Raw genomic sequence first — 115,343 nt, forward strand, 5'->3', positions numbered from 1 at the left:
AGGGACGTCTTCGCGCGGGAGGACCTGGACGGCGCTGAGGGACAGCAGGTCCGCCACAGGCACACCGGTTTCCGGGTCGGTCTCGAACAGCGTCTCCGCCGTCTCCCAGCAGACCACACCGTGCGGGTCCACACAGAGGTCCTGGCTGTAGGCCTCGTGCGCGACGGGCGAGTAGACGTTTACGACGGAAGCGTCGTTGAGATACCAGGAGTTCGCGTACAGCGTGTCTTTCCACCAGTCGCCCTCGAAGCTCGGTCGACCGACGGTGATCGCGTCCCCCTCGACACCGCTGAGGGCCGAGGAGTACGAAGCCCGGTCGGCCGGCAGACCGAAGTCGGGCAGCGGCGACCGCGGGAAGTAGTGGTGCTGCGCGAGACCGACTGCCGCCGTCACAACGAGGAAGGTCGCGACCAGAGGTGCAGTCCTCGTCCGTCGAAGAAGGAGGAGCGAGCCGACCACGCCGACCATAGCCAGGGTGGCGCCGAGGCCGATGACCTTCCACCAGTTCGGGCTCTCGAACCAGGCGAACGCCGCGCCCGCGACCACCAGCCCGGCCGCCGCCCAGACGCGCGCACGCGTCGGTCGTGCCGAGGCACGGCTGAGCAGGACCACCACGACGACCATGATCACGAGGACGAGGTATGGGAGCACCCGCGCGGGAAAGCGCAGGGGTCCCATGTCGCTCGGGCCGAAGGTGAGAACCGTGGCTGCGAGGCCAAGGACGCCGGCCGCGGCCATCTGACGGAGCACCGGCCAGGCCCGGCCTGGGACGACCAGCACGACAAGAGGCAGGATCCAGGCCACGTACATGAGCGGCGCGGCGACCGGAGGCGCCCAGAAACCAGACATCCAGGGCAGGGCCAGCGGCGTCCCACCGGTGGCGAGTCCCGAGAGGTCGGGCGACATGAAGTTGGTGTTGAGGATCTCGTCGTCGCTGCGCGCAGTGACCGGCGCGGTCAGCACACCAGGCAGATAGACCGCGACGGCCACGAGACCGAGCGCCACTCCCACCGCGAGCACGCGAGCTGTCTGGGCCCACAGTCGGGCAAGACTCCCCTCGAGCAGCACACCGGCGATGACGAAGCAGAGCATCAGCGTCCCGTGCACATAGCCGACCGTCACGAGGAGGTACCCGGCGACGAACGGGACGAGCGGGTTGCCGCCGTGGAGCAGCGTACGTCGCAGGCCCCACCACACCCAGGGCAGAAGCGCCCACACGAAGAGAGACGTGACCCAGGAGGCCGCGTCGATGTACGTCGTGAAGCCGGCCAGCGGCGTGAGCAGGGCGGCAGCCGCCGCCCACGGCGCCCGGGCTCCGTACGAGCGCGCGACGAGATAGATGCCACCGGCGGCGACGGCGAGAGTCACGAGCTTCACGACGGTGCTCACGACCACCGCATCCGTCGCGCCGCTCGCCACCCACCCGATGAGCCAGACCAGCGGGTTGAACAGGCCCCACTGGCCCTCCGCGACGTAGTTCCCCGCCATCCACCGGGAGGGCTCGAAGAAGGGGAACGTCCCCTCCCGGAGGTCTCGTCCGATCGTGACCCAGATCCCGTAGGCACCGGCCTGCGTGTCGTCGGCGAAGTAGAACCGGGGATTGAAGAGGAGTGGGATGCACGCGGCCGCCAGGACCGCGCCGACCGCGCCGAGTCCCCACCACGGACTCGCGCGCTCGAGCTCCGGCTCGTCGTTCCGGACCGCGGCTGCCTCGGCGACCTCGTTCATCCCCGCATCGACTCCACGATCTTGCCCGCGTCGTCGTCCATGGTCATGACCCCCTTCTCCAGCAGGATCCCGCGCTCGCACAGCCGTGCCACCATGTCGAGGTCGTGGCTGACGATGACGAGGGTCCGGCCTTCTGCCTTGAGCTGCTTGATGCGTGCGAGGCACTTCTTCTGGAAGGGTTCGTCCCCCACGGCAAGGATCTCGTCGACGAGGAAGACCTCCGGGTCGGAGTGCACGGCGACGGAGAACGCGAGCCGGAGGAACATGCCCGACGAGTAGAACTTCACCTCGGTGTCGATGAAGCGTTCGATCTCGCTGAAAGCGACGATCTCGTCGAACGCCTCGTCGATCTGCGCCTCCGACATACCGAGGATCGCGCCGTTGAGGTAGACGTTCTCCCGACCCGTGAGATCGGGGTGGAATCCCGCTCCGACCTCGATGAGCCCTGCGACGCGTCCCCGTGTCCGCACGGTGCCGGAGTCGGGCCGAAGGACTCCTGAGATCAGCTTGAGCAGGGTCGACTTCCCGGACCCGTTGAAGCCCAGGAGAGCGACCGCCTCGCCCTCCGTGACCTGAAACGAGACGTCGTCCAGCGCGAGGAACGTATCGGACAGGTCCTTCTTGCGCACCATCGCGACCGCCAGCTCCTTGAGCGAACGGTTGTGGCGAAGCGTGAACCGCTTTGAGATGCCCGCGACATCGATGTACGTCGTCATCACAGCTCCTGAGCGAAGCGCCCCTCGAGGCGCCGGAAGACGGTCTGACCGATCAGGAGCACCAGGACCGAGATCCCGAGCGCACCGGCTCCGAAGGCCCAGAGATGGTCCGGCACGGGCGGGAACCCGTCCGGCATCGTCTCGGGACGTCCCGTCGCCCCGTACCAGAAGGCGTAGTGGAACAGCTCGACGGCGGACGTCAGCGGGTTGAGCTGATACACGACGAACAACCAGTCGGGGACCGCCTGCTGCACGCGCCCCCACGTGTAGAGGACCGGAGAGGCCCACGTCGCCACCATGACGATGAGGTCGACGAAGTTCTCCGCATCCCGGAAGTACACGTTGGCTGCTCCGAAGAGGAGACCCAGCCCGAGAGCCAGGATCGCCACGATCACGAACCCGAGGACACCCGCCAGCAGCTCGGTGGGCTGAGGGCGCCACCCGCCCACGACCGCCGCCACGAGGAGGACCACGAGCTGTGGGAAGAAGTGCACCGCGGAGACGTACAGCGACGCGACGGGGAACAGCTCACGCGGAAGATAGATCTTGTTGATGAGAGGCGCGTTCCACACGATCGAGCGCGTGGCGTTGGAGAATCCCTCACCGAAGAAGTTCATGACGACGATGCCCGAGAACAGGTACACCGCGTAGTCGGGGATCGAGTCCCGGAGCTGGAGGAAGACGCCGAGCGCGACGAAGTAGACGATGAACTGGATCGCGGGCTTGACGTACGACCACGCCATCCCGAGCGCCGAGCCGCGGTAGCGGACCCGGAGCTCCTTCCGGACGATGAGCCGGAGCAGGAAGCGCCGGTCGAGCACGTCGAGGAGACCCCGGCTCCGACCGGGCACCGTCAGCGCACCGAGTTCCCTCCCGGCCCGTGCCGCGTCAGCGCCCCTCAACCGAGTTCCGATCGAACGTCTTCTCCCACGCCGCAGCAGACGTGAAGGTGGGAGCCTCGGCACGATAGAGCTCGCGCAGCTCGGGCCACCGTGCGAGGAGCTGACGGTGGAGGTCTGCGCTCCGCGCGAGGTAGGTGCGGAACGACTCCGGGTCTCGCTGGTACCAGGAGGCGCCGGTACCGTCCGCAGACGTCACGACCGCAGAGTCGAGGTGCGAGAGTCGCCACCATCGTGCGTCCATGGCAGGGACGGACGCCTCGGGGCGGTCGACGGCCTCGGGCTTCACCGGGCGCAGCTGTCGCGCCGCGCCCGTCAGCGCCGAGAGGAGGCCGCGTGCGACACCCCTCGGCACCTCGGGCTCGCGGCCCCGGCGGGGCGGACGGACCGGCTTGGGCTCGGGGAAGGCCGCGGGGTCCTTGCTCACGACAGCGTCCGGGTGCTCGCTGCGGATGCGCCGGATCTCGGGGAGCTTGCTACCGATCGTCGCGTGGAGGTGCTCCGGTCCGCTGAGGAGGTCCTCGAGCGCGCGAAGCCGCAGGTCGACGGCGGAGTACTGCAACGACAGCAGGTGCTTGACGTCGACCTGGAAGCTCTCGCGAGGTAGTGAGCCACCACGCTCGTACGGAGAGTACAGCAGCGCTGCGAGCCATCGGTTGCGCTGGTGGTAGTAGGCCTGCCAGTCGATGGTGTCGTCCTTGTCCGTCCACGGCACGTGCCAGACGGCGGCGCCGGGCAAGGAGACCGTTGGGTAGCCCGCCTCGCGTGCGCGCAGCCCGAACTCGGAGTCGTCCCACTTGATGAAGACCGGCAGGGAGAGCCCGATCTCGCGCACCACGCTCGTGGGGATGAGGCACATCCACCACCCGTTGAAGTCCACGTCGACGCGGCGGTGGAGCCACGCCGTCGAGCGCAGCGAGTAGTTCGCGAAGCTGTGCGCCTCGTCGGTCCCGCTGACAGGTCCCCAGAAGAACCGGAACGGGTTGACCTTCTCACCGTAGGTGTGGAGCACCGACTTCTCGTAGATCGAGAACATGTGGCCACCGACGAGCGTGGGCTTGCGCGCGAAGTCGGCGAACGCGATCGCTCGGGCGATGCCCTCCGGCTCCGAGACGATGTCGTCGTCGAGCAGCAGGACGTACGTGCTCTCGTTCGCCTGGAGGGTCTCGTACATCCCCCGGGCGAACCCGCCAGAACCGCCGAGGTTCCCCTGACGCACCACCCGGAGCCGCTCCCCGAGGACCTCGGCCGCCGAGTCGAAGCCGTCCTGCTCCTCGACGAGCTGCGTGCCCTGGTCGACGACGTAGATCCGGTCGACGAGCTCGGCGAGCACCGGGTCAGCCCCGAGGCGCTCGAGCTGTGCGACGCAGTAGTCGGGGCGGTTGAACGTCGTGATCCCGATCGACGCGGTGCCCTGGCTGACCGACTCCGGCTGCTCGACGCTCCAGTCGGCCGAGACGAGCCTCACGTCGCCGGACTTGGCGAAGAGGTCGAACCAGTACCAGCCGCCATCGCCGAACGGCGCCAGGGTGAGGTCGAAGGTCGAGGTCCCGGTTTCGGCATCGAGGAGATCGACCCTCTGCTGGATGCCGCGGGCGTTCGACTTGTACACCGTGACGGTCGCCGGCGCGTCGAGGGTGACCGACAGTCGCACGGACGTGGCGACGGTCCACCGGCGCCAGTACGAGGCGGGAAACGCGTTGAAGTACGTGCCGAACGAGACCGACGACCCCTCGGCGAGGAACGCGCTGTGCCGCCCGGCCATGATGCTCGGGTCGAGCTCGCGCCGAGGCACGAACGGCCTCTCCGCCGCATCGTCGCCGTCGTAGACCTGACCGTGCGCCGGGTCGAAGTCCACGTACAGGGGCAGGACGTCCAGGTCGTCCTCGACGGGCATCACCACACGGTGCACGACGCGCCAGGTGCTGTCGTCCGTCGCGATCTCCCGGCCGGAGCTCTCGACAAGCGTGCTCATGCGTCCACTCCCCCGCTCTCGATGCCCGCGCCCTTCCCGAAGTGGGGGGCGAGCTTGTTGTCCACCATCGACAGCGCGGCACCGATCGCCATGTGCATGTCGAGGTACTTGTAGGTGCCGAGCCGGCCGCCGAAGAGGACGTCCTTCTCGCCGGCCGCGAGATCGCGGTACGCGAGCAGCCGCGCACGGTCCGCCGCCGTGTTGACGGGGTAGTACGGCTCGTCGGCCTTCTCCGCGAAGCGGGAGAACTCCCGCATGATCACGGTCTTGTCCGTCGGGTAGTCCCGCTCGGGGTGGAAGTGCCGGAACTCGTGGATGCGCGTGTACGGGACGTCGGCGTCCGCGTAGTTCATCACGGGGGTGCCCTGGAAGTCGCCGACCGGGAGCACCTCCTCCTCGAAGTCGAGCGTGCGCCACGAGAGGTCGCCCTCGGCGTAGTCGAAGTAGCGGTCGACGGGACCCGTGTAGACCACCGGCACGTTGCCGACCACGTTGCCCTTGCTCACGGGCTGCGACTCGTCGAAGAAGTCGACGCCGAGCCGGACCTCGATGTTCTTGTGGTCGGCCATGCGCTCGATCCACGCCGTGTAGCCGTCGACCGGGAGCCCCTCGTGAGTGTCGTTGAAGTAGCGGTTGTCGTACGTGTAGCGCACCGGGAGCCGCGAGATGATCGACGCCGGGAGGTCGCGCGGGTCCGTCTGCCACTGCTTCGCGGTGTACTCGCGGATGAACGCCTCGTAGAGGGGGCGGCCGATGAGGGAGACCCCCTGCTCGTCGAGGTTCTCGGGCTTCTTGTCCCCGAGCTCGGCCGAGAGCTCCTTGACCAGCGCGCGGGCGGCGTCCGGACCGTGCGCCGAGCGGAAGAACTGGTTGATCGTGCCGAGGTTGATCGGCATCGGGAAGACCTCGCCCTTGTGCGTGGTGTACACACGGTGGACGTAGCTCGTGAACGCCGTGAAGCGGTTCACGTACTCCCAGACCCGCTCGTTGGAGGTGTGGAAGAGGTGCGCCCCGTAGCGATGCACCTCGATCCCCGTCTGCTGCTCCGCCTCGCTGTAGGCGTTGCCCCCGATGTGGTTCCTCCGGTCGATGACGAGAACCTTGCGGCCGTACTCCTCCGCGATGCGCTCGGCGACGGTCAGGCCGAAGAAGCCCGATCCCACGACGACAAGATCCGCGTCCACACACACTCCTCAGTCGGTTTTGCAGCCGCCCAAGCGTAACGCGCACCTCGGCACCGCCAGCCCACCGTGCCCTGCGCGGGCAATTCCCCACAGGACGTTCACACGGGCCGGGCGAGGACCCGGGTCCCAGGGCGCGTGTGTGCCGCGACCGCGCTCTCAGCTCGCGCGGTAGAGCCGACGCGCCGTCTCGAAGAGGTTCTTGGAGTACGACTCGGCACGGGCGGGCAGGTCGCCGGGACCCCCGGCCGACGTCTCCGCGTCCCCGAGAGACGCGACCCGCCAGCCCGAGCCGAGAGCGGTGACGGCGGCGTGCTTGATCCCGTAGTAGTCGTCGCTCAGGCTGAGGGCGATCCCTTCGGCCCCGGCCGCGGCCGCGAGCAGGTGGGGGTGGTACCGGGACGAGATCCACCTCTGCCCGCTACGCGCCGGCAAGCCCTCCGCGAGGATCTCCCACAGCGGGTAGAAGCGCGCGTGCGGGATCTCGTCACGCAGGGCGTCGTAGATCCGGCGGTCTCCGCGCGGGATGCACTCCACGAAGCCGACCGTCCTCGATGCCGCTCCCCAGCTCTGGAGGACCCTCCGGACGTAGTCGGTGACACGGTCGGGGTCGCCGTCGTACATGTCGGACTGGACGCACACCATGAGGTCCGGGGACCGCCGCGCCCTCGACTCGTAGGCGGCGGCGAGCCCTCCGAGGAACACGTCGTCAGGGGCCGGTTGCGTCGGCCGGCCGACCTCGCTCAGGAGCTCGGCGGAAGCGGCGTCGCGGACGGTGAGGACGTCGAACCGCGGCGCCGCCTCGCGCCACACGTCGAGGGCGTCGTCCGTGCACGGGAGCAGCCCCAGCCCGGTCGCCCCCACCCGCGCCCGGGTGTTCTCGGCCATCCACCCGGCGGCCGCCACGAGACCCAGGTGGCGGGGCCAGATGGTGTTGACGTAGCCCCCACCCACGACGTGGAAGACGTCGACGGTCCGCAGGAGCTCGATGCCGGGGATCCATCGCGGCGCCTCGCCCGGCTCAGAGAGCGCGCGTCGGACGAACTCCGCGACGTCCCTCGGCTTGTCCGACGGCGCCTCCCAGCACAGTCGGTACAGCGTGTCGGTCGCGCGGAGCCGGGGGTGCTCCCCGGCGAAGAGGGTCGCGCTCGGCCCCGGCGCGGGAGTGTCGATCCACACGTCGGCGTCCGGCTCGGTCCGCGCCAGCAGCCGCAGCCACCGCCGCACGATGATCTCGTCGCCGTAGTTGGGGTGGCCGGCGGTCGTCACCAGGTAGATGACCCGACGTCCTCGCGACGCGCCGAGACCGAGCTTCTTCATCATCGAAGTGATGTCCTCCTGAGCTTGTGCTGGCCCGAGTGTAGGGCAGCCGCGCGCCTCGTCGGGCAAGCCTCCTGGTCGCACCGGAGGTTCATCCGCACTCCTGGATCTCGTACACGCGCGCCGAGCCGCCCTCGTCGACGAGGGCGAAGTCGCCGGCGGGCGGTTCGGCGTCCAGACCCTCGTAGAGGTCGTGGGCGGGATGCCCGACGGAGTACAGGTCCGGGTCGACGTAGAGATAGCGAACACCGAGTCGATCGAGCGCGGCGCACACCGCGGGATCGGTCTCGATGTCGTCGAAGTGCAGACCCAGGTACGCCGCGTCCGGCTCCCACCGGCCCCGCACGTGCGTGTACACGACGTCGACCCCGCCGACCGCGTACGCCAGCGCGCTCCCCGTGAAGGGGTCGCCGAGAATCCTCGCGTCCTCGGGCAGCTCGTCCCCGAGCCGCTCGAGCATCGCGAGCTCGTCCGCCGAGGCGAGGATGTTGGTGGCGCCGCCGTAGACAGGACCCGCGTAGCCGCCGGAGACCTCGTCCGTCCGCATGTCGAGGCGCAGCCAGCCGGTGCCGACGACCAGCAGCGCGACGAGCCCGACCGTCGTGACGGCCGTCGTGCGTGCGCGCGCCTCCGGCCACCGAGAGGCCACGGCGCGCCCGACGAGGACGGCGGCGCCGACGACCCCTGTGCCGGCGAGCACGGCGCCGAAGATCGGTACGAGACCCGCCAGTCGCACGACGTCCGCGTACCACGGCCTCAGCAGGTCCCGGAGCCCCAGGGTCGTGTCTGCCGCCAGCGCGAAGAGCCCGAGCGACACCGCGTACGAGACGACGGCCCACCGTCCTTGCCGGAGGACGAACAGGGTGACGGCACCGGCGACGACGAGGACGGCGAGAGCCCAGCTCCACGAGCCGCCCGTCCCGGCGCTCCCGAGCCCGCCGTCGCCGACGGCCTGGACGACCGCGTCGGCGACGGAGCTCGTCCGCTGCCGGTCGTACACCCCGACGTTGGACGCGAGAACCCACCAGACGGCGGCCCAGCCGCCGAGCCACAGCAGGAGCGCGATCATCCGAATCGTCCTGACCCGAGCCGTCTGCTCGCGGAACCCGACGACCGCCGCGGCGACCAGAGCCGGCGTGACCAGGACGGCGTACGCGAGGAGGCCGCTGGGCTGAGCCAGGGCCACGGCCACGAGGGCGGCCGCCGCGGCGGCGGCGGGCGGGACCCGGTCGACCAGCGTCCGCTGTGGTGCGCCGCGGGACCGCCCTGCAGCGACCACGGTCAGCGCGACAGCCGTCGGCACGAGCGCGTAGGCGAGCGCGTTGGGCCAGAGCGTCCCCCAGGTGACCATCCGCTCGGGGAACGCGACGAAAGCGGCGGCAGCGACCGGGGACGCGAGCGATACCAGCGGCCAGGACGGCGTCACGACACGGGCCAGCGCGACGACGGCGAGCGGCCACACGAGGCCGACGAGCACGAGCGTCGTCGCGTTCGACGCCACGACGACCGAGTCCGTCGTCGACAGGGAGACGACGGAGTGCCACGCGCCGGGGTAGAAGCCTCGCCCCTCGACCGTGTTCGCGACCACCCCGAGGTCGAGCGACGACGCGTCACCGGAGTCGAGGATGTGCCGTATGGCATTGAGGTGGAAGACGCCGTCCCACGTCTGGGGCGGCAGGTCTGGCTCACCGATCCCGCGCCGGAGCGCGACCACCGCGGACACCGCGGCGATCCCGACCCCGACGACCGCCCACACGTCGCTCTTCCGCACTCCGACCGCGCCGACGGCGGTGCGCTGCCGGACAGGTCGGAGCAGCACACCTGCAGCGGCGACCGTGATCGCGACGCTGACGGCGGCGCTCAGGCGGTCCCACGACACGCCGACCGCTCCGAGGGCGATCGGCCACGCCGCGAGGAGCGCGACTGACAACGGGGGCGCGGCGAGCACTCGCCACGATCCGCGAAGCCCGATCGCCCAGCCGAGGAGCACGCCGGGCACGACGAGCCACGCCAGCGCGAGCGCCAGCTCGTCGGCCGCCTGCCACCAGCTCATGCAGCGGTCCCGTGGTGCGTCCGCCCCAGCATGAAGCGTCGGTACGAGCGACGACGGATCGGCTCGGGCACGAGCCGGTAGCCACCGCGGACCAGCACGTTGCGCACCGCCTGCAGCGACGTCGTGAAGCCGAGCCTACGGAATCGCCGCTGCAGCTCGATCTCGGACCGGAGGATCTCCGCCCCGCCCCGGCGGGCGTACGCGCCCGCTCCGACGCGGTAGAGCAGCAGAGGCTCCGGCAGGTTCGCCGGACGAGCACCGCCGTGGAGCATGCGGGCGAAGAGCCAGTAGTCCTCCAGCAGCGCCAGGTGCTCGTAGCCACCCGCAGCCTCGACCGCGGCCCGGCGGAAGACGACCGACGGGTGGTGGAACGGGGAGCGCAGGCGCGCCGCCCGCACGATCTCCTGGGTGCCGACCGGAGGGACTCGCACCGCCCCTGGGTCGGCCTCGTCGTCCTCGAACTCCTGGATCGCGGTGCCTACCACGTCGTGGCCGCGGACGAGGAACGGGATCTGCCGCGCGAACCTCTCTGGTCGGCTGACGTCGTCCGCGTCCATCCGGGCCACGATGTCGTGGGAGCACGCCCGGAGGCCCGCTTCGAGCGCTTCGGCGAGCCCACGGTTCTCCGGCAGCACGACGAGACGAACCGGTACGGGTGACTCTCGCCGGATCTGTTCGAGCGCCTGTTCGAGCGGCGCGCCGACCGGGCCGTCCTGCACGACCACGAGCTCGGCCGGGCGCAGGACCTGCTCATCGGTCACGGAGCGCGCCGCGCGCACGAGGTGGGCCGGGACGTCGCGATGGTAGACGGGGAGGAGCACCGAGAACTCGGGCGGGACATCAGTCACCGCTCTGGTCCTGCCGCCCTGTCTCGAGGCAGCGCACGTCGTGCGTGACCGGACCTGCCCCGCTCAGCGCGACGGAGGTGGCCCGCGGTCTGGTGAGCAGGCCACGGCGCAGCCCGCGCAGACCGACCGTGCGGAGCAGATCGCGGTCCTGCGACCTGGCGACCGTCCGGCCCCAGCGGCGCAGCGAGGCGCCGAGGTAGAGGACGCGTTCACCCGGCGAGAGGGACGGGGACCGCGTGAGCATCCACACCTTGTTGCGCACCTCGTAGAAGAACCGCTCCCCTGGGTCGGCGTCGGTCGCGCCGAAAGTCCTCGTGCGGTGCTCGACGACGGAGCTCGGCACGTACAGGCCGGTCCCGTGACGGAGCAGGCGAGCCGAGAACTCGAAGTCGTCGTTCCAGATGAAGTAGTCGGCCACCGGCAGGCCGTGGTAGCGGACGGCTCGCGCGTCGACCAGCATCGAGACGAACGACGAGGACCGAACGGGCACGGCGCCCGCGGCCCGGGCGCGCGCGATCTGGGTGCCGGACGCCCACGGACGCTGTCTCGGCGTGTTCATGGGGTGGTCACGGCCGTCGTGCCAGACGACGCGGCTGCCGAGGAGCGCGACCGGGCCCTGGTAGGCGTCTCGCGCGCGGAGGAGCTCGGCGAGCGCCGTAGGCGTGGGGATCGTGTCGTCGTCCATGAGCCAGACCAGGTCGGCTTCGAGCGCCTCGAGGGCGTGCGCGATGCCGGCCGCGAAGCCTCCTGCGCCCCCGGTGTTCCGCGACAGCTCGAGGACGGTCGCGGACACCGGATGCTCCGCTGCGACGACGGCTGAGTCGTCGTCTGAGGCGTTGTCGACGACGAGCACGGCGTCGAGCGGGCGAGTCTGCGCAGCGAGCGCATCGAGCGCATCGGTCAGCAGGTCCCGGCGGTTGTAGGCGACGACGACGGCGACGACGCGGTCGGCGCCCGCGGGGCGCGGGGCGTGGTGGTCAGGCACGGGCAGCAAGGCTACCGGACGACGCGAGCCCTTCATCGGCGTCCGCACCCGCTCTGGCGAGCACCGGCGCCAGCGCCTCACGCACCTGTGGCAGGGTGCTCTCGACGTAGGTCCGGGTGAGGTGCGTCGTCTGCCGGTAGACGAGCACGTCGCCCACCACGGGCCAGCACGTCTGCGTGCACACCGCGGAGGTCAGGTCGACCACCTCGACCCCGTCGACACCGTCGGCAGCGAGTCGCTGCACGGGCGCCGCCGATCGCTCCGTCCCCGCGTCCCGGTCGAACGCGCACTCGACCAGGGCGTCCGGATGAGCCGCCACGCACTCGTAGACGTTGCCCTCAGGGTGCGGGTTGTCGAGCACGACGCCTACCGTCGCGCCCCGCGCGCGCGCCGACTCCCACACCGTGCGCAGCCCGTCCACCATGGCGTCGACCGAGGTCCCTCCCGAAGGGTCGATCGCGTCGCTCTGGTACTGCGAGGTCAAGATGACGGCGGGGTCGAGCCGCTCCAGCTCTTCGTCGAGACGCTGGTTCCACTCGACGCACTCGTCGTACGGCTCGCCGTCGATGTGGGGCGTTGCCGCGGTCCAGGCGCACGAGGTCTTCGTCAGGACGACGAGCTTCCACCCCTGCTCGCGCGCCAGCCGGTCGAGCACCGGCTGCCACTGGAGCATCTTGGAGTCGCCCACCGCGGCGACGGTGGTCGTACCCTCCGGATCCCCGTAGACGCACGTCGAGAGGTCGGTCGCCTCCTTGACGGCTTGGCAGCCGTCCGCGTACGCGACCGGGAGGTCCTTCGGCGCTGCCACGGGTGTCGGGAGGACGGAGCCGGTGAGCGCCCGCGGCGGCAGCGCAGCATCGCCAGCCAGGAGCGCACTCGCACCGCGAGCCTCTGCGCGCTCCGCCTCCGTGGGCGCCTTCGCGTCGGTCGTCACGGCGAGCACCCCTCCGGTGACCAGGCCGACGGCGGTGAGCATCGCGCCGAGCGCGAGCGACCGCCTCGTGCTGCCGGCGAGGTACGGCGTCCTGCGGACGGGGTTCTCGAGGAGGTGCAGGCTCAGCCACGCCGGGAGCACCGAGACGAGCACGACCGCGAGACCCTCCAGCGGCCCGATGTCTCCCCAGACGGCCCGGGCGAAGACCAGCAGCGGCCAGTGCCAGAGGTAGAGGGAGTACGACAGGCCACCGACCCAGACCATCGGCCTCGTGCCGAGCGCACGAGTCAGCGCTCCGCGCGGCCCACCGCTGCCTGCCGCCAGCACCAGCACCGTCCCCAGGACGGGGAGGAGCGTCGCCAGGCCGGGCCACGTACGGGGCTCGGCCAGCACGAACGCCGCAGCCACGAGCAGCACCGCGCCTGCCCATCCCGCAGCGGTGAGCGCACGCGGCCGCCATCTCCGGACGCCGGGCAGGACGATCGCCAGGAGAGCCCCTGCGGCGAGCTCCCACAGCCGGGTCGTCGTCACGAAGAACGCCGCTGGGCTGCCGTCCTCGAGCAGCGCGAACGCGAACGAGACCCCTGCCAGGACCGTCAGGAGCACGAGTGCCGGACCGCGGTACCCCGTGCCGCCGAGCCGGCGCGCGACCAGGACCGCCGCGACGAGCACGAGGGGCCACAGGACGTAGAACTGCTCCTCGACCGCGAGGGACCAGAAGTGCTGGACCGGGGACGCCCCTGCGTCTTCCGCGAGGTAGTCGACGGCTCGGGAGGCGAGGACCCAGTTGACGACGTAGCCCGCCGCCGCCGCGACGTCCCAGCCCGCGTCGTGCCGTTGCGTGGGGGGCAGGAGCACCGCGGAGAGCACCGCGCACACGACGAGCACGAGGGCCGCCGCGGGAAGGAGCCGGCGCGCGCGCCGGGCGTAGAAGCCTGCGATCGAGAGACGTCCCGTGCGGTCGATCTCCCGGAGCATGACACCGGTGATGAGGAAGCCCGACACGACGAAGAAGACGTCCACTCCCGCGAACCCGGCGTCCGCGCCCGGCACCCCTGCGTGGTACAGCAGCACCGCGACGATCGCGACGGTACGGAGCCCCTCGATGTCGCCACGGAAACCGCCCCGCGGCTCCTGCGTCACGTCGGCGGCCGCCCGGACGGCGCGCGCGGTCTCCGTCATCCTTCGCCGCCTGCCTGCACGTCCTCGCACGCCGTGATCCGGTAGACCGTCGTGACGTCGGACGAGAGCACCTCCACGAAACCGGTGGAGGTGTCCACGTCGAAGAGGCCGGGGGAACGCTTCCCCATGCTCGTGCCCTGCACCTGGGCGGGGGGCTCGGAGTAGAAGTGGGTGACGCCCAGCCGGCGGACGATCTCGCAGACCCGCGGGTCCCCGTGGATGTCGCGGAAGTGCTCGCGCAGGTAGGTCTGGTCGTCCGAGGAGCCCGCACCGCCGATCTGGGGAAAGACCACGGGCACCCCGGCAAGCGCATAGGCGTAGGCGGCTCCTGTGAGAGCCTCACCGAGCAGCACGGCGTCGTCCGGCAGAGTCGTGTCCATCTCGTCCAGCATCTCGCGTTCCTGCGGCGTCACCATCGTGCCCCAGGCAACCACTCCCGGCTGGTAGGCGGCCGCGAACGAGTCTCGCCGCTCCCCGGCCCTGAGTCCCGACGTCGAGACGAGAAGAAGCGCCACGACCGCGCCCGCGACGAGTCCCTGCACGACGGCCGCCCGCCGCGGTGAGACGAGCCTGCCGCTTCGGCGCAGGACGCGGGCAGCGCCTGTCGCGAGCACGCTGATGCCAACCGCGCCCAGCGGCGCGGCAGGGACCGGGAGGAGAGCACTGATGCGCACATGGCTTCTGTACCAGAACCCGCTCAACCACCGGAACGCGTTCTCGGGTCCCGCCGCAAGCACGACGAGGCAGACGACGGCGAGCAGCGAGACGACGAGCCAACGACCCTCCTTCAGCACGAAGGTCCCGGCGATGCCGACCACGATGACCGCGAGCAACCCGACGCTGAGGAAAGGTCGCTCAGCCGGGGGAAAAGCGAGCAGCGTCGTCTTCCAGGCATCGGACGAGCTCATCCGACCAGGCCGGTCGTAGTTCAGCACCGAGTCGAAGGCTCCGGTACGCGCCGCCACCACGACCACGAGCACCGCCGCCGCGACACCCAGAGCACCCAGCACCGTCGCGGTGATCGCGTGACCCCCCCGCCACTGCCGGACCAGGGCCCGCACACCCCGGCCGACGACCAGGGCGGAGAGGAGCGCGACGAGCGCGAAGACAGCGCTGCCGTGCGCGAGCACGGCACCGAGTGCCGCGACAGCGGCGACGGCGAGCCCGACCACGTACTGCCACGGTGACTGTCCTGACCGGGTGGCGAGCACCACGAGTGCGCACACACCGGGGAGCAGCGCCACCGAGTACCCGTTCGGCCACTGCCCCGACGTGCTGAACGTCCAGCTCGGGAACGTGATGAACGCTGCGGCGAGGACCGGTGCGAGCATCGCGACGAGCGCGCGGGACGGAAAAGCGGCGCGCGCCAGGCCAGCGAGGCCGACCGTCCACACGCCGGCGCCCAGCACGAGCGACGAGGCGTTGGCGGCAGCCGGGATCGAGGCCCATGGGGTGACCGCCACGACGGAGTGCCACACCGCGGGGTAGAAGATCGATCTGCCGCCGTCGCCATACATCGGGGAGAGACCGCCGAGAGACGAGGCGTTACCCGTGTCCCGGACGGTGGCGACGGCATTGAGATGGAAGACACCGTCCCACTGCTGGAGCAGGGCGTCGGGTCGCGCCATGCCGGCCTTCATGCTCCACGCGAGGAACAGGGTCACGATCGCGACAGAGCCGACCACGGCGAGACCCTGGGCGCGGGTCGCGTCGGGGCCCCACCCGAACCGGACGCGTCGGCCGGCCCACCCGACCAGCGCAGCGGCCGCCCAGGACGCCGCCACGAGTCCGAGGACGCTCGCCAGCGTCCATGGAACTCCGAGACGTCCGAGGGCTACGGCCCCGAGCCCCAGGATCGCGGCGCCGACCGCGGGGCCGCCCGCCCACGCGTACAGCCCGCGGACGCCGACAAGCCGGAGCACGACGGTCCCGGGGAGGACGAAGAGGGCCGCCGACGCGAGAAGGGCGGGAATCAGGTCCCACCAGGACATCAGTCAGTGCCCACCGGCGTACCCGCGCCCAGCACGCTGCGGGCGACCCCGTGCCACGAGGAGAGGTCGACGAGCCGACGGCCGTCGACGAGCAGCCGCACGCCCGGGAAATCGGTCGGGACGACGTCGCGGTACTCACGGTGGTCCGCCTGGACCAGCACGACGTCCGCGGGCTCGCCGAGCCGGTAGGGCGTCAGTCCCAGAGCCTCGAGCTCCTCCTCCGAGAACATCGGGTCGTGCACGACGGCTCGCGCCCCCCGAGCGGCCAGCGCCTCGACGGTCGGGAACACCCCGGAAAAGGCGGTCTCCTTCACCCCGCCCCGGTAGGCTGCGCCGAGCACCGCGACCGTGAGTCCGTCGAGGCTCCCCAACGTCCTCGCGGCGGACTCGACGACCTGAGCCGGCATCCCGGCGTTGACGCGACGTGCCTCCCGGACGATCGAGGCGTCGGGGTCGACGGACAGGTAGAGGCGGGGGTAGACGGGGATGCAGTGCCCGCCGACCGCGATGCCGGGACGATGGATGTGGCTGTAGGGCTGGGAGTTGCAGGCCTCGATGACCGCGTGCACGTCGATGCCCTGCGCATCGGCGAAGACTGCGAACTGGTTCGCAAGCCCGATGTTCACGTCGCGGTACGTCGTCTCGGCGAGCTTGGCCAGCTCCGCCGCCTCCGCGCTGCCCAGGTCCCACACGCCGTTCGGGCGCGGCAGGTCGTCGCGCTCGTCGAACTCGAGCACCGCCTCGTAGAACTCGCGGGCGCGCCGCGCACCCTCGGCGTCGAGACCGCCGATGAGCTTCGGGTAACGGCGGAGGTCCGCGAAGACGCGCCCGGTGAGCACGCGCTCCGGTGAGAAGACGAGGTGGAAGTCGCTCCCCTCGACCAGGCCGGAAACCCCCTCGAGCAGCGGCTTCCACCGGTTGCGCGTCACACCGACCGGGAGGGTGGTCTCGTACGAGACGAGGGTCCCGGGCGTGAGGTGCTCCGCGAGCGAGCGCGTCGCCGAGTCCATCCACGCGAAGTCGGGCTGCGCCGTCTCCTCGTCGACGAACAGCGGGACCACCACGACGACCGCATCGGCACCCGGCACGGCATCGGCGTAGTCGGTCGTGGCGCGGAGCCGCCCGTCGGGCACCAGCAGCGCCAGCTTCTCCGCCAGCTGCGCCTCACCCGGGAAGGGTTCGCGCCCGGAGTTGACCGACTCGACCACCTCGGGGTTGATGTCGACCCCCACCACCTCGTGACCGCGATCCGCGAACTGGACCGCCAGGGGAAGACCGATCTTGCCGAGTGCGACGACGGCGATACGCATGGTGATTCTCTCGTCCTGCTGGGTGGAAGGGGTGGGCGCGCGAGCGCGGGGCAAGCCTACAAGCCTGGAGAGGCCCCTCGAGGCCCGAGAAGACGCTCGATGATTCCCGCACCGACCGCCGCGTCCGCCTCGAAGCTCAGCTCCCGAGACGCGGCGTCCGACGCTGCTTTCGCCGCGCGCACGGACTCGGCATCGAGCGCCCGGAGCGACGCCGCGCAGTCAGCAGGCTCGAAGCTCTCGCTGACGAAACCGAGCCCGTACTTGTCGACGAGCGTCGCCATCTCGACCGACGGCCCGATGGCGACAGCGAGGCGCGCCTGGACGTAGTCGAAGAACTTGTTCGGGAGGGCGAGGCGCGCGTTGGTCTGCGTCGGCGGGATCCAGTGGACACCGACGTCGTAGACGTTGAGGGCGTCCGGCAGCTCGTGGGGTCGCACAGGGTCCCGGAACGTGATGCGGTCGCAACCCTTCGCGCGCTCCTTCAGGGTGCCCAGATACCTTCCGCCGTCGGCCGCAGGTACCAGGAGCAGATCGAGCGTGAAGCCAGGACCGAGCTCTCGGACGACGTCGATGATCGTCTCGATGTTCCGGCTCGGTTCCGCCCCGCCGCTGTGGACGAGTCGGATGGGCGAACCGTCCGTGGGTGATGGATGCAGGTCCTGCCAGGGCGACGAGTTGCGCATCACCTGCGCCTCGACCCCGAAGCGGTCTCGGTACAGCTCCGCGATCGCGCCTCCGACCGTCGTCACGGCCGCTGCGCGCGGGAGGTACGTCGCGCAGAGGTGAGTCATGAACGGCGCGACGAGCAGCCGCCAGGAGAGCACCTGCGTCCGCTCCTCCGGAGCCCACTCGTGCATGTCCGCCCAGACCGGTGCGCCGTGCGCGACATCGAAGGCGAGAGCGAGGATCCGGGCCTCGTTCGCGACCACGAGGTCGAACCGGTGGCCCTGGAGCCGACGCTGTGCCTCCGCGACCGCGGGTGCCGCGAGCTCGGCGGCCCGGAACCGCCGCGCGGCAAGCAGCGCGACGCCACGCGGCGTCTGCGGGAGCGACGTGAGGTTCTGCGGGATCTCGAGGTGCTCCGTGGCGAGGTCCGGGCGCGGACCGTACCCCACCGTCGTCACGTCTCCGACAGCGGCGAGCACCTCGAGCTGGCGGAGCACCCGCGCATCACGGTGGATGGGCGACAACGAGAGGCAGAGGATCCTGGGACGAGTGCTCACGCAGGCACTCTAGCGGGGCGGTGGGAGCGGCTGGTCGGGCTCCTCGCCCAGGCCAGTAGACTGCGACCCCGTGAAGGTCATGAGCATCGTGGGAGCCCGTCCGCAGTTCGTCAAGCTCGCGCCCGTCGCCACCGCGATGGCCGCTCACGACGACGTGGAGCATGTCATCGTGCACACCGGCCAGCACTACGACCCCATGCTCTCCGACGTCTTCTTCCGCGACCTCCAGATCCCGTCCCCGGACGTCCACCTCGAGGTGGGCTCCGCCGGCCACGGGAAGCAGACCGGCGCCATCCTCGCCCGGATGGACGACGTGATCGCCGAGCAGGGTCCCGACTGGGTCCTCGTCTACGGCGACACGAACTCGACGCTCGCTGGAGCACTCTCGGCGGTCAAGCTCGGGGCACCCGTCGCCCACCTCGAGGCGGGACTGCGCTCGTTCAACCGCCGTATGCCCGAAGAGCACAACCGGGTCCTCACCGACCACGCCGCCGACCTCTGCCTCGCCCCCACGGAGGTCGCCATGGGGCATCTCCGATCCGAGGGTCTGGCCGACCGCTCCGAGCTCGTGGGCGACGTCATGACCGACGTCCTCCACCTCGTGGCGAGGCGGGCCGACCACCAGCCCGTGGTGGTGGCAGACCGGGGATGGCACGACGGCGACTACTACGTCGCGACGATCCACCGGGCCGAGAACACCGACGACGTCGCGCGTCTCGACTTCGTCCTCCGCGCCCTCGCCGGACTCGACCGACCCGTGCTCCTCCTCGCGCACCCACGGCTCGTCGCCAAGGCTGCATCGGCCGGCCTGGAGCTCGCCCGCGGAGCGATCGTGCCGACCGCCCCCTTGCCCTACCCGGAGCTCGTGGCGGCCGTGTCGCGGAGCGCCGGCGTGGTCACGGACTCGGGCGGCCTCCAGAAAGAGGCGTTCCTCCTGCGCGTGCCGTGCACCACGATCCGTACGGAGACGGAGTGGGTCGAGACCGTCGAGCTCGGGTGGAACGTACTGGCCAACTCGGAGAGCGCCGTCCGCGAGGCGGTGCTCCGTCCCACGCCGGCGGCGACGGACGCGACGCCCTACGGAGACGGCGCAGCCGCCGTCCGCGTCGTGGACGCACTCCGCCGCCACGCGGCCTGAGCACCGCCGTGTCGTCGGAAGAGGAAATCGGCACGACGAGCACGAGAGCGCGGTCCGGCCGCTTCGACCTGGTCCTGTCGACAGCAGGGACAGTGACGGGCGGCGTCGTCAGGTTCCTCTACAACGTCGTCATCGGCAACGTCCGCGGCCCCGCTTTCCTGGGCGTCGTGGGGAGCGCGCTCTCCACCGCGATGTTCGCCGCCGTGGTCTACCCGCAGGCGGTCGCCACGGCGGCGACGACTTTCGTCTCCCGGGCCGGCGGCCGGCCTGAGGAGGCCCAGGACCGTCCCGAGGCCGTCGCGTGGTACCTCGCGAAGCACCTGGTGCTCGTCGCGCTCTTCGTCGGCGCCGGAGCCGGCGTCGCGGCATGGCTCCTCACCCAGCGCGGCGCGCTCTTCGCGTTCGCGACGGGGCTGCTGACAGTCGGCTACTCGGCCTACATCTTTGGCCGCTCCGTACAGTTCGCCACCTACCGGGCTCGCCGGGCGGTGGTCGCCGACGCCGTCTCCGGGCTGGTGGCGCTCGCTCTCCTCGTGCTCGTGCTCCTGCGCGAGCTCGACGACCTCGTGCTCCTCCCGCTCGCCCTCGGCTACGGGGCCGCCGCAGCGATCACCTGGCCGCGCCGCTCAGGCCCGATCTCCCGGGAGCTGCGCACGGAGCTCCGGCGCTTCATCGCCATCGGGAGCGTGGGCGCGGTCGCGAGCGGCGGCTTCCTCCAGCTGTCGATGGTCGCGGCCAAGATCCTCGGGTCGCCCGACGATGCCGGCCTCTACGCGGCGGCGCTCTCCATCGCCACACCGCTGTCGATGGTGTCCACGGCCATCGCGATGGTGGTCGTCCCCGCGATGGGCGCTGCGGTGGGTCGCTCCGACATCACCGGCTTCCGGCAGGTCGTCGACCGCGCGGCGCGAGGCGTCTCCGCGCTCGCCCTGGCCGGGTTCGGCATGATCGCCGCCCTCAGCCCTGTTCTCGTGGCTCTCTTCTACCCCGACGGCTACTCCGGAGCGGTGCCCCTCCTCGCCGTGCTCGCCGCCGCCATGCTCTGCCTGACGTCACGCATGCCGGTGACGAACGCCCTCGCTGTGCGCTCACCCGTCGGTATCCGCACGACCACGACCGTCTCGCTCGCCGCGACGGCGGTCGGAATCGCGGTGTGGGCGCTCGCCGGTCCGCGGTTCGGCGTAGCCGCCGTCGCCGTCGGCGTCCTCGCCGGGAACGTCCTGGCCCTCGTCTGGCTCACCGCGACCGTCGCGCGTCAGGAGTCGATGCCCTGGCTCTCCGCGACCCTGCGCCACGGGGTGGTGCTCGTGCTCGCCGTGCTGCTCGCCGTCGTCGTGGCCCTCGTCGACCTCTCCGTCGGGGCAAGCGTCGTCGTGGCCGCCGCCTACCTCGCCCTCTGGGCCGTCCTCGTGGCCGTCCCGGACCGCGGGGCGCTCCTAGGCCTGCTCGGGGCGGGCCGCGGCCGCGGCCGCGGCTGATCGTGCGCCCGAGACCCGGCACCGTGCGACGGGCAGTCGGGCGCGACGCGGCCGGTCAGCGACGGCGCGAGGTGGGTGTCGCCGCGTCGAGCACGAGCTCGGCCGCTCGACGCCCGGTCGCCTCGGCGGACGCGTTCCGGCGCACCCAGTCGGCGAGCTCCGTCCGTCGCTCCCCGCTGGGAGCGTCACGAAGCGCCGCGACCATGGCGGCCGCCACCTGGTCCTCGTCGTAGTCGGTCGCCCAGCCGAGGCGTTCGTCCTGCACGGCCCGATGCGCTGGGCCCGGGCCCGCGAAGACGACAGGCGTCCCGCACGCCACGGAGGCAAACACCTTGGTGGGGAACGCGAAGTCGTACCCCAGCCCAGGGCGCAGGCTGACGAGCCCGGCGCGCGCTGATGCGAGCGCGGCGGCGGCCTCTGCCGGGGGGACGCTGCCGCGGAGCTCGACAGAACCCGGGGGGAGCTGAGCAGCGACCCGCTCGATCTCCCGCCACTCCGACCCCTGGCCGAGGAACACCAGCCGCGCGTCCGGCACCGTCGCGAGCACCTTGCGGAAGGCGGCGACGAAGATGGACGCCCCCTGCCACTCCGAGGCGGTCCCGGCGTACACGAGGGTGGGACGGCTGGCGGTCCCCTGCTCGGCCGCGCCCGGTTCCACGGTCTCCGGGCCAACGGGCCGGAAGACGGTCGTGTCGATCCCGTTGCGCACGACGGCGACGTCTCGGCCGCCCAGAGCGCTGACGCGTTCGGCGACCCCGTCGGACACCGCGAGCACCCGGGACGCACCGCGGAACGCGAACGACTCCATCGCCCGGACGACGCGGCGCACCACGCGCGGCGCATCGGTCGACTCGGTGGCATCGGACCAGACGTCAGCGGCGTAGTAGACGTACGGGACGCGCCGCAGCGCGCACGCGACGCGCACGACCACGCCCGTGGTCGGTGGCGGTTCGACGACGACGACGTCCGGCCGGCGGCGCAGCGACAGGACCCGGAAGAACGCCGGCACGTCGAACGAGAGGTAGCAGGCGTATCCCCGCACGTAGCCCTCGGCGTCCCGCAGCACCGGGAACCGACGCACGTCGGCACCGGCGTCGTCCCCGGCCTCCTGGCCTCGCGGTGGGCACACGGTGAGCACGGTCGGGGAGGCGCCGGACCGGACGAGCGCGCCCACGAGAGCCGACAGCCGAAAGGACGCGGCGGCGGGCTCCGGGGCGAAGATGCGAGAGACCAGGAGAGGGCGGGGCGGGCCGCCGACACGTGCCACGCTGGCTCACTCCGCCGTGTCGTCGGCGATGTGCACGGCGCGGCCGGTGCGCGCCGACTCGAGGACGGCCTCTGCCACCTCGAGGGTGCGCAGCCCTTCCCGCATCGTCACCACGTCCTGCCGCAGACCGAGCACGGCGTCGCGGAAGGCCTCGTGCTCGACACGGAGCGGCTCCCGCTTGGCGAACGCGTACCGCGTGACGTCGCCCTCGGAGACGCCCCGGAACGCCGAGACGGCCTCCCACTCCGTGGGGATGACGCCGTTGGCGTAGAACGTGAGGTCGGCGGTGCCGGTGTCCGCGACGAACGCACCGCGCTCCCCCGTCACGATCGTCACCCGCTCCTTCATGGGTGACAGCCAGTTGACGACGTGGTTGGTCACGACGCCGTTCTCCAGCCTGCCCGTGGCGGTGACCATGTCCTCGTGCGGGCGTCCGCTGCGGTGGGTCGTCTGCGCCGCGACCGAGCGGTACGGGCTCTGCGCGACCCAGGCAGTCAGGTCGATGTCGTGGGTGCCGAGGTCCTTGACGACGCCGACGTCGGCGATGCGCGCGGGGAAGGGTCCCTGGCGCCGAGTCGCGATCTGGAAGACCTCGCCGAGCTCGCCGGCCTCCGTGCGACGTCGCAGCTCCTGGAGCGCGGGGTTGAAGCGCTCGATGTGCCCGACGGCGCCGACCAGCCCGGCGTCCTCGAACGCCGCGGCGACCTTGCGCCCGGCGTCGCTCGTCGCGGCGATGGGCTTCTCGACGAGGGTGTGGACACCGGCGGCGGCGAGGGCGAGCGCCACGTCCTCGTGGAAGACGGTCGGGACCGCGACCACGGCCATCTCGATCCCGGCGGCGATCAGCGCCTCGACGTCGGGCAGGACGTCGAGGTCACCCGACACGCCGTAGGGGTCGCCGCCCGGGTCGGCGACGGCCACGAGGTCGACGCCGTCGATCTCGCGGAGCACCCGGGCGTGGTGCCGGCCCATGGCGCCGAGCCCGATGAGGCCTGCGCGGAGGTCGGCCATCACGCACCTGCCTTCACGACGGTGTTGACCGCGGTGACGATGCGGTCGAGGTCGGCCTGGGTGAGCGACGGGTGCACGGGCAGGGAGATGACCTGCTGCGCCGCGATCTCGGTCTCCGGCAGGTCGAGCCCCGGCGCGAAGTGCCGCAGGCTCTCGAGCCGGTGGTTGGGGATCGGGTAGTAGACGCCGGAGCCCACGCCGTGCTCCTCCCGGAGCGCGGTCACCACGCCGTCGCGGTCGTCGGCGACCCGGATCGTGTACTGGTGGTACACGTGCACCGCGCCGTCGGCGACGGGCGGCGTGACGACGCCCTCGAGGTTCTCGGTGAGGAACGCGGCGTTGCGCCGGCGGTCCGCGGTCCAGCCCTGGACCTTCGTGAGCTGGACCCGGCCGATCGCCGCGTGGACGTCGGTCATGCGGGCGTTGAACCCGACGACCTCGTTCGCGTACTGACGCTCCATCCCCTGGTTGCGCAGCAGACGGACGTTGCGGGCGACCTCGTCGGTCGCGCACGACACCATGCCGCCCTCGCCCGACGTCATGTTCTTCGTCGGGTACAGGCTGAACATCGCGAACGTGCCGAACGAGCCGACCTGGTGGCCGTCGAGCGTCGCACCGTGCGCCTGGGCGGCGTCCTCGAAGAGCAGCAGGCCGTGCTCCTCGGCGACCGCTCCCAGCGCCGTCATGTCCGCGGGGTGGCCGTAGAGGTGCACCGGCATGATGGCCTTGGTGCGCTCGGTGATCGCGGCGCGCACCGCGTCGGGCGACAGGCAGAAGTGGTCCGGCTCGATGTCCGCGAACACCGGCGTCGCACCGGTCAGCGCGACCGAGTTCGCGGTCGCCGCGAACGTGAACGACGGGACGATGACCTCGTCGCCGGGGCCGATGCCCGCGGCGAGGAGGCCCAGGTGGAGCCCGGAGGTCCCGGAGTTGACGGCGACGCACGTGCGCCCGCCGACGAGCACGTCGGCGAACTCCTGCTCGAACGCAGCGACCTCGGGGCCCTGAGCGATCATCCCGCTGCGCAGGACGCGGTCCACTGCCGCGCGCTCGTCGTCCCCGACGATCGGCTTCGCCGCGGGGATCAGTGTCTGGCTCATTCGGCCGCAACCTCTCTGATGGACTCGTCGTGCTCTTCGTAGCGGGCGCCCGTCACCGGGCACACCCAGTGGTCGCCCTCCGGCCGCAGGGGCTGGCCGGCACGACCCACCCAGCCGACCCGCCGCGCAGGCACCCCGACGACGATCGCGTGGTCGGGGACGTCCTTGGTGACCACCGCCCCGGCGGCGACGGTGGCCCACGCCCCGACCGTTACCGGAGCGACGCAGACCGCCCGCGCGCCGATCGCGGCGCCCTCGCCGATCGTCACGCCGACCGCGTGCCAGTCGTCGGCGCTCTTCAGCGAGCCGTCCGGGTTGACCGCGCGCGGGTAGGTGTCGTTGGTGAGCACCGCCGCGGGACCGATGAAGACGCCGTCCGCGAGGGACGCCGGCTCGTACACGAGCGCGTAGTTCTGGACCTTGCAGTGGCGCCCCATGCGGACCCCGGTCCCGATGTAGGCGCCGCGACCCACCACGCACGCCTCCCCCATCGTGACGCCCTCGCGCACCTGCGCGAGATGCCAGATCTGGCTGCCGTCCCCGATCGACGCGTCGTCGGCGACGTCGGCGCTGGGGGCGATGCGAACACCCATGCTCGTGCGGCTCCTAGGTAGAGAGTGGGGCAGGCCCGCCACAGGGCGCCGCATCACTGTAACGGCACGTGGCGTGGGCAAGGCTACCTTTCGGCCTGAGGCCCGGACGAGCGACGAAGGTCCTGAGGAGCCCGCAGCTCCTGCGACAATATCGCCATGCATTCACCGGACGCCGTGACCGCGGGCGCCGCAGCCACCCGGCCCGACCCGCAGGACGACGTGTGGCTCGTCATCCCGTTGTTCAACGAAGCGACGGTCATCGCCGACGTCGTGAAGAACGCCATGACGGTGTTCGGCCACGTCGTCTGCGTGGACGACGGCAGCTCGGACTCGTCGGCGGCGCGGGCGCGCGGCGCGGGCGCGACGGTCCTTCGCCATGCCGTCAACCTCGGCCAGGGTGCCGCGCTCCAGACAGGCATCGAGTTCGCCCGAGAACAGGCTGGCTGCCGTTACATCGTCACGTTCGATGCCGACGGACAGCACCGGGTCGAGGATGCCCTCTCGATGGTCGAACAAGCGCGCCAGGACGACCTGGCGATCGTCTTCGGCTCCCGCTTCCTCGACGACCGGACGAAGCCCGGACTGATCAAGCGCCTGGTGCTGCGCACTGCAGTCTGGTTCACGAACCAGAGCACGGGCCTCCGTCTCACCGACGCGCACAACGGCCTCCGGGTCATCCGTTCAGACGCAGCGGCGGGCGTCGACCTCCACCAGGACCGGATGGCCCACGCCAGCGAGATCGTCCTCCAGCTCGGACGGACGGGTCTGCCCTGGGGCGAGCATCCCGTGCACGTCCTCTACACCGACTACTCCCGCGCAAAGGGTCAGTCGCTGTGGAATTCAGTCAACATCCTCGTCGACCTGGTCTTCAAGTAGGGACACGCACATGCTCATCCAGGTCCTCCTCGTCGTCGCGATCGGCGTCGTGACCATCTTGCTCACCCGTTCGACCGCGAACGCCCGGCACCAAGCGATCCGACGGCTCCTTCTCGTCGGGTTCGTCGTGGTCGCGGTGCTCTCCGTGATCTTCCCGGAGTGGCTCACCTACTTGGCGAACGCCCTCGGCGTGGGTCGAGGCACCGATCTCTTGCTCTACGCGCTGGTCATCGCCTTCGTCAGCTACATCGCCACGAGCCATCGCCGTTCCGCGCTGCTCGAGCGCAAGCTGACGGTGCTGACGCGCGAACTGAGCCTTGCCGAAGCGGAACTCCGACGCGTGGACGACTCCCTCGAGCACGACGAAGCCTCCGAGGACGGTGCGGCCGTCGAACGGCACGCACCAGAGAAGGACGGCACCAGCGCGCGCTGACCTGCACAAGTCCTCTACGGGCTGAGCCCCGGCCGCGCGCGGGGACGATGCACGCGCGGCCTATGCTCGACTCCCGTGACGTCCCGTACCCGTGCCCAGGACCGCGCCGAGGCGGCAGCCTCGTCGGCGCGCGGGCCCGCGCACGCCCGGACGCAGCGCTCGCACCGTGTGGCGCGCACGGTCGGTCTCGTCGCCACCGCGGCGCTCGCGTTCGGGGCGGTCGGCGGGGCGTCGGCGCTGTCGAACATCCAGGGCAACATCACGTCGTCGGGCGCGCTCGACCTGCTCGACGACCGTCCCGCGCAGACCACCCCGGACCCGAGCGACCCGAACGCCGGGAAGCCGCTCAACATCCTCGTGATGGGGTCGGACGCGCGCGGCGGGGAGAACGGCCACGAGGTCGAGGGCGTCGAGGGCATGCGCTCGGACACGACGATCCTCGTGCACGTGTCCGCCGACCGCTCGCGCGTGGAGATGATCTCGATCCCGCGCGACTCGCGCGTCGACGTGCCGGCGTGCACCACGACGAACGGGAAGACGACCGCGCCGGCGAACACGCGCTTCAACGCCGCTTTCGCCAACGGGGCGACGGTCGGCGGGGACGTCGACTCCGCGGCGGCGTGCACGGTGCGGACCGTCGAGAGCCTCACCGACGTCTTCGTCGACGGCTTCGTCGTCGTCGACTTCGCGGGCTTCCAGAACATGGTGTCGGCGATCGGCGGGGTGCGCATGTGCATCCCCGAGGCGATCGACTCCCCCAAGGCGGACCTGCAGCTCGCCGCGGGGTGGCAGACGCTCGACGGCGCCCAGGCGCTCGGCTTCGCGCGCGCCCGGTACGGGGTGGGCGACGGGTCGGACCTCAGCCGCATCGGCCGGCAGCAGCAGCTCCTCGCCGCGACGGTGAACCAGGTGCTGTCGAAGAACGTGCTCTCGGACCTCGGCCAGATCTACGGCTTCGTCGACGCGGGCACCAGGTCGCTGACGATGAGCGACAACCTCTCGTCGATCCCGAGCCTCGCCGGGCTCGCCTTCAGCCTCCGGGGCACGTCGAGTGGCAACATCACCTTCATGACCGTTCCCCACGCGCCGGACCCGCGGGCTCCCGACGCGAAGGTCGTCTGGACGCCGGAGGCCGACGAGCTGTGGGCGAAGGTGCGCGCGGACGAGCCGATCGTCGCGCCCGCACCCGCGGCCGACCAGCCGGCCGACGACGCCGCGACCGACGCGCCACCGGCCGCCGAGGGCGACGACGCCCCGGCGCCGGTCACCGCCGCGGACGAGCCCGCGCCGGTGCAGACGAAGGAAGCCGGCAAGGAGGCGTTCTCCGCCGCCGACGAGACCGCGCAGTGCGGGTGATCCCATGACCGACTCCCGCGACCCCCGCTCGCTGCCCCCGAGCTTCACGCCCCAGGGCGGCCGCTCGCCCCGGCCCACCTCGGCCGACGACGCGATCGCCGTCGGGAACAGCGGTCGCCCCCGCCCGCCGGCCCGACCCGTGCCCGACGACGCCGTCCGGGCCGAGCCGCGCATCCGGCGTCAGTCCTCGCGGGAGATCCCCGTGACCCCCGCCCGCAAGGGCACCCCGCCCCCGGCGCCGCCCGCAGGGCGCACGCGCCCCCGGAACGAGCCCGCGGCCTCGGCGCTGCCCCCGTCCGTCGCCCCGACGCGGTCGCCCGAGCGCTCGGCTCCCGCCCGCGTCTCGTCGTCCCCGCACGCGAGCGCGCGCGCCGCGACCGCGAGCCCGGGACGGGGCCCCGCGCCGGTGTCCCGTCCGCGCCCGGGCGGTCCCGGCCGCCCCGGCGACGGCCGCTCGCCGTCGACTGCCGGCGCGTCCCGTCCGGGCGGCGGCTTCCGCGTCCGCAAGGGCCGCATCGTCGGGCTCGTCGCCGGCGTCGTCATCGTCGCGCTCCTCGCCTGGCCCGTCGGCCTCCTCATCTGGGCCAACGGCAAGATCCAGCACGTGGAGGCGCTCTCCGGCGCTCCTGGTACCGCGGGCAACACCTACCTGCTCGCCGGGTCCGACGCGCGGGGCGACGGCATCAGCGAGGACGGCACCGAGGGCGCCCGCACCGACACGATCATGGTCCTCCACGCGCCGCCGAGCGGGCCGGTCGCGCTCATCAGCCTGCCGCGCGACACGTACGCGGAGATCCCGGGCAACGGGTCGAGCAAGCTCAACTCGGCGTACTCCTGGGGCGGTCCGGCGCTGCTCGTGCAGACCGTCGAGCAGCTCACCGGCCTCACGGTCGACCACTACGTCGAGGTCGGGTTCGGCGGTGTCGAGGGGATCGTGGACGCCGTCGGCGGCGTCGAGCTGTGCCTCGACTACGACGTGGACGACCCGAAGAGCGAGCTCGTCTGGACGGCGGGCTGCCACGTGGCCGACGGGCACACCGCGCTCGCCTTCTCGCGCATGCGGTACTCGGACCCGCAGGGCGACATCGGACGGGCCGAGCGTCAGCGCCAGGTCATCGGCGCGATCAGCTCGCAGGCGGCGAACCCCAGCATCCTCTTCCGCCCGGGCGACCAGGTCTCGTTGCTCGACTCCGGGCTCGGGGCCCTCACCGTGGACGAGAAGACCGGCATCGTGGACCTCGGCAAGCTCGCGCTCGCCTTCCGCAAGGCCAACGGGCCCGACGGCATCACCGGCACCCCGCCGATCTCGAACCCCGACTTCCGCCCCGGCGGCAACCTCGGGTCGACGGTGCAGCTCGACCCCGAGACGGTCGGCCAGTTCTGGGTCGACATCCGGGACGGCAACCTCGCGCCCGGTCAGGTGGGCGGCCTCCCCCGGTAGCGCTCACCACCACCCGGTCGCGGCGCCGAGCCGCTCTTCGAGGACCGGACTGAGCGTCACCGCGTACGTCGCAGTCAGGTGATTGTCGTCGCGGTACACGAAGCGATTGCCCTGGACCGCGCGGCAGACACGCTCGGGGCACAGGACGTCGTTGAGGTCGAGGGCTGTCGCGTTCCAGAGGTCCTGGACAGCGTCGACGGCGGGGTCGACGTCGTCCAGCACGTCGCTCCAGGCGAATGCGCACTCGTCCGACTCCCAGCCGTGGACGGCCACGCAGTCCGGCATCCACACCGGGAACCAGGGGTTGTCGCGGATGGCCACGACCGGGATGTGGTGCTCGGCGAGACGCTCCCACGCGCGGACATACTCGTCCGGCACGACCTCGCGCGGCGACTCCGACAGGGACGGGCGCGTGGAGGTCGTGATGACGAGGTCGGGCTTGATCGACAGGACGTAGTCGAGAGCCTGCCCCTGCCAGGTCGTGCACTCGCCGTCCCCCGTACCGTCCACGGGATCGATGAAGAGGCACCCGGCCTTGAGGACCGGCACGATGCGAAGGCCGCGCCGTTCGGCCACAGGCTCGAGCGCGGCGAACCAGTGTTCGCTGTGCGAGGCGCCGACCAGAGCGACGACCGTCGACGCCTCGGCGGGGCCGTACGAGCACTGCTTGACGTCGCTCTCCCCGTTCCCGGTCATGCAACCGTCGGCGACGACACGTGACGTGTCCTCGGCCACCGTCTCCAGCGCGGGCACCGGGTGGACGGGCGAAGCGCCGTACACGCCCGGCTCGAGGACTGAGAGCGCGCCCGGGTAGACGGTGACGTCCATGTCCCGGACCGCCCCCTCGTAGGCACGCTGGACCCACGCGACATGGGCGTTCCACGCGATCGGCGTCAACGCGACGAGTGCGGTGACCGCCGCGACCACGGTACGCGTCGCCCCCCAGGCCCGCGCTGCGGGTAGCCCGGTGAAGACACGCTGAGGCCGACGGAGCGTGTCCTCGACGAAGTGCTTCGTCAGTGCGGCGAGCACGGCCGAGAGAAGGAGCACGCCGGCCCCCGCCAACCATCCCACGGGACGGTCCCGCACCACGACGGCGAACACGAGCACCGGCCAGTGCCAGAGGTAGAACGCGTACGCGTAGCCACCGGCACGTGCGACGGCGGGCTTACCCAGGAGACGTGACACGGATCCCGCCGGCGCTGCGTGGCCCGCCGAGGCGCCTGCGACGACGACGAGCGCCGCGCCGGCGAGGGGGACGAGCGTGGCGGGGCCCGGGAACAGCGCCCCGCCGTCCACCAGGACCCCGCTCGCGACGACGAGGGCCACGCCGACCCAGCCCACGACGACGGCCCACCGGCCGTGCAGACGGACCCGCGCCACGAGCACCGCGAGCACCACTCCCGCGAGGTACTCCCACGCGCGGGCAAACGTGTCGTAGTACGTGAACGCCTGGTCGGCGCGCACACCGAGCGCCGCGTGGACGAACGACGCGACGGCGAGGACGACCACGGTCGCGTGCACGACGGCGAGCCGCCGCTCGACACCGGCACGGCCCGCCAGCCACCAGACGATCAGGAGCAGGACGGGCAGCCCGACGAAGAGCTGGCCCTGGACCGAGAGCGACCACACGTGCTGGAGCGGGCTCTGGGTGGCGTCCACGGCGCCGTAGGCCTGCTCGGCAGCGGCGAGCCGCCAGTTCTCCACGTACAGCAGGGACGCGAGCGTCTCGCCGGAGACGCCCGTCCAGCGGGTCCGTGGCAGCAGGGTCGCGCTCGCGACGAGGACCGCGGCCAGCACGACGGCGAGCGCGGGCAAGAGCCGGCGCGCGAGCCGCGGGACGTACGTTCGCAGCCGCACCGGCGTGCCGCGGGCGAACGAGCGCAGCAGGCTCCCGCCGACGAAGAACCCGGAGAGCATGAGGAAGACGTCGACCCCGCCCGAGACCCGGTGGACCCAGACGTGGTAAATGGCGACGAGCACCACGGCGAGCGCACGCAACCCGTCGAGGTCGTGCCGGTAGCCGTCCCGGGCCGGGGCGCTTCGCGGGCGGGCGTGCCGCGGGACCAGGCCCGTCGGCGGGGCGACGGTCTCCGGGGTCGCGTGGGACGACGCCGTCGGCGTCGTCCCGTAGGACAGGTGCGGTACTGCCACGTGCGCGTTCTCCGGAGGGGTGTCGGACCGACCCGTTCCGGCCGTCTCAGGCCTCGCCCCCGCGTCGCGGGAGGCTCCCGCAGGCTAACCCGGCACCCGCCCGGCGCAGAAACCCGTGGCGTGTCGGTCAGGCTCCGAAGCCGGTGCGCTGCCCGCCGGCGCGCGACGCACGCAGCCGGGCGCCCTTCGCGCGCGCCTGGTCTCCCAGGTCCGCCTGGAAGGCGACCATGCGCTCGCGCAGCCGCGCGGCGTCGTCGTCGGTGCCCGCGGCGAGGATGCGCGCGGCGAGCAGGCCCGCGTTGCGCGCGCCGCCGACGGAGACCGTCGCGACGGGGACGCCCGCGGGCATCTGCACGATCGACAGCAGCGAGTCCATGCCGTCGAGGTGGCGCAGCGGCACGGGGACGCCGATGACGGGCAGGGGCGTGACGGCGGCGAGCATGCCCGGCAGGTGGGCCGCTCCCCCGGCGCCCGCGACGATCACGCGCAGGCCGCGCTCCGCGGCGGTGCGGCCGTAGTCGATCATCTCGACGGGCATCCGGTGGGCGGAGACGACGTCGACCTCGACGGGCACGTCGAACTCGGCCAGCGCGTCGGCGGCGGCCTCCATGACGGGCCAGTCGGAGTCCGACCCCATGACGATGCCGACGACAGGGTTCTGGCTCATGCGCGCTCCTCGTTCGGGTCGGTCGCGGGGTGCTCGCCCCGCAGGATCGCGGCGGCGGCCAGGGCCCGACGCCGGACCTCGTCCAGGTCGTCGCCGCTCACGTTGACGTGGCCGAGCTTGCGCCCGGGGCGCACACCCTTGCCGTAGAGGTTGACCCGGGCGTCGGGGAACGCGGCGAGGACGTCGGGCAGCGCGTCGGTGAGCTCGTCGAGGGTCGAGCCGAGGACGTTCGCCATCACGGTCCAGCGCGCGGTCGACGCGGTGGCGCCGAGCGGAAGATCGAGCACGGCGCGCAGGTGCTGCTCGAACTGGCTCGTCACCGCGCCGTCGATCGTCCAGTGGCCGGAGTTGTGGGGGCGCATCGCGAGCTCGTTCACCAGCACGCGCGGGCCCTCCTCCCCCGCGACCTCGAACATCTCGACCGCGAGCACCCCCGTGACGCCGAGCCCCTCGGCGATCCGCACGGCGGCGTCGCGTGCGCGCTCCGCCTCGGCGTCGGTGAGGTCGGGCGCGGGCGCGATCACCTCGGCGCACACGCCGTCGCGCTGGATCGACTCCACGACGGGCCAGGTGCGCACCTCGCCCCGCCCGTCCGCGCCGCCGCCCGGGCGCCGGGCGACGAGCACGGCGAGCTCGCGCGTGAACGGGACCTTCTCCTCGACGAGGAGCTCGGGACCGTCCGTCGCGGCCGACTCGATCCACTCCGCCACCTGCTCGGGGCCGCCCTCCGCGGCCGAGACCACGCGGACGCCCTTGCCGTCGTACCCGCCGCGCGCCGTCTTCACCACGGCCTCGCCCCCGACCTCGGCGAGGAAGTCGGTGAGCGCGGCCCGGGCCGCGGTCGGGTCCGTGGGGAGCGCGGCCCAGCGCGGGCACGGCACGCCGAGCTCGGTGAGCCGGCGGCGCATGACGATCTTGTCCTGGGCGTGGACGAGCGCGTCCGGGCCCGGACGCACGGGCGTGCCGTGCTCGAGGAGGTCGGTGAGCAGCGCGTTCGGGACGTGCTCGTGCTCGAACGTCAGGACGTCCGCCGGGGCGGCGTCCGCGGGGGCGATGAGGGAGCGGACCGCGGCCTCGTCGGACGCGACGCCGACGGGCGCGTCCACGACGACCTGGGCGGCGGACGAGTCCGCGGCTTCCACGAGCACGCGCAGGTGCACGCCGAGCTCTCCGGCCGCGGGGGCCATCATGCGTGCGAGCTGTCCTCCGCCGACCACGGCGATCACTGGGGCTGCCACGTGCACCCACCCTAGTGCCTGGCCGCGGGGCGGCCCTCCCCCGACCGCCCGTCGGACGGACGGCGGACGGCACCCGGGCGGGGCCCAGGACCGGCCGGTAGCCTCGAGGGGTGGTGAGCGACCTGGACCGGCGAGCGGAGACGTCCGCGACGTCCGGGTCGCGCCGCGAGCGCGTGCTGGCGCGGGTCCGCGAGCTCGCGAAGTTCGGGTCGGTCGGCGCGCTCGCGTACGTCGTCGACCTGGGCCTGTTCAACCTGCTCAGCTTCGGCCCGGGCGAGCTGCTCGGGCACAAGCCGCTCACCGCGAAGATCGTCTCCGTCGCCGTCGCGACGCTCGTGGCGTGGGTCGGCAACCGGTACTGGACGTTCTCGGACCGGCGCACGCAGTCGCGCGGGCGCGAGCTCGCCGCGTTCGTCGTCGTCAACGTGGGCGGCATGCTCATCGCCGTGGGGTGCCTCGCGATCTCGACGTACGCGCTCGGGCTGACGTCGCCGCTCGCCAAGAACGTCTCGGCGAACGTCGTGGGGCTCGCCCTGGGCACGGCGTTCCGCTACGTGGCGTACCGCCACCTCGTGTTCACGGGAGACCGCCCCGACGTCGAGCCCCCCACGGGACCCACGGACGACGCCCCTCGCCCCACCACGGACGTGCGGACCGACTGAGCCGCACGCGTCCCGGACGTGTCAGCCGCGTCGGCGCCGCCGCCGGCCGCCGGCGGCGACCGCCGTCCCGGTCGGCAGCACGACGCGCGGGTCGAGGCGTCGCGGCACCCCTGCGAGGAAGAGCGCGAAGACCGCGGGCCGACGCTGCGCGAGCTCCAGGCGACCGCCGTCGGACGCCGCGAGGTCCCGGGCGAGCGCGAGGCCGAGGCCGGTCCCCGCGCCCGAGGTGACCTCGCGCTCGAAGATGCGCGGCGCGAGGTCGTCGGGGACGCCCGCGCCCTCGTCGGACACCTCGGTGACGATGGCGCCGCTCGTGCCGGACGGGCGGGCGCGGACCGTCGTCGTGCCGCCGCCGTGCTTGAGGGAGTTCTCGATGAGCGTGGCCAGCACCTGCGCGAGCGCGCCGGGCGTCGCGAGCACCTGGTACTCGGGGGGCACGTCGACGACGAGGCGGCGCCCCGCCTTCGCGAACGTCGGCACCCACTCCTCCTCCTGCTGGTGCACGACGTCGAGCAGGCTCACCGCCTCCGTCGTCCCGCCCTGCGCGCGCCGGGACGACGCGAGGAGGTCGTCGACGACCCCGACCAGCCGCTCGACCTGCTCGAGGGAGATCCGCGCCTCCTCCTGGACGGCCGGGTCGTCCGATGCGAGGGAGATCTCCTCGAGCCGCATGCTCAGGGCCGTGAGGGGCGTGCGGAGCTGGTGCGACGCGTCGGCCGCGAACTGGCGCTCCGCGGCGAGCCGGCCCGCGAGCCGGTCGGAGCTGCGCGCGAGCTCGGCGGCGACGAGGTCGATCTCCTCGACGCCCGAGGGTTCGAGCCGTGGGCGCACCTGCCCCGAGCCGAGCTGCTCCGCCGACGCCGCGAGGTACACGAGCGGCGCGGCGATGCGGTTCGCCTGCCACACCGCCATCCCGATGCCCGCGGCGAACGCGACGATCGCCGCGGCCACGACGAGCAGCACGACCTGCGCGGCCTGGAGATAGGCGTCCCAGTAGGAGACGGTGAGGGTCACGAGCGCGCCCGAGTCGGAGTGCAGGGGCTGCTCGATCTCGCGGCCGGTGACCTCGTCGCCCGCCGTGAGCACCGTGCCGTCGGGCAGCGCGACGTAGACGTGCGCCGGCGGGTCGCTCGCGCGGGGCTGGACCGCGTCCTCGATGACGTAGTCGGGGATCTCGTCGCCCGCCGCGAGGCGCGCGTCGATGGACCGGGAGAGGCGCTCCACGCGCGAGGAGACGTCGTCGACCTCGCCCTGGAGCACGAACCGGGCCCCGTAGAAGGCGAGGGGGAACCCGAGGAGGATCACGGCGACGGCCACGGCCGCCACCGTCGCCTGCAGCATCCGACGCCGCACGCTGCTCCTCGCTCCCCGTGTCCCTCGTCCCGTCAGGGGACGGTCAGCTCTCGCCGGTCTCGAAGCGGAATCCGAGGCCCCGGACGGTCGAGATGTAGCGCGGCGCGTTGGCGTCGTCGCCGAGCTTGCGGCGCAGCCACGACACGTGCATGTCGAGCGTCTTCGTCGAGCCGACGGGCTCCGAGCCCCACACGTCGCGCATCAGGGCGTCGCGGACGACGACCGAGCCCGCGCTCGCGACGAGCACGCGCAGCAGCTCGAACTCCTTGGTGGTCAGGTGGAGCTCGCGCTCGCCCTGGAACGCCCGGTGCGCGGAGACGTCGATGCGGACGTCCTGCGCCGCGAGCTCCTCCTCGTCGACCTGCTCGCCGTGCGAGCGGCGCAGGAGCGCCCGGACCCGGGCGAGGAGCTCCGCGAGGCGGAACGGCTTGGTGACGTAGTCGTCGGCGCCCGCGTCGAGCCCCACGACGAGGTCGACCTCGTCGGCGCGCGCGGTGAGCACGAGCACGGGCGTGGTCAGGCCCTTGTGACGGATCTCGCGTGCGACGTCGAGGCCGTCCATGTCCGGAAGGCCCAGATCGAGCACCACGATGTCCGCACCGCTGGCCGAGTCGATCGCCCCTTGACCAGTTCCTTGGACGACGACGTTGTAACCCTCACGTGTCAGTGCGCGCGCCAAAGGTTCGGCAATCGCCGGGTCGTCCTCCGCTAGCAGTACGTGGGTCATTCGCTCATGCTAGGGCATCAGTACGACTTCGGTCCCATCGTGCCCGGTGAACTCTGCGACCCTGGTCGGACGCCGCGCGACCACCCGCTGCCTACGCTGGACGCATGGGTTGGTACGAGCGCCTCGGGCAGTGGTCCGACGAGCACCGCTTCGGTGTGGACCTCACCGTCACGCTCGTCCTCGCGGTGGTGTTCGTGCCCGCGTCGGCGGCGTTCTCCGCGTCGGGCGCGAGCGGCGTCGGCACGAGCGGCGGCTGGGCCGCGTTCTGGGCCGTGCTGCTCCTCGCGCCGCTCCCCTGGCGACGCTCGCACCCGCTCGCGTCGGCGGTCACGGTGTACTCGGTCGCGCTCGTGCACCTGCTCGCGGGCTACCTCCTCATCTTCCCCGCCGACTTCGCCGTGCTCGTCGCGCTCTACTCGGTCACGGTCTACGGGCCGCGCTGGGCGCACCGCACCGCGATCGTCGCCTCGCTCGTCGGCGCGGTGGTCCTGGGCGTCGCGCTCGGGCTGCTGTCGGGCCGGCTCACCGACCTCGCGCTCATGGTGTTCCTCACGTCCGCGTTCGGCGGGATGACGTTCCTCGCCGTCTGGGCGTTCGGCCTCGTGCGGCGGTCCCGGCGCGAGACGATCGCCGCGCTCGTCGACCGCGCCGAGCGCCTCGAGGTCGAGCGCGACCAGCAGGCCCAGATCGCGACCGCCGCCGAGCGGGCGCGCATCGCCCGCGAGATGCACGACATCGTGGCCCACTCGCTGTCCGTCATCATCGCTCAGGCCGACGGCGGCCGGTACGCCGCCGCCAACGACCCCGACGCCGCGGCCCGCGCGCTCGCGACCGTCTCGGAGACGGGCCGCACCGCCCTGGCCGACATGCGGCGTCTGCTCGGCGTGCTGCGGTCGGAGCCGCCCCGCCCACCCGCGCCGGGGGCCGCCGTCGGGCCCGCGGGCACCCTGGCGCTGCCCGCGGGGCGCGGGGGCGTCCCCGGCCCGGGCTCGCCGTCCGGACCCGGCGCGGCCACGCAGCAGCTTCCGGGGAACCCCGCGCCGGCCGCGCTCGAGCGCGCGCCGCAGCCCGACGCCGCCGACCTCGAGAGCCTCGTCGCCCAGGTGCGCGACAGCGGGATGCGCGTGTCGTTCGTGCGCGTGGGCGAGGCGCGCACCCTGCCGCCCGGGGCCGGGCTCACGGTCTACCGCGTCTGCCAGGAGGCGCTCACGAACGTCCTCAAGCACGCGGGACCGGACCCGGAGGTCACGGTCGTCGTGCGGTGGGGCGCCACGACCCTCGACCTCGAGGTCGAGGACGACGGCCGGGGCGCCTCCAGCGCGGCGGAGGCCCGGCAGGACGCCCGCTCCGGCGGGTACGGCGTGCTCGGCATGCGCGAGCGGGCCGCGCTCTTCGGCGGGTCCGTCCAGGTGGGGCCGCGCGCGGGCGGCGGGTTCCGCGTGCACCTGCGCCTGCCCGTGCCGCCGGTCCCCGGTCGCGCGCCCGCGCCGCCCGGCCCCGTGCCGTCGGGACCTGCGCCGTCGGGACCTGTGCCGCCGGGCCCCGTGCCGTCGGGGCCCGCGCTGCCGGGCAGGTCGGGACCGTCGGGCAGGATGGGACCGGGCAGGACGGCCACGGGACCGGCGCCGGGCCTGTTCGCCCCGCCCCCGCCGCCCACCTGACCCGCGCGCGAGCCCTCCGACCGGACCGACCGACAGGACACCATGACCGACGCTCTCCCCGTGCCCGGCGACGCGTACGCCACCGAGCCGCACGCCCCCGTGCGCATCGCGCTCGTCGACGACCAGCAGCTCGTGCGCGCGGGCTTCCGCATGGTGATCGACTCCCAGCCCGACCTCACGGTCGCCGTCGAGGCGGGCGACGGGCTCCAGGCGCTGCGCCTGCTCGCGGACCACCCGGTCGACGTCGTGCTCATGGACGTGCGCATGCCGCACCTCGACGGGCTCCAGACGACGGCCCGCCTCACCGCGGCGGCGGCCGCCGGCGCGCACGCCCCCAAGGTCATCGTCCTCACGACGTTCGACCTCGACGAGTACGTGCTCGAGGCCATCCGCTCGGGCGCGAGCGGCTTCCTGCTCAAGGACGCGCCGCCCGAGGAGATGCTGGCCGCGATCCGCACGGTGCACCGCGGCGACGCGGTCATCGCGCCGTCGTCCACGCGGCGCCTGCTCGAGCACCTCGTGACGGCGCTGCCCGCCGAGCAGGTCCAGGACTCGCCCGCGCACGCGGCCGTCGAGGGCCTCACCGAGCGCGAGCGCGAGGTGCTCGTGCTCATGGCGCGCGGCCGCTCCAACACCGAGATCGCGAGCGACCTGTTCGTCGCCGAGGCGACGGTCAAGACGCACGTCGGGCGCATCCTCGCCAAGCTCAGCGCGCGCGACCGCGTGCAGGCCGTCGTGACGGCCTACGAGACGGGGCTCGTGCGCCCCGGCGCCTGACCCGCTCCGCCCGCGCCCCACCGGTCCCCGACCGGTGGGGCGTCGTCGTGTCCACCCTGGGCGGGGCACTCCTACGACCAGAGGATGACCCGGCCCGCGGCCATGACCCGACCGTCGCCGGACGCGGCGGGCCGGGCCTGCTCCGTAGCGTCGTCCACGATCCCGACGCACGCCCGTGACCACCGGTCCGCGTGCGGCACGACGAACCAGGAGACGACGTGGACACGACCGTGTACCGACCCACCGACCCGGCCCCCGCCGGCCCGCCCGCGGTGCGGGCCCGCACGCTGCGCAAGACCTACGGCACGGGCGAGGCGGCGGTGCACGCGCTCGACGGCGTCGACGTGGACTTCGAGCGCGGGCACTTCACGGCCATCATGGGGCCGTCGGGCTCGGGCAAGTCGACGCTCATGCACCTGCTCGCGGGCCTCGACACCGCGACGAGCGGGCACGCCTTCATCGGGGACACCGAGGTCACGGGCCTCAACGACAACGCGCTCACGCAGCTGCGCCGCGACCGCGTGGGCTTCGTGTTCCAGTCGTTCAACCTCCTGCCGATGTTCACGGCGGAGCAGAACATCACGCTCCCCGTGGAGCTCGCGGGCGGCAAGGTCGACCGTGCGTGGTTCGAGACGCTCGTGCGCACGCTCGGCCTCGAGGCGCGCCTGAGCCACCGCCCGAGCGAGCTGTCCGGCGGGCAGCAGCAGCGCGTCGCCATCGCGCGCGCCCTCATCGCCGGCCCGGAGGTCGTGTTCGCCGACGAGCCGACGGGCAACCTCGACTCGCGCTCGGGCGCGGAGGTGCTGAGCTTCCTGCGCCGCTCGGTGCGCGAGCTCGGCCGCACCATCATCATGGTCACGCACGACCCGACGGCCGCGGCCTACGCGGACCGCGTCGTGCTCATCGCCGACGGGCGCATCGCGGGCGACATCACCGACCCGACGCCCGAGTCGGTGCTCGCAGGGCTCGACGCGCTCCGCACGCTCGACGCCGGCACCGACGGCCCCGCCCCGACGGCGTCGCAGGCGGTGCGCGCCTGATGTTCCGGCTCACCCTGGCGCAGATGCGCCGCAGCATCGGCCGCCTCGTCGCGGCCGGCGTCGCGATCGTCATCGGGACGGCCTTCGTCACGGCGACGCTCATCGCGGGCAACGTCATCACCCAGACCACGAACGACTCGATCGCCGCGCAGTACGCGGACGCCGACCTCGTCGTGTCCGCCCCGGACGACCTCACGGCGCCCGACGTCGAGGCCCTGCGCACCGTGCCCGGCGTCGAGGCCGTCGACGCCACGTCGTTCACCTACCTCGACCTCTCGCACGGTGCGAAGCGCGTGTTCCAGCTCGGCGTCCCGGCGCCGTCCGACCCGCGCTTCGAGGCGCTCGAGGTCGTCGAGGGCTCGATGCCCACCGCGTCCGGCCAGGTCTCGCTGCCCACCGCCGTGGCCGAGCGCCTCGGCGTCGGGATCGGCGACACCGTCACGAGCTCGCGCAACGTGTGGGACGAGACCGCGCCCGACGGCGGCGACTACACGGAGGTCCGCGACGAGCTGACCGTCGTCGGGACGACCGACGACCCGTACGGCGCGTACGCCCAGATGGGCGGCGCCGTCGTCGTCCCGGCCGAGGACGTCGCCGCCTGGGAGGCCGCGCAGGCCACGCCCGACGACCCGGCCCGCACCTACTCGTCGGCGATGGTGGCCCTCGCGCCCGGTACGGAGCTCGAGACGGCGCGCGCCGAGCTCGTGGCCGCCTCGCCGGACGGAGCGAAGGCCGTCACGCCAGACGAGCACGCGCAGGAGCAGGCGCGGAAGATGACCGGCGACCAGGACGTCTTCACCTACGTCATCCTCTCGTTCGCCGCCGTCGCGCTGCTCGTCGCCGCGCTCGTCATCGCGAACACGTTCCAGGTCCTCGTCGCGCAGCGCACGCGCACCCTCGCGCTCCTGCGGGCGGTCGGCGCGAACAAGGCGCAGCTCGCCCGGTCCGTGCTCACCGAGGCGACGATCCTCGGCGTCGTGTCCTCGCTCGCCGGCATCGTCCTGGGCGGCCTGCTCACGCAGATCGCGCTGCTCGTGGCGCGCGGTGCCGACCTGGGCGTCCCGGTCCCCGCGACCATCACGGTCACGCCCGTGGTGGTGCTGGTGCCGCTCGTGGTCGGCACGCTCGTGACGGTCGTCGCGTCGCTCGCGCCCGCCCGCGCCGCGACCCGCGTCGCCCCGCTGGAGGCGCTGCGCCCGGCCGACGCGCCGAGCATCCTGCGCGGGGGCGGCCGCGCGCGGCTCGTCGTCGCGTCCCTGCTCACGCTGGGCGGCGTCGCCGTCCTCGCGGGCGGGATCTGGCTCGGGCTCACCGACAAGCCCGAGATCGGGCTCCTCGCCGGGGTCGCCGGCGGCGCGCTGTCGTTCGTGGGCGTCCTCGTCGGAGCGGTCTACTGGCTGCCCGCCGTCGTGTCGTTCGTCGGCCGGCTGCTCGCGGGCACCGGGTCGACGGCGCGCCTCGCCACCGCGAACACGCTGCGCAACCCGCGCCGCACCACCGCGACGAGCACCGCGCTGCTCATCGGCGTCACGCTCGTCGCGATGATGTCGACCGGCGCCGCGAGCGCCCGCACCTCGCTCGACGCGGCGCTCGACGACCAATACCCCGTCGACGTCATGGTCGCGACGGACGCGTACGGGTCGACCGGTGAGCCCGTGCCGTCCGACGTCGTGCGCGCCGTCTCCGGCACCGAGGGCGTGTCGCGCGTCGTCGAGCTGTACGCCGCGACGGTGACCATGCCGGACGGCACCGAGACGTCGTTCCACGGGGTCGACCCCGACGCCGCGCGCTCCGTGGTGCGGACGCCGGACGACCTCGCGGCCTTCGGTCCGGGGACGGTCCTCCTCTCGGAGGGCGAGGCGGAGAACTACGGCCTCGCGGACGGCGAGACCGCCGAGCTCACGGGTCCGACGGGCGAGACGCTCGACGTGGTCGTCCGCACCGGGGGCATCGGCTCCGGCGGGCTGCTCACCGTCGACGACGCGCGCGCCGTCGACCCGACGAGCCTCATGTCCCGGCTGTGGGTCGGCCTCGACGACACCGGCGCCGCCGCACAGGTGGTCCCCGCGATCCAGGACGCCGTCGTGGAGTCGGACACGCCCGTGGAGGTCGCCGGGATCGCCGTCGAGCGCGCGGCGATGCAGAGCGTCATCGACACGATCCTCGGGGTCATCGTCGGGCTGCTCGCGGTCGCGGTCGTCATCGCGCTCATCGGCGTGGCGAACACGCTCTCGCTCTCGGTCATCGAGCGGCGGCGCGAGTCCGCGACGCTCCGGGCGATCGGCCTCAGCCGCTCCCAGCTGCGCTGGATGCTCGCGATCGAGGGCATGCTCATCGCGGGCGTCGGGGCGGTCCTCGGGATCGTGCTGGGCGTCCTCTACGGGTGGGCCGGAGCGGCGACGGCACTGAGCGTCATGGGTGACGTGTCGCTCGCCGTGCCGTGGCGCGACATCGCGCTCGTGCTCGTGGTCGCGCTCGTCGCGGGGCTCGTCGCCTCCGTCGTCCCCGGCCGCACCGCGGCCCGGACGTCGCCCGTCGCGGCGCTCGCCGTGGACTGAGCGACACGCCCCACCGGCCGTCGGCCGACGCGCGCCCCTGTGGACGGAACCCCGTCCACAGGGGCGCGGTCGTGCCCGGCTCGCGCGGACCGCCGTCGGGCACGATCGCCGGGTGCTCTCCCCCGCCCCGCCCCTCGCTCCCGGCGCACCGCCGGGCGGCACGCCCGCGCCCGGGACCGACGGCGGGGCGTGGGTGCGCGTGACGGTCCACCCGGGCACGGACGTCCTGCTCGCCGCGGGCACGCGCCTGGGCGACGCGCGACCCGCTCTCGCCGACCTCGGGTGCCGCCCCGAGCTGCGCACGGCACCGCTCGCCGTGGACGGCGTCCCCGTCGACGACGACCAGCGCTGCGGCACGCGTCCGCTGCTCCCCGGGGCGACGGTCACGGTCGTGCGGGCGGGGTCGGACCCGCGCGGTCGCGACGACGGGCCGGTGCCCGAGGACGTGCTCGCGGCGCCCCGGCACGTCGCGGTCCTGGGCGGCCCGGACGCCGGGCGGCTCGTCGCCGTCGGGCACGGCGACCGGGGACGCACCCGCGTCGACCGGCTCGACGTCCGCTGGCGCACCACGCGGCGCGGGCCCCGGGTGCGCGTGCGCGTGCCGCGCGGCACGCGCCGGGTGCCCGACGACGCGGCCCTCCTCCGTGCGCGCCCGGCCCGGGCCGGTCGGCGGGTGGGCTCGTGGCGCGCGCTGCGCTGGCGCGACGGTCGCGCCCTGGTGACGCCCGACCGCGCGTACGCCCTGCGCGCGCGGCCCGCGCTCGTGCACGGCCCGCGGTCCGGACCGGCCGTGGGTCCGGAACGTCCCGTCGAGGCCGGCCGCCTCGGGACGGCGCAGCTCGCGACCGCGCTCGTGCCGGCCGTCGCGTCGATCGGGCTCGCGGTGGCGCTGCGCCAGCCGCTCCTCGCGCTGCTCGCGCTCGTGGGGCCGCTCGCGGTCCTCGGTCCCGCGCTCGCCGAGGCGCGCCGTCGCCGCGTCGCGCAGCGCGCCGCGCCGCCCGGGGCCGCGGCGGACGTCGGGGCCGTCCCCGGCACCGAGCCGGTGGACCCGCTGCACCCCCGGCCCGCCGACGTCCTGCTCTGGGCGACGGTCGCCCGGCTCGCCCCGGTCGCCGACCTGGCGGGGGCGGGGGCGGCGGGCGCTCTCTCGGCGCACGCCGGGTCGTCAGGGGCGGCGCCGGGAACGACCGTCGGCACGACGTCGGGCGGGTCCGTGGGCGCGGCGGGTGGCGGGACGGCGGTCGCGGCGTCGGGTGGGACGAGCCCGTCGCGGGTCCGGCTGCCGGACGGGTGCGTGGCCGTCGTCGGGCCCCGGGACGTCGCGCTCGCCGCGGCCCGGGCCCTGCTCGTGGAGGTACTCGCGTCAGGGGCGCCACTGACGGTGCGGCCCGCGGCGCAGGACGCGCCCGCGTGGTCGTGGTGCCGCTGGCTGCCGCACGCCCGCGCCGTCCGGACGCTCGACGCCGTGGCCACCGCCGACCCGCCCGGCCTCGTCGTCGTCGACGGCCCGGTGCCTGCGGGCGAGCTCGCCCGGGCGTGGGAGCGGTGCGCACCTGCGGGCACGGACGTGCTGCTGGTGCTCGGGGACCGGGCGCAGGTCCCGGCGTGGTGCCGGACGCTCGTCGACGTCTCGGGAGCCGTCGCCGTCGTCACGGGTCCCGACGGAGCCCGGGCGCCGCGCGAGCACGTCGGCGTGAGCGCCGGGTGGGCGCTCGGCCTCGCGCGGCGGCTCGCCGCGGCCGAGCACCTCGGCCGCCTGGGCGCCGGGGACGGGGACCGTGCGGGCGAGCCCGACCCGGGCGACCCCACGGTGCGGTCGCTGCCGTCGGCGGTCGCGCTCGGTCCCCTGCTGGGCGCTCCGCGAGCGCCGGACCGGCTCGCGACGTGGGTCGCCGAGCGCTGGCAGGACGCGGCCCGCCGGGACGGGCACGGCCTGCGGACCGTGCTCGGCGTCGGGCCCGGGGGCGCACCGGTCGCCGTCGACCTCGTCCGCGACGGGCCGCACGTGCTCGTCGCCGGCACGACGGGCGCCGGGAAGTCCGAGCTCCTGCAGACCCTCGTCGCCGGGCTCGCGCTCGGACGCTCGCCCGACGAGCTGTCGTTCGCGCTCGTCGACTTCAAGGGCGGCGCGAGCTTCGGGGCGTGCGGCCGGCTGCCGCACGTCGTGGGCCAGGTGACCGACCTTGACCCGGGGCTCGCGGGACGGGCGCTGGCCGGGCTCCGGGCCGAGCTGCACCGGCGCGAGCGGATCCTCGCCGCGGCGGACGTCGCGAGCATCGACGCCCTCCCCCGGGGACGGCTCGCGCGGCTCGTGGTCGTGGTGGACGAGTTCCGGGCGCTCGCCGACGACCTGCCCGACCTCGTGCCCGGGCTGCTGCGCGTCGCCGCGCAGGGCCGGTCGCTCGGCGTGCACCTGGTCCTCGCGACGCAGCGGCCCGCGGGCGCCGTCAGCGCCGACGTGCGGGCGAACGTCACGCTACGGATCGCGCTCCGGGTCGTGGACGTCGCCGACTCGCGCGACGTCGTCGACTCGCCGCACGCGGCCCGCGTCCCGGCATCGACGCCCGGGCGCCTGGTCCTGCGCCGCGGCGCCGAGCCACCGGTGGCCGTGCAGGGCGCACGAGCCGGCGGGCCGCTCGCCCTGCCGGAGGCGCGCGTGCGGCTCGCGGACCCGTGGGGCGCTGGGCACGGCCCGGGCGGGCCCGCGCCGGGCTCGGCGGACGACCACCTGCCGCTCCTCGTCGCGGCGGCACGCGAGGTCGCGGCGCGCTCGGGAATGCGCCCGCATCCCGCGCCGTGGCTCCCCGCCCTCCCCACCCGCGTCGGACCCGACGAGCTCGCCAGGGTCGACGGGATCGACGGGATCGCCAGGGTCGACGGCGAGGCGGTGCGCTCCGACGACCGCGCGCTGCCCGTCGCACTCGGTGACCTGCCGGCCCTGCAGCGCCGCACGGTGGTCCGCTGGGATCCCCGCGACGGTCATCTCGCGGTCCAGGGCCGGTCCCGGTCGGGCCGCACCACGACCTTGCGCACCGTCGGGCTGGCCGCGCTCGACCGCGGCTGGGCGGTCCACGTGATCGGGTCAGGGCTCGCAGACCTCGCGGCGCACCCCGGCACCGGCACGGTCGCGGACCGGAGCGACCCGCGCCGTGTCGCCCGCCTCCTCCGGCTCCTGGCGGGTCACGACGACGGTCAGTCCCGACCCGCGGGGCTCGACCGCACGACCGGACGCACCCTCCTCCTCGTGGACGACGTCGAGGCCGTGCGCGGCGTGCTCGTCGGCGTCGCGGGCGGGGCCGGCGCCGACGCCCTCGCGGACGTGCTCGCCGACTCCCCCACGGCGGTCGCCGTGAGCGCGAGCGGGCCGACGGTCGGCGGCCTGGCGTCGCTCGTCGGTGTCCGAGCGGTGCTGGCCTCGCGCGACCGCCACGACGACGTGTCGCTGGGCGTGCCAGCAGCGCTCGCCGGGCAGGGCGGACCGCCCGGCCGGGCGGTGTGGCTCGGGCCGGGCGACCCGCTCGTGTGCCAGGTCGTGCTGCCAGCGACCGTCGCGCGAGGACGATCAGGGCGCCCGGCGCCAACCCGCCGGGGCGCCTTCCTGCTGCACCCGCTGCCCGACGACGTCGACTCCGCCGATCTCGACGTGGTCGGCCTCGCGCCGGGCGGGATCGACGCGGACACCGCCGTCGTCGTGACGGACCCCGGCCGCCCGGTCACCGCGGCCGACGGTGACGACCCGGACGTCGTACCCGGCCCGGGACCCACCTGCGGCCCGGTCGGTCGAGGCGCCGCGGACGTCGCGGTCGGCCGTGCCGTCGCAGACATCGCGGACGTCGCGGTCAGCCGTGCCGCCGCTGACGTGACGGAGAGCCGGGCCGTCGCCGTCGGCCGGGGCGGCGACGACGGCCGGACGCTGTGGATGGACGTCGGGCGGGGCGCGCTCGTCGTCGGGCCGCCCGGGAGCGGCCGCACGAGCACGCTCGCGCTGCTCGCACGGCACGCGGCCGCCACCGGTTCGCTCCGCGCGGTCGTGAGCCGCGACGACGTGCTGGCGAGCGCGGTGATGCCTGCCCCCGGGCGCACCGCGCGCACCACCGACCGGGCCAGGAGCGGGAACGGGAACGGCACGAAAGATGGGAGGGCGAGCAGCAACAGCCATGGCAACCGGGACGGGAGCGGGACGACCGACTGGAGAACGAACGGCATCAGCAACGGGAACCAGAGCGGGAACGGGAACGGGGCGATCGTCGTGCGGCGGTACGCGCCGACGGACGTCGCGCGACTCCTCGACACGCTGGAGGCGGGTCGGGGCGCTGCGACGTTCCCGAGCAGGGCGGCGGCGCCGGGGGTCGTGGTGGTCGACGACCTGGACGTGCTGACCCAGCTCTGCGTGCTGGAGGCCGACCGGCTCGCGGCGCTGTGCCGCGACGGGCTCGTGCTGGTCGCGTCGGCGACGACGGGCGCCGCGGCCTCGGCGTTGCGCGGTCCGCTCGCGGACCTGCGCGGGGCGCGCAGCGGGATCGTCCTCGCGCCGCGGGAACGCGGGAGCGCCGAGGTGTTCGGGCACGGGCTGGAGTGGCTCACCGAACCCGGCCGACCCCGACCGGGCCGAGGGGTGCTGGTCCAGGGCGCGCGGCTGGCGCCGCTCCAGGTCGCCCGCCCGTGACGGACGAGAGCCGCGCCCGGCGCAGCGTCGGCCACGGCGGGGGCAGGGCCGGCCCTTCGGGGCCGTCAGGCGAACAGGCCGGGCCGCAGGCGTGCGCGCAGGAAATCGAGCAGCGCGCCGGGAGTCAGGCGGCCGGGCGGACGTCGCGCGTGGTCGCCTCGACGACGGGACGCAGCATGAGGAGGACGAGCACCACGACGGCGAGCACGAGCGCGACGACGACCCACGGGGTCACGCCCACCTGGAGCGAGCTGACCGCGACGACCCCCTGGAGGATCTGCCAGGTCGCGACGGGCGACCGCGCCCAGCGCTGCCCGCGCAGCAGCCCGCGCACGCTCGCGGCGAGCACGGCCCCCACGCCGAGCGCGAAGACGACGAGGAAGACGCTCACCCCGAACGACTGCGAACCACCGCGGAGGAGCTCGACGAGGATCAGCACGGCGCCCACCGCGAGCGCGGCGATCTCGATGCCGACCCCGGCGACGAGCGCCGTCAGCGCGGGCGGCCGCGACCCCCCGTCGGACGACGGTCCCGGGGGCGTCGGGCGGGGCTCGGGCGGGGTTCCGGAGGGCTCGCGGGAGGGCACGATCACCCAGCGTACGCGCCGACCTGCGGCTTCACACCCGTGTGACGAAGGCCTCACGATTCATGCGACGGAAACTTTCTCGTAACCCCTTGTGCTGTGCTTCACGAGGTGTGAACCTGGTTCAAGCATCAATCACCCCCCGCCTCGAGCCCTTGGCCCGGGCAGCCCCCTGCCGGGTCGCCCAGCGACGAGTCATCACCTCGCGACCAGGCTCCCCTCTGCCCGAAGGAGACGACGAACATGGACTGGCGCCACCGCGCAGCCTGCCTCGACGAAGACCCCGAGCTGTTCTTCCCCATCGGGAACACCGGCCCTGCGCTCCTCCAGATCGAGGAGGCGAAGGCCGTCTGCCGCCGCTGCGACGTCGTCGACACGTGCCTCAAGTGGGCCATCGAGTCCGGCCAGGACGCCGGCGTCTGGGGCGGCCTCTCCGAGGACGAGCGCCGCGCCCTCAAGCGCCGCACCGCGCGCGCACGCCGCGCCGGCTGACACGCCGCTCCGCCTCCGGGCGTCGAGCAGCACGACGGGCCGTCACCCTCCGGGGTGGTGGCCCGTCGTCGTGCGGTGCCTCCGCTCCGCGACCCGTGCCGTGCGCGCCTCCGCGCGGCGGCCGCCGTCGTGCCGGCCGGTCAGCCCTGGCGGTTGCCGTCGCGCAGCACGAGCGCGAGCACGACCTGGGTGCCCCCGCCGGGCCGCGGCGACCACTCGATGGTGCCGCCGAGCTCGTTCGTCACGAGGGTCTGCACGATCTGCGAGCCCAGGCCGCTCTTGGCGGCCTTGCCCGCGCGGGCGACGTCGCCGTCGGGCATGCCGACGCCGTCGTCCGACACGACGATCCGCAGGGCCGAGCCGTCGCGCTCGACCGCGACCTCGACCGTGCCGGTCTCCTGCTTCGCGAGGCCGTGCTCGACGGCGTTCGTGACGAGCTCGGTGAGGATGAGCGCGAGGGGGGTCGCGTCCTCCGCGGGCACGAGCCCGAAGCTCCCCGTGCGGACGGTGCGCACGCTCGTGTCGGCGGAGGCGACGTCGGCCGCGAGGCGCAGCGCGCGACCGACCATGTCGTCGAACTCCACCTCCTCGTCGAGCGTCTGCGACAGGCTCTCGTGCACGAGCGCGATCGTCGCGACGCGGCGCATCGCCTCCTCCAGCGCGGCGCGCGCCTCGGGCACGTCCATGCGCCGGGCCTGCAGCCGCAGGAGCGCCGCGACGGTCTGGAGGTTGTTCTTCACGCGGTGGTGGATCTCGCGGATCGTCGCGTCCTTGGTGATGAGCTCGCGCTCCCGGCGGCGCAGCTCCGAGACGTCGCGGCACAGCAGGACGGCGCCGATGCGCTGGCCGGACTCGGTGAGCGGGAGCGCGCGCAGCGACAGCGCGACGCGCTGCGCCTCGATCTCGGTGCGCCAGGGCGCGCGGCCCATGACGACGAGCGGGAGCGACTCGTCCACGGGGGTCTGGTGCTCGATGAGGTCGGCCGTCACCTCGGCGAGCGACCGCCCGACGAGCGGCCCGATGACCCCCAGACGGTGGAAGCAGCTCAGCGCGTTGGGGCTCGCGTAGAGGACCTCGCCCTCGGAGTTCAGCCGGATGAGGCCGTCGCCGACGCGCGGCGCGCCGCGACGCGGCCCGGTGGCGGCGTTCGGGAAGGGGAACTCCCCGCGCGAGATCATCGCGATGAGGTCGTCCGCGGCCTCGACGTAGTTGAGCTCGAGGCGGCTGGGCGTGCGCCCGCTCCCGAGGTTGGTCTGCCGCGCGACGACGGCGATCGCCTTCCCGGAGTGCAGCACCGGGATGGCCTCCTCGCGCACGGCGTACGCGCCGAACCAGCGCGGCTCGCGCGAGCGCTGCGACCGCACCTCGGTGAGCGCGCGCTCGAGCTGCGGGCGCTGGCCCTCCGGGGCGAACGACCCGACGATGTCGTCGTAGTGCACGGTCGCGCCCGTCGACGGCCGGCACTGGGAGACGGCGACGAAGTTGCCGTCGCTCGTGGGCAGCCACAGCACGAGGTCGGCGAACGCGAGGTCGGAGATCACCTGCCAGTCGCCCACGAGCAGGTGCAACCACTCGTTGTCCGCCGGGCTGAGGTCGGCGTGGCGGGAGATGAGGTCACTCATGGCAGACACGGACCCCAGCGTAGAGGGGCGCGACCGGTAGAGTCCCCTCAGCGCCCGCGTGCGCGGTCGCCCGAACCGTCAGCCGTCCCGTCGGCCGGCCCGTCACGGGCCGGCGCAGGGCCCGAGGAGGTCCCGTGCACCTGAGCGTCGAGCTCCGCTACCCCGCCCCCGTCCACGCCGTCGGGGCGATGCTCGCGGACGAGGAGTTCGTCCGCTGGCGCGCCGCCCGCTCGGGCGGCGAGGGCGCCCACGTCGAGCAGGTCGACGTCACCGGCGGGCCGGACGAGGGGTTCACCGTCACGGTGCGGCGGACGCTGCCCACGGACCAGATCCCCGCGCACGTCCGCTCGTTCGTCGGGGGTCGTCTCGAGATCCGGCAGGCGGAGGCCTGGGAGCCGGAACGCGACGGCGAGCGGTCGGGCACGGTGTCGCTCGAGATCACGGGCGCACCGGTGCGCCTCACGGGCACCGTGACGCTCTCCCCGGAGGGGGACGGCACGGTCGAGCGCTACGACGGCGAGGTCAAGGCCAACGTGCCGCTCTTCGGCGGGGCGATCGAGCAGGCCGCGGCCGACGCCGTGCGGACGGCGCTCGCCGCCGAGGAGTCCGCCGGTCTCGCGTGGCTGTCGCGCTGACCACCGACCGAGCGGCGCCGGGCCGGACCTGATCGGCGACCCGGCGACGCCCGCCCGGCGACCGGTCTCGAACCGGTAACGATTTCCACAGAACCCGACCAACTGGTAGGTCGTCGCAACGCCCTGACCTGCGGCGATACCCGGGTGGGAGCGCGACCACACCCGCGCGGACCCGACCCAGGCTTGACACGGGTTCGGGCGGGAACGCACGATCAGGCCGTTGTGTGGAAGCGCTACCACATTGGAGGTGGGAGCGCTGCCACGACCCCGCCCCACCGACAAGGGAGTCACCGTGCTGAGCAGCACCCGTACGACCCGCCGGCCCCGCAAGGCGATCGCCGCCGTCGCAGGCCTCGCGGCCATCACCCTCACCCTGACCGCGTGCTCGAGCGGCTCCGGCTCGGACGACGACGCGACGGGCTCCGGCGACGGAGACAAGATCACGCTCACCGTCGCGACGTTCAACGACTTCGGCTACACGGACGAGCTCCTCGCCGCGTACACCGCGGAGCACCCGAACGTCACCGTCAAGCAGACGAAGGCCGCCAAGTCCGAGGACGCGCGGACCAACCTCACCACGAAGCTCGCCGCCGGCGGCGAGGGCCTCGCGGACATCGAGGCCATCGAGGTCGACTGGCTCCCGGAGCTCATGCAGTACCCCGACCTCTTCACCGACCTCACCGACTCGTCGCTCGACGGCCGCTGGGTGGACTGGAAGGTCCAGCAGGCGACGACGACCGACGGCAAGCTCATCGGCTACGGCACCGACATCGGCCCGAGCGCGATCTGCTACCGCCAGGACCTCTTCGAGGCCGCGGGCCTCCCGAGCGACCCGGCCGGCGTGGCGGAGCTCCTCGGTGGCGAGGACGCCACGTGGGACGACTACTTCGCCGCGGGCAAGACCTTCGTCGCCGCGAGCGACTCGGCCTGGTACGACTCCGCGATGTCCATCTCGCAGGCGATGGTCAACCAGATCGACAACGCCTACGAGGAGTCCGACGGCACGCCCAAGGACCTCGCGTCCAACCAGCCGATCATCGACATCTACGACACGGTGCTCGAGCAGTCGACGACGAACGAGCTCTCCGCCGGCCTCGAGCAGTGGTCGGGCGACTGGGACGCCGCGTTCCAGAACGACGGCTTCGCGACGATGATCTGCCCCGCGTGGATGACCGGCCCGGTCGAGGAGCGCTCGGGCGGCGTCACCGGCTGGAACGTCGCGGACGTCTTCCCCGGCGGCGGCCTCAACTGGGGCGGCTCGTTCCTCACGGTGCCGGCCTCCGGCCCGAACGCCGAGGCGGCCAAGGAGCTCGCCGCGTGGCTGACCGACCCGGCGCAGCAGACGACGGCCTTCGAGAACGCGGGCACGTTCCCGTCGCAGCTCGAGGCGCAGGAGTCCGACGCCGTGCAGTCCTTCACGAACGACTTCTTCAACGACGCCCCGGTCGGCACGATCTTCGTCAACCGTGCGCTCGCGATCGACAGCGCGCCGTTCAAGGGCGCGAACTACTTCTCGATCCACACGACCGTCCAGGACGGCATCAAGCGCGTGGACGTCGAGAAGACGGACGACGCCGCCTCCTCGTGGCAGAAGACGCTCCAGTCCTTCCAGGACCTGGGCCTGTGACCTGACGGGGCCGGGGGCGGCACGATCTGCCGCCCCCGGCCCCGCGCGCGTCCGCCCGCGGACGACGCCCCGCACCCGCAGCCACCCAGCGCCACCGAGCAGCCCAGGAATCCCACATGGCCGTCCTCACGCCCACCCAGCCCTCGCCGGGGCTCAGCGGGCCGCCGCCGCGCACGCCGCGCCGCGTCGGCTTCTCCCAGCGCCTCAGCCGCTGGGACGTCAAGGTCTCGCCCTACCTCTACATCTCGCCCTTCTTCATCCTGTTCGCGATCACGGGACTCTTCCCGCTCGTGTACACCGCCGTGGTGTCGGTCTACGACTGGAACCTGCTCGGCGGCCAGGGCGACTTCGTCGGTCTCCAGAACTACACGGACGTCCTCGCGCAGCCGACGTTCTGGAAGTCCCTGCGCAACACCGTCTCGATCTTCGTGCTCTCGTCCGTGCCGCAGGTCATCGCCGCGATCGCGATCGCGGCCCTGCTCGACCAGAACCTGCGCGCCGCGACGTTCTGGCGCATGGGCGTCCTGCTGCCGTACGTCGTCGCGCCCGTCGCGGTCTCGATGATCTTCGGCCGCCTGTTCGCCGACCAGTACGGGCTCATCAACGAGCTGCTCGGCCTCGTCGGCGTCGACCCGATCCGCTGGCACGCCGACGCCCTCGCGAGCCACGTCGCCATCGCGTCGATGGTGAACTTCCGCTGGACCGGCTACAACGCGCTGATCTTCCTCGCCGCGATGCAGGCCGTGCCGCGCGAGCTCTACGAGGCCGCGATCATCGACGGCGCCGGTCGCGTGCGCCAGTTCTTCTCCGTGACCGTCCCCCAGATCCGCGCCACGATCATCTTCGTCGTCATCACGTCGACGATCGGCGGCCTGCAGATCTTCGACGAGCCGCGCATGTTCGACGCGCAGGGTCTCGGCGGCGCCGACCGGCAGTGGATGACGACGGTGCTCTACCTCTACGACGTCGCGTGGGGCAACCAGAAGAACTTCGGCCGTGCGGCCGCCGTCGCGTGGCTGCTGTTCCTGCTCATCATCCTCGTGGGCATCGTCAACTTCCTCGTCACCCGGCGGATCGCCACGTCGAACGCGCAGCCGCGCCCGCCACGCTGGGTGCGTCGCCGCCACGAGGCGCGCAAGCGCCTGCGCGCCGAGGACGCCATGTCCGCGCAGCGTTCCGCCGCGGGGACCGAGGCGTCCGTCCCGACCGCCGCCAGCCCGACCGACCGGAGGAAGCGATGAGCTCCGTCCCCGTCATCGCCCAGACCGCCGGCCCGGGCGCGGCCCGCGCCGCGTCCCGCCGCCGGAGCGCCGGGAAGAACGTCGGCGGCACGCAGCGCCGCCCGCGCTGGGTCACGTACACCATCCTCGGGATCGTCCTGCTGATCTCGGTGTTCCCGCTGTACTTCACGCTGATCCTCGGCTCCTCGACGCCCGAGGAGATCTCGCGCAGCGCGCTGCCCCAGCTCCTGCCCGACGCGAGCCTGTTCGACCGGTTCGCCGACGTCATGAGCTCGGACGCGATCAACTTCTGGAAGGCCGCCTGGAACTCGGTGGTCGTCGCGGTGCTCACGTCCCTCTCGGTCGTGCTGTTCTCGACGCTCGCCGGCTTCTCGTTCGCGAAGCTCCGGTTCCGCGGCCGCGGCCCGCTGCTCGTGTTCGTCATCGCGACGATGGCGGTGCCGACGCAGCTCGGCGTCATCCCGATGTACATCCTCATGTCGGACCTCGGGTGGATCGGCAAGCTCCAGGCCGTCATCGTGCCCGCGCTCGTCACGGCGTTCGGCGTCTTCTGGATGACGCAGTACCTCGGCGAGGCGCTCCCGTACGAGCTCATCGAGGCGGCCCGGGTCGACGGCGCGTCCATGATCCGCACGTTCTGGTCCATCGCGCTGCCGGCGGCCCGCCCGGCCGCCGCGATGCTGGGCCTGTTCACGTTCGTGCAGCAGTGGACGAACTTCTTCTGGCCGTCCATCGTGCTCAACCAGAACAACCCGACGCTGCCGCTCGTGGTGCGGTCCCTGCAGTCGAACTTCTTCGTCGACTACTCGCTCGTCATGGCCGGGATCTTCCTCGTCACGCTGCCGCTCATCGTCATCTTCATCTTCACCGGCCGCCAGCTCGTGGCGGGCATCATGCAGGGCGCCGTCAAGGGCTGACGCCCGGCGCCCCGCGCCGCACGACCCGCCCACCACCCGGTGGGCGCGGTCCGTGCTGCGCGCCGACCGTCGCGCGGGCGGGCCCGACCGGCCCGCCCGCGTGCCATCCCGCGACTTCTCGAAGGACAATCGACCATGACCAGCTTCGTCCCGTCCGCGCCCCTCCCCCCGAACCCGGCGACCGCGACCGGACGCGTCGAGATGCCCCCGGGCTTCCTCTGGGGCGCCGCGACGGCCGCGTTCCAGATCGAGGGCGCGGGGCACACCGACGGACGCACGGACTCCGTGTGGGACGCGTTCGCCCGCGTGCCGGGCGCCGTCGTGAACGGTGACGACGGCATGGTCGCGTGCGACCACTACCACCGGTACCGCGAGGACGTCGCGCTCCTGCGCGACCTCGACCTCGGGACGTACCGGTTCTCGACGTCGTGGGCCCGCGTGCGCCCCGACGGCGGCGCGGTGAACCCCGCCGGGCTCGCGTTCTACGACCGCCTCGTCGACGAGCTGCTCGCCGCGGACGTCCTGCCGTGGCTCACGCTGTACCACTGGGACCTCCCACAGGCGCTCGAGGACAAGGGCGGCTGGACGTCGCGCGACACGGCGTACCTCTTCGCCGAGTACGCGGTGACGATGCACGAGGCGCTGGGCGACCGCGTCGGCGTGTGGACGACGCTCAACGAGCCGTGGTGCTCCGCGTTCCTCGGCTACACCGCGGGCGTGCACGCGCCCGGCCGGCAGTCGCGCGAGGACGGCCTCGCGGCCGCGCACCACCTGCTGCTCGGGCACGGCCTCGCGGTCCAGGCGCTGCGCGAGCGCGCGCCGGAGGCGAACCTCGGGCTCACGCTGAACTTCACGGTGTCCGACCCGGTCGACCCGCAGGACCCGGCCGACGTCGACGCCGCGCGCCGGATCGACGGCCAGTTCAACCGGATCTTCCTCGACCCCGTCTTCCACGGCGAGTACCCGGCCGACGTCCTCGAGGACGTCGCGCCCTACGGTCTGCTCGACCACGTCAAGGACGGGGACCTCGAGATCATCTCGACCCCGATCGACACGCTCGGGGTCAACTACTACAACGGCGGGGCCGTCTCGGCCCGCCCGCAGACGACGGCGCCCGGCGCCGGGAGCGACGGCGGCGGCGGCACCCGCCCCGAGGGCGTCCGTGACGAGGAGGCCGACGCCGCGCCGGTGCGCCCGACGTCGTCCCCCTACCCCGCCGCGGACGGCGTGCACGCCCACTCCCGCGGCCTGCCGCGCACGGACATGGGCTGGGAGGTCCAGCCCGAGGGGCTGACGCGCCTCCTCACGCGCCTGCAGCGCGACTTCACCGGCCCGCGCGGCGTCGCGATGTACATCACCGAGAACGGTGCCGCCTACCCGGACCAGGTGGGCCCGGACGGCGCGGTCGACGACCAGGACCGGCTCGAGTTCCTCGACGCGCACCTGCGCGCGACGCGCGACGCGATCGACGCGGGGGCGGACGTGCGCGGCTACTTCGCGTGGTCCCTCATGGACAACTTCGAGTGGGCGCTCGGCTACACGAAGCGCTTCGGCATCGTCCGCGTCGACTACGAGACGCAGGAGCGCACCGTCAAGGCGAGCGGCGCCTGGTACGCCCAGGTCGCGCGCGACAACGCGATCCCGGCGCGCGAGACGCCGGTCGCGGACGCCGCCCCGGCCGAGTGACGGCGACGGTGAGGACACGGTGAGCGGGGCGGTGCGGACCGGGGAGCGCGCGCGCCATACTGTCCCGATGAACAGCCTGCGCTCCGCGCCGACCCTGGACGAGGTGGCCCAGACGGCGGGTGTCTCGCGCTCGACGGCGTCGCGCGCCATCAACGGCGGCCTGCGGGTGTCGCCCGAGGCGCAGGCGGCGGTCGACGCCGCCGTCGCGCAGCTCGGCTACACGCCCAACCGCGCCGCCCGCTCGCTCGTGACGCGCCGCACGGACTCGATCGCCCTCGTGGTCCCGGAGCCGGACGAGCGCATCCTCACCGACCCGTTCCTCGCGGGCACGATGCGCGGCGTGAGCGCCGCGCTCGGCGGCACGGACCTGCAGCTCGTGCTGCTGTTCGCGCGCCCCGACGAGCAGCCGGGCCGCATCGTGCGGTACCTCAGCAGCGGCCACGTCGACGGTGCGATCGTCGCGTCGCACCACCGCGACGACGAGCTCGAGGAGGCGCTCCTCGCGGCGCGCCTGCCCGCCGTGTTCGTGGGGCGGCCGTTCCGCCCGACGCCGGACCTCCTGTACGTCGACGTGGACAACGTCGAGGGCGGCCGGCTCGCGGCGCGGCGTCTCGTCGAGGCAGGTCGGCGCCGCATCGCGACGATCGCCGGCCCGCAGGACATGACGGCGGGCGTGGACCGGCTCACGGGCTTCCGCGAGGTGCTGCGCGACGCCGGGCTGCCGGACGACGCGGTCGAGATCGGCGACTTCGCCGTCGCGGGCGGCGCGGCGGCCATGGAGCGCCTCCTCGCGGCGCACCCCGACGTCGACGGCCTGTTCGTCGCGTCCGACCTCATGGCCGAGGGCGCGCTGCGCGTGCTCGCGGCCCACGGCCGCGACGTGCCGCGCGACGTGTCCGTCGTCGGCTTCGACAACCTCGCCACCGCCGCCACGACGTCGCCCCCGCTCACCACGGTCCAGAACCCGATGGTCGAGATGGTGCGCGGCGCGACCGACCTCCTGCTCGACCTCGTGGGCGGCCGCGGCGACGAGATCGCGTCGCAGGTCCTCGCGCCGGAGCTCGTCGAGCGCGACTCCGTCTGACCCGGCGCCGTCCGCGGCGCCGCGCGGCACCCGAGGCGTGGGGGGCGCGACGCTGTGGGCGGTCGCACGTAGCCTGGCGTCGTGCACCCGTCCACGGAACCGGTGGCCACGCTCTCGCGGGCCGACGTCCTCGCCGCGCGCTGGCACGCCCACGAGCTCGACCGGGCGCCGGGCGCGGCGGCCGCGGTGACGGACGTCGCCGTCCTCGACCTGGGCGTCCAGGACACGGGGTCCGACGGCGCCGCGTGGGCGCTCGCCGTCCGGGGCGCCCCGCCCGTCGCGCCGGGCACCCTGCCGCCCGACCTCGCGCTCGCGTGGACGCTGCGCGGGGCCCCCCACGTCTACCGTCGCGCGGACCTCGCCGAGGTCGCGACGGCGACCGCGCCGTTCTCCGAGGCCGACGCCGCCAAGCGCGTCTACGACGCGAGCCGACCGCTCCGCGCGGCGGGTGTCGCCGTGCTCGACGCCCTGCGCACCGAGGCGCGGCTCGAGCGCGACCTCGTCGGGTCGCCGACCGTCAAGGGCGACCTCTCGACGCGGCTCACCGCGCGGCTCCCGGAACCGCACCTGCGCTGGTGCGGGCCGTGCGGCGCCACCCACAGCTACGAGCAGACGTTCCGCCTCGCGGCCCTGCAGGCCGGGCTCGAGCTGGAGCCGGGCTCGTCCCCGCCCGTGCTGCGGCGCGTCCCCGGCCTCGAGCCGCCGCTCTACGGGCGCCTCGGCGGCGACGCCCCGCCGCGCCTGGACGTCGTGCGCGGCTACCTGCGGTTCTTCCCCGGCGCGAGCGTCCAGGACGTCGCCGCGTTCCTCGACGCCCCGGTCAAGGACGTCCGGAACCGGTGGCCCGACGACGCGCTCCGCGTCGAGGTCGCCGACGTCGAGCCGGGTCCGCGGCCGGCCGAGCGCTGGGTGCTCGCCGAGGACCTCGGTCGCGTCACGGGTGCCGCCGCGCGCGAGCGCGACGCGCGACCCGCGCCCGGTGCCCCGGCCGTGCGCCTCGTGGGCCCCTACGACCTGTTCCTGCAGCTGCGCGACCGCGCGACGCTCGTCCCGGACGGCGCGCGCGCCAAGGACCTGTGGCGGGTCCTCGGCCGGCCCGGGGCCGTGCTCGCGGGCGGCGAGGTCGTGGGCACGTGGCGGCCCCGCGCGTCAGGCCGTCGCCTCACGGTCCTCACCGACCCCTGGGTCCCGTGGGACGCCGGGCTCGCCGACGCCGTCGCCGAGCAGGCGGAGCGCCTGCGCGCGTACCGCGACGCGGCGTCCGTGACCGTCTCGCCGGTGCCGGACGCGCGGTAGCGACCGGGGTGCGGCGCGGTCGTCGCGGGAGGGGCCCGGCGGTGGCCGAACCACTCCCGCGCGCCGGGAGCGGTCAGCGCTTCACGTGGCCGTACCGGTGCATCGTGCGGCTGACGGCCTGCTCGTGGAGCACGGCGAGCAGCTCGCGGCGCCCGCTCGCGACGACGGGGTGGTCGAGCACCGTGACCTCGCCGACGCGCTCGGCCGCGGCCTCGTGCAGCCCCGGCGCGGAGCCGACGACGCGGACCCGACCCCGGACGGCGCCCGACGCGACGCGGCGCGCGAACTCCTCGTCGCTCACCGCGGCGTCGCCCGCGCTCGGCACGACGACGGCCGGCACGCCCGCGGTGCGCGCGGCGTGGAGGACGCGCTCGACCTCGACGGGGAGCGCGTCCGCGCCGACGCGCACGGTGAGCACGTCGACCGGGCGGTAGCGGAAGACGTTCGCCTCGACGTGCAGGCCCGAGGGGTCGTGGCCCACCGAGAACTCCCGCTCCCACCAGCGCGCGTCGTCGGCCTTCGCCCACGCGAGCCACGCCTCGGGCGCGGTCTCGCGCGCGGGCGGCGCCGCGTCGTGCGTGCTGTCGGTGCCCGACGCCGACGCGCTCGTCGAGGTGCCGGGCGCGTCGCTCCAGCGCCCGAGCTGCGCGACGTAGTTCGGCCCGCCCGCCTTGGCGCCCGGCCCGACGGCCGACTGCTTCCAGCCGCCGAACGACTGCCGCTGCACGATCGCGCCGGTGATGTGCCGGTTGACGTAGGCGTTGCCCACCTGGACGGCGTCGAGCCAGCGCTCGACCTCGGCGTCGTCGAGGCTGTGGATGCCGCCGGTGAGGCCGAACGGGACGGCGTTCTGCAGCGCGATCGCCTCGTCGAGGGTCGCGGCCGTCATGATCCCGAGGACCGGCCCGAAGTACTCCGTGAGGTGGAACGGCGACCCGGGCGCGACGCCCTCCTTGAGACCCGGCGTCCAGAGGCGGCCCTCCAGCTCGGGCCCGCCGTCCAGCAGCCGCGGCCGTACGAGCCAGGACTCCTCCGGCTCCAGCGTCGTCAGGGCGTGCAGCAGCTTGCCCGACGCGGGCTCGGTGAGCGGGCCCATGGTCGTCGCGACGTCGGTCGCCGGACCGACGGCGAGCGAGCGCACCGCGTCCACGAGCTGGCGCCGCACCCGGCGCCCCGTCTCCGTCCGCGGGTCGCCCGCCGAGCCGACGAGGATCGCGAGCGACGCGGCCGAGCACTTCTGCCCCGCGTGCCCGAACGCCGACCGCACGAGGTCCGCGACCGCGAGGTCGAGGTCCGCCGACGGCGTGACGACGAGCGCGTTCTTGCCCGACGTCTCGGCGAGCACCGGGCGCGACGGCTTCCACCGCGCGAAGAGCTGCGCGGTCTCGATCGAGCCCGTGAGCACGACGCGCGCGACGTCGTCGTGCGTGACGAGGCGGGTGCCGAGCTCGTCGTCGGGCACGCGGACGTACTGCACGACGTCGGTCACCGAGCCCGCGTCCAGCCCCGGGAAGTCACCGGGCGCCGCGGCCACCGCGTCGCGCAGGCCCGCGTGGACCGCCTCGACGGCGACCTCGAGGCAGCGCGGCGTCGGCGGCGCGGGCTTGGCGAGCACGGCCGACCCGGCCGCGAGCGCCGCGAGGACCCCGCCCACGGGGATCGCGACGGGGAAGTTCCACGGCGGCGTGACGAGCGTGACGCCGTCGGGCGCGAACCGGGCGCCGGGCACGTGGTCCAGCTCCTCGGCGGAGAGCGCGTAGTAGCGCGCGAAGTCGACGGCCTCGCTCACCTCGGGGTCGGCCTCGGCGACGGTCTTGCCGGGCTCGTGCACCATCGCGGCGACGAGGTCGGTGCGCGCCTCCTCCAGGCGCCGGGCGACGGCGCGCAGCGCGGCGGCGCGGGCCGCCGGGGCGACCTGCGACCACGCGGCGGTCGCGCGCACGGCGGTCGCGACGGCGTCGTCCACCTGGGCGGTCGTGGTGAGCTCGGGCGTGCGGACGGGGACGTACCCGGAGCCGGTCCCGGTGACGTGGCGGGCCCAGTCGCGCGCCGCGGCGACGGCCGGGTCGGTGTCGGGGGCGTTCGCGAACCCGGCGCCGGTCCCGGCGCCGACGGCGGGCCGGGGCGTGCGGCGCGGCGCGACGTCGGTCTCGGCGTAGTGCACCCCGTGGCGCACGGACGCGCGGAACGCGGCCTCCTGGCGCTCCATGGGGCTGCCCGCGGGCGCCCCGTCGGGCGCGAACATGGCGTGCAGGAAGTTCTGCTCGGCGGCGTTCTCCTCGAGGCGGCGCACGAGGTAGGAGATGGCGACGTCGAAGTCCTCGTCGCGCACGACGGGCGTGTACAGCACGACGCGGCCGCCGCGCCCGGCGTGCGGGCCGCTGTCGACGCGGTCGGCCGCGACCTCGTCGCGCACGGCGCGCGCCTCGCCGGGGGCCATGCCCTGGAGCATCTCGACGTCGAGGGCGTGGCTCACGCCGCGGGCCCGGCCGAGGAGCACGGCGAGCGCGACGTGGAAGAGGTTGTGGCTCGCGACGCCGATGCGCACGGCGTCGGTCCGCGGCGCGCGCAGGGCGTGGTCGAGGAGGCGGACGTAGTTCGCGTCGACGTCGGGCTTCGTGGGGTAGGGCGCCTGCGGCCAGCCGTGCAGCTCGGCCTCGACGGCCTCCATCGCGAGGTTCGCGCCCTTGACGAGACGCACCTTGATCGGCGCTCCGCCGGCGGCGACGCGCTCGGTCGCGAAGCGGGTGAGCCCGTCGAGCGCGCCGAGCGCGTCGGGCAGGTACGCCTGGAGCACGATCCCGGCCTCGAGGTCGTGCAGGTCGTCGTGCGCGAGGATCTCGCGGAAGACCGCGGTCGTGAGCGCGAGGTCCTTGTACTCCTCCATGTCGAGGTTGAGGAAGACGCCGTGGTCGCGCGCCGCCCGGTACAGCGGCAGCAGCCGCTCGACGACGCGGGCGCACGACCCGTCGAGGTCCCACGTGACGAGCTGCGACGCGACGGACGACACCTTGACCGACACGTAGTCGACGTCGGGGCGCCGCACGAGCGCGAGCGTGCGCTCGAGGCGAGCGTCCGCCTCGGCCTCGCCGAGCACGGCCTCGCCGAGGAGGTTGACGTTGAGCGCGTAGCCCTCCGCGCGGGTGCGGGCGAGGTGCGGGCCGAGGCCGCGGCCGGCGTCGGCCACGAGGTGGCCCACGAGCTGGCGCAGGCGCACGCGCGCGGCCGGCACGACGACGCGCGGCAGCACCGGCGCGACGCCCGCCCCGACGCGCAGGAGGGACCGGTCGACCGGCCCGAGGAACGACCCCGCGCTGCCCGCGAGCTCGCCGAGGCGGCCGAGCGCCCGCGCGGCGACGTGCACGTCCTGGGGGCGCGCGACGTCGTCGACGAACCGGACCGCGAGCTCGAGGCCCGCGGGGTCGGAGACGAGCGCGCCGAGCCGCTCGGCGGTCCGGCGGGCGCGCGCGTCGCCCGCTCCCTCGCTCGCGGCGAGCCAGCGGCGGGCCAGCGTGACGGCCTCCTCGACGAGGTCGTCCGGGGAGGTGAGGCTCGTGTCGCCGACGGCTCCGGGGGTGGGGAGCGGCCGGGCGGGCGCGTCGTTGCTCATCCCTCCAGGGTGCCTCGGGTCGTGGTGGCTCGTCTTGTACGATCCGGGGCGACATGGCACCCGTCCGCGACAACCTGTGGCCCGAGGGCATGGCGCTCCTCGCCGCCCTCAGCCCCGCCATGGTCGCGCTCATGGACGAGCTGCCGGACACGATGTTCTGCGCGAAGGACGTCACGGGCCGGTACGTCGCGGTCAACCCGGTGTTCGTCGCGCGGACGAACGAGCGCTCGCGCCGCGCGGTGCTCGGCCGACGCGCGCGCGACCTGTTCGTCGCGCAGCTCGCCGAGCGCTACGAGCAGCAGGACGCCGAGGTGCTGCGCGGGCGCGCGCTGCGCGGCGAGCTCGAGCGCATCCGGCGGCTCGGCGGCACGTCGGGCTGGTTCCTCACGTCCAAGCTCCCCGTGCACGACGACGCCGGTCACCTCGTGGGGATCGTCTCGGTCTCGCACGACCTGCGCGCGGGCGCGGCGGACGACGCGACGATGGACTCCCTCGCCGCGCTCGTCGCCGCGGTCGAGGCGGACCTCGGGGCGCGCTGGACGACGGCGCGGCTCGCCGAGGCGGCCGGGTGCACGCCCGCGGTGCTCGACCGGCGCGTGCGGCGCGTGTACGGCGTGACGCCGCGCCAGCTCGTGCTGCGCACCCGGGTCGACCACGCGACGCGCCTGCTCGCGGGGAGCACCGTGTCGATCGGCGACGTCGCGGCGGCGAGCGGGTTCTACGACCAGCCGTCGTTCACGCGCACGTTCGCGCGCCTCGCGGGCGAGACCCCGGCCCAGTACCGGCGCCGCACGCGGCGCTGACCCCTTCCCGTCCGCGCGACGGCGGGCAGGCCCGCGGTGCCGAGCGCGCCCGCGGTGGCGAGGGACGGCGTCGGGCACGGAGACTGACGGCATGACCTCCGCAGACCCCGCCCCCGTCCCCACGGTCGAGCTGCCCGGCGGCCCGATGCCCCTGCTCGGCCTCGGCACCTGGCAGTCCGAGGGCGACGACGCCTACCGCGCCGTGCGCCACGCGCTCGACGTGGGCTACCGGCACGTCGACACCGCGACGGGCTACGGCAACGAGGCGCAGGTCGGGCGTGCGCTCGCCGACTCGTCCGTGGACCGCGCCGACGTGTTCGTCACGACCAAGCTCCCGCCGGACGCCGCGGGCCGCGAGCGCGAGACGCTCGAGGCGTCGCTGCGCGACCTCGGCACGGACCACGTGGACCTGTGGCTCGTCCACTGGCCGCCGGCGGGCGAGGCGTCGCCGTGGGTGTGGGAGCGGTTCGTCGAGCTGCGCGACGAGGGCAAGGTGCGCTCGATCGGGGTGAGCAACTACTCCGTCGAGCAGGTCGACGTGCTGTCCGAGCAGGTCGGCGAGACGCCCGCCGTCGACCAGATCCCGTGGAGCCCGGCCGACTACGACCACCGGGTCGTGCACGAGCTCGCGCAGCGCGGCGTCGTGCTCGAGGGGTACAGCCCGTTCAAGCGCACCGACCTCGACGCGCCGGTGCTCGCCGAGGTCGCGGCCGCGCACGGCGTCACCTCCGCGCAGGTCGTGCTGCGCTGGCACCTCGACCACGGGTTCGTCGTCATCCCGAAGTCCGTGACGCCGGAGCGCATCGAGGCGAACTTCCGGGTCACCGGGTTCTCCCTCACCGCCGTCGAGCTCGCGGCGGTCGACGCCCTCGGGCACCGCCGGGGCGCGTGAGGGGCGAGCGACCGCGCCGGGGGTAGCGTGACCCTCGGTGCCGCACACCCCCGCGGCACCGAGGAGAACCTCGAACCGGAGGAACCGTGACGACGACGTCCGTGCCGCCCGCCACCACGAGCGGCGGCCCCACCCCGACCGACAGCACCGATCTCCCCCGCGGCACGCGCCGCTCCCCCGACGCGGGGGCCCCGGCGTCCGCGCTCGACACCGCGCACGCGCAGCTCGCCGGCGCGGTCCGCTTCCTCGGCTACGACGACGGCCTGCACGAGATGCTCGCGACCCCGCGCCGCGAGGTGAACGTGGCCGTGCCGCTGCGGCGCGACGACGGCCGCACCGTCCTGTTCCACGGCTACCGCGTGCAGCACAACGTGTCGCGCGGTCCGGGCAAGGGCGGCCTGCGGTACGCGCCGAGCGTCGACATCGACGAGGTCCGCGCGCTCGCCATGTGGATGACGTGGAAGTGCGCCCTCGTGGACCTGCCGTACGGCGGTGCGAAGGGCGGCGTCGCGATCGACCCGCGCTCCTACTCCGACGCGGAGCTCGAGCGCGTGACGCGCCGCTACACGTCGGAGATCATGCCGGTCATCGGGCCCGAGCGGGACATCATGGCGCCCGACATGGGCACGAGCGAGCGGACCATGGCCTGGGTCATGGACACCTACTCCGTCAACCAGGGCTACACGATCCCGGCGGTCGTGACGGGCAAGCCCATCACCGTGGGCGGGTCGCTCGGCCGCACGACGGCGACGAGCGCCGGGGTCGTGCACGTCACCGCCGCGGCGCTCGAGGAGGCGGGCGTGCCGCTGTCCGACGTGCGCGTCGCCATCCAGGGCTTCGGCAAGGTCGGGTCGCACGCGGCCGCGATCTTCGCGGCCCGCGGGGCCCGCGTCGTGGCGGTCTCCGACCAGTACGGCGGGGTGCACGCCCCGGACGGTCTCGACGTGCGCGCCCTGGTCGAGCACGTCGCCGCGACGGGGAGCGTCGTGGGCTTCGACCGGGCCGACCCGGTGGACAACGACGCGCTGCTCGCGCTCGACGTCGACGTGCTCGTCCCGGCCGCGGTCGAGGGAGTGCTCGACGGCGACACCGCCCGGACCGTGCGCGCACGCTGGGTCGTCGAGGGCGCCAACGGCCCGACGACCGCCGAGGGCGACCGCGTGCTCGCCAAGAACGGCGTGACCGTGGTGCCGGACGTGCTCGCGAACGCGGGCGGCGTCGTCGTCTCCTACTTCGAGTGGGTCCAGGCGAACCAGGCGTACTGGTGGACCGCGGAGGAGATCGGCGACAAGCTCGAGCACCGCATGCTGCACGCCTACGAGGAGGTCGCGGGCCTCGCGCGCCGCGAGGACCTCAGCCTGCGCGACGCGGCGCTCGTCATCGGTGTCCAGCGCGTAGCAGAGGCCCACCAGATCCGAGGCCTCTACCCCTGACGGACCACGCTCGGCCCCGCCGAGCACGGGGTCCGCGACCGTCCTGGGCTCGATCCGGTCGCGGATCCCGTGCTCGGCGGGTGATCAGGGGCGTGACCGGCGGGTTGCCGCCAGGAGCGCCGCTATCAGGGCGATCGCGGATGCTCCGACGGCGGCCCAGGCGACGGTGGGGTTCACGAGCTCGCCCTGGAACCGTCCGACGGCGATCCACGCGAGGCCCCACGACATCGCGAGGCCGATGCCGAGCACGACCGCGCGACGCCCGGCGGCGAACGCCGCCCACGCGACGGACAGCGCGGCGGCCGCCGCGACGAGCACGACCGACCAGCCCGTCGCGCCGAGGCCGAGCTCGCCGACGCCCGCGTCGGTGAGCGCCGCGGCGACGTTCGCGAGCGTCGCGACGCTCACCCAGCCGGTGTACAGGCCCATCGTCCCGTCGAGCACGACGGCCTGCGCCGTCGACTCGGGCCGACGGCGCACGAGCCGCACGACGACCACCGCGTTGACGGCGAGCAGCGCCGCGATGACGACGACGCTGAGCGGCACCCACCCGGCCTGCACGACGCCGATCCACGCGGCGTTGAGGACCATGGACACCAGGACCCACCACGCGGTCGCGCGCAGGCGCGGGCTCGTCGCGTGCCGCGGCAGCACCTGGTAGACGGCGAACGCGAAGAGACCGAGGTAGATCACCGACCAGATGCGGAACGCCGGGTTGTCGGGCGCGACGGGCGTCGCGGTCGAGGACAGCGCTCCCCCGGCGGTCTGCTCGACGGACGTGCCGCCGAAGGCGCCCGCGCCGTACGCCGCGGCTCCGGCCGCGACGAGCGAGCCGACGAGGACGACGACCTGGCGGACCCGGTCGGAGGGAGCGGGGGCGCGGACGCTTCCCGCGGGGACGGCGGCTGCGGTGGTCATACCTCCAGCCTGACATCACTCAGCATGCTGAGCATCTCGGGGCGCCACCGCTCCCCCGCCGAGAACGACGCTGCTCGCCGCCGAGCACGATCCTGCTCCCCGCCGAGAACGACTCTGGTGTCGGCATCGCGGGGATACCGACACCAGAGTCGTTCTCGGCCGCGGGCCCGGGGTTGCCGGGCGGGCGGGTGTGGTGGGTGGGGGTCAGGCCAGGGGCTGGCGGTCCGCCCAGTCGGCGAGCGTCGTGCGCGGGCCCGTGAAGAACGGGACCTCCTCGCGCACGTGGCGGCGCGCCTCGGTCGCGCGCAGCTCGCGCATGAGGTCGACGATGCGGTGCAGCTCGTCGGCCTCGAACGCGAGGATCCACTCGTAGTCGCCGAGCGCGAACGACGCGACCGTGTTAGCCCGCACGTCCGGGTAGTCCTTCGCCGCGAGGCCGTGGTCGCGCAGCATGGTGCGGCGCTCGGCGTCGGGCAGGAGGTACCAGTCGTACGAGCGCACGAACGGGTAGACCGACAGGTAGTCGCGCGGCTCCTCGCCCGCGAGGAACGCAGGCACGTGCCCCCGGTTGAACTCCGCCGGACGGTGCAGCGCCACGTTCGACCACACGGGCTCGAGGTGCGCGCCCAGGCCGCTCGCGCGCAGGTGCTGGTAGGCACGCTGCACCGACTCGACCGTCGGGCCGTGCCACCACACCATGAGGTCGGCGTCCGAGCGCAGGCCCGCGACGTCGTACCAGCCGCGCACGACGAGGTCGCCGTCCGTCGCGGACGGGTCGTCGCCGCCGCCGACGGCGGCCAGCGCGTCGGCCACGAGGCCCGCGCGCTCGTCCGCGTCGGCGGGCAGGGGCGCCGCCGTCGCGAAGACGGACCACATCGCGTAGCGGATGGTGGTGTTGATCTGCTCGTGGTCCGCGGGTACGCGCGCGGCGTCGTTCATCGGGGTTCCTCTCGGGTCCGTGCGGGGGTGTCCGCCGGGGTTCAGCTGTGGATGTCCGTGCTGCACAGCGCCGGGACGCCGCTCGGCTCGCCGTCGCGGCGCAGGCAGCAGCCCGGCGCGCACACCGAGCGGAACGCGGGCAGCGCACCGACCGTGGCCTGCTCGACGTCCTCGCCGCGCGCGAGCGCCGCGCGCTCGACGAGCAGGTCCACGAGGCCGCGCACGAACGGCTCGCGCGTGCTCACGGTGCCTGCGCGGACGGCGGTCATCCCGAGCCCCGTCGCGGTCTCCATCGCCTCGGTGTCGAGGTCGTACGCGACCTCCATGTGGTCGGAGACGAAGCCGATCGGCGAGAGGACGACGTCGCGGACGCCGTCCTGCGCGAGGGCCTCCAGGTGGTCGTTCACGTCGGGCTCGAGCCACGGCTGGCTCGGCGGGCCGGACCGCGAGCAGTACGCGAGGTCCCACGCGACGTCGTGGCCCAGGCGCGCCGAGACCTCCGCGGCGATGACGCGCGCGAGGTCGAGGTGCTGCTCGGAGTACGTCGCGAACGAGATGCGCGACGCCGCCTCCATGGTGTCCGGGATGGAATGCGTGACGAACACGAGCCGCGCGGCCGCGCCGTCGCCGCCCTTGTCCGCGAGCGCCGCGTAGCCGTCGAGCACCGCGTCGACGTTCGCCTGCGCGAAGCCCGGGTGGTTGAAGTAGGAGCGCACCTTGTCGAACTGCACGCCCGTGGAGCCGTCGGGGGAGAGCTGGCCGCGCCCGTCGAGCACGACCGCGAGGTCCTCGCGGTACTGGCGGCAGCCCGAGTACGACGAGTACGCGGACGTCACGAGCGCGACGGCGTTCTTCGCGCCGAGCGCCTCGAGCTCGTCGATCGCGTCGGTCGTGTACGGCTCCCAGTTGCGGTTGCCCCACACGACGGGCAGCTCGACGCCGCGGCGCGCGAGCTCGGCCTCGATCGCCGCCTTGAGCGCGAGGTTCTGCTCGTTGATGGGGCTCTTGCCACCGAAGCCGTAGTAGTGCTCGCCGACCTCCTCGAGGCGCGAGTCCGGGATGCCCTTGCCCGCGGTGACGTTGCGCAGGAACGGCACGACGTCCTCGGGCTTGTTGGGCCCGCCGAACGAGTACAGCAGCAGCGCGTCGTACGGGCGCAGGTCGGGCGCAGGACCGGGGTCGACGACGCTCGCGGGGGTGGCGGCGGGCTCGACGGGCTCGGCGGCCCGGCCCGTGTCGGCAGTGACGTCCTGGGGGGAGAACGGGGGCATGCTCCCGATCATGGCACCCGCTCCTGAGCCCGCTCGTCCGGAAGCGGGCACCTCGGACGTGACATTGACGGGACAGAGTGTCACCTCGTCCCTCGAGAGGCCGGTCGCACCCTAGACTCGGGCCGCTCGTCCCTCGGGCCGCGCCGCGGGCACCGACGCCCGCGCACGAGCCGCCCGAGCCGACCACGTGGAGGTGGAGCCGTGCCGCTCCCGGAGATCACCGAGCGCGTGCCGCTCACGCGCCCCGACGGCCGCCTCGACCGCCGGGCCGTCGGCTGGGCCCGCCGGCCCCTCGTCGACACCGACGCGATCGGGCGGCGCGGCGCGGGCGGCCCGCGCCGGTTCGGCCGGAACAAGCGCTGGGAGTACTGGGGCGTCACCACCCCGACACACGTCCTCGCCCTCACCGTCTCCTCGATCGACTACGCCGCGGTGCACGAGGTGTGGGTCCTGGACCGGGAGTCGGGACGGACGTGGGGTGCCGGCGCGACCGTGGTGCCGGCGCGCGGCGTCGAGCTCCCCGGCACGCTGGGCGACGGCCCGGCGCGCGCCCGGGCGAGGAACCTCGCGATCGACCTCGACGAGGTCGACGGCGGCACGCGCCTGCGGGCGCGCACGCGCGACGTCTCGTTCGACGTCGTCGCCACGCTGCCGCCGGGTCACGAGCGGCTCGCGGTGGTGGTCCCGTGGAGCGACACGCGGTTCCAGTACACGGTCAAGGACGTGGCCCGCCCGGCGCACGGGACGCTCTGGGTCGACGGCCGGACGGTCGAGGTGCCCGCCGGGTCGTCGTGGGCCGTGCTCGACCACGGCCGCGGGCGCTGGCCCTACGACGTCCGGTGGAACTGGGGCGCGGGCTCGGGCGAGAGCCACGGCCGGGTCGTCGGGATCCAGGTGGGCGGCCGCTGGACGGTCGGCACGGGCTCGACCGAGAACGCGGTCCTCGTCGACGGGCGCCTCCACCACCTGCCCGACGAGCTCGTGTGGGACTACGACCTCGCCGACCCGGACCGGCCGTGGCGCGTCAGCGGCGGTGGCCTCGACGCGACGTTCGTGCCCTTCCACACCAAGGTCACGCGCACGCGCCTCGGGGTCGTCTCGTCGTCGACCGACCAGTGCTTCGGGCACTGGTCGGGCACGTTCACCCCGCCGGCGGCGCCGGGTGCGGACGGTACCCCGCCCGCGCCGGTGCGGTTCGACGGGCTCGTCGGCTGGGCCGAGGAGGTCCACAACCGCTGGTGACCGCCCCGCACCCCGGCCCGGCTTGCCAGTCCCCCGCCCCTGCCTAGCGTGGGGAGCGTCCCGACGGCACCGACGCCGTCGGGCGTGCCCCGCGACGACGGCGACCCCGTCCGCGGCGGCCGTGCCGGCACCGCAGCCGGCGCCGGTGGGAAAGGGGAGTCTCATGCAGGCACGACGAGGACGGTTCAGCGCGGGGACGACGGGGGTCGCGGCCGCCGCGGCGCTCGTGATGCTCCTGCCGCTCGGCGGCGGTGGGGAGCGCGGCGACGACCGGGGCGGCGACCGCGGCGGCGGCCAGGGCCACGGGAACGACCGCGCCCGCAACGTCATCTTCATCCAGGGCGACGGGCTCGGGCTCTCGCACCGTGAGCTGGTCCGGCTCGCGACGGTGGGCAAGGACGGGCAGCTCGCGATGGACTCGCTCGAGCACGCCGGGTGGACCACGACGGACTCGGCCGACCCCGAGGAGGCCGTCACGGACTCCGCGGCGGGCGCCACGGCGTTCGCGTCGGGGGTCCGAACGTACAACGGGGCGGTGGGCGTCGACGTCGACGGCAACCCGGTCCCGACGCTCCTCGAGGCGGCCCGGGGCGCGGGCAAGGCCACCGGTCTCGTCACGACGGCGCAGGTCACCGACGCCACACCCGCGGCGTTCGGCGCGCACGTGCCCGACCGCGGCGACCAGAGCGAGATCGCGCGCCAGCTCCTGAAGAGCTCGCGGCCCGACGTCGTCCTCGGCGGCGGCGAGGACTGGTGGTACCCGGCGGGCGACCCCGGCGCGTGGGAGGACAACCCCGCGAAGGACCCGACCGAGCAGAGCAAGGGGACGAAGGGGAACCTGGTCGAGCGCGCGCAGGACCTCGGCTACACGTACGTGAGCGACGCCGAGGGGCTCGCGGACGCTCGCGGGCGCAAGCTGCTCGGCCTGTTCGCGAACGAGGAGATGTTCGAGCAGCGCAACGAGGGCGAGGGCGACCTGTACGAACCGGAGGTGCCGCTCGTCGACATGACGGCCAAGGCGCTCGACGTGCTGTCGCGCGACCGCGACGGGTTCTTCCTGCTCGTCGAGGAGGAGGGCGTGGACGAGTTCGCGCACCGCTCCAACGCGACGCGCACGATCCAGGCCGGGCAGGCGCTCGACGAGACCGTCGCGCTGGCGCTCGACTTCCAGAAGCGGAACCGGGACACGCTCGTGCTCGTCGTGGGCGACCACGCGACGGGCGGGCTCGCGATCGAGAACGTCGACCCCGACGACGAGGGCGGCGAGGGCGCGACGGCCGAGGACGGCCCGTTCGACCTCGCGGGCTCCGACCTGCAGTTCACCGTCGACTGGACGACGGGCGGCCACACGGGCGAGGCGACGCCGATCACCGCGCAGGGCCCGGGCGCCGCACGGCTCGCGGGAGCGCAGCGCAACACCGACGTCCACGACGCCGTCCTGCGCGCGATGCAGCCCCGCGGCCGCGGCTGAGCCCCGGGGCCGCACGGCCCCGCGCCGCCAACCACGGGCCTGGCGCCGCCGACCACGGCCCTGGCGCCGCCGAGCACGGGGTAGGCGACCGGAATCGTCTCGATCCGGTCGCCGACCCCGTGTTCGACGGAGAGGTGGGGGCGGAGAGGGGGTGCGGGGCGGGGGCCGGGGGGGGCAGAGCGCCAGGGGTGGTCAGCCCTTGACCGCTCCTCCGAGGCCGGCGCCCTGGAGGAACATGCGCTGGAAGACGAGGAACAGGCCGACGGGGATGAGGGTCGAGATCGCGAGCGCGGCGAGGAAGACGCCGAGGTCGGTCGACGCCTCGATGGACGGCAGGCGCACGGACAGCGGCTGGATCGCCGGGTCCTTGAGGACGAGCAGCGGCCAGAGGAAGTCCTTCCAGGCCGCGATGACCGCGAACACCGAGACGACGCCGACGATCGGGCGCGACATCGGCAGCACGACCGACCAGAACAGCCGGTAGGGCCCGGCGCCGTCCATGCGCGCGGCCTCGAACACCTCGCGCGGGAGGCTGTCGAAGAACCGCTGGACGAGCAGCACGTTGAACGCGCTCGCGCCCGCGGGCAGCCACACGGCCCAGAAGCTGTTGATGAGCGAGCGCCCCAGCAGCGGCGGGTCGAGGATCGTCAGGTACAGCGGGACGAGCAGGACGATCGCGGGCACGAACATCGTCGACAGCACGAGCGCCTGCACGACCTTCCCGTACCGCGGCCGCAGGACGGACAGCGCGTAGCCGCCCGTCGTCGCGACGAGGATCTGCGACGCCCACGACCCGACCGCGAGCCAGATCGTGTTGAGGAAGTATCGGCTGACCTGGACGTCGTTCCAGGCCTTGTCGAGGTTGTCCCACGCGATGCCGTTCGGGAAGACGGCCATCGGCGTGCGCAGGATGTCCTGCGTCGGGGTGACGGCGTACTTCGCGAGCAGCAGCATCGGGCCGAGGCCCGCGACGACGAGGACCACGAGCAGCAGGACGTGGGTCGTGCCCATCCCCCACCGCACGGAGGGGCGGCGCCAGTCCGCCTCGGAGAGCGCGCCGCGGTCCTCGACGCCGTCGAGCGCCTTCCGGCGGCGCGCGCGCAGCCGACGGCGGTCCGCCTCGCGACGGGTGCGGCTCGCCTCCGCGGCGCGGCGGGCGGCGTCCGTCCCGTCCGTCGGGCCCGCGGGCGTGCCGTCGGCCGCCGCCGCGGAGTCCTGCGAGACGACGCCGATCTCGCTCGGGTTGTCGGTGGGCGAGAGGGTCATGACGTGCTCCAGGACCGGGTGAGCCGGAAGTAGAGGACCGAGAAGACGGCGAGGACGGCGGCGAGCATGATCGACAGCGCGGTCGCGGCCCCGTAGTCGCCGCCCAGGCTGTTCTGGAAGGCGTAGCGGTAGATGAGCAGCAGGATCGTCAGGGTCGCGTTGTTCGGCCCGCCGCCGGTGAAGAGGTAGGGCTCGAGGAAGACCTGCGCCGTGCCGATCACCTGGAGGATCAGGGTGATGAACAGGACACCGCGCAGCGCGGGCAGCGTGACGTGCCAGATCTTGCGCCACAGCCCGGCGCCGTCGACCTCGGACGCGTCGTAGAGCTCGGGCGGCACGCTCGTGAGCGCCGCGAGGTAGATGATGATCGTCCCGCCCGCGCCGGCCCACGTGGCCGCGAGCACGAGCGAGGGCATCGCGGTCGAGGCGTCCTGGAGCCACGGGTACGGGCCGAGCCCGACCCAGCCGAGGATCGTGTTGAACACGCCCGTCGGGCTGCCGTTGTAGAAGAACTTCCACAGCAGTACCGCGACGACCGGCGGCACGACGACCGGCAGGTACGCGAGCGCGGAGTACAGCCCGCGCGCCCGGCGGACCTCGCGCATGAGCACCGCGGCGACGAGCGGGATCGGGTAGCCGAACAGCAGCGCGAGGAACGCGAAGTAGAGCGTGTTCTTCACGGCCTTGCCCAGGAGCGGGTCGCTGAGCACCTGGCGGAAGTTGTCGAGCCCGACGAACGTCGGGTCGCTCACGAGGTTCGTCTCCTGGAAGCTCATGATCACCGCGCGCACGATCGGGAACCACGAGAAGACGCCGAAGACGAGGATCAGCGGGAGCAGGAACACGAGGTTGCTCAGGCCGCCGCCGCGGAACCACGTCACGGGGCTGCGGCGTCGGCCGCCGCGGTCGGCCCGCGCGTGCGAGGCGGGTCCCCGTCGCGGCGGGGCGGTGGTGGCGGTCACGGGCGGACGTCCTTCGGTGCGGTGGGAGGTGCCCGACGACGCGAGGTGCGTCGCGCCGTCGGGCACCGGCGGGGTACGGGTCGGCCGGCAGGGGGCGCCGCCGGCCGACCCGGGTGTGCGGACCGGGACGCGCGGACGGTGTGCCCGCGCGCCACGACGGGCGTCAGCCCTGGTCGAGCAGGGCCTGCGCCTCGGTGTTCGCCTGCTCCAGCAGCGCGTCCACGTCGGCGTTCTCGTCGGTGAGGACGGCCTGGACGACGGGGTCGAGCAGGGCGTAGATCTCCTGCGTCTTCTGCGACGGCTCACCCACGAGCGGCAGGTCGAACATCGTGTCCGTGTAGCTCGTCATCTGGTCGAGCGGGACGTTGATGTAGTCCTTGATCCACTCCTGGTTCTGCTGGTACTGCTCCGGGGAGAACATCGGCAGGACCGGGGTGCCGACGGGCTGGTCGTTCGCGACGAGCGTCTCGGCGTCGGCGACGGCGCGCTTCTCGTCGACGAGCTTGCCGAGGTAGAAGAAGTCGATCCACTTGATCGCGGCCTCCTTCTTCGCCTCGTCCACGTCCGCCGGCATCGCGGCGAGCGTGCCGCCGGTGAGGACGCCCGCGTCGTCGCCCTCGAGCGGGAGCGCCGCGAGGCCGTAGGTGGCGGGGTCGATCGCGTTCGTCTGGACGAGCGACGTGAAGACGTCCGAGCCCGACGTGTACATGGCGACCTGGCCCGCGGCGAACGCCTGGTTCATGGTCCCCCAGTCGAGGAGGAAGTTGCTCCCGAGGGAGTTGTCCTCCCAGCGCATGGCCTGGAGCCACTCGAGCGCTTCCTTGGTGCCGTCGTTCGTGAGCGTCGAGGTGGCGGTGCCGTCGTCGGCGACCTCCTGCGTCCGACCGCCGCGCGCGAACGTGTTGACCGTGAGCTGCCAGCCGCCCGTGTTGTTCTGCGACATCTGCATGTAGCCCGCGACGCCCGGGTTGGCGTCCGCGATCTTCTTCGCGTCCTCGCGGACCTCGTCCCACGTGGTCGGCGGCTGGTCGGGGTCGAGGCCGGCGGACTCGAACAGCTCCCGGTTGTAGTGCAGGCCCACGCCGTACACGTTCTTCGCGGGGATCGCGTAGACGTGGCCGTCGGAGCCCGTCCCGGCCTCGAGGATCGCCGGGTTGAACTTGTCGGCGTACGGCAGGGTCCGGAACTGCTCGTCGAGGTCGGCGAGCTGACCGTTCTCGACGAGCGTCTTGGCGTCGGTGAAGGGGATCTCGAAGACGTCGGGCAGCGTGCCGCCGGCGAGCTGCGGGGCGAACGTCGTCGCCTTCCACTCGTACTCCTCCGGCTGCACGTCGATGTCCGGGTTCGCGGCCTCGAACTCCTCGACCTGCGCGTTGAAGGCGTCGATCGCCTCCTGCTCGGAGCCCGGCAGGAGGGACACCACCTTGAGGGTGACCTTCCCGTCGCCGCCCGAGCCGCTGCTCTCGTCGTCGCTGCCCGAGCCGCCGCTCGAGCACGCGGCGAGCGTGCTGAACGCGAGCGCCCCCGCGAGGGTGAGGGCGGTCGCCTGACGTGTGGACTTCATCGTCGCTCCTGGGTTCCGGTGGTGCTGGGTGGGTTACGGGGTGCTGGGTAGCGGGTGCGGGTCGTGGGGCCGGGGCCCCGCGGCCCGGGTTCTCGTGGCGGTCGCCGCGGTCAGGCCCGGAGCCAGACGGCGGTGTCGGTGGGCAGGCGCGCCGCGCCCGGCGCGTCGCTCGCGCGGGGCGGGCTCCCGGGCGCGTCGCTGCGCAGGAGGACCTCGGCGTTCGCGGGGAGCGGGACGTCGTCGGGTCCGAGGTTGACGACGCACGCGACCGCGCGTCCGTCGCCGTCGCGGGGGGCCTCGCGGACGAAGGCGAGGACGTCGTCGCCGAGCACGACCCCGCCGAGCGAGTCGAGCCAGCGGAACCCGCCGGCCCGGAGCGCGGGCTCGGCCCGGCGGGTCGCGAGGACGCGCCGGTAGAGCGTGAGCACCGAGGTCTCGTCGCCGGTCTGCGCCTCGACGGAGAGCTCGCCCCAGCCGTGCGGCTGGGGCAGCCAGGGCTGCGCCCCGCCGTCGGGCCCGAAGCCGTGGCTCGTGCCGCCGCGCGTCCACGGGAGCGGGACGCGGCAGCCGTCGCGGCCCGGGTCGACGCCGCCGGACCGCGCGTGCATCGGGTCCTGGATCGCGTCGAGCGGGAGGTCCTCCACCTCGGGCAGGCCGAGCTCGTCGCCCTGGTAGAGGTACAGCGAGCCGGGCAGCGCGGCGGAGAGCAGCGCGGCCGCGCGGGCCCGACGCCGCCCGGTCGCCAGGTCGGTCGGCGTGCCGAACCGCTTGGTGGCGAACGCGAACGAGCTGTCCTCGCGCCCGTAGCGCGTCACGGGGCGGGTCACGTCGTGGTTGGACAGGACCCAGGTCGCGGGGGCGGCGACCGGCGCGTGCGCGTCGAGCGTGGTCTGGACCGACTCCCGCAGCGCCTTCGCGTCCCACGGACGGGCCATGAAGTCGAAGTTGAACGCCGTGTGCATCTCGTCCGGGCGCAGGTACCGAGCGAACCGCTCCCGGTCCGCGAGCCAGACCTCGCCCACGAGCACGCGCGGCTCGTCGTACGCGTCGGCGACGGCGCGCCAGCCGCGGTAGATGTCGTGGAGCTCGTCGCGGTCGACGTGCGGGTGCTCGCCCGGGCCGGGGTGGTCCGGGACCTCGGGCAGCGCCGGGTCCTTGACGAGCTGCGCCGCCGAGTCGATGCGGATGCCCGCGGCGCCGCGGTCGAACCAGAACCGCAGGATGTCCTCGTGCTCGCGGCGCACGTCGGGGTGGGCCCAGTTGAGGTCGGGCTGCTCGGGCGCGAACACGTGGAGGTACCACTCGCCGGGCGTGCCGTCGGGGTTCGTCGTGCGCGTCCACGTGCCGCCCTGGAACTCCGAGACCCAGTGCGTCGGGACCTGCGACCCGTCCTCGCCCCGGCCCGGGTGGAACCAGAAGCGCTCGCGCTCGGGCGACCCGGGCCCGGCCGCGAGGGCCGCGCGGAACCACTCGTGCTCGGACGAGACGTGGTTCGGGACGACGTCGACGATCGTGCGGATGCCGAGCGCGCGGGCCTCCGCGATGAGCTGCTCGGCCTCGGCGAGCGTGCCGAACTGCGGGTCGATCGCGCGGTAGTCGGCGACGTCGTAGCCGCCGTCCGCGAGCGGGGACACGTACCAGGGGGTGAACCAGATCGCGTCGACACCGAGGTCGCGCAGGTAGCCGAGGCGCTGGCGCACGCCCGCGAGGTCGCCCGTCCCGTCGCCGTTGCCATCCGCGAAGCTGCGCACGTACACCTGGTAGATCACGGCGCTGCGCCACCAGTCGGGCGACGAGGCCGCCGGCCGTGCCGCCGCCGCGGGGGCCGCGTCGGGGGTGGGCGCGCCGTCGGCGGCTCGGGGGTGGTCGTTGCTCACCGCGTCCTCTTCCGTGAGTGCGTGGCCGGGTGGTCGGGGTGGTCGCCCCGTCAGGTCGGCGCACGACGTTCGATGCAGTCCGGGTTGGTCCCGGGATGGTCCCGGGACGGCCGTCGTGCACCGGGTGCCGACCGCGCCGTCGGGCATGACAGTAACTAGTCGACAGCTTCCGCGCAAGAATCCGACAGCAGCGTTATCGAAACGCTATCTCTGCGTGTCCAGACCGCGACGCTTGTCGCCCGGAGACGGGGGCGGCTCCCGCCGCAGGGCAGACGACGAAGGCCCCGGTCCGGCGCGCACGAAGCGGCCGGGCCGGGGCCCAGGAGGAAGAGGGTGCGGTCAGGCGACCGTCGCGTCACGACCCGTCGTGCGCGCGGCGGCCGTCGAGCCGCGCACGACGAGCTCCGGCTCGAAGAGCAGCTCGTCGCGGGAGACGTCGGCGCCCGCGATCATGCCGGCGAGCAGGTCGACGGCCGCGCGGCCCATCGGCTCGATCGGCTGGCGCACGGTCGTCAGCGCGGGGTCCGTCGAGTTCATGAGGTTCGAGTCGTCGTAGCCGACGACGGAGACGTCGGCGGGCACGTCGAGCCCCGCGCGCCGGACGGCGCGGACCGCGCCGAGCGCGAGGGGGTCGCTCGCGCACACGATCGCCGTCGCGCCGGCCTCGAGGAGCCGGTTCGCGGCGGCCTGACCGCTCTCGAGCGAGTACTGGCTGTGCACGACGAGCGCCGGGTCCAGCGCGTGGCCGTGCCGCTCGGCGAAGGCCTGCGCGGCGGCGAGCTTGCGCTCGGACGGCACGTGGTCCGCCGGGCCGAGGAGCAGGCCGACCCTCTCGTGGCCGAGGGACAGCACGTGGCCGAGCGCCTGGTTCATGGCGACGAGGTCGTCGCACGAGACGCGCGGGAAGTCGAGGTCCTCGACGGACGCGTTCATCAGGACGACGGGCAGGCCGAGCTTCTCGAGCCGGCGGAAGTGCGCGTGGTCGGCCTGGCGCTCGGCGTAGAAGCCGCCCGCGAAGATCACGCCCGACACGTGCTGCCCCAGGAGCAGGTCGATGTACTCCGCCTCCGTCACGCCGCCCGCCGTGCGCGTGCACAGCACCGGCGTGAACCCCTGCTGCGCGAGCGCGCCCCCGATGACCTCGGCGAACGCCGGGAAGATGGGGTTGACGAGCTCGGGCAGCACGAGCCCCACGAGTCGGCCGCGCTCCCCGCGCAGCTTGGTGGGCCGCTCGTAGCCGAGCACGTCGAGCGCCGTGAGCACCGCGTCCCGCGTGGCCTGCGAGACGCCGGGCTTCCCGTTGAGCACGCGGCTCACGGTGGCCTCGCTGACACCGACCTTGGTGGCGACCTCCGCCAGACGTCTCGACATGCCGTCGACTATACGTCCGGCTGCAAGCGGCTTGCGTGATCCTCCCGGCGGCGAACGCACGTTTGCGGCAGCGCTGTCCGCCCGTCCACAGCCGGGTAGGAGCGCACCGCGCGGGCCCGCTAGGCTCGTTCGGTGTCCTTCCAAAAGGTGCCCACCTCCTCCACGGCGGACCCCGCCGGGATCCTCCCCGCCCCGGTGACGCTCGAGCCCGGCGCCGGGACGACCGTCGTCGCGGACGGGACGTCCGTCGTCGCGGACCCCGCCCTGCGCCCCGCGGCGCGCTGGTGGCGGCGCGTCACCGAGGACGCGTTCGGCCTCGACCTCGTGCCGGTCCCGGCGGGCACCGCGCCCGCCGACGGCACCCCGCCCGTGGTCTTCGCGGTCGACGACGACCTCCCGCCGTCGGGCTACCGCCTCGTCGTGGGCGACGACGGCGTCCGGGTCGGTGCGGCGGACCTCGACGGCGCGCACGCCGCGGCCCAGACCCTGCGCCAGCTCGCCGGCCCCGCCGCATTCCGTCGTGCCCCCGGCGTGACGGGCGCGGGCGGTCGCGCGACGCTCGCGCTCCCCCACGTCGCGATCACCGACCACCCGCGGTTCGCGTGGCGCGGCGTGCTGCTCGACGTCGCGCGCCACTTCCTGCCGAAGGCCGACGTCCTGCGGTTCGTGGACCTCGCCGCGGCGCACCGGCTCAACGTGCTCCAGCTCCACCTCACCGACGACCAGGGGTGGCGCGTCGAGATCGCGCGCTACCCCCGGCTCACCGAGGTGGGTGCCTGGCGGCGCGAGTCCGGGCTCGGCACCTGGCGCGCCGGCGTCGCCGACGGCCGTCCGCACGGCGGCTTCTACACGCAGGACGACCTGCGCGAGATCGTCGCGTACGCGCGCGAGCGCGGCGTCACCGTGGTCCCGGAGATCGACGCGCCGGGGCACGTGGAGGCCGCCGTCGCCGCGTACCCGGAGCTCGGCACGCGCAAGCGACCGCACGAGGTCCGCACCACGTGGGGCGTGAGCACCGAGGTGCTCGACCCGTCGGAGGAGTCGCTGACGTTCTTCCGGCACGTGCTCGACGAGGTGCTGGAGATCTTCGACGCGCCGTTCGTCGCGATCGGCGGCGACGAGGTGCCCACGACGCTGTGGCGCGAGAACCCCGCGATCGTCGCGCGCGCGCAGGAGCTCGGGCTCGACGACGTCGGCGGCCTGCACGGCTGGTTCCTCGCGCGGCTCGCCGAGCACGTCGCGTCCCGCGGTCGGCGGGCGGTCGTGTGGGACGAGGCGTTCGGCCCCGCGCTCCCGCGCGACGTCGTCGTGACGTCGTGGCGCGGCTGGGCCGTGGGCGCGGACGCGCTCGCGGCGGGCCACGACGTCGTCATGGCGCCCGAGCAGGTCGTGTACCTCGACCACCGCGGCGGCGACACCCCGGACGAGCCCGTGCCGGTCGGGTTCCTCACCACGCTCGACGACGTGTACGCGTTCGAGCCCCTGCCGGCCGAGCTCGCGGGCGCCGCGGGCGGCACGGCGGCCGGTCCCGCCACCGCTCCCGCGCCGGGCGCGCTGCTCGGCGGGCAGGCGGAGCTCTGGTCCGAGCACCTCGACTCCGCGCGCCGCGTCGACTACGCCGCGTTCCCGCGCCTCGCGGCGTTCGCCGAGGTCATGTGGTCGCCCGAGGCCGACCGCTCCCCCGGGTCCCCCGCGGCCCGCGCGTTCCGCGAGCGCCTCGTCGCGCACCACCTGCCGCGCCTCGACGCGGCCGGCGTGGAGTACCGGCCGCTCGACGGGCCGCACCCGTGGCAGACCCGGCCCGGGGTCGCGGGCTGGCCGCGCGACCGCGCCGAGGAGCTCGCCGCGGGCGGCCTGCGCGGCGTCGGCGGCTGGGTCGAGGGTCGCGACGAGGACGCGGGCGGTCCGGCATGAGCGCCCTCGTGGTGCGCGGGGCGCGCCTCGTCGAGCCCGACGGCGGCCCCTCCGCCCCCGTCGACGTCACCGTCCGCGCGGGCCGGGTCGAGGGCGTCGCGCCCGCGGCCGGGACCGCTCCGGCGGGCGCCGACGTGCTGGACGCGGACGGCCGCCTCCTGCTGCCCGGGTTCGTCGACGCGCACGTGCACGGGGAGGCCGCCGTGCTCGACGACGACGTGCAGCTCGCCATGCTGCGCCAGGGCGTGACGAGCGTCGTCGTCGGGCAGGACGGGGTGTCCTACGCGCCCTCGCCGCGCCCGGACGCCGACGGCGGGCCCGCGGCGTCGGGCCTGCACGACGCCGCCGCCTGGGCGAGCGGGTACTTCGCGGCGATCAACGGCGAGCACCCGACGTTCCGCGGCGGGTCCGTCGCCGACCTCCTCGCCACGTACGACGGCACGACCCGCGTCAACGTGGGCTACCTCGCCCCGCACGGCACGATCCGCTACGCGGTGCTCGGCGCCGCCGCGCGCCCTGCGACGCCCGCCGAGACGGACCGGATGCTCGCGCTGCTCGCCTCGGCGCTCGACGACGGGTCGCTCGGCCTGTCGACCGGCCTGGAGTACGTCCCCGCGACGTACGCCGACGAGGCCGAGCTCGTCGCGCTCGCGCGCGTGCTCGCGGCCCGCGGCGTGCCGCACGTGTCCCACATGCGCGGCTACGAGGACCGGGCCGGACCGGCGTTCGCGGAGCTCGTGCGCGTGGCACGCGCGTCCGGGGTCGCGACGCACGTCTCGCACTACCACGGCCCGGCCGCGGAGCTGCTGGGGTACGTCGACGACGCGCACGCCGCGGGCCTGGACGTCACGTTCGACTCGTACCCGTACCTGCGCGGCTGCTCGATCCTGTCCATGGTGTCGCTGCCGACGTGGCTCCCCATCGCGGACGTCGACGCGACCGTCGCGGCGCTCGCCGACCCGGCGGTGCTCGAGCGCCTGCACCGCGAGCACTTCCCGCACCTGGCCGACCTGTGGCCGCGCGTGACGATGGCGGCGGTCCCGACCGGCCCCGCCGCCGGGGCCGCGGCGGGCCCGGCCGAGGACCTGTCGTGGACCGAGGGCATGACGTTGCCCGACGTCGCCGCGCGCCTCGGGCTGTCCCCCGCCGAGACCGCGGTGCGGCTGCTCGTCGCGACGCGGCTGCGCGCGTCGTGCGTCTTCGCCCAGCCGCCCACGAACTCCCCCGAGTCCGTCCGCGCCCTGCTGCGCCACCGGGCGCACGTGGGCGGGTCCGACGCGATCTACGCGCCGGTCGGGGGCGGCGGCCGCCCCCACCCGCGCGGCTGGGGCGCGTTCGCGCGCTTCCTCGCCGAGCACGTGCGTACGCTCGGGGACTGGACGTGGCACGACGCCGTCACGCACCTGTCCGCGCGGCCCGCCGCGCGCTTCGGGCTCGCCGGGCGCGGTGCGGTCGTCCCGGGGGCGGTCGCGGACCTCGCGCTCGTCGACCCCGACCGCGTGCGCGACGAGGCGACGTACGAGGACCCGCGCCGACCGGCGTCGGGCGTGGACGACGTGCTCGTCGCGGGCGTGCGCGTCCTGCGCGACGGCGCGCTCACCGACGCGCTCCCGGGCCGCCCGCTGCGCCCGGGCGCCCCGGCGGCGTGAGCCTCCCCCCCTGCACCCGTCCACGAGAGCCCGTCCCCGAGGAGGACCCCATGACCGGCACGACGCACGACGCCGCGCGGCCCGCACCCGACCGCCCCTGGGCGGGCGACGTCGTCGGGCCCCGGACCAAGGGGCTGCGGCTCCCGGCCGGGACCACCGTCGCGGACGTGCTCGCGGGCTCGCCGCGCGTCACCGACGCCGCGTTCTCCTGGCCGCTGCTCACGCTCGACGACGCGGCGCTCGACCACAACGTCGGCCTCGTCGCGCGCGTGTGCGCCGAGCGCGGGGTCGAGCACGCGCCGCACGTGAAGACGACGATGTCGCGCGCGCTCTTCGCGCGCCAGGCCGCGGCCGGGGCGTGGGGCGCGACGGTCGCGACGCCGTCCCAGCTGCGCACGGTGCGCGACTGGGGCGTGCCGCGCGTGCTGCTCGCCAACGAGCTGCTCGACCCGCGCGACATCGCGTGGCTGCGCGACGACCTGGCGCGCGCCGAGGCCGCGGGCGGCGACGACGAGGTGTGGCTGTGCGTCGACTCCCCGCACGGGGTCGACCTGCTCGCCCGCGGGTTCGCCGACGACCCCGCCGCCGTCCGCGCGCGCCTCGGCGTGCTCGTCGAGCTCGGCGTCCCCGGCGGGCGCACCGGCGTCCGCAGCACCGCCGCGGCGCTCGACCTCGCGCGCGCTCTCCGCGCGTCGGGCCTGCGCCTGCTCGGCGCGACCGGGTACGAGGGCTCGGTCGCGGGCGGCACGACCGCCGAAGAGCTCGCCGCCGTCGGCGCCTGGTGCGACGGGCTGCGCGCGCTCGGCGCCGCGTTCGTGCGCGAGGGTCTCGCGGGCGTCGACGAGCCGCTCGTGCTGTCGGCGGGCGGCAGCTCGTTCCTCGACGTCGTGCTCGCCGGGCTCCCCGGCCCGGTCCCCGGCGCGGACGGGCGCGAGGTCGAGGTCCGCGTCGTCGTGCGCTCGGGCGCGTACGTGACGCACGACCACGGCTTCTACTCGCGCACCGACCCGTGGAGCCGCATCCCCGGCGCGGAGCCGCTGCGCGCCGCCGCGACCGTCTGGGGCCAGGTGCTCTCCGTCCCGGAGCCCGGGCTCGCGGTCTGCGGCATCGGGCGCCGTGACGTCTCGTTCGACATCGACCTGCCCGTCGCGCTCTGGCTGCGCTCGCAGTCCGACGACGGCTGGCTCCCCCCGCGCGAGCTCGCGGGCACCCGTGTCACCGCGCTCAACGACCAGCACCTCTACCTCGCGCTGGACGCGGACGAGGCCGGCGCCGGGCAGGTCGGCGGCCCCGCCACCGCCCAGGTCCGCCCGGGCGACGTCGTCGGCTTCGGCATCTCGCACCCCTGCACGACCTTCGACCGGTGGCGCGTCGCCGCGGTCGTGCGGGGCGACGAGGTCGTGGACCTCGCGACGATCGACCTCTGACCCGCGCCGCTGACCCACTCCGACCCCGCACGACACCCGGACACCCCGAGAGGACCCCGCATGACCACCGAGAAGACCGCGATCTCCACCCCCGACGCCCCGGCCCCCGCGCACACGTTCCACCAGGGCGTGCGCAAGGGACCGTTCGTCCAGGTCTCGGGCCAGGGGCCCGTCGACCCGGCGACGAACGAGTACCTCTACCCCGGCGACGTCGCGGCGCAGACCACGCGCACGCTCGAGAACGTGCGCGCGATCGTCGAGGCGTCCGGCGCCACGTTCGACGACGTCGTCATGCTCCGCGTGTACCTCACGAAGCGCGAGGACTTCCCGATCATGAACGACGCCTACGGCGCGTTCGTCGCGCAGCACACCACGAAGGGCGTGCTCCCCAGCCGCACCACGGTGTTCACGGGTCTGCCGCGCGAGGAGATGCTCGTCGAGATCGACGCGTTCGCGATCACCGACTGACGCGCCACGCGGCCCGACGCCGCCTCGCCGCGCACCGCGCCGGGGCCCACGCCGCCGCGTGGGACCCGGCGCGTAGCGTGCCGGGCAGGAGGTGACCGATGCTCGCGACGATCGCGGTGGAGGGCTACCGCTCGCTGCGGAGCCTCGTGCTGCCGCTCGGGCGGCTCACGGTCGTGACCGGGGCGAACGGGACGGGCAAGTCGAGCCTGTACCGCGCGCTGCGTCTGCTGTCCGGGTGCGCGCTCGGCGGCGCCGTCGGCGCGGTGGCCCGGGAGGGCGGCCTGCGGTCGACGCTCTGGGCCGGGCCCGAGCAGGGCGGTCGGGCCGCGCGCGCGGGCGGCGCGGTCCAGGGCACGCGTCGGACGGCGCCCGTCGCGCTGCGCCTCGGGTTCGCGGGGGCCACGCCGGACGACCTGGGCTACGCGGTGGACCTCGGCCTGCCGCAGCACCCGGGCTCGGCGTTCGCCCTCGACCCGGAGATCAAGGTCGAGACCGTCTGGTCGGGGCCCGTCCCGCGGCCCGCGACGCTCCAGGTCGAGCGACGCGGACCGGCCGTCCGCATCCGCGACGACGCCGGCCGCTGGCAGTCCTCGCCCGCACGCCTGCGGCCCTTCGACAGCGTGCTCACCGAGCTCGTCGACCCGGTGGGCGCGCCGGAGGTCGTCGCGGTGCGCGAGCGCCTGCGGTCGTGGCGCTTCTACGACCAGCTGCGCACCGACGCCGACGCCCCGGCGCGCTCGCCGCAGCTCGGCACCCGCACGCCCGTCCTCGCGCACGACGGCGCGGACCTCGCCGCGGCGCTCGAGACCGTGCGCGACCTGGGGCGCGGCGACGAGCTGGACGACGCCGTCGCCCGCGCCTTCCCCGGCAGCCGGCTCGCGGTGCACGCCGACGACGGCCGGTTCGAGGTCGCCTTCCACCAGGACGGGCTGCTCCGGCCGCTCACCGGCGCCGAGCTCAGCGACGGGACGCTGCGCTACCTGTTCCTCGTCGCCGCGCTGCTCTCGCCGCGACCGCCCGAGCTCCTCGTGCTCAACGAGCCGGAGACGAGCCTGCACCCCGACCTCCTGCCCGCGCTCGGCGCGCTCGTGCACGCGGCGGGCCGCGAGACGCAGGTCGTGGTCGTCACGCACGCGCCGCCGCTCGTCGAGGCGCTGCGCGACGCCGCCGCGTCGGGCCCGGCGGACCTGCCCGGCGCGGACGAGCTCGTGGAGGTCGAGCTCGTACGGTCACCGTTCGGCGAGACGACGGTCGCCGGGCGCGAGGGGCTCCTCGACCAGCCCGCGTGGGGCTGGCCGAAGCGCTGACGGCGGCACCGTCCCCCGGGAGCCGGCCGAGGGCGGCGGCCGGGGGACGCGCCGGTCAGCGCCGCGACGCGACGTGCAGGCTCGTGACGGTCGCCGCGAGGTCGACGAGGCGGGACGCCGTGCGGTCGAGCAGCTCGTCGAGCGCGATGGGCCCGGGCGCGATGCTGAACGCCGCAGCGATCCCCGCCTCGCGCGCCTGGTGGGCGGGCAGCAGCACCCGGCCCGCGAGCACGACGACCGGAGGCCGGTGCGGTGCCTCCGCCGCGAGGGCGCCCATCGCGTCCGCGACCTTCCCGTTGACGGACTGCGAGTCGAACGACCCCTCGCCCGTGACGACGAGGTCGGCAGAGCGGATGGCAGCGGGCAGCCCGACCGCCTCGGCGACGAGGCGCGCGCCCGGCTCGAGCTCGGCGCCGAGGACGCCGACCATGCCCGCGGGCACGCCGCCCGCGGCGCCCGCACCCGCGAGCTCCGCCACGTCGACGCCGGTCTCCTGCGCGAGGACTCCCGCCCAGCGCCGCAGCGCGTCGTCGAGGAACGCCACGTCCGCCGGCTGGGCGCCCTTCTGCGGCCCGAACACGTGCGCCGCGCCCCGCTCGCCGTGCAGGGGGTTGGTGACGTCGACCGCGAGGCGCCAGCGAACCTCGCGCGCCCGCGGGTGCAGGCCGGACAGGTCGAGCCGCGCGACGCGCGCGAGGCCCTCCCCGCCGTCGGGCACGGGCGCGGCGTCGGCGTCGAGGAGCCGCGCGCCGAGGCCGGTGAGGATGCCCGCGCCGCCGTCGGTGGACGCCGAGCCGCCGAGGCACACGATCACCTCGTCGACGCCCGCGTCGAGCACGGCGGCCGCCGCGGCGCCCGTTCCGCGGGTGTGCGCGTGCAGGGGCTGGAGCGCGACGTCGCTCACCTGGGGCAGCCCGCTCGCCTCGGCGAGCTCGACCACGCCGAGGCGGCCGTCGGCCGAGACTCCGTACCGCGCGGTGCGGGGACGGCCGATCGCGTCGACCGTGGAGACCTCCCGGGCCGGGACGCCCCACACGGCGAGCAGCGCCTCGAGCGTGCCCTCGCCGCCGTCGGCCATGGGGAGCTCGACGACCTCCGCGTCGGGGACGACGCTGCGCACGCCCGTCGCGACGGCGTGCGCGACGTCGGCGGCGCTCAGGCTGCCCTTGAACGAGTCGGGCGCGACGACGACGCGCAGCGGGCCGTCGGCGCGGGGCCCGGGGACGGGGTTCGGGGTGGTGCTCGGCGTTGAGGACACGCTCGCATCCTAGGCAGGCCGACGCGCGACGGCCCGTAGCGGAGGGGACGGACCGGACGTGTTCCGCGCCACAGCGCCGAGCCCGCGAGGCCGGTACCGAGGCGGCCCGACCGCGTCGTCCGTGGGCGCGCGCTCAGGCGCCAGGGGCGCCCGCCGCGCGTCCCGGCGCGGCGTCCGGGATGTCCGGCTGCGCGGCGCGCAGGCGCTCGAGCAGCTCGCCGAGCATGGCGAGGTCGGTGTCGTCGAGCGCGCCGCCCACGTACGTCGCGATGGCCCGCGCGTGCGCACGGCCGGTCGTGCGCTGGAGGTCCCGGCCCGCCGGGGTGAGCCGGACGAGCGTGCCCCGCGCGTCGTCCGGCGGGGTCGCCCGCTCGACGAGGCCGCGCGCCGCGAGCCGGTCCACCATGCGGCTCAGCGAGGGCTGGCTGAGCAGGATGTACGCGTTGAGGTCGCGCAGCCGCATCCCGTCCTCGGGGCCCTTCGTCAGCGAGAACAGCACGTCGTACTCGCGCAGGGTCAGGCCGTCCCAGACCGGGTCGGACTGCAGCCGCCGCATGATCGCGACCTGGGCCCGGAAGAGGGACTCCCACGTCTCGACGGCGAGGCGCGCGCTCCCGGGGCCCGGCCCGGGGCCCGCGTCGTCGGCGTGGTGCTGCGTCATGTCGCCCCCGGACGGCTCGGTCGATGCGTTCGCATCGACCCTACCCGTCGGGTGGCCGGTCAGCGGCCCAGGCGGCGTTCGCGCTGCGAGTACGCGCGCAGCGCGCGCAGGTAGTCGACGCGACGGAAGTCGGGCCAGTACGCCTCGCAGAAGTAGAACTCCGAGTGCGCGCTCTGCCACAGCAGGAAGCCGCCGAGGCGCTGCTCGCCCGACGTGCGGATGACGAGCTCCGGGTCCGGCTGGCCCTTGGTGTAGAGGTGCTCCTCGATGTGCTCGACATCGAGGTTCTCCGCGAGGTCCTGCAGGCGCGCGCCCGCGGCGGCCTGCTCGCGCAGGTACGACCGCACGGCGTCGGCGATCTCGTGGCGCCCGCCGTAGCCGATCGCGACGTTGACCTGGAGCCCGTCGACGGCGGCCGTGCGCTGCTGGGCGTCGCGCAGCGCCGCCGTGAGCCGCTCGGGCAGCAGGTCGAGCCGACCCATGACCCGCAGGCGCCAGCGGCCCGTCTCGGCGAGGTCGCGCACGGCGTCCTCGATGATGTCGAGCAGCGCCGACAGCTCCTCCTGCGAGCGCGACAGGTTGTCGGTCGAGAGCATCCACAGCGTGACGACCTCGACGCCGAGGTCCTCGCTCCAGCCCAGGAACTCCGTGATCTTGTCGGCGCCCCGGCGGTGCCCGGTCGCCGTCGACTCCCCGAACGAGCGCGCCCACCGCCGGTTGCCGTCGAGGATGACGCCCACGTGGCGCGGGACGCTCTCGCGCGAGAGGGTCGCCGCGAGGCGACGCTCGTAGAGTCCGTAGACGGGGCGGGGCAGGCGCACGCTGGTTCCTCGGCGATGGGCGGACGGGGACGCCCGGCGGGCACGCCCCGGTGCGGGGCGCTCGGGCCGAACCCGCACACGCTACCGCTCGTCCGTGCCCGGTCCGGCAGGCTCGGACCGCTCCGCACGCCCCTGCCCAGGATCTTCACACCGCGGGGCGGGGACGGGTCGCAAACCTACGTTGGCGTAACTTACGATGGCGTAGGTTGGTGTGGGAGCCCCGCGCCGGCCTCTTTCCGTGCCCGGACACACCACCGAGGAGACGTCGTGGACCGACCGACCGACCGCGACCGCACCCCGAGCGCCCCGCCCGCCGACCCGGACCCCGCGCATGCACCCGGCACCGACGCGCTCGAGTCCGTCCGCGAGAACGTGGGCGACGCCGTCGCGAAGGTCGCCGAGGTCGTCAAGCCGCGCCTGCGGGGCTGGATCCACGCGGGGACGTTCCCCGTCGCCCTCGTCGCGAGCATCGTGCTCGTGCTCGTCGCGCCGCCCGTGGCGGGCAAGGTCGCGTGCGCCGTCTTCGGCCTCAGCGCGTGCCTGCTGTTCGGCACGAGCGCGGTCTACCACCGCGGCACGTGGTCGCCGCGCGTCGCCGGCGTGCTGCGACGCGCCGACCACTCGAACATCTTCCTCATCATCGCGGGCACCTACACGCCCCTCGCCGTGCTCCTGCTCCCCCAGCGGACCGCGACGATCCTGCTCGCGATCGTGTGGAGCGGGGCCCTGCTCGGCCTCCTCGCCCGGATCCTGTGGCTCGACGCCCCGCGGTGGGTGTACGTGCCCATCTACGTCGCGCTCGGGTGGGTCGCGGTGGGCTACATGCCCCAGTTCTGGACGACGACGAACGGCCCGGCGATCGTCTGGCTCGTCGCCGTCGGCGGCCTCGCCTACACGCTGGGCGCCGTCGTCTACGGCATCAAGAAGCCCAACCCCAGCCCGCGCTGGTTCGGCTTCCACGAGATCTTCCACGTGCTCACGGTCGTCGGCTACGGGTGCCACTACGCCGCGATCCTCGTCGCGGCGCTCGCCGCGCGCTGAGCGCCCGTCGCGCGGAGCGCCCACCCGGGCGCCCCGCGTCGGCTCAGTCCTTCGGGACGACGGCGTAGCGCCGGTTCGCGAGCGACGGGTTGCGCTCGCGCACCGCGGCCAGCGCGGCCGGGTCGAGGTCCGCGCTGCGCAGCTCCGCGCGCTCGCCGAGCTCCAGCCCCACCTGGCCGTCGGGGCCGACGAGCAGGGAGCGCCCGGTCACGCCCCGGCCCGCCTGGCCCACGGCGAGCACGACGGCGGTGTTCTCGATCGCGCGGGCCCGCGCGAGGGTGCGCCACTGGTCCGCCTTGAGCTCGCCCGCCGCCCAGGCGGCCGGCACCACCAGCACCTCGGCGCCCGCGTCCACGAGGCGCCGCGCGCTCTCCGGGAAGCGCAGGTCGTAGCAGGTCATCACGCCGAACGTCAGGTCGCCGACGCGCAGCACGAGCGGGGGCGCGGCCGGGTCCCCCGCGTCGAGCCGGTCCGACTCGCGGTGACCGAAGGCGTCGTAGAGGTGCACCTTGCGGTACGTGCCCACGAGGTCGCCCGCGGCGTCCACCGCCACGACGACGTTGACCGCCCGGCCGGGCGCGCTGCCCGGCACGAGGGTCCCCGCCACGACCGCGACACCGTGCTCGCGCGCGAGCCGGCGCAGCGTGCCGACGAACGGCCCGTCCAGCGGCTCCGCGTGCTCCGCGCCGGTGCCGCGCGGGTCGAACGCCGCGGCGTACTCCGGCAGCACCAGCAGGTCGGCGCGCACGCGCGCCGCCTCCCGGAACGCCGCGCCGACGGTCACGAGGTTCGCGGCGTGGTCGGCCGAGACCTCGAGCTGCCCGATCGTGACGCGAGCGCCGGTCGCCACGGTCAGCCCTGCCGCTCCGGGCCGCTTCCGGCCGGGCGGCGCCCGTCGCGGGTGCCGCCGGACGTGGAGCTGTCCGGCGCGGCGCCGTCGGACGCGGCGCCGTCGGACGCGGCGCTGTCGGACGCGGAGCCGTCCGGTCCGGAGCCGGCGGTCGCGGAGCCGTCCGGTGCGGAGCCGGCGGTCGCGGAGCCGTCGGGGGTCTCCGGGGCGGTCGCGTCGACCGGGCCGTCCGGGCCGATCCCCTGGGTCTCGGCGTTGTGCCGCATGCGTCGGAGCTGGCGCGAGAGCCCGAAGAACAGGGCCACGGTCGCGAGCGCCACGGCGAAGATCGCGAGGAACCCGGCGAGGCCGGGCGACACGTCGTTCGGGTCCAGGTCCTCGCGCAGCGGGTCGTCCGACGGGCTCGGCGTCGCGGTCTCCGCGACGACGTCCGCCGCCCAGCCCGGGCCGCCCGCGAGCGTCGGCACGTCGAGGAAGGGTGCCGCGCTCACGAGGCCACCTCCTCGCCCGCGACGAGCTCCCGCACGCCGGCGAACAGGTCGTCCTCCGGCAGGTCCGTCGGGACGCGCGACTCCGCGAGCTCGAACTCCTCGAACGGCCACACGTCGACCTCGAGGTCGCGCGGGATCGCGAAGAAGAAGCCCTCCGGGTCGATCTGCGACGCGTGCGCGATGAGCGCCGCGTCGCGCTGGGCGTAGTAGCGCGCCACGTGGACGCGCGTCGTGACCTCGCGCTCGGGGATCTCCCGCGCGGACCGCGACTCGACCCAGTCGCCGAACGGCGACTCCAGGCCCGCGCCCTGCATCGCCTCGTGGAGCGTGCGGATACGGTTCATCGAGAAGTCGTGGTTGTAGTACAGCTTGAGCGGCGACCAGGGCGCCGCGCCGCCCTCCCGGCGGTAGCGCTCCGGGTCGCCCGCGGCGTGGAACGCCTCGAACGCGACGCGGTGGCACATGACGTGGTCCGGGTGCGGGTAGCCGCCCGACGGGTCGTACGTCGTGACGACGTGCGGACGGAACTCGCGCACGAGCTCGACCAGCGGCGCGGCCGCCTCCTCGAGCGGCACGAGACCGAACGAGCCCTCGGGCAGCGGCGGCAGCGGGTCCCCCTCGGGCAGCCCCGAGTCGACGAACCCGAGCCACTGCTGCCGGACGCCGAGCGCGCGCGCCGCGGCGGCCATCTCGACGCGGCGCAGGGCACGCATGCCCTCGATGTCCGCCGGGCCCTCGCCGAAGCTCGGGTTGAGGATGTCGCCGCGCTCGCCCCCGGTGCACGTGGCGACGAGCACGTCCACGCCCTCGGCCGCGTAGCGCGCCGTCGTCGCGGCGCCCTTGCTCGACTCGTCGTCGGGGTGGGCGTGCACGGCCAGGAGACGGAGCGTCTCCGGCTGCTCGCGGTGGGTGGTCGATCCGGCCGCGGGTTCGGCCACTGGTCCTCCCGGGTGCGTCGTACGTCTCCTCGCGCGGCCTGGGACGCGGCACAGGACGCCGTGGGTGCACGACGAGGGCCGGGGCTCTGCGAAGATGGGTCGAGGACATGATCCACCACCGCGCCCACACCTGACGAACCGCCGGCCACCGCCGGCACCCGCCGGGCCAGCGACCGGGGCGCGGCGGCACCGACCACGGGACCGCACCATGACGAACGAGACCACCGCCCCGCAGCCGAGCCCGAGCACGCCCCTGCGCCCTCCGGCGGGCCGGTACGGGCCCGAGCCCACCGAGCGGCGTCGGCGCCTGGCGGTCGTCGGGATCGTGCTCGTCGCGGTCGTCGGGCTCGCCGTCACGTTCGTCATCGGGCTGCGCTACGCGAACGAGCCGGTGCGCTACAAGGACTTCGGGTACACCGTCGTCAGCCCGGAGCGCGTGGACGTCACGTTCGAGGTGTACATGGACCCCGGCACGACGGCGACGTGCACCCTCGACGCGCTCGCCGAGAGCTACGCGCAGGTCGGCACGGTCGACGTCACGGTCGGTCCCGTCGAGGTCACGGAGTCGCGCTACACGGTGAGCGTCGCGACGTCGGAGCTCGCCACGACGGGGATCGTCCAGTCCTGCCGCCCGGCCCCCTGAGCCGCCCGGCCGTCGTGCCGCCCGGCCGCGCGACTGCCGCGCGAACCTGCCGCCGGGTCGTCGAGTCCCCGGACCGTCGTGGCGCCCGGCTCCCGGACTCCTCCGTCGGGACTCCGGCCCTCGCGACGCGGCGTGCCGCGGCCCCGGGCCGCGCCGGGGCCGCCCCGCCCCGCGCCGTCGGCACCTCGTGCTTTGCTATCCTGAGGGATTCCCGCACCCGACCGCGTGCGGCCCGCGGCCGGTGCTCGTGACAGGCGACCGACCACCGGGCGACCCGGCGGTCCGGCGGGAACCAGTCCTCCGCGCTGCCACCCGGGCAGCGTCACCGACCCGGGCAGGCAGGCGCTCGCGTGAGCACGCGCCCCGGCTGCCCGTCTCTGCACGGCCGTGCCCGGCGCGACCGTCGAACCATGGAAAGGAAGGAGCGAACCGTGACCGACACCACCGTCACCTGGCTGACCCAGGAGGCGCACGACAGGCTGCAGGCCGAGCTCGCCCACCTGTCCGGCGAGGGCCGCACCGAGATCGCGGAGCGCATCGCCGCCGCCCGTGACGAGGGCGACCTCAAGGAGAACGGCGGCTACCACGCCGCCCGCGAGGAGCAGGCCAAGAACGAGGCCCGCATCCGCGAGCTCACCGAGAAGCTGCGCAACGTGCGCATCGGCACGCCGCCGGACGACGGCAAGGTCGAGGCCGGCATGGTCGTCACGGCCGTCGTCGCGGGCGACGAGATGACGTTCCTCCTCGGCTCGCGCGAGATCGCCGGCACGACGGACCTCGACGTGTACTCGCCGACGTCCCCGCTCGGTGCCGCGATCGACGGCAAGACCGTCGGCGACGAGACCAGCTACACCGCTCCGAACGGCAACGAGATCGCCGTGAAGATCACCGCCGCGAAGCCCTTCGAGGGCTGACGCGCCCCCCGGCGGCCGCACTTCGCCGGGCGAGACGTGAGAAGTGGCCCCTCCGACACGTGTCGGAGGGGCCACTTCTCGCTTCTCATGTCTCGTCAGACCCGCGGCGACCCGCCGTCGCTGCGCTCGACGCGGTAGCCCGCGGAGCGCAGGTGCGCGACGAGCTCGTCGCAGTGCTCGGGGCCCTTGGTCTCGACCTGCATGCGCACCCACGCCTCGCCGATCGCGAGGCCCACGTCCGTGCGGTCGTGGTCGATGTGCATGATGTTGCCGCGCCTCGCCGCGATCGCCTCGAGCATGCGCGCGAGGGCGCCGGGGCGGTCGTCGAGCAGCACCTGGAGCTGGATGTACCGGCCCGCGGCGGCGAGGCCGTGCCGCACGACCCGCAGCAGCACGAGCGGGTCGACGTTGCCCCCGGACAGCACGACGACGACCGGTCCCTCGACCGGGTCCGCCGCGCCCGCGTCGACCGCGGCCGTCCCGGACAGGAGGGCCGCGACGCCGGTCGCGGCGGCGGGCTCCACGAGCAGCTTCGCGCGCTCGGCGACCATGAGGAGCGACCGGGAGATCTCCTCCTCGGTCACGGTGCGCACCTCGACGCCGTGGTGCGCGACGATCCCGAACGGCACCGCTCCCGGGGTCCCGACCGCGATGCCGTCGGCCATCGTCCCGGCGAGCCGGGCCGTCGTCGGCTCTCCTGCGGCGAGCGAGCCCGGGTAGGCGGCGGCGCGCTCCGCCTGCACCCCGATGACGCGCACGTGCGGCGCGGCCTGCGCGAACGCCGCGGCGAGCCCGGCGACGAGCCCGCCGCCGCCGAGCGGGGCGACGACGGTCCGGACGTCGGGCACCTGCTCGAGGATCTCGAGCGCGATGGTCGCTTGGCCCGCGACGACGTCGGGGTGGTCGAACGGGTGGATGAAGACGGCGCCCGTGCGGTCGGCCTCGGCGCGCGCGGCGGCGAGCGTCTCGTCCACGTCGGCGCCGACGAGCCGGACCTCGGCACCGTACTGGCGCGTCGCCGCGACCTTCGGGAGCGCGGCGTCGACCGGCATGTACACGACGGCCCGGATGCCGAGCAGTCCCGCAGCGAACGCGACGCCCTGCGCGTGGTTGCCCGCGCTCGCCGCGACGACGCCGCGCGCCTTCTCGTCGGCGCTCAGGCGCGCCATGCGCACGTAGGCGCCGCGGACCTTGAACGACCCCGCGCGCTGGAGGTTCTCGCACTTGAGCAGGACCCGGACGCCCGCCGCCTCGCTGATCGCCCGGGTGGTGTGGACCGGTGTGCGGTACGCGACGCCGTCGAGCAGGCGGGCGGCGTCGCGGACGTCGTCGAGCGGGACGGGCACGGGACCCGAGGTCACCGCGCCTCTCCCGGCGTGCCCTCGCCCGGTGCGTCGGCGACGCCGGCGTCCTGCGTCTCGACGACCGCCGAGCCGCCGGCGTCGTGCGCCCGGCGACCGGGGCGGCGGGCGCCCGTGTCGTCGAGGTCGGACTCGGCGCGCGCGATGACGGGCGGCTGCGGGCTGCCGCGCACGACGACGCGGTCGTCGGTGCCGAGCTCGGGGAACTTGTCGTGGCCGTGCAGGTAGAGCACCACCGTGTTGAGCACCGCGGCGATCGGGACCGCGAACAGCGCGCCGACGATGCCCGCGGCGAAGCTGCCCGCCGCGACGACGAGCAGGACGGCGACGGGGTGCAGCGAGACCGCGTGCCCCATGAGGAAGGGCTGGAGGATGTGGCCCTCGATCTGCTGCACGAGCAGCACGATGCCGAGCATGACGAGCGCCTGCACCCAGCCCTGCGCGACGAGCACGACGAGCACCGCGATGGACCCGGTGACGATGGCACCGACGATCGGGATGAACGACCCGACGAAGACGAGGATGCCGAGCGGCAGCGCGAGCGACGGCACGAAGAACGCGGCGCCGACGCCGATGCCGACCGCGTCGACGGCGGCGACGAGGATCTGGGTGCGCGTGTACGCGGCGAGCGTCACGATGCCGCGACGGCCGGCCTGGTGCACGCGGTCGCGGGCGCGCATCGGGAGCAGCCCCACGACCCATGACCAGATCGAGCGGCCGTCGAGCAGGAAGAAGAACGTGCAGAACAGGGCGATGAGGGCCCCGGCGAGCACGTGGCCGATGGTCGTCGCCGCGCCCAGCGCGCCCGAGACGATCGAGTCCTGGTTCTCGGAGACCGCGGTCCCCGCCTGGTCGAGCCAGTGCGAGAGCGTGGTGGAGTCGAGGCCGAGGGGGCCGTCGGCGAGCCAGTTCGTGAACTGCTCGAAGCCCTCGACGGCCTGGTCGCGCAGGTCCTGGAAGCCGCTGACGATCTGCTGCCCCGCGATGGCGATGAGCCCCGCGACCACGACGATGAGCGCGATGAGCGCGGCGCCCGACGCGAGGCCGCGCGACATGCGCAGGTGCCGCCGGAAGAACCGCTGGACCGGCGTGAGGAGCACGGTGAGCAGCAGCGCCACCGCGATCGGCACGACGATCACCTTGAGCTGCGTCACGACCCACAGCCCGGCCGCGATCGCCGCGCCGATGAGCAGCAGGCGCCACGACCACGCGGCGGCCGAGCGCACGGCGTCGGGCACGGCCGCTGCGCCGGGACGCGCGGGAGGAAGCGGGTCGGGGGTGCGGTGCTGGTCCGTCTGCGCGCTCACAGCGCAACCCTAGGGGAGCGGCCCCCGCCGCGCGCCCCTGCGCACGGCGAGCCCGCGCGGTGTGCGCAGGATCTCCCCGTCAGGCGAGCGCCTGCCCGAGGTCGGCGAGGAGGTCCTCGACGTCCTCGATGCCGACGGACAGCCGGACGAGGTCGTCGGGGACCTCGAGCGCCGTGCCCGCGACGGAGCCGTGCGTCATGCGGCCGGGGTGCTCGACGAGCGACTCGACCCCGCCCAACGACTCCGCGAGCGTGAAGACCCGCGTGCGCGCGCACACGTCGAGCGCCTTGGCCTCGCTGCCCACGCGGAACGAGACCATGCCGCCGAACCCGGACATCTGGCGCGCCGCGAGCTCGTGGCCCGGGTGCGACGCGAGGCCCGGGTAGATCACCTCGGTCACGGCCGGGTGCGCGTCGAGGAACTCCGCGACCGCGGCCGCGTTCGCCTGGTGGCGGTCCATGCGCACCGCGAGCGTCTTGAGCCCGCGCAGCGTGAGCCACGCGTCGAACGGCCCGGCGACGGCGCCCGACGCGTTCTGGTGGAAGCCCACCGCCCCCGCGACGTCCGTGCCGCCCGCGGGCGACGCGAGCCCGCCGGGGAGCTGCGCGCCCGTCGCCACGACGAGCGCTCCCCCGACGACGTCGCTGTGGCCCCCGACGTACTTCGTGGTCGAGTGCACGACGACGTCCGCCCCCAGCGCGAGCGGCTGCTGGAGGTAGGGGGTCGCGAAGGTGTTGTCGACGACGAGCAGCGCCCCGGCGTCGTGCGCGACGCCCGCGAGCGCCGCGACGTCGCTCACGCCGAGCAGCGGGTTCGTCGGGGTCTCGACCCAGACGACGCGCGTCTCGGGACGCACGGCGGCGCGCACGGCCTCGACGTCCGTGAGGTCGACGGGCGTGTGCTCGACGCCCCACGGCCCGAACACGCGGGCGATGAGGCGGTAGGTGCCGCCGTACGCGTCGTCGGGCACGATGACGTGGTCCCCGGGGCGCACGACGGCGCGCAGCAGCGTGTCCTCGGCGGCGAGGCCGGACGCGAAGGCGAACCCGCGCGCGGCGGGCGAGCCGTCCGCCGTCGGGCGCAGGCCGCCGGACTCCGCGGCCGCGAGCGCCTCCTCCAGGGCGGTGCGCGTCGGGTTCGCGGAGCGCGAGTACTCGTAGCCGCCGCGCAGCCCGCCGACGCCGTCCTGCTTGTACGTCGAGACCTGGTGGATCGGCGGCACGACGGCGCCGGTCGTCGCGTCCGGGTCCTGGCCCGCGTGGATCGCACGCGTGGAGAAGCCGGTGGTGGTCCAGTCGGGGTGCTCGCTCGAGGTTGTCACCCGACCAGCCTAGGCGCACCCCCTGCGCCGAGCAGGCGGTCCTGGTCCGTCCCACGGCCCGGACGAGCCAGGACCGACTGCTCGGCGGCGGCCGTGGCGGGGGCGGTGGCGGCCGCGACCGCCGCGGGGCACGGTAGGGAGGCGGGCGGCGACCGTCGTCCGACGACCCGGAAGGAGCCCGCGCATGAGGATCGACCTGGACGGCAGGAGGGCGCTCGTCACCGGCTCGGCGCAGGGCATCGGGCTCGCGATCGCGCGCACGCTCGCGGCGTGCGGCGCGGCGGTCGTCGTCAACGGGCGCTCCGAGGAGACGGCGCAGCGGGCCGCCGCGGACGTGCGCGAGCACGTGCCCGGGGCGGACGTGCTGGGCGTGGCCGCGGACCTCGCGACCGACGAGGGGACGGCGGCCGTGCTCGACGCCGTGCCGCACGTCGACGTGCTGGTGAACAACCTCGGCATCTTCTCGAGCGCGGACCCGCTCGCGATCGACGACGCCACGTGGCGCCGTTACTTCGAGGTGAACGTCCTCGCGGGCGTGCGGCTCACGCGCGCGTACCTGCCGGGGATGACGGAGCGCGGCTGGGGCCGGGTGCAGTTCGTCGGGAGCGACTCGGCAGTCGTGATCCCGGCCGAGATGATCCACTACGGCGTGACGAAGACGGCGCTGCTCGGCGTCTCGCGCGGGTTCGCCAAGGCCGCGGCGGGCACGGGCGTCACGGTGAACAGCGTGCTCGCCGGGCCCACGCACACGGGCGGGGTGGAGGCGTTCGCGCGCGAGCTCGTCGGCGACGACCTGCCGTGGGACGAGGCGCAGCGCGTGTTCATGCGCGAGCACCGCCCGCAGTCGCTGCTCCAGCGCCTCATCGAGCCGGAGGAGATCGCCCACATGGTCGCCTACCTCGCGTCGCCGCTGGCGTCGGCGACGACCGGCGCCGCGGTGCGCGTCGACGGCGGGTACATCGACTCGATCGTCCCGTGAGAGGCTCGGGCCGGACGCCTCCCTCGACCCTCTCGGTCGCGGCACGTCCGCGGAACACCGACCGCCCCCGCCGCGTTCTACCCCGTGCCAGGACGATGCGTCGTGGGCCAGCGCCCCGGTCGTCCGGGCACCTCAGGAGGTAAGCGATGAACTCGATCTTCGACGCGATCTTCGGCTCGTCCGGCAAGACGACGATGATCGCCCCGGAGGACGCGCTGCCCGGGCGTCAGTCGCCCGTGCTGCAGGCGCCGCGTCCCCACACCGTGCTCGGCACCTCGATCACCGGCCCGTGGCCCGAGGGCACGCGCGTGCTCTACCTGGCGATGGGCTGCTTCTGGGGCGCCGAGGAGATCTTCTGGCAGGTCCCCGGGGTGGTGAGCACCGCCGTCGGCTACATGGGCGGCACGACGCCGAACCCCACCTACGAGGAGGCGTGCACCGCGCGCACCGGCCACACCGAGACGGCGCTCGTCGCGTACGACCCGACGAAGGTCTCCGAGGAGGAGCTGCTCAAGATCTTCTGGGAGCGCCACGACCCGACGCAGGGCTACCGCCAGGGCAACGACGTCGGCACCCAGTACCGGTCCGCCGTGTACTGGACGACGCCCGAGCAGGAGCGGGCCGTCCGTGAGACGGCGGCGCGCTACTCCGCGGTGCTCGAGACCAAGGGGTACGACCCGGTGACGACGGAGATGCGCCCCGCGGCCGAGGCCGGGCCGTTCTACTACGCCGAGGACTACCACCAGCAGTACCTCGACAAGAACCCGAACGGCTACCGCTGCCACGCGACCACGGGGGTCCCGTTCCCGAGCGCCGCGTAGCACCCGCCGAGAGGTGAGAAGTGGCCCCTGGTCCCGCCGGATCAGGGGCCACCTCTCGCATCTCGCCCGCACGACGTCCCGCGGGCGCGTCCCGCCGAGGTGCGGGGCCGCCGGGGTCGCCCGCACGATGGGCCCATGACGATCCCCACCCTCGCGGCGCAGGACGGCACGACGATCCCCGCGATCGGCCTCGGCACCTACCGGCTCCAGGGCGAGGAGGGTGCGGACGCCGTCGCGCGCGCGATCGACGCGGGATACCGGCTCGTCGACTCCGCGTTCAGCTACGAGAACGAGGGCGCCGTGGGCGCGGCGGTGCGCCGCTCGGGCGTCGCGCGCGAGGACGTGCTCGTGACGTCGAAGCTCCCCGGCCGTCATCACGCGCACGACGACGCCGTCCGGACGGTCGAGGAGTCTGTGCTGCGCACGGGCCTGGACTACCTCGACCTGTATCTCGTGCACTGGCCCAACCCGCGCGTGGGCCGGTACGTCGAGGCGTACGAGGCGCTCGTGGAGTGCCGCGACCGGGGCCTGGTCCGGCACGTCGGGGTCTCGAACTTCCTGCCTGAGCACCTGGACGCGGTGATCGCGGCGACGGGCGTGACGCCCGTCGTGAACCAGGTCGAGCTGCACCCGTACTTCCCGCAGCCGCTCCAGCGCGCGGCCGACGCGGAGCGGGGCGTCGTCACGGAGGCGTGGAGCCCGATCGGTCGCGCGAACGACCTGCTCCAGGACCCGGTCGTCACGCAGGTCGCGGCCGCGCACGGCGTCTCCCCGGTGCAGGCGATCCTGCGCTGGCACGTGCAGCTCGGCGTCGTGCCGCTGCCGAAGGCGTCGTCGTCGGAGCGTCAGCGCGAGAACCTCGACGTCTTCTCGTTCGAGCTGACCACGCACGAGATGAACGCCCTGACGGGGCTCGCCCGGCCGGACGGGCGCACGAACGACCAGGACCCGGCGGTGTACGAGGAGCTGTAGCGTCCCGGACCGCGGCCTGGTCTCGGCCCCGTCGGGGCCCGGTCCCGGCGCGGCGGCGCGCGCCCGGGCCCGCGGGTCGTGGCACCGTGTGCGCGTGACCTCCCCCGCGCTCAGCCCGCTGCCCGACGCCGCCCGGCCGCCCTGGGCGGTCGGGTCGCCCCTGCGTCTGCTCGCCGCGGTCCTCGTGTCCGGCTCCGCGGTGCTGCTCTTCGCGGTCCACGCGCGCCCGCTCGGGTACGTCCCGCTCGTCCTCGGGGTCGCGCTCGGGCTGCTCGTGGACCGGCGCCTCGGCCGCGACCTCGCGCTGGTCGGCGTCGGGATGGGGATCATCTCGACGATCTCGCTGAAGGCCGACCTGTCCGACGCCGGCATGGTGCGCTTCGCCGTCGTGCTCTCCCTCGCGGTGCTCGTCCCGTGGGCGCTGTCCCGCGTCGTCTTCCGCGAGGACGCCGTCACGTTCCCCGTCGCGACGGGGCGCCGCTGGACGCGGGGGCAGGTCGTGTACCTGGTCGTGGTCGTCGTGGCGGGCTACCTGATCCTGCCGTTCTACTTCATCGGGTCGGGCGCGTACCTCAACTGGCCGCCGATCACGGGCGGCGCGGAGATCGCGCGCCTGTTCGTCGGCGTCAACGCGGTGGGCATCTGGGACGAGCTGTTCTTCGTGTGCGTGGTCTTCGCGCTGTACCGCGAGCACTTCGGGGTGTGGACGGCGAACCTGCTGCAGGCGACGGTCTTCGTGTCGTTCCTCTGGGAGCTCGGCTACCGCGAGTGGGGCCCGCTGCTCACCGTGCCGTTCGCGCTCGTCCAGGGCTGGATCTTCTCCTGGAGCAAGTCGCTCACCTACGTGGTGGCCGTCCACCTGCTGTTCGACGTCGTGGTGTTCGCCGTGCTCGTGCACGCCCACCACCCGGAGCTGTTCGACGTCTTCGTCACCGCGCCGCGCTGACGGCGCCGCCCGCGGGCGCGGTCAGGACGGTCGGGCGAGCAGCACGCGGCGCACCCCGTCGACGCGGCACGCCGCCGCGACGGCCGTCGTGGCGGGACCGGCGAGCACCGTCACCGCCGCCACGACCACGGCGACGCCCACGGCCGCGCCGGCCACGACGTCGTGCGGGAAGTGCACGCCCTGGGCGACGCGGGCCGCCGCGACCGCCACGGCCAGCAGGGCCGGCACGACGACCCAAACCGCGAGATCGCGCGTGCGGGAGCGGTTCGCGTGCCGCGCCGGCACGGCGCCGGGGACCCGCACGGCCGGCGCGCCGGCGAGGACGACGGCGGTCGCGAGGGCGAACGCGATCGCGGTGTGGTTGCTCGGGAACGACCAGTCGCCCGCCGCGGGGCAGTGCGCGACCTCGACCAGCTCCCAGCAGCCGCGCGGCTGCCGCACGAGCGACTTCACGGCCTCGCTCGCGGCGTAGGCGGCGACGGCGCCCACGCCGGCGACGAGCGTCGTCGCGACCGCGGGCGGGCCGCCCCGGCGCGAGCGCCAGGCCACGAGCGCGCACCAGGCCACGAGCACGAGCACGCCGCCCTCGGCGACGAGCTCCGTCCCGGGGAGCTCGGCCGTGCGCGCCGTGACGGCGAGGTAGAGGGACTCGCTCGGCCCGCGCAGCATCCGGGCGACGAGGACGACGAGCGCCGCCCCGACGAGCCACGACAGCGCCACGAGCGCCTGCCCCGCCAGCCCGGACGACGGCTCGGGGGCCGTGGGTCCGGCCGGCGCGCCGTCGCTCTCGTCACGCGTCGGGACGGGATCGGGCAGGGTCGTGGTGCGGGACGAATCGGGCGAAGTCATCGGACGAGGGTATGCCGGGTGAACCACGGGTGAACATCCGCCCCGCGGCGGACGTCCGCCGCGGGGCGTCCCCCCAGGGCGGTACCTCGCAGCGCCCCCGGTGCGACCGCCGACCGGCGACCGCGGGGGCGGCCCTACGGGGTGCCGGAGGAGTCCTCGTCCGCGGGGACGTAGAACGCCGTCGTGGCGGCGACGCGGGCGGCGACGTCGTCCGCGTCGAGCCCGTCGGCCGCGGCGAGCGCCGCTCCCCACGCCTCGCTGCTCGCGGCGTTGAACGCGCGCAGCTCAGGGCTCGCGAGGACGGCCTCGGGGTCGAGCGTCGCCCCGCCGTCGAGGTGCAGCCCGAGGCCCAGCAGCGCGCCGTCCCACCCGACGCCGACCGCCCCCGGGCCGAACTGGTCCCACATCTCCGGCGGCACGACGGCGGTGTGCTCGAGCGTGAGGGTCGTGCCGCCGTCCGGCGCGGGCGCGAGCCGGACCTCGACGACGGACGAGTCCTCCGGCGTCGGCGGACCCATGACCCACGTGAGCCGCAGGAGCCGCGGGGCCTCGCACGCGCGGATCTCGCCGCCGGCGTTGCCCTCGACCTGGTAGGTGCCGCCGACCCGGAGGTCGCCCGTCACGGGCAGGAACCAGCACGGGATGCGCTCGGGGTCGGTGACGGCGTCCCACACGTCCTCGACGTCGGCCGGGTAGGTGCGCTCGATGGTGACGACCCGTGCCGTACCGGCGGGCAGGTCTCCCGTCCCGACGGTGCGCCGCGCGGCCTCGAGCTCGGCGATGAAGTCCTTCATGCTGTCCTCCTCGTGGTGTCGGTGGGGCGCTCGTCGTCCTCGTCGGCGCCGGGTGCCGTCGCCCGACGGCGCTCGCGGGCACCCCGGGCGAGCTCGGTCCCGAGCGCGTCCAGCCGCTGCTCCCAGAACCGGCGCAGGCCCGCGGCCCAGTCCTCGACCTCGTCGAGGGCCGCCGGGTCGAGCGCGTAGAGGCGCCGGGTCCCGTCCGGGCGGACCGACGCGAACCCGCTGGTCCGCAGCACGCGCAGGTGCTGCGACACCGCGGGCTGGCTGATGCCGAACTCCTCCCCCACGCGCGCCGCGATCTCGCCGGCGGGCTGCTCGCCGTGCGCGAGGTGCTCGAGGATCCGACGACGGACCGGGTCGCCGAGGACGTCGAACGCTTCCATGACCCCCATCTTTCATACTGCGCTTATATAAGTCAATGCCTATGTTGCGAGCGCGCGCGCCATGACCCGCTGCGGCCCGGCGCTCCCTCCGAGGTACGCGCCGCGGTCGCGCAGCCCCGCGCGCGCGTACGCGCGCCGCCCCGCGGCGTTGCGGTCGTTGACCGTGAGGACGAGCGCCTCGTACGGCGTCGTCCGCCCGCGCAGCGCCGCGAGCGCCGCGACCGCGCCGGGAAGGTCCCGCACGACGCGCGACCCGACGCCGCCGCCCTGCGCCGCGACGTCGACGAGGAAGCCGCGGAACAGCACGACGTCGTCCGGGGCGACGCCGTCGAGCAGCGCCGCGACCTCGGCCGGGGCACCGCCGGGGTGCAGCACGCCGAGCGCGACGGGGTCGCCGCCCGGCGGCCGGGCGACCAGCAGGTGCCGGCCCGGGTCGGCGTGGGCGGCGGCGACGACGTCGGCCGCGGGCGGCACGAACTCCTCCTGCCCGGGCCCCAGCCGGAGCCGGAGCGCGGCGGCCAGCAGCCGGCCCCGCTCGTCCGGGGGCACCGCGTCGAGCAGCACGAGCTCGACCGGGCCACCCGGAGCCTGCGGCGCGGACGGCGGAGCCGTCACCGCCGCTTCCCGCCCCGACCGCGCGCGCCCCGGCCCTTCGGCGTGCCGCGGCCCTGCGCGCCGCCCCCGCCGCGCCCGCCGCCCGCTCCCCCACGACCGGCGCCCGCTCCGCCGCGGCCTGCGCCACCGCGCGCGTCGCGGTCGCGGCGCTCGCGGGCGGGCGCGGCGTCCTCCGCGGGCGCCGTCGCCCGACGCCCGCGCGAGCTGTTGGCCGTGCGGCCCCGGACGATCCCGACCATCTCCTCGACGAGGTCGTCGTCGCGGTCCGCGACCCACGCGAGCGCGACGGGGGCCGACGGCGCCCCCTCCAGGCGGCGGTAGGTGACGTCCTTGCGGTGGTGCAGGCGCGCGAGCGACTGCGGCACGACCGCCACCCCGACGTTCGCGGCGACCAGCACGACCGCGTCGCCGGTCGTCGCGGGCCGCTCGTCGGCCGGCCGCCCCGGCGGCTGCGGCGCGTCGTCCGGGGACCCGGCCTCGCCCGCCCACGGCACGACGTCGTCGAGCGGCCGCAGCAGCACGTCGTCGGCGAGGTCGTCGAGCGCGACCGGCTCCTCGGGCTCCAGGGCGGCGAGCAGGTGGTCGCGTGACACCAGCACGACGGGCGCCTCCTCGTAGAGACGGATCGCGCTCAGCACGTCGCGGTCGACGGGCAGGCGCAGGATCGCGGCGTCGGCCTCGTCGTCGCGCAGCGCCCGCTCCGCGTCGCCGGGCTCGACGGCGACGAGCTCGAGCGGCACGTCGGGGAGGCGCTCGCGCCACGTGCGCACCCACTTGGCCGGGGTCGCGCCGGGGACGTACGCGAGCCGGAACCGGCGGCCGGCCCCGTCGTCCCCGCCGCCGTCGGTCGTTGCCTCGGGAGCCGTGCCCGCGTCGTCGTCCACCCGGACAGCCTAGGCGCGCGGTCCCGCGCGCTCCCGCGCGACGTGCACCGGGCCCGGCTCCGGTCCGTCGCAGGCCCGCCGGACGCCCGCCGCGCGCCCGACCGCGGGCCGCCGGCACCCGACCGGCCGACTACCCTGGAGCCCATGACCCCCAAGCAGTCCGCGCAGACCATGAAGCCCGCCACCGCGGCGAAGAAGCTCGGGGTGTACCTGCCCGCCACGCCGCAGGAGTTCCAGGAGGGCACCATCACCCGGGCCCAGCTCGAGGAGATGGAGAAGAACCCGCCCCAGTGGCTCGCGGACCTGCGCCGCAACGGCCCGCACCCGCGGCCCGTGGTCGCGGGCCGGCTCGGCGTCTCGATCTCCGGCCTCACGCGCGGCGGCCTCACCGAGCCGCTGACCACCGACGAGATCGACGCGCTGCGCCAGGACCCGCCGGAGTGGCTCACGGCCGAGCGCGAGGTGCAGAAGAAGGTCCGCGCCGAGGAGGAGCGGCTCGCCGCCGCGCGCGCGAAGAAGGGCTGAGCCGCGTCCTGCGGGACCGCATCTGCCGGAGCGACCCGACCGGCCTCAGTCCGGGCGCGGTGCCTCCGTCGCGGCGTCCGTCGCGGTGGCCGCGCGGTCGGTGTGGCCGAGCGACAGGTCGGGCGCGACGGCGTCGCGCACCCGCCGCTTGAGGTCCGGGATCTCGGGGAACCCGCCGTCGACGCGGCGGTCCCACAGCAGCACCGGCCCGTCCCCGGCGTCGAGCGTGACGCGGAAGACGCCGTCCGTGCCGGGCACGAGGGCCACCTCGCCCAGGCGCGTGCGGAACGTCTGCAGGAGCTCCTGCGCGACCCACGCCGCGCGCAGCAGCCAGCGGCACTGCGTGCAGTACTCGACCGCCACGCGCGCGGTCCCGCGCGCCTCGGGCGCAGTCGGAGCCTCTGCCCGCGCGGAGGACTCCGCAGGCGCCTCGGCGGGCGCGGGGGCGTGCGGGCCGGGCTGACCGGCGTCGTCCGTCATGGCGCCCAGCGTACGGGCGGCCGTCGGGCGCGCGGGTGGCCGTCCACCGCCGTCGGACCGGCTCAGACGCCCCGCTCGGCCGGGAGGCGGCCGCTCGTCACGGCAGCCTCGAGCGCGGCGTAGTCCCCCTCGACGACGTCCGCGTACGCGCGCGACCACCGTGCGAGGGACTCGTCGAACACGTCGGAGCGGCCGAGGTAGCCGTGCGCCACGCGCGCGCCCGGCGACTGGCTGTGCGCGCGGGCGAGCACGCGCCCGCACAGCTCCCCGTACCGCACGAACTGCGAGGCCGAGAGCCGGCCGAGCTCGACCGACCCCTTCATGTCGCGGAACTGGCGCCAGTAGAAGTCGACGCGCGGGCGGCCCGTGCGGTCGGGCGCCTCGACGGTCGTCCACCCCAGGAACGGGTCGGACTGCGCCTGCAGGATGCGCTGGGCGGCGACCACCCGGCGGCCCTGGGCGGGCACGGCGCCGGCGGGCACGAGCCCGGACGGCAGCGCGTCGACCATCCCGCCGTACGTCGCGAGGACCGACGACGTCGCCTCCTTCACCTGCAGCACGAGCGGCTCCCCCGCGGGCCCCTCGAGGAGCACGATGTAGCAGCGCGTCCCGACGCTCCCGACGCCCACGACGCGCAGCACGAAGTCCACGACACTGAACTGGCTCAGCAGGAGCCGGGCGTCGGCGCGCAGCGGCTCGCGGTACGCCTCGAACAGCGTCGTGAGCTCGTCGACGCTCGCCGTGTCCACGTGCTGGGTGACGGGCGGCTGGTCGACGATCCGCGTGCGGCCGTCGGCGGTCCGGCTCGTGATCTTCCGCACCACCTGCTCCGACGTGCGCCGCCGCGCCTTGCGCACGGTCCGCTCGAGCTCCTCGCGCCCGCCGTCGAGCAGCAGGGGCTCGATGACCGCGGTGTCGACGAGGAACGCGTAGCGCTCGAGGGCGTCGCGCGCGAACGCCTCGGCGAGCGTCTCGCGGTACCCGCGCACCGCGCCGCGCGCGGCGTCCGCGCAGTCGTGCTCGGCCAGGCCCTTGTCCCGCCCGCCCACGTACATGCTCGCCGCGAGGCGCTTGACGTCCCACTCCCACGGGGCGTCCGACGCCTCGTCGAAGTCGTTGAGGTCGAACAGGACCCGCCGCTCGGGCGACGCGAAGAGCCCGAAGTTGGAGACGTGCGCGTCCCCGCACGCGACGACCTGGACGCCGGTCCGGGGGCCGTCGCGCAGGTCGTGGGCCATGGTCGCGGCGGTGCCGCGGTAGAACGCGAAGGGCGACTCGAGCATCCGGCCGATCCGCAGCGGGACCAGGTCCTGGAGCCGGTCGCGGTTCTGCTCCTCGACGATCGCCACCGGGTCGCGCTCCGGCAGCAGCAGCGCGCCCTGCGTGCGGCGCGGCACCCGGTCGCGCAGCGCGCGCCCGACGGCACGGGACTCGACCAGGGTTCGCGGGACGTCCACGGGTGCCTCCTCGCTCTCCGCAGTCGCACAGTAGCGCTCCGCCGGGCGCGCGGCGCGGCGACCACCGGGCGTCGGGGAGACTGGGGCGGTGACGACCTCGCCCGACCTCGCCGCCCTCCTGGAGCGCCTGCGCACCCACGACGTCGGTCCGGACCGGGAGGACGCACCGGTCGCCGTCGACCCGGCCGACCGCCTGCTGCTCGACGAGGCGGCGCCCCTGCTCGCCGGCGTCGCGCCGGGCGCCGTGGCCGTCGTCGACGACCGGTACGGCGCCCTCACCCTGGGTGCGGCGCTGCTCACCGGGGCGGGTCCCGCCGGGGGGCGCGTGCGCGTCCACCAGGACGCGTGCACCGCGGAGGCGGCGCTCGACGCGAACGCGCGCGCGGTGGGGACGGCGACGGCGTACGACCGCCACGGCCTCGACGCGGGGCTCCTGGCCGGGGCGCGGGTCGTGCTGCTGCGGCTCCCCCGCGGCCTCGCGGCGCTGCGCGACGTCGCGGAGCACGTCGCGCGCGAGGCCGGGCCGGACGTCGTGCTCCTCGGGAGCGCGCGCGTCAAGCACATGACGCGCGCGATGAACGACGTCCTCGCCGAGTCGTTCGGCGAGGTGCGCGCGAGCCTCGCCCGGGGCAAGTCCCGCGTGCTCGTCGCGTCGGCGCCCCGGCCTGCGCGCCCGCTGACCTACCCGGTCGTCACCGACCTGGCCGACGTGGGCCTGCGGGTCGCGGCGTTCGGCGCCGCCTTCGCGGGCGCGGGCCTGGACCTCGGCACGCGGTTCCTGCTCGACCGGCTCGGCGCCGACGACGGACCGACCCCCGGCGGGCAGGGTGCGGCGCCGCGCGACGTCGTCGACCTCGGGTGCGGGACGGGCCTGCTCGCCGCGTGGGCGGCCCGGCGCTGGCCCGACGCGCGGGTGGTCGCCGCCGACCGCTCGGACGCCGCCGTCCGCTCGGCCGCGCTCACGGCGCGCGAGAACAGCGTCGCCGACCGCGTGCGCACGGTGCGCGACGACGCGGGCGCGACCCTCGCGGACGCGAGCGCCGACGTCGTGCTGCTCAACCCGCCGTTCCACGACGGCGCGGCGGTGCGCACCGACGCGGCGCACCGCATGTTCGCGACCGCGGGGCGCGTGCTGCGACCGGGCGGCGAGCTGTGGTGCGTGTGGAACTCGCACCTGCGGTACCGTCCCGCGCTCGAGCGCGCGGTCGGGCCCACGACGCAGGTCGCGCGCGACCCGCGCTTCACGGTGACGCGGTCCGTGCGGCGCTGAGCGGCGGGCGCCCGTCGTGGGTGGTCACCGCGACGACGGGCACCCCGCGCTCAGGAGGTCACTGGACGTCGACGACGTCCACGACGAAGACGAGCGTGTCCGTGCCGCCGATGCCGGCCTGCGGCACGCCGCGCTGGCCGTAGCCGTGCTCCGGCGGGATCGAGAGCAGCACGCGGGAGCCGACGTTCTGGCCCACGAGGCCCTTGTCCCAGCCGCCGATGACGGCGCCGACGCCGATGGGGAAGGCGATGGTGTCGCCGCGGTCGTAGGAGTTGTCGAAGACGTGCCCGCCCCAGGTCTGACCGAGGTAGTGCACGACGATGTTGCGCCCCGACGTGACGGCCGGGCCGTCGCCCTCGGTGAGCACGACCACCTGCAGACCGCTGGGCGCGTCCGTCTCGGGGAAGGTGAGCGTCGGCTTCTCGCCGAAGGATCCCGAGGCGGTGGGGAGGGTGGGCTGGTCGGTCACGAGGTTGCCTCTCGTCGGGTGCAGGAAGGCCCGCGCGGGCGCGGGTCTCCTTACCCTACGCGGGTCGCCCCGAGCCGGCCGGGCGCGATCGCCGAAACTCTTGTCCTCGTTGGCTAATGGTATTAGCCTCAAGGCTATGACCACGAGCCAGCACCCGACCGTGCGCCACCTCGCCCGCACCGAGGGACGCCTCGCCTACACCGACCAGGGCTCCGGCCCGCTCGTCGTCGCCGCACCCGGCATGGGCGACCTCCGCGCCACCTACGACGACGTGGTCCCCCACCTCCTCGCCGGGGGCCACCGGGTGGTCGTCATGGACCTGCGCGGCCACGGCGACAGCGACACGACCTTCGCGACGCACGGCGACGAGGCGACCGCGTCCGACTACGTCGCGCTCGTCGAGCACCTGGGCGCCGGCCCGGCCGTCCTGCTGGGCAGCTCCATGGCGGCGTCGGCCGCCGTGGTCGCCGCGGCCCAGCGCCCCGACCTCGTGCGCGGGCTCGTCCTGCTCGACGGGTTCCTGCGCGAGCCGTCGTCCCCGGCGAGGCTCCGCGCGATGCGCGTGCTCTACCGCGTCGCGCTCGCGCGGCCGTGGGGCGCGGCGTTCTGGGCCTCGTTCTACGGCTCGCTGAACAAGGGCCGCACCCCCGCGCGCCTCGCCGCGCACCAGGCCGCGATCCGCGCCAACCTCTCCGAGCCGGGGCGCCTGCGCTCCTTCCGGGACCTCACCCTCCAGCTCGACCACCGCGTCGTCGAGCCGCGCGTCGCGCAGGTCGAGGCGCCCGTGCTCGCGGTCTACGGCGCGCTCGACCCCGACTACGCCGACCCGGCCGCCGAGGCCGCGTGGACCGAGCAGGCGCTCGGCGCGACCACGCTCCTGCTGCCCGAGGTGGGCCACTACCCCCAGCTCCAGGCCCCCGAGGAGGTCGTGGCCGCGACCCTCGGCTTCCTCTCCGGGCTGCCCGACGGCGACGCGCGCCCGGGCGCCGAGCGGTCGGAGGACGCGCGTGGCTAGGGCCGGGCTGTCCCACGACGCCGTCGTCCGGATCGCGCTCGACCTCGTCGACGCCGGCGGCCCGACGGGCTTCGCCGACCTCACGCTCGCCAAGGTCGCCGCGCAGGCAGGCGTCGCGACGCCGAGCCTCTACAAGCACGTCGGCTCGCTCGCCGCGCTGCGCCGCGAGGTCGCGGTCGTCGCCGTCGGGGACTACACGCGCGCCCTCACCGACGCGACGGTCGGCCTCGCCGGGCCCGACGCCGTCGCCGCCCTCGCGCACGCGACCCGGCGGTACGCCCGGGCGCACCCTGGCCGGTACGCGGCCGTGCAGGTCGCCCCCGACCCGGACGACCCCGCGGACGCCGCGCTGTCGGCGGCCGCGGGGCGCAGCGTCCAGGTCGTCGCCGCCGTGCTGCGCGGGTTCGACCTGCCCGAGGACCGCACGGTCGACGCCGTCCGGTCCGTGCGCGCGAGCCTGCACGGCTTCGTCGCGCTCGAGCTCGGCGGCGGCTACCGCCTGCCCGACGACCTCGACCGCAGCTTCGACCTGCACGTCCGCGCGCTCCTCGCCGGGCTGGCGTCCCTCGCGCGCCCGCCGGCCGGGGCCTGAGGCGCGCGCCGGACCCGGCGGGGATCAGCGCGCGGCGACGAACCCCAGGAGGTCGTGCCGCGTGAGGACCCCGACCGGGTCGCCGTCCTCGACGACCAGCAGCGCGTCGGCGTCGTGCAGCGCGGTGCGCACGGCCTCGACGCCCTCGCCCGCGCCGATGAGCGGGAAGCGGGGCTCCATGTGCTGGTCCACGCGGTCGGCGAGCGACGCGCGGCCGGAGAAGACGGCGTCGAGCAGCGCGCGCTCGCTCACCGACCCGGCCACCTCCCCGCTCTTCACGGGCGGCTCGGCGCCGACGACGGGCATCTGCGACACCCCGTACTCGCGCAGGATCTCGATGGCGTCGCGGACCGTCTCGCTCGGGTGCGTGTGCACGAGGTCGGGCAGGCGGCCGTCCTTCGCGCGCAGCACGTCGCCCGCGGTCACGCCCTCCTCGTCGGGCAGGAACCCGTAGGACCGCATCCACGCGTCGTTGAAGATCTTGGAGAGGTAGCCGCGCCCGCTGTCCGGCAGCAGGACGACGATGACGGCCCGCGCGGCCGCCTCCGGGTCCTCCTCCTCGAGCCGGCGCGCGAGCCGCAGCGTCGCCTCGACCGCCATGCCGCACGACCCGCCGACGAGCAGGCCCTCCTCGCGCGCGAGGCGCCGGGTCATCGCGAACGAGTCGGCGTCGCTGACCGGGATGACCTCGTCGGGGACCGCCGGGTCGTAGGCGGCCGGCCAGAAGTCCTCGCCCACGCCCTCGACGAGGTACGGGCGCCCGTCGCCGCCCGAGTAGACCGAGCCCGCCGGGTCCGCGCCGACGACGCGCACGCGACCGCCGGCGGAGCCCGCGCGGTCCGCGGAGACCTCCTTGAGGTAGCGGCCCGTGCCGGTGATGGTGCCGCCCGTGCCGACCCCGGCGACGAAGTGCGTCACGCGACCGTCGGTGTCGGCCCAGACCTCGGGGCCGGTGGACTCGTAGTGCGACGCCGGGCCGTTCGGGTTCGCGTACTGGTTCGGCTTCCAGGCGCCCGGGATCTCGCGGACCAGCCGGTCGGAGACCGAGTAGTAGGAGTCCGGGTGGTCGGGGGCCACGGCGGTCGGCGTGACGACGACGCGCGCGCCGTACGCGCGCAGCACGTCGCGCTTGTCCTGGCTCACCTTGTCCGGGCAGACGAAGACGCAGTCGTACCCCTTGCGCTGCGCCACGAGCGCGAGGCCGACGCCCGTGTTGCCCGACGTGGGCTCCACGATGGTGCCGCCGGGCCGGAGCTCGCCCGACGCCTCCGCGGCCTCGACCATCTTCAGCGCGATGCGGTCCTTGACGGAGCCGCCGGGGTTCACGTACTCGACCTTGGCGAGGATCGTCGCGCTGAGGCCTGCGGTGACACGGGACAGCCGGACGAGCGGGGTACCGCCGACGAGCTCGGACACGTGCTCTGCGTATCTCATGCCCCGATCATCCCCGATCCGGCGCCGCGCGCGTGCTCGACCGGACGCCGTCCCGACCGACGCCGGGCGTGAGGTGGCTCGCGACGGGAATTCCCGTACGGTGTAGAACGTTGAGGACGCCGACATCCCCGACCGAGAGGTGACTCGTGCCCGAGCCCACGACCGCCGCCACCCGTCCCGCGTCCCCCGCGACGGCCTCCGCGCCGCCCGCGCTCCCCCCGCTGCCCGACGTCGTCGCCCAGGCCGAGCGCCTCGTCGCGCTCGACGTCCACGACATCGCCGGCCTCACCGCGGACGCGTTCCGCGCCGCCGCGGCCGACCTCGCGGCGACCGCCCCCGCGGGCGCGCTGCTCGTCGTCGACCCGGCGCTCGCGCCGCCGTCGGCCCTCGCACCCCTGCTGCGGCTCCCCGCGAAGGACGGCGAGAAGGGGGGTTTCGTCGTCGTCGACATGACGGACGTGGACCGCTTCGCGCCGATCGAGGGGATCGTCGTCCCGCCGGGGCCGCTCTCGCTCGTGACGGACGTCGACCGCGGCGACGACCTGGCGAGCTGGTCCCCGGACGAGGCGTTGCCGGAGCTCACGGCGCGCGGCCGGACGCCGCTCCTGCTGCACGAGGGGATCCACTGGGCGCTCCAGGCGCCGGACGTCCTCGCGCGCAACCACTGCTACATGACGGTCGGCTCACGGCTGCGCAAGCCCGACGGCCGCCTCGACACCCGCACCCCCGCGCTCTGGATCTCGAACGGCACGGGACGCGACGGGCGCGAGCGCCGCGGCGCCCCGAAGGTCGGCTGGTGCTGGGCCGGGAACCGCCACACGTGGCTCGGCTTCGCCTCGGCCGCCGGCCGCCTCCCCGCCTGACCCCACCCGCTGAGTGCGGAAGGAGTCGCGGCGGAGACGTCCGACCGCGGCTCCTTCCCGCACTCACGGGGTGGGTCCGTCAGCCGACGAGACCCAGGATCGCGACGAGGACCACGACGACGCCGAGCACGACGACGAGCAGCGGGCGGTCGGAGGCCTCGGGCGCCACGAGCCGGCCGAGACCCGCCCCGACCGCGGCGGTGACCCCGACGACGGCGGCCGCACCCGCGACGAGCGCACCGCCACCGCCCGCGCCGGCGTCGGCGAGCTGGCGGGCGATGCCGCCCGCGAGCAGCGATCCCCAGAGCGCGCCGGCCACGAGACCGAGCGCCGCGAACACGAGCGCGGCGCGGCGCTCCGTGGCGTCGCGCGTGATCCGGGTGCCGAGCCAGGCGACGGCGGCACCCGCCGTCGGGACGCTGAGCAGGATGAGGAGCGCCGCGAACGACAGCCACGCGGGCGGCGCGCCCGAGACGACCATGTAGAGGACCTGGACGCCGAGCATCGCGGCCGCCGCGACGACGAGCCCGGCCAGAAACACCGGCACCCGCGGCGGGAGGTCCGCCGCGGGTGCCGGTTCACGGGTGCTGCGCGCCACCGTCAGTCGCTGCTCTGCAGGATCGCGAAGAGGCGCAGGAACTCGAGGTAGAGCCAGATCAGCGTGACCATGAGGCCGAACGCGGCCGACCACGCGAACTTGGCGGGGACGCCGGCCTCGACGCCACGCTTGATCGAGTCGAAGTCGACGATGAGCGACGCGGCGGCCAGGCCGACCGCGATGAGCCCCACGACGATGCCGATCGTGCCGCCGCGCATGCCCCAGCCGTCGAGGACGCCGAAGAGCACGAGGACGACGTTGACGAGCGAGAACGCGAGGTACCCGACCATCGCGATGAGCAGCCAGCGCGTGAACTTCGGGGTGACGCGCACCTTGCCGGAGCGGAACAGGAACAGCGCGGCCGCGAACGTCGCGACGGTCGCGAGGACCGCCTGGAAGACGATGTCCGTGAGGTTCCCGCCGTTGCCGACGGTCATGGTGCCGAACGCGAGGCTGATGCCACCGAGGAACAGCCCCTGGGCCACGGTGTAGGCGATGATCAGGGCCGGGCTGGGGTTCCGCTTGAACGCGTTGACCAGGCCGAGCACCAGGCCGGCGATCGCACCCAGCAGGTAGAGGAACGGCATCTGCGGCGTGAGGTACCACGACGCCGCCCCGACGACGACGAGCAGCGCGAGCAGGCCGCCCGTCTTCATGATCACGTCGTCGTACGTGAGGCGCTTGGTGTCCGCCGTGGTCGCCGACGGCGCGCTGTACATCGCGTCGAGCTGCGCCGCGTCCGCGGTCTGGGCGCCGTACGCACCCCACTGCGCGCCCTGCGGGGGCGTGCCGTACGCGGGGCCCTGGCCCCGTGCGGGCGGGCTCCCGTAGGCGGGCGCGGCCTGCGTGGCCGCCCCACCGCGCCGGTTCTTCGGCTCGCCGAAGACCGCGCTGTTGTTGAAGACGGGGTTGCTCATGAGCTCCTCCTGGTCGCGGCGTCCACTACCTCTCAGCGGGCCTCGTCATCGGCGTCTCGCCTCGAGTCGGGTGTCGCTGGCCTGTGTTCATCCTAGGGAACGTGCGAGTCCCGGCCACTGTTCCCGTGGGTTTTCCGCGCCTCGCGGGCGAAGTCCCGACCAGCGGACCACGCGCCGGGACGTCGCGTACGCCGCGCGGCGTACACACTCCGGGTCACGACGGCGGCAAGATACGTCGCAAGGTGGCTGCCCGACGCCGAGCCCGTCCGTAGGCTCGAGACGTACCTCGCGGTGAGGGGCCCGGCCGGACCGGAGCGACCTTCCCGCGGTGCACCAGGACCATCCCGGACGAACGACCCTCGGAGGGGCGAAGTCATGATCGAAGCACGCGGCCTGACCAAGAGGTACGGGCCCAAGACCGCGGTGGACGGCGTCTCGTTCACCGTGCGTCCCGGGACCGTGACCGGCTTCCTGGGCCCCAACGGCGCCGGCAAGTCCACGACCATGCGCATGATCATGGGCCTGGACCGCCCCACCGCCGGGACCGTCACCGTCAACGGGCGCCCCTACGCCCAGCACCGCTCACCGCTGACCGAGGTCGGCGCGCTGCTGGACGCCAAGGCCGTGCACACCGGCCGCTCGGCCTACAACCACCTGCTCGCGATGGCCGCCACCCACGGCATCCCGACCAAGCGCGTGGACGAGGTCATCGAGATGACCGGCCTGCAGCCGGTCGCCAAGAAGCGCGTGGGCGGCTTCTCCCTCGGCATGGGCCAGCGCCTGGGCATCGCGTCCGCGCTGCTGGGCGACCCCAAGACCCTCATCCTGGACGAGCCCGTCAACGGCCTGGACCCCGAGGGCGTGCTGTGGGTGCGCAACCTCGCGCGCTACCTCGCCTCCGAGGGCCGCACCGTCTTCCTCTCGAGCCACCTCATGAGCGAGGTCGCCCTCACCGCCGACCACATCATCGTCATCGGCAAGGGCCGCATCATCGCGGACGCCCCGGTGAGCGACATCGTCAACGGCTCGCAGCAGCGCACGGTGCGCGTGCGCACCCCGCACGCCACGCAGCTCGCGGAGCTCCTCACGAGCGACGGCGCGACCGTCACGAGCGACGAGCCGAGCCTCCTCGTCGTCACGGGCGCGGACGCCCCCGGGATCGGCGAGCTCGCCGCGGCGAAGGGGTTCGTGCTGCACGAGCTCACGCCGGTCACGTCCACGCTCGAGGACGCCTACATGGCCCTCACGGCGGACGCGGTCGAGTACCAGACCGACTCCGCGCAGAACCACATCGGCCACGGTGCCGCGGGCGCGACCGCGGGCGCACCGGCCCCCACCGACTCCCTCGAAGGAGCGCAGCGATGAGCGCCACGACCCTCGCCACCGGCGCCGGCCCGACGGCGTCCCGCACCTCCCCCTACCGCCTCTCGTTCGGCCACGTGCTGCGCTCGGAGTGGATCAAGTTCCGCACCCTGCGCTCCACCTGGTGGACGCTCGGCATCACCGTCGTCGTCATGGTGGGCTTCTCGCTCATGTTCGCGGCCGTCATGTCCTCCATGCAGTCCGCGGGTGTCTCGGCCGAGGAGGCCGGCATGGGGTCGACCGACGGGGTCGGCATCACCGTGATCACCGTCGGCTACACGTTCGCGCAGCTGGCCGTGGCCGTGCTCGGGGCGCTCACCGTGACGGGCGAGTACTCGACCGGCATGATCCGCTCCACGCTCTCCGCCGTGCCGAGCCGTCTCCCCGCGCTCGCGGCGAAGATGATCGTCGTCGGCGTGGTGACCGCGGTGACGACCGTCGTGGCCGTCGGGCTGTCGTGGCTGGTGACGTACCCGATCCTGTCGGGCAAGGACATGACCGTCGACTTCTCGTCGGCGGACGACCAGCGCGCCCTGATCGGCGTCGTGCTCTACCTCACGACCGTCGCGCTCTTCTCCGTCGCGGTCGGCGTGCTGCTCCGCAGCTCCGCGGGGGCGATCTTCACGCTCGTCGCCGTGTTCTTCGTCCTGTCGATGGTCCTCGGGATCGTCATGGGCGTGACCGGTGCCGACTGGGTCCAGACGCTCTACAACTCCCTGCCCGCGTCCGCCGGCGAGCAGATCGTGCTCGGCGGCAACATGTCGGGCAGCGACACGATCGCGCCGTGGCCCGGCTACGCCGTGCTCCTCGGCTGGACCGCCGCGCTGGTCGCCGCGGCCGCGGTCGTCCTCAAGCGCCGGGACGCGTGACCACCCGGCCCACCACCCCGCCGACGCCGGACGAGCAGGCCGCTCGTCCGGCGTCGGCCGTGGCGCGCCCGGAGCCGGTGGACCCCGCCGCCCCGGGGAGCCCGGGCTCGTCGTCCCACCCCCTGCGCCCCGCGCCCGCTCCCTTCACCGAGCTCGACGCGCGCCGGCTCGGCCCCGTCCGCCGGTACTTCGCGCGGCACCCGGTCGTCATGGACTGGGTCGTCGTGGCCGTCTTCGTCGTGCCCGGCGTGCTGTACGCGCTCACCGCGTCGCAGCCCCGCGGGACGACGGCGCTGTCGCTCGTGTTCTTCCTCGTCGGCGGCGTGCTCCTGTACTGGCGCCGCCGTCGGCCCGTCACGGTCGCGCTCGCGCTCACCGTGGTCGGGGTCGTCGCCATCGGAGTCACCGGCGACACGGCCGGGTTCGAGGTCGCGGCGATGTTCGCCGTCTACGCCGTCGCGGCGTCGCGGCCCTCGCGCATCGCGTGGCCCGTGCTCGCGATCACCGTCCTCGCGCTCTCCGGCGCGAC

At 74.5% G+C, this 115,343-nt stretch carries 98 protein-coding genes (2 of these 98 only partly in view); 45 read left to right on the top strand and 53 right to left on the bottom strand.

All coding sequences use genetic code 11. The features are described 5' to 3' along the window. The 13 genes from B9L22_RS13825 to B9L22_RS13885 all read right to left on the bottom strand — a co-directional run. Positions 1 to 1,728, bottom strand: the 5' portion of a protein-coding gene (locus B9L22_RS13825) for a hypothetical protein (protein WP_086150814.1). Its footprint begins 504 nt before the window's first position; only the first 1,728 of its 2,232 coding nucleotides appear in the window; its start codon is at positions 1,726 to 1,728; its stop codon lies off the left edge, out of view. Next, positions 1,725 to 2,444 carry an ABC transporter ATP-binding protein gene (locus tag B9L22_RS13830; RefSeq protein WP_086150815.1) on the bottom strand — a complete coding sequence of 240 codons (720 nt, stop codon included), beginning with the start codon at positions 2,442 to 2,444 and terminating at the stop codon, positions 1,725 to 1,727. Before B9L22_RS13830 ends, B9L22_RS13825 begins: the two co-directional genes overlap by 4 nt. Beyond that, on the bottom strand, positions 2,444 to 3,301 hold the full coding sequence (locus tag B9L22_RS13835; protein WP_369824849.1) for an ABC transporter permease: 858 nt from the start codon (positions 3,299 to 3,301) through the stop codon (positions 2,444 to 2,446). Before B9L22_RS13835 ends, B9L22_RS13830 begins: the two co-directional genes overlap by 1 nt. A gap of 31 nt (positions 3,302 to 3,332) precedes the next feature. Next, positions 3,333 to 5,318: a glycosyltransferase gene (locus B9L22_RS13840; protein WP_086150817.1), complete on the bottom strand. Its 1,986-nt coding sequence runs from the start codon at positions 5,316 to 5,318 to the stop codon at positions 3,333 to 3,335. After that, positions 5,315 to 6,502, bottom strand: coding sequence for a UDP-galactopyranose mutase (glf, locus tag B9L22_RS13845; RefSeq protein ID WP_086150818.1), 1,188 nt, complete (start codon positions 6,500 to 6,502; stop codon positions 5,315 to 5,317). The genes B9L22_RS13840 and glf overlap by 4 nt, the downstream gene beginning before the upstream one ends. A gap of 156 nt (positions 6,503 to 6,658) precedes the next feature. Then, positions 6,659 to 7,819 (bottom strand): polysaccharide pyruvyl transferase family protein, encoded by a 1,161-nt coding sequence (locus tag B9L22_RS13850; RefSeq protein ID WP_158097212.1) that lies wholly within the window; start codon positions 7,817 to 7,819, stop codon positions 6,659 to 6,661. Between the two features lie 91 nt (positions 7,820 to 7,910). Then, positions 7,911 to 9,872 carry a DUF6541 family protein gene (locus B9L22_RS13855; RefSeq protein WP_086150820.1) on the bottom strand — a complete coding sequence of 654 codons (1,962 nt, stop codon included), beginning with the start codon at positions 9,870 to 9,872 and terminating at the stop codon, positions 7,911 to 7,913. Continuing rightward, complete coding sequence (locus B9L22_RS13860) at positions 9,869 to 10,720, bottom strand: glycosyltransferase (RefSeq protein ID WP_086150821.1); 852 nt, start codon at positions 10,718 to 10,720, stop codon at positions 9,869 to 9,871. Before B9L22_RS13860 ends, B9L22_RS13855 begins: the two co-directional genes overlap by 4 nt. Next, positions 10,713 to 11,705 (bottom strand): glycosyltransferase, encoded by a 993-nt coding sequence (locus B9L22_RS13865; protein ID WP_233140127.1) that lies wholly within the window; start codon positions 11,703 to 11,705, stop codon positions 10,713 to 10,715. Before B9L22_RS13865 ends, B9L22_RS13860 begins: the two co-directional genes overlap by 8 nt. Beyond that, positions 11,698 to 13,821 (bottom strand): acyltransferase family protein, encoded by a 2,124-nt coding sequence (locus B9L22_RS13870; RefSeq protein WP_086150823.1) that lies wholly within the window; start codon positions 13,819 to 13,821, stop codon positions 11,698 to 11,700. The genes B9L22_RS13865 and B9L22_RS13870 overlap by 8 nt, the downstream gene beginning before the upstream one ends. Then, positions 13,818 to 15,812 carry a DUF6541 family protein gene (locus tag B9L22_RS13875; protein WP_086150824.1) on the bottom strand — a complete coding sequence of 665 codons (1,995 nt, stop codon included), beginning with the start codon at positions 15,810 to 15,812 and terminating at the stop codon, positions 13,818 to 13,820. The genes B9L22_RS13870 and B9L22_RS13875 overlap by 4 nt, the downstream gene beginning before the upstream one ends. Then, positions 15,812 to 17,122 (bottom strand): nucleotide sugar dehydrogenase, encoded by a 1,311-nt coding sequence (locus B9L22_RS13880; protein ID WP_086150825.1) that lies wholly within the window; start codon positions 17,120 to 17,122, stop codon positions 15,812 to 15,814. Before B9L22_RS13880 ends, B9L22_RS13875 begins: the two co-directional genes overlap by 1 nt. Positions 17,123 to 17,178: 56 nt before the next feature. Further along, on the bottom strand, positions 17,179 to 18,345 hold the full coding sequence (locus B9L22_RS13885) for a hypothetical protein (RefSeq protein ID WP_086150826.1): 1,167 nt from the start codon (positions 18,343 to 18,345) through the stop codon (positions 17,179 to 17,181). 70 nt (positions 18,346 to 18,415) lie between these two features. On the opposite strand from B9L22_RS13885, the gene wecB reads away from it, so the two are divergent. Then, entirely contained in the window at positions 18,416 to 19,483 is a 1,068-nt protein-coding gene (wecB, locus tag B9L22_RS13890) for a non-hydrolyzing UDP-N-acetylglucosamine 2-epimerase (RefSeq protein ID WP_086150827.1), read from the top strand. Positions 19,484 to 19,575: 92 nt separating this feature from the next. Further along, the gene (locus tag B9L22_RS13895) at positions 19,576 to 20,961 is read left to right on the top strand and encodes a lipopolysaccharide biosynthesis protein (protein ID WP_086150828.1); all 1,386 of its coding nucleotides are present in this window, start codon (positions 19,576 to 19,578) and stop codon (positions 20,959 to 20,961) included. Positions 20,962 to 21,016: 55 nt separating this feature from the next. Here the strand turns inward: B9L22_RS13895 and B9L22_RS13900 are convergent, their stop codons facing one another. The 4 genes from B9L22_RS13900 to B9L22_RS13915 are packed head-to-tail and all read right to left on the bottom strand — an operon-like array spanning position 21,017 to position 24,932. Then, entirely contained in the window at positions 21,017 to 22,228 is a 1,212-nt protein-coding gene (locus B9L22_RS13900) for a glycosyltransferase family 4 protein (protein ID WP_086150829.1), read from the bottom strand. Between the two features lie 6 nt (positions 22,229 to 22,234). Further along, positions 22,235 to 23,239: a Gfo/Idh/MocA family protein gene (locus tag B9L22_RS13905; RefSeq protein ID WP_086150830.1), complete on the bottom strand. Its 1,005-nt coding sequence runs from the start codon at positions 23,237 to 23,239 to the stop codon at positions 22,235 to 22,237. Further along, positions 23,239 to 24,339 carry a DegT/DnrJ/EryC1/StrS aminotransferase family protein gene (locus tag B9L22_RS13910; RefSeq protein WP_086150831.1) on the bottom strand — a complete coding sequence of 367 codons (1,101 nt, stop codon included), beginning with the start codon at positions 24,337 to 24,339 and terminating at the stop codon, positions 23,239 to 23,241. Before B9L22_RS13910 ends, B9L22_RS13905 begins: the two co-directional genes overlap by 1 nt. Then, the gene (locus B9L22_RS13915; RefSeq protein WP_021479751.1) at positions 24,336 to 24,932 is read right to left on the bottom strand and encodes an acyltransferase; all 597 of its coding nucleotides are present in this window, start codon (positions 24,930 to 24,932) and stop codon (positions 24,336 to 24,338) included. The genes B9L22_RS13910 and B9L22_RS13915 overlap by 4 nt, the downstream gene beginning before the upstream one ends. Positions 24,933 to 25,088: 156 nt before the next feature. Between B9L22_RS13915 and B9L22_RS13920 the strand changes: the two genes are divergently transcribed. The 4 genes from B9L22_RS13920 to B9L22_RS13935 all read left to right on the top strand — a co-directional run bounded on the left by B9L22_RS13920 (position 25,089) and on the right by B9L22_RS13935 (position 29,038). Further along, on the top strand, positions 25,089 to 25,808 hold the full coding sequence (locus tag B9L22_RS13920) for a glycosyltransferase family 2 protein (RefSeq protein WP_086150832.1): 720 nt from the start codon (positions 25,089 to 25,091) through the stop codon (positions 25,806 to 25,808). Positions 25,809 to 25,818: 10 nt separating this feature from the next. Next, entirely contained in the window at positions 25,819 to 26,241 is a 423-nt protein-coding gene (locus tag B9L22_RS13925; RefSeq protein WP_086150833.1) for a DUF2304 domain-containing protein, read from the top strand. Positions 26,242 to 26,316: 75 nt separating this feature from the next. After that, positions 26,317 to 27,597 (top strand): LCP family protein, encoded by a 1,281-nt coding sequence (locus B9L22_RS13930; RefSeq protein WP_233140130.1) that lies wholly within the window; start codon positions 26,317 to 26,319, stop codon positions 27,595 to 27,597. Between the two features lie 4 nt (positions 27,598 to 27,601). Next, positions 27,602 to 29,038 (top strand): LCP family protein, encoded by a 1,437-nt coding sequence (locus tag B9L22_RS13935; RefSeq protein WP_086150834.1) that lies wholly within the window; start codon positions 27,602 to 27,604, stop codon positions 29,036 to 29,038. Positions 29,039 to 29,041: 3 nt separating this feature from the next. Here B9L22_RS13935 and B9L22_RS13940 read toward each other — a convergent pair whose 3' ends face one another. From B9L22_RS13940 to B9L22_RS13950, 3 genes are all read right to left on the bottom strand, one after another. Beyond that, positions 29,042 to 31,192 (bottom strand): acyltransferase family protein, encoded by a 2,151-nt coding sequence (locus B9L22_RS13940; protein ID WP_086150835.1) that lies wholly within the window; start codon positions 31,190 to 31,192, stop codon positions 29,042 to 29,044. A gap of 127 nt (positions 31,193 to 31,319) precedes the next feature. After that, a complete protein-coding gene (gene purE / locus B9L22_RS13945; protein ID WP_074807746.1) occupies positions 31,320 to 31,859 on the bottom strand; it encodes a 5-(carboxyamino)imidazole ribonucleotide mutase in 540 nt (179 codons plus the stop codon). Further along, positions 31,856 to 33,097: a 5-(carboxyamino)imidazole ribonucleotide synthase gene (locus B9L22_RS13950; protein WP_086151015.1), complete on the bottom strand. Its 1,242-nt coding sequence runs from the start codon at positions 33,095 to 33,097 to the stop codon at positions 31,856 to 31,858. Before B9L22_RS13950 ends, purE begins: the two co-directional genes overlap by 4 nt. A gap of 110 nt (positions 33,098 to 33,207) precedes the next feature. Here B9L22_RS13950 and B9L22_RS13955 point away from each other — a divergent pair, with 110 nt between their 5' ends. Then, the gene (locus B9L22_RS13955; RefSeq protein WP_369824839.1) at positions 33,208 to 33,759 is read left to right on the top strand and encodes a GtrA family protein; all 552 of its coding nucleotides are present in this window, start codon (positions 33,208 to 33,210) and stop codon (positions 33,757 to 33,759) included. A 21-nt stretch (positions 33,760 to 33,780) separates the two neighbouring features. On the opposite strand, the gene B9L22_RS13960 is transcribed toward B9L22_RS13955, so the two are convergent. Further along, complete coding sequence (locus B9L22_RS13960; protein ID WP_086150836.1) at positions 33,781 to 35,112, bottom strand: ATP-binding protein; 1,332 nt, start codon at positions 35,110 to 35,112, stop codon at positions 33,781 to 33,783. A 43-nt stretch (positions 35,113 to 35,155) separates the two neighbouring features. After that, positions 35,156 to 35,839 (bottom strand): response regulator transcription factor, encoded by a 684-nt coding sequence (locus B9L22_RS13965; RefSeq protein WP_031316534.1) that lies wholly within the window; start codon positions 35,837 to 35,839, stop codon positions 35,156 to 35,158. A 104-nt stretch (positions 35,840 to 35,943) separates the two neighbouring features. Between B9L22_RS13965 and B9L22_RS13970 the strand changes: the two genes are divergently transcribed. The 5 genes from B9L22_RS13970 (at position 35,944) to B9L22_RS13990 (ending at position 46,541) form a co-directional block, all read left to right on the top strand. Continuing rightward, entirely contained in the window at positions 35,944 to 37,500 is a 1,557-nt protein-coding gene (locus tag B9L22_RS13970) for a sensor histidine kinase (RefSeq protein WP_086150837.1), read from the top strand. A gap of 42 nt (positions 37,501 to 37,542) precedes the next feature. Then, on the top strand, positions 37,543 to 38,277 hold the full coding sequence (locus tag B9L22_RS13975; RefSeq protein WP_086150838.1) for a response regulator transcription factor: 735 nt from the start codon (positions 37,543 to 37,545) through the stop codon (positions 38,275 to 38,277). 218 nt (positions 38,278 to 38,495) lie between these two features. After that, positions 38,496 to 39,317 (top strand): ABC transporter ATP-binding protein, encoded by an 822-nt coding sequence (locus B9L22_RS13980; protein WP_021482458.1) that lies wholly within the window; start codon positions 38,496 to 38,498, stop codon positions 39,315 to 39,317. A gap of 23 nt (positions 39,318 to 39,340) precedes the next feature. Next, positions 39,341 to 41,875, top strand: a complete 2,535-nt coding sequence (locus B9L22_RS13985; RefSeq protein ID WP_233140132.1) for an ABC transporter permease — start codon at positions 39,341 to 39,343, stop codon at positions 41,873 to 41,875. Between the two features lie 112 nt (positions 41,876 to 41,987). Beyond that, positions 41,988 to 46,541, top strand: a complete 4,554-nt coding sequence (locus B9L22_RS13990) for an FtsK/SpoIIIE domain-containing protein (protein ID WP_086150840.1) — start codon at positions 41,988 to 41,990, stop codon at positions 46,539 to 46,541. Between the two features lie 124 nt (positions 46,542 to 46,665). Here the strand turns inward: B9L22_RS13990 and B9L22_RS13995 are convergent, their stop codons facing one another. Continuing rightward, positions 46,666 to 47,127, bottom strand: coding sequence for a hypothetical protein (locus B9L22_RS13995; protein WP_228485038.1), 462 nt, complete (start codon positions 47,125 to 47,127; stop codon positions 46,666 to 46,668). 240 nt (positions 47,128 to 47,367) lie between these two features. Between B9L22_RS13995 and B9L22_RS14000 the strand changes: the two genes are divergently transcribed. Further along, on the top strand, positions 47,368 to 47,616 hold the full coding sequence (locus tag B9L22_RS14000) for a WhiB family transcriptional regulator (protein WP_021481972.1): 249 nt from the start codon (positions 47,368 to 47,370) through the stop codon (positions 47,614 to 47,616). A 140-nt stretch (positions 47,617 to 47,756) separates the two neighbouring features. Here B9L22_RS14000 and B9L22_RS14005 read toward each other — a convergent pair whose 3' ends face one another. Then, complete coding sequence (locus tag B9L22_RS14005) at positions 47,757 to 49,238, bottom strand: sensor histidine kinase (RefSeq protein ID WP_085387501.1); 1,482 nt, start codon at positions 49,236 to 49,238, stop codon at positions 47,757 to 47,759. Positions 49,239 to 49,372: 134 nt separating this feature from the next. On the opposite strand from B9L22_RS14005, the gene B9L22_RS14010 reads away from it, so the two are divergent. The 7 genes from B9L22_RS14010 to B9L22_RS14040 all read left to right on the top strand — a co-directional run bounded on the left by B9L22_RS14010 (position 49,373) and on the right by B9L22_RS14040 (position 57,724). After that, a complete protein-coding gene (locus B9L22_RS14010; protein WP_086150841.1) occupies positions 49,373 to 49,873 on the top strand; it encodes a DUF2505 domain-containing protein in 501 nt (166 codons plus the stop codon). Positions 49,874 to 50,165: 292 nt separating this feature from the next. After that, positions 50,166 to 51,500, top strand: coding sequence for an ABC transporter substrate-binding protein (locus B9L22_RS14015; RefSeq protein WP_086150842.1), 1,335 nt, complete (start codon positions 50,166 to 50,168; stop codon positions 51,498 to 51,500). A 116-nt stretch (positions 51,501 to 51,616) separates the two neighbouring features. After that, on the top strand, positions 51,617 to 52,741 hold the full coding sequence (locus tag B9L22_RS14020) for a carbohydrate ABC transporter permease (protein ID WP_086150843.1): 1,125 nt from the start codon (positions 51,617 to 51,619) through the stop codon (positions 52,739 to 52,741). Continuing rightward, positions 52,738 to 53,658, top strand: coding sequence for a carbohydrate ABC transporter permease (locus B9L22_RS14025; RefSeq protein ID WP_034651858.1), 921 nt, complete (start codon positions 52,738 to 52,740; stop codon positions 53,656 to 53,658). Before B9L22_RS14020 ends, B9L22_RS14025 begins: the two co-directional genes overlap by 4 nt. Positions 53,659 to 53,793: 135 nt before the next feature. Continuing rightward, entirely contained in the window at positions 53,794 to 55,344 is a 1,551-nt protein-coding gene (locus B9L22_RS14030) for a glycoside hydrolase family 1 protein (protein ID WP_086150844.1), read from the top strand. Between the two features lie 67 nt (positions 55,345 to 55,411). Then, complete coding sequence (locus B9L22_RS14035; RefSeq protein WP_086150845.1) at positions 55,412 to 56,428, top strand: LacI family DNA-binding transcriptional regulator; 1,017 nt, start codon at positions 55,412 to 55,414, stop codon at positions 56,426 to 56,428. Between the two features lie 81 nt (positions 56,429 to 56,509). Next, positions 56,510 to 57,724: a DNA glycosylase AlkZ-like family protein gene (locus tag B9L22_RS14040; protein ID WP_198947305.1), complete on the top strand. Its 1,215-nt coding sequence runs from the start codon at positions 56,510 to 56,512 to the stop codon at positions 57,722 to 57,724. Between the two features lie 73 nt (positions 57,725 to 57,797). Here the strand turns inward: B9L22_RS14040 and B9L22_RS14045 are convergent, their stop codons facing one another. Beyond that, positions 57,798 to 61,334: a bifunctional proline dehydrogenase/L-glutamate gamma-semialdehyde dehydrogenase gene (locus B9L22_RS14045; protein ID WP_086150847.1), complete on the bottom strand. Its 3,537-nt coding sequence runs from the start codon at positions 61,332 to 61,334 to the stop codon at positions 57,798 to 57,800. A 53-nt stretch (positions 61,335 to 61,387) separates the two neighbouring features. On the opposite strand from B9L22_RS14045, the gene B9L22_RS14050 reads away from it, so the two are divergent. The 3 genes from B9L22_RS14050 (at position 61,388) to B9L22_RS14060 (ending at position 64,462) form a co-directional block, all read left to right on the top strand. After that, the gene (locus tag B9L22_RS14050) at positions 61,388 to 62,137 is read left to right on the top strand and encodes an AraC family transcriptional regulator (RefSeq protein WP_086150848.1); all 750 of its coding nucleotides are present in this window, start codon (positions 61,388 to 61,390) and stop codon (positions 62,135 to 62,137) included. Positions 62,138 to 62,228: 91 nt separating this feature from the next. Beyond that, positions 62,229 to 63,029, top strand: coding sequence for an aldo/keto reductase (locus B9L22_RS14055; RefSeq protein ID WP_086150849.1), 801 nt, complete (start codon positions 62,229 to 62,231; stop codon positions 63,027 to 63,029). An 86-nt stretch (positions 63,030 to 63,115) separates the two neighbouring features. Further along, positions 63,116 to 64,462, top strand: coding sequence for a Glu/Leu/Phe/Val dehydrogenase (locus tag B9L22_RS14060; protein ID WP_232322736.1), 1,347 nt, complete (start codon positions 63,116 to 63,118; stop codon positions 64,460 to 64,462). A gap of 84 nt (positions 64,463 to 64,546) precedes the next feature. On the opposite strand, the gene B9L22_RS14065 is transcribed toward B9L22_RS14060, so the two are convergent. The 3 genes from B9L22_RS14065 to B9L22_RS14075 form a co-directional block, all read right to left on the bottom strand. After that, entirely contained in the window at positions 64,547 to 65,380 is an 834-nt protein-coding gene (locus B9L22_RS14065) for a tryptophan-rich sensory protein (RefSeq protein ID WP_086150850.1), read from the bottom strand. Between the two features lie 204 nt (positions 65,381 to 65,584). Then, on the bottom strand, positions 65,585 to 66,319 hold the full coding sequence (hemQ, locus tag B9L22_RS14070; protein WP_061267467.1) for a hydrogen peroxide-dependent heme synthase: 735 nt from the start codon (positions 66,317 to 66,319) through the stop codon (positions 65,585 to 65,587). Between the two features lie 41 nt (positions 66,320 to 66,360). Continuing rightward, positions 66,361 to 67,590 carry a ferrochelatase gene (locus tag B9L22_RS14075; protein WP_086151017.1) on the bottom strand — a complete coding sequence of 410 codons (1,230 nt, stop codon included), beginning with the start codon at positions 67,588 to 67,590 and terminating at the stop codon, positions 66,361 to 66,363. 201 nt (positions 67,591 to 67,791) lie between these two features. Here B9L22_RS14075 and B9L22_RS14080 point away from each other — a divergent pair, with 201 nt between their 5' ends. Both B9L22_RS14080 and B9L22_RS14085 read left to right on the top strand, forming a co-directional pair. Beyond that, positions 67,792 to 68,832 carry a DUF2804 domain-containing protein gene (locus B9L22_RS14080; RefSeq protein WP_086150851.1) on the top strand — a complete coding sequence of 347 codons (1,041 nt, stop codon included), beginning with the start codon at positions 67,792 to 67,794 and terminating at the stop codon, positions 68,830 to 68,832. Between the two features lie 163 nt (positions 68,833 to 68,995). After that, the gene (locus B9L22_RS14085) at positions 68,996 to 70,303 is read left to right on the top strand and encodes an alkaline phosphatase (RefSeq protein WP_233140134.1); all 1,308 of its coding nucleotides are present in this window, start codon (positions 68,996 to 68,998) and stop codon (positions 70,301 to 70,303) included. 192 nt (positions 70,304 to 70,495) lie between these two features. On the opposite strand, the gene B9L22_RS14090 is transcribed toward B9L22_RS14085, so the two are convergent. From B9L22_RS14090 to B9L22_RS14110, 5 genes are all read right to left on the bottom strand, one after another. Next, the gene (locus tag B9L22_RS14090; protein ID WP_086150852.1) at positions 70,496 to 71,569 is read right to left on the bottom strand and encodes a carbohydrate ABC transporter permease; all 1,074 of its coding nucleotides are present in this window, start codon (positions 71,567 to 71,569) and stop codon (positions 70,496 to 70,498) included. Continuing rightward, the gene (locus B9L22_RS14095; RefSeq protein ID WP_083711959.1) at positions 71,566 to 72,531 is read right to left on the bottom strand and encodes a carbohydrate ABC transporter permease; all 966 of its coding nucleotides are present in this window, start codon (positions 72,529 to 72,531) and stop codon (positions 71,566 to 71,568) included. The genes B9L22_RS14090 and B9L22_RS14095 overlap by 4 nt, the downstream gene beginning before the upstream one ends. 163 nt (positions 72,532 to 72,694) lie before the next feature. Beyond that, on the bottom strand, positions 72,695 to 74,095 hold the full coding sequence (locus tag B9L22_RS14100) for an ABC transporter substrate-binding protein (RefSeq protein WP_021483402.1): 1,401 nt from the start codon (positions 74,093 to 74,095) through the stop codon (positions 72,695 to 72,697). Between the two features lie 110 nt (positions 74,096 to 74,205). Further along, a complete protein-coding gene (locus B9L22_RS14105; protein WP_198947306.1) occupies positions 74,206 to 75,972 on the bottom strand; it encodes a glycoside hydrolase family 13 protein in 1,767 nt (588 codons plus the stop codon). Positions 75,973 to 76,311: 339 nt separating this feature from the next. After that, complete coding sequence (locus B9L22_RS14110; RefSeq protein ID WP_043658239.1) at positions 76,312 to 77,343, bottom strand: LacI family DNA-binding transcriptional regulator; 1,032 nt, start codon at positions 77,341 to 77,343, stop codon at positions 76,312 to 76,314. Between the two features lie 132 nt (positions 77,344 to 77,475). On the opposite strand from B9L22_RS14110, the gene B9L22_RS14115 reads away from it, so the two are divergent. The 5 genes from B9L22_RS14115 to B9L22_RS14135 all read left to right on the top strand — a co-directional run bounded on the left by B9L22_RS14115 (position 77,476) and on the right by B9L22_RS14135 (position 84,108). Further along, positions 77,476 to 79,257: a beta-N-acetylhexosaminidase gene (locus B9L22_RS14115; protein WP_233140136.1), complete on the top strand. Its 1,782-nt coding sequence runs from the start codon at positions 77,476 to 77,478 to the stop codon at positions 79,255 to 79,257. Next, positions 79,254 to 80,906 (top strand): amidohydrolase family protein, encoded by a 1,653-nt coding sequence (locus B9L22_RS14120; protein ID WP_086150855.1) that lies wholly within the window; start codon positions 79,254 to 79,256, stop codon positions 80,904 to 80,906. Before B9L22_RS14115 ends, B9L22_RS14120 begins: the two co-directional genes overlap by 4 nt. 50 nt (positions 80,907 to 80,956) lie before the next feature. Beyond that, the gene (locus B9L22_RS14125) at positions 80,957 to 82,333 is read left to right on the top strand and encodes an alanine racemase (RefSeq protein ID WP_086150856.1); all 1,377 of its coding nucleotides are present in this window, start codon (positions 80,957 to 80,959) and stop codon (positions 82,331 to 82,333) included. 60 nt (positions 82,334 to 82,393) lie between these two features. Then, the gene (locus B9L22_RS14130) at positions 82,394 to 82,801 is read left to right on the top strand and encodes a RidA family protein (protein ID WP_021483739.1); all 408 of its coding nucleotides are present in this window, start codon (positions 82,394 to 82,396) and stop codon (positions 82,799 to 82,801) included. A gap of 98 nt (positions 82,802 to 82,899) precedes the next feature. Next, positions 82,900 to 84,108: an AAA family ATPase gene (locus tag B9L22_RS14135; protein WP_086150857.1), complete on the top strand. Its 1,209-nt coding sequence runs from the start codon at positions 82,900 to 82,902 to the stop codon at positions 84,106 to 84,108. 55 nt (positions 84,109 to 84,163) lie between these two features. On the opposite strand, the gene B9L22_RS14140 is transcribed toward B9L22_RS14135, so the two are convergent. From B9L22_RS14140 to B9L22_RS14150, 3 genes are all read right to left on the bottom strand, one after another. Further along, positions 84,164 to 85,366, bottom strand: a complete 1,203-nt coding sequence (locus B9L22_RS14140) for a glycerate kinase (RefSeq protein WP_086150858.1) — start codon at positions 85,364 to 85,366, stop codon at positions 84,164 to 84,166. A 133-nt stretch (positions 85,367 to 85,499) separates the two neighbouring features. Further along, the gene (locus tag B9L22_RS14145; protein ID WP_086150859.1) at positions 85,500 to 86,027 is read right to left on the bottom strand and encodes a MarR family winged helix-turn-helix transcriptional regulator; all 528 of its coding nucleotides are present in this window, start codon (positions 86,025 to 86,027) and stop codon (positions 85,500 to 85,502) included. Positions 86,028 to 86,086: 59 nt separating this feature from the next. Next, positions 86,087 to 86,848: an isoprenyl transferase gene (locus B9L22_RS14150; protein WP_043655243.1), complete on the bottom strand. Its 762-nt coding sequence runs from the start codon at positions 86,846 to 86,848 to the stop codon at positions 86,087 to 86,089. 267 nt (positions 86,849 to 87,115) lie between these two features. Here B9L22_RS14150 and B9L22_RS14155 point away from each other — a divergent pair, with 267 nt between their 5' ends. Beyond that, a complete protein-coding gene (locus B9L22_RS14155; RefSeq protein WP_369824840.1) occupies positions 87,116 to 87,889 on the top strand; it encodes a hemolysin III family protein in 774 nt (257 codons plus the stop codon). A gap of 43 nt (positions 87,890 to 87,932) precedes the next feature. On the opposite strand, the gene B9L22_RS14160 is transcribed toward B9L22_RS14155, so the two are convergent. From B9L22_RS14160 to mca, 3 genes are read right to left on the bottom strand one after another with little or no spacing between them, the layout of a single operon-like run. Further along, complete coding sequence (locus B9L22_RS14160; protein ID WP_233140138.1) at positions 87,933 to 88,739, bottom strand: carbon-nitrogen hydrolase family protein; 807 nt, start codon at positions 88,737 to 88,739, stop codon at positions 87,933 to 87,935. A gap of 2 nt (positions 88,740 to 88,741) precedes the next feature. Next, positions 88,742 to 89,230, bottom strand: coding sequence for a hypothetical protein (locus B9L22_RS14165; RefSeq protein ID WP_086150862.1), 489 nt, complete (start codon positions 89,228 to 89,230; stop codon positions 88,742 to 88,744). Continuing rightward, positions 89,227 to 90,168 (bottom strand): mycothiol conjugate amidase Mca, encoded by a 942-nt coding sequence (gene mca, locus B9L22_RS14170; RefSeq protein WP_051028194.1) that lies wholly within the window; start codon positions 90,166 to 90,168, stop codon positions 89,227 to 89,229. Before mca ends, B9L22_RS14165 begins: the two co-directional genes overlap by 4 nt. Before the next feature lie 208 nt (positions 90,169 to 90,376). On the opposite strand from mca, the gene B9L22_RS14175 reads away from it, so the two are divergent. Further along, positions 90,377 to 90,811, top strand: a complete 435-nt coding sequence (locus B9L22_RS14175) for a DUF4307 domain-containing protein (protein ID WP_051876692.1) — start codon at positions 90,377 to 90,379, stop codon at positions 90,809 to 90,811. A gap of 431 nt (positions 90,812 to 91,242) precedes the next feature. After that, positions 91,243 to 91,725 carry a transcription elongation factor GreA gene (gene greA, locus B9L22_RS14180; RefSeq protein ID WP_021483866.1) on the top strand — a complete coding sequence of 161 codons (483 nt, stop codon included), beginning with the start codon at positions 91,243 to 91,245 and terminating at the stop codon, positions 91,723 to 91,725. A 95-nt stretch (positions 91,726 to 91,820) separates the two neighbouring features. Here the strand turns inward: greA and ilvA are convergent, their stop codons facing one another. The 3 genes from ilvA to B9L22_RS14195 all read right to left on the bottom strand — a co-directional run bounded on the left by ilvA (position 91,821) and on the right by B9L22_RS14195 (position 95,714). Further along, positions 91,821 to 93,086 carry a threonine ammonia-lyase gene (ilvA, locus tag B9L22_RS14185; protein WP_085387484.1) on the bottom strand — a complete coding sequence of 422 codons (1,266 nt, stop codon included), beginning with the start codon at positions 93,084 to 93,086 and terminating at the stop codon, positions 91,821 to 91,823. Beyond that, positions 93,083 to 94,393, bottom strand: a complete 1,311-nt coding sequence (locus B9L22_RS14190; protein ID WP_086150863.1) for an AI-2E family transporter — start codon at positions 94,391 to 94,393, stop codon at positions 93,083 to 93,085. The genes ilvA and B9L22_RS14190 overlap by 4 nt, the downstream gene beginning before the upstream one ends. A 79-nt stretch (positions 94,394 to 94,472) precedes the next feature. Further along, positions 94,473 to 95,714, bottom strand: coding sequence for a cystathionine gamma-synthase (locus tag B9L22_RS14195; protein ID WP_086150864.1), 1,242 nt, complete (start codon positions 95,712 to 95,714; stop codon positions 94,473 to 94,475). A 184-nt stretch (positions 95,715 to 95,898) separates the two neighbouring features. On the opposite strand from B9L22_RS14195, the gene B9L22_RS14200 reads away from it, so the two are divergent. The 4 genes from B9L22_RS14200 (at position 95,899) to B9L22_RS14215 (ending at position 99,432) form a co-directional block, all read left to right on the top strand. Then, positions 95,899 to 96,693 carry an SDR family NAD(P)-dependent oxidoreductase gene (locus B9L22_RS14200; RefSeq protein WP_085387482.1) on the top strand — a complete coding sequence of 265 codons (795 nt, stop codon included), beginning with the start codon at positions 95,899 to 95,901 and terminating at the stop codon, positions 96,691 to 96,693. 146 nt (positions 96,694 to 96,839) lie between these two features. Then, positions 96,840 to 97,514 carry a peptide-methionine (S)-S-oxide reductase MsrA gene (gene msrA, locus B9L22_RS14205; protein ID WP_086150865.1) on the top strand — a complete coding sequence of 225 codons (675 nt, stop codon included), beginning with the start codon at positions 96,840 to 96,842 and terminating at the stop codon, positions 97,512 to 97,514. Between the two features lie 135 nt (positions 97,515 to 97,649). Next, entirely contained in the window at positions 97,650 to 98,486 is an 837-nt protein-coding gene (locus B9L22_RS14210; RefSeq protein ID WP_086150866.1) for an aldo/keto reductase, read from the top strand. A 118-nt stretch (positions 98,487 to 98,604) separates the two neighbouring features. After that, positions 98,605 to 99,432: a CPBP family intramembrane glutamic endopeptidase gene (locus B9L22_RS14215; RefSeq protein ID WP_086151019.1), complete on the top strand. Its 828-nt coding sequence runs from the start codon at positions 98,605 to 98,607 to the stop codon at positions 99,430 to 99,432. A 21-nt stretch (positions 99,433 to 99,453) separates the two neighbouring features. On the opposite strand, the gene B9L22_RS14220 is transcribed toward B9L22_RS14215, so the two are convergent. The 5 genes from B9L22_RS14220 to B9L22_RS14240 all read right to left on the bottom strand — a co-directional run bounded on the left by B9L22_RS14220 (position 99,454) and on the right by B9L22_RS14240 (position 102,963). After that, complete coding sequence (locus B9L22_RS14220) at positions 99,454 to 100,281, bottom strand: phosphatase PAP2 family protein (protein ID WP_086150867.1); 828 nt, start codon at positions 100,279 to 100,281, stop codon at positions 99,454 to 99,456. Between the two features lie 134 nt (positions 100,282 to 100,415). Further along, positions 100,416 to 101,075, bottom strand: coding sequence for an SRPBCC family protein (locus B9L22_RS14225; protein WP_086150868.1), 660 nt, complete (start codon positions 101,073 to 101,075; stop codon positions 100,416 to 100,418). Continuing rightward, positions 101,072 to 101,464, bottom strand: a complete 393-nt coding sequence (locus tag B9L22_RS14230; protein ID WP_186381269.1) for a helix-turn-helix transcriptional regulator — start codon at positions 101,462 to 101,464, stop codon at positions 101,072 to 101,074. Before B9L22_RS14230 ends, B9L22_RS14225 begins: the two co-directional genes overlap by 4 nt. A gap of 39 nt (positions 101,465 to 101,503) precedes the next feature. After that, positions 101,504 to 102,079: a hypothetical protein gene (locus tag B9L22_RS14235; RefSeq protein ID WP_086150869.1), complete on the bottom strand. Its 576-nt coding sequence runs from the start codon at positions 102,077 to 102,079 to the stop codon at positions 101,504 to 101,506. Then, positions 102,076 to 102,963, bottom strand: coding sequence for a substrate-binding domain-containing protein (locus B9L22_RS14240; protein ID WP_086150870.1), 888 nt, complete (start codon positions 102,961 to 102,963; stop codon positions 102,076 to 102,078). Before B9L22_RS14240 ends, B9L22_RS14235 begins: the two co-directional genes overlap by 4 nt. A 144-nt stretch (positions 102,964 to 103,107) precedes the next feature. Between B9L22_RS14240 and B9L22_RS14245 the strand changes: the two genes are divergently transcribed. After that, on the top strand, positions 103,108 to 103,488 hold the full coding sequence (locus tag B9L22_RS14245) for a DUF5997 family protein (protein WP_034650386.1): 381 nt from the start codon (positions 103,108 to 103,110) through the stop codon (positions 103,486 to 103,488). 45 nt (positions 103,489 to 103,533) lie between these two features. On the opposite strand, the gene B9L22_RS14250 is transcribed toward B9L22_RS14245, so the two are convergent. Both B9L22_RS14250 and B9L22_RS14255 read right to left on the bottom strand, forming a co-directional pair. Further along, positions 103,534 to 103,968: a SelT/SelW/SelH family protein gene (locus tag B9L22_RS14250; protein ID WP_086150871.1), complete on the bottom strand. Its 435-nt coding sequence runs from the start codon at positions 103,966 to 103,968 to the stop codon at positions 103,534 to 103,536. A gap of 62 nt (positions 103,969 to 104,030) precedes the next feature. Beyond that, on the bottom strand, positions 104,031 to 105,425 hold the full coding sequence (locus B9L22_RS14255; protein WP_198947307.1) for a DUF2252 domain-containing protein: 1,395 nt from the start codon (positions 105,423 to 105,425) through the stop codon (positions 104,031 to 104,033). 88 nt (positions 105,426 to 105,513) lie between these two features. Here B9L22_RS14255 and B9L22_RS14260 point away from each other — a divergent pair, with 88 nt between their 5' ends. Then, on the top strand, positions 105,514 to 106,695 hold the full coding sequence (locus B9L22_RS14260; RefSeq protein ID WP_233140140.1) for a class I SAM-dependent methyltransferase: 1,182 nt from the start codon (positions 105,514 to 105,516) through the stop codon (positions 106,693 to 106,695). Between the two features lie 58 nt (positions 106,696 to 106,753). Here the strand turns inward: B9L22_RS14260 and B9L22_RS14265 are convergent, their stop codons facing one another. Then, positions 106,754 to 107,164 carry an FKBP-type peptidyl-prolyl cis-trans isomerase gene (locus tag B9L22_RS14265; protein ID WP_009864026.1) on the bottom strand — a complete coding sequence of 137 codons (411 nt, stop codon included), beginning with the start codon at positions 107,162 to 107,164 and terminating at the stop codon, positions 106,754 to 106,756. A 136-nt stretch (positions 107,165 to 107,300) separates the two neighbouring features. Here B9L22_RS14265 and B9L22_RS14270 point away from each other — a divergent pair, with 136 nt between their 5' ends. After that, the gene (locus tag B9L22_RS14270; protein WP_086150872.1) at positions 107,301 to 108,179 is read left to right on the top strand and encodes an alpha/beta fold hydrolase; all 879 of its coding nucleotides are present in this window, start codon (positions 107,301 to 107,303) and stop codon (positions 108,177 to 108,179) included. After that, positions 108,172 to 108,771 (top strand): TetR/AcrR family transcriptional regulator, encoded by a 600-nt coding sequence (locus tag B9L22_RS14275; protein WP_086150873.1) that lies wholly within the window; start codon positions 108,172 to 108,174, stop codon positions 108,769 to 108,771. Before B9L22_RS14270 ends, B9L22_RS14275 begins: the two co-directional genes overlap by 8 nt. A gap of 24 nt (positions 108,772 to 108,795) precedes the next feature. Here B9L22_RS14275 and B9L22_RS14280 read toward each other — a convergent pair whose 3' ends face one another. Further along, entirely contained in the window at positions 108,796 to 110,205 is a 1,410-nt protein-coding gene (locus B9L22_RS14280) for a cystathionine beta-synthase (RefSeq protein ID WP_086150874.1), read from the bottom strand. A gap of 146 nt (positions 110,206 to 110,351) precedes the next feature. Between B9L22_RS14280 and B9L22_RS14285 the strand changes: the two genes are divergently transcribed. Then, entirely contained in the window at positions 110,352 to 111,068 is a 717-nt protein-coding gene (locus B9L22_RS14285; protein WP_233140142.1) for a DUF5701 family protein, read from the top strand. A 79-nt stretch (positions 111,069 to 111,147) separates the two neighbouring features. Here B9L22_RS14285 and B9L22_RS14290 read toward each other — a convergent pair whose 3' ends face one another. Together B9L22_RS14290 and B9L22_RS14295 are read right to left on the bottom strand one after the other, a co-directional pair. Then, complete coding sequence (locus tag B9L22_RS14290) at positions 111,148 to 111,615, bottom strand: hypothetical protein (protein WP_143317313.1); 468 nt, start codon at positions 111,613 to 111,615, stop codon at positions 111,148 to 111,150. 53 nt (positions 111,616 to 111,668) lie between these two features. Further along, positions 111,669 to 112,583: a Bax inhibitor-1/YccA family protein gene (locus B9L22_RS14295; RefSeq protein WP_086150875.1), complete on the bottom strand. Its 915-nt coding sequence runs from the start codon at positions 112,581 to 112,583 to the stop codon at positions 111,669 to 111,671. Positions 112,584 to 112,958: 375 nt separating this feature from the next. Here B9L22_RS14295 and B9L22_RS14300 point away from each other — a divergent pair, with 375 nt between their 5' ends. The 3 genes in view from B9L22_RS14300 to B9L22_RS14310 are tightly spaced (each overlapping or abutting the next) and all read left to right on the top strand, a layout consistent with a single transcriptional unit that may run on beyond the window. Continuing rightward, positions 112,959 to 113,948 carry an ABC transporter ATP-binding protein gene (locus B9L22_RS14300; protein ID WP_021482324.1) on the top strand — a complete coding sequence of 330 codons (990 nt, stop codon included), beginning with the start codon at positions 112,959 to 112,961 and terminating at the stop codon, positions 113,946 to 113,948. Further along, on the top strand, positions 113,945 to 114,814 hold the full coding sequence (locus B9L22_RS14305) for an ABC transporter permease subunit (protein WP_034655509.1): 870 nt from the start codon (positions 113,945 to 113,947) through the stop codon (positions 114,812 to 114,814). Before B9L22_RS14300 ends, B9L22_RS14305 begins: the two co-directional genes overlap by 4 nt. Next, positions 114,811 to 115,343, top strand: the 5' end (the start) of a protein-coding gene (locus tag B9L22_RS14310; protein WP_143317315.1) for a sensor histidine kinase. Its footprint extends 976 nt past the window's final position; only the first 533 of its 1,509 coding nucleotides appear in the window; it begins with the start codon at positions 114,811 to 114,813; its stop codon lies off the right edge, out of view. Before B9L22_RS14305 ends, B9L22_RS14310 begins: the two co-directional genes overlap by 4 nt.

The sequence above is a fragment of the Cellulosimicrobium sp. KWT-B genome (genome assembly GCF_002127155.1).
Classification (GTDB): Bacteria; Actinomycetota; Actinomycetes; order Actinomycetales; family Cellulomonadaceae; genus Cellulosimicrobium; species Cellulosimicrobium funkei.

Bases quoted from the DNA above. Each gene is read 5' to 3' on its own strand.
- B9L22_RS14270 (WP_086150872.1), top strand. From the start codon at position 107,301: ATGACCACGAGCCAGCACCCGACCGTGCGCCACCTCGCCCGCACCGAG.
- B9L22_RS14100 (WP_021483402.1), bottom strand. From the start codon at position 74,095: ATGAAGTCCACACGTCAGGCGACCGCCCTCACCCTCGCGGGGGCGCTC.
- B9L22_RS14075 (WP_086151017.1), bottom strand. From the start codon at position 67,590: ATGCCCCCGTTCTCCCCCCAGGACGTCACTGCCGACACGGGCCGGGCC.
- B9L22_RS14005 (WP_085387501.1), bottom strand. From the start codon at position 49,238: ATGAGTGACCTCATCTCCCGCCACGCCGACCTCAGCCCGGCGGACAAC.
- B9L22_RS13870 (WP_086150823.1), bottom strand. From the start codon at position 13,821: ATGACGGAGACCGCGCGCGCCGTCCGGGCGGCCGCCGACGTGACGCAG.
- B9L22_RS14125 (WP_086150856.1), top strand. From the start codon at position 80,957: ATGACCGGCACGACGCACGACGCCGCGCGGCCCGCACCCGACCGCCCC.
- B9L22_RS14250 (WP_086150871.1), bottom strand. From the start codon at position 103,968: ATGACGGACGACGCCGGTCAGCCCGGCCCGCACGCCCCCGCGCCCGCC.
- B9L22_RS14085 (WP_233140134.1), top strand. From the start codon at position 68,996: ATGCAGGCACGACGAGGACGGTTCAGCGCGGGGACGACGGGGGTCGCG.
- B9L22_RS14230 (WP_186381269.1), bottom strand. From the start codon at position 101,464: ATGGAAGCGTTCGACGTCCTCGGCGACCCGGTCCGTCGTCGGATCCTC.
- B9L22_RS14220 (WP_086150867.1), bottom strand. From the start codon at position 100,281: ATGACTTCGCCCGATTCGTCCCGCACCACGACCCTGCCCGATCCCGTC.
- B9L22_RS13975 (WP_086150838.1), top strand. From the start codon at position 37,543: ATGACCGACGCTCTCCCCGTGCCCGGCGACGCGTACGCCACCGAGCCG.
- B9L22_RS14295 (WP_086150875.1), bottom strand. From the start codon at position 112,583: ATGAGCAACCCCGTCTTCAACAACAGCGCGGTCTTCGGCGAGCCGAAG.
- B9L22_RS14145 (WP_086150859.1), bottom strand. From the start codon at position 86,027: ATGACGCAGCACCACGCCGACGACGCGGGCCCCGGGCCGGGCCCCGGG.
- B9L22_RS14280 (WP_086150874.1), bottom strand. From the start codon at position 110,205: ATGAGATACGCAGAGCACGTGTCCGAGCTCGTCGGCGGTACCCCGCTC.
- B9L22_RS14175 (WP_051876692.1), top strand. From the start codon at position 90,377: ATGACGAACGAGACCACCGCCCCGCAGCCGAGCCCGAGCACGCCCCTG.
- B9L22_RS14030 (WP_086150844.1), top strand. From the start codon at position 53,794: ATGACCAGCTTCGTCCCGTCCGCGCCCCTCCCCCCGAACCCGGCGACC.
- B9L22_RS14065 (WP_086150850.1), bottom strand. From the start codon at position 65,380: ATGACCACCGCAGCCGCCGTCCCCGCGGGAAGCGTCCGCGCCCCCGCT.
- B9L22_RS14035 (WP_086150845.1), top strand. From the start codon at position 55,412: ATGAACAGCCTGCGCTCCGCGCCGACCCTGGACGAGGTGGCCCAGACG.
- B9L22_RS14305 (WP_034655509.1), top strand. From the start codon at position 113,945: ATGAGCGCCACGACCCTCGCCACCGGCGCCGGCCCGACGGCGTCCCGC.
- B9L22_RS13920 (WP_086150832.1), top strand. From the start codon at position 25,089: ATGCATTCACCGGACGCCGTGACCGCGGGCGCCGCAGCCACCCGGCCC.
- B9L22_RS14025 (WP_034651858.1), top strand. From the start codon at position 52,738: ATGAGCTCCGTCCCCGTCATCGCCCAGACCGCCGGCCCGGGCGCGGCC.
- B9L22_RS13830 (WP_086150815.1), bottom strand. From the start codon at position 2,444: ATGACGACGTACATCGATGTCGCGGGCATCTCAAAGCGGTTCACGCTT.
- B9L22_RS14200 (WP_085387482.1), top strand. From the start codon at position 95,899: ATGAGGATCGACCTGGACGGCAGGAGGGCGCTCGTCACCGGCTCGGCG.
- B9L22_RS14300 (WP_021482324.1), top strand. From the start codon at position 112,959: ATGATCGAAGCACGCGGCCTGACCAAGAGGTACGGGCCCAAGACCGCG.
- B9L22_RS13965 (WP_031316534.1), bottom strand. From the start codon at position 35,839: ATGACCCACGTACTGCTAGCGGAGGACGACCCGGCGATTGCCGAACCT.
- B9L22_RS14050 (WP_086150848.1), top strand. From the start codon at position 61,388: ATGGCACCCGTCCGCGACAACCTGTGGCCCGAGGGCATGGCGCTCCTC.
- hemQ (WP_061267467.1), bottom strand. From the start codon at position 66,319: ATGAACGACGCCGCGCGCGTACCCGCGGACCACGAGCAGATCAACACC.
- B9L22_RS13840 (WP_086150817.1), bottom strand. From the start codon at position 5,318: ATGAGCACGCTTGTCGAGAGCTCCGGCCGGGAGATCGCGACGGACGAC.
- B9L22_RS14020 (WP_086150843.1), top strand. From the start codon at position 51,617: ATGGCCGTCCTCACGCCCACCCAGCCCTCGCCGGGGCTCAGCGGGCCG.
- B9L22_RS13905 (WP_086150830.1), bottom strand. From the start codon at position 23,239: ATGGCCGACCTCCGCGCAGGCCTCATCGGGCTCGGCGCCATGGGCCGG.
- purE (WP_074807746.1), bottom strand. From the start codon at position 31,859: ATGAGCCAGAACCCTGTCGTCGGCATCGTCATGGGGTCGGACTCCGAC.
- B9L22_RS14110 (WP_043658239.1), bottom strand. From the start codon at position 77,343: ATGTCGAGACGTCTGGCGGAGGTCGCCACCAAGGTCGGTGTCAGCGAG.
- B9L22_RS13880 (WP_086150825.1), bottom strand. From the start codon at position 17,122: ATGCGTATCGCCGTCGTCGCACTCGGCAAGATCGGTCTTCCCCTGGCG.
- B9L22_RS13985 (WP_233140132.1), top strand. From the start codon at position 39,341: ATGCGCCGCAGCATCGGCCGCCTCGTCGCGGCCGGCGTCGCGATCGTC.
- B9L22_RS14000 (WP_021481972.1), top strand. From the start codon at position 47,368: ATGGACTGGCGCCACCGCGCAGCCTGCCTCGACGAAGACCCCGAGCTG.
- B9L22_RS14225 (WP_086150868.1), bottom strand. From the start codon at position 101,075: ATGAAGGACTTCATCGCCGAGCTCGAGGCCGCGCGGCGCACCGTCGGG.
- B9L22_RS14045 (WP_086150847.1), bottom strand. From the start codon at position 61,334: ATGAGCAACGACGCGCCCGCCCGGCCGCTCCCCACCCCCGGAGCCGTC.
- B9L22_RS13855 (WP_086150820.1), bottom strand. From the start codon at position 9,872: ATGAGCTGGTGGCAGGCGGCCGACGAGCTGGCGCTCGCGCTGGCGTGG.
- B9L22_RS13925 (WP_086150833.1), top strand. From the start codon at position 25,819: ATGCTCATCCAGGTCCTCCTCGTCGTCGCGATCGGCGTCGTGACCATC.
- B9L22_RS14210 (WP_086150866.1), top strand. From the start codon at position 97,650: ATGACGATCCCCACCCTCGCGGCGCAGGACGGCACGACGATCCCCGCG.
- B9L22_RS13935 (WP_086150834.1), top strand. From the start codon at position 27,602: ATGACCGACTCCCGCGACCCCCGCTCGCTGCCCCCGAGCTTCACGCCC.
- B9L22_RS14120 (WP_086150855.1), top strand. From the start codon at position 79,254: ATGAGCGCCCTCGTGGTGCGCGGGGCGCGCCTCGTCGAGCCCGACGGC.
- B9L22_RS13850 (WP_158097212.1), bottom strand. From the start codon at position 7,819: ATGAAGAAGCTCGGTCTCGGCGCGTCGCGAGGACGTCGGGTCATCTAC.
- msrA (WP_086150865.1), top strand. From the start codon at position 96,840: ATGAACTCGATCTTCGACGCGATCTTCGGCTCGTCCGGCAAGACGACG.
- B9L22_RS14130 (WP_021483739.1), top strand. From the start codon at position 82,394: ATGACCACCGAGAAGACCGCGATCTCCACCCCCGACGCCCCGGCCCCC.
- B9L22_RS14135 (WP_086150857.1), top strand. From the start codon at position 82,900: ATGCTCGCGACGATCGCGGTGGAGGGCTACCGCTCGCTGCGGAGCCTC.
- B9L22_RS13910 (WP_086150831.1), bottom strand. From the start codon at position 24,339: ATGAGCCAGACACTGATCCCCGCGGCGAAGCCGATCGTCGGGGACGAC.
- B9L22_RS13915 (WP_021479751.1), bottom strand. From the start codon at position 24,932: ATGGGTGTTCGCATCGCCCCCAGCGCCGACGTCGCCGACGACGCGTCG.
- B9L22_RS13875 (WP_086150824.1), bottom strand. From the start codon at position 15,812: ATGTCCTGGTGGGACCTGATTCCCGCCCTTCTCGCGTCGGCGGCCCTC.
- B9L22_RS14055 (WP_086150849.1), top strand. From the start codon at position 62,229: ATGACCTCCGCAGACCCCGCCCCCGTCCCCACGGTCGAGCTGCCCGGC.
- B9L22_RS14245 (WP_034650386.1), top strand. From the start codon at position 103,108: ATGACCCCCAAGCAGTCCGCGCAGACCATGAAGCCCGCCACCGCGGCG.
- B9L22_RS13970 (WP_086150837.1), top strand. From the start codon at position 35,944: ATGGGTTGGTACGAGCGCCTCGGGCAGTGGTCCGACGAGCACCGCTTC.
- B9L22_RS14090 (WP_086150852.1), bottom strand. From the start codon at position 71,569: ATGACCCTCTCGCCCACCGACAACCCGAGCGAGATCGGCGTCGTCTCG.